Genomic DNA, 115343 nt, shown 5'->3' with positions numbered 1-115343 from the left:
GTATAGTAAGCCCTGCAGGAACTGCAATGATCCCAATTAATCAGGAGTAATCTTTTGCCAGAAAGAGCCTTTTTTATTTTTAGATCCTGAATCCAGGAGTTCCCATCGCTTTTGGCGACACAGTTTGTAAAGTAAATTAAGACAAGGATGACATAAACGTATCGAATCATTTCCCCTTAGATAAAAATGTCAATTTGGATTTTTTCTTCCTCTATTTCATTGTTCCAATAATTGGTTCTGGGAATGCAGAGACCCCTCTCAGAAACGAAGGCCGTGAATATGCTGTAAATCGACCCTTGGAATCTGGTTTCAGAGACAACTTCCATGTCTGCATTCAGCTTGATAATACTGAAGGGAGAGCGATTAAAAGCAATTGAATTTTTATCTTCATTTTGGTTGAATTCCCTCGGATGGACTACGATCCTATAATAACATGCTCTGTACCCATCATATAGCAATCTTCTATATTGACCTGATTGAACCGCATGTCGTAAATGCTCCTCACTATCGAGATTTCTCTTCATTGGGAGAATCTCTTTTACATATTGACTCTTTGCAGAAAAGGATTTTTTCAGCTGAAAATCCAAATCATAGACAAATAAACTATCTGAAGCGTGGAATGAAACCACCCAGTCATTCTCATTGTTTTTTATCCACGAAAACATAGCATGATAAGTACTCCAGCCCTTGTTGGTATAGCTTTTTGGAAAAGTAAAACTTTCCATTTCCTCCAAATGATTTGTTCCTAGATCATATACTCCGGACAATTTCATGTCATTTTGAAAATTTTCAGGATCCGAAGTATCAAAGAAACCGACCACCCCATAATAAATCTTATTCCCTACCAGTTGGCTGCTGATATTCGGTAGGCTATAATGATTTAATCCATACTTGTATGTCATCATATTGTCAGGGGTGAGCGATGCCTGCAAAGCACCCTCATTGTTCAGCAACTGGGTATTTTTAAAACTATTTTGATTGAATACAAAAATGGAATCCCTTCCCGCCATTAGAAATGCATAAGGATCCGATATACCATACGGCCATTCTGAAGGGATTGGAAATCTTTTGGATAAATTACCGGATTCCAGATCATAGGTATCGAAACTCTTGTTTTGCTTATTCAACACACAAAGCAATTCTCGACCGTTCTCATTTACGACTTGATGACTGAAAAACTCATAAGTGGAATACTCGTCCAAATGGAGCATCATTGAACCTGCAAGTTCAAGTGCTGGACCTTGATGAGCAACGCGATCGGAATCCTCGAGCTTATTGGAGGTGCAGGAGATCAATATGCACGCAAGGATTGCGGGGGAGAACACATTCTTCATGAAAAATGACATTTGATTCTGATTTTATTTAAAACAAAAAGCGCAAGTCCATTGGCAATCTGCAGGACAGGGAAATCTTTCCATTTGATTGATGCCCGGACAACTAATCTTTATCAAATTAAAACCTAAAAATTTCATTCGCAAATTTCGTCTGGACAGGAAAGCTAAAACATGTACATTTTGAATTTTTAAAAGCTAAAAAAACCAAATATTGTTCTGATATACTAATCCCCCCTGAAAACTAATAATTCATAAGTAAATTGCCTATTTTTAGTTTATGAAACTTTTTTTGAGGTTTTGAAAAAAATCTTTAAAAAAATATCTGAACCTGATCAATTAACAAAATTACCCAAATTTACAGGTGGTTTTCAAAACTTGATCCACTTCCATAATGGGCCAAGCACCAGAAAGAAATAGCTGACAGATCAAAAGACAACAAAAAAGCCCCCAAGGTTTGATCCCCTCGGAGGCTTTTGCAATTCATCTATTTCTAATTCTTCTTTCGATCTGAAATCTTATCTATTTTCAACCTTGATCTTTTCCCAAGAATGGATATTTGTAATCCACAGCAGAGACAAAGGTCTCTTTGATTGTTCTTGGAGAAACCCAACGCAGTAAATTGATCATCGAACCTGCCTTGTCATTGGTTCCGGAAGCTCTTGCTCCACCAAATGGTTGCTGACCAACGACTGCTCCTGTCGGTTTGTCATTGATGTAGAAGTTACCAGCAGCATTTCTGAGCTTTTTGGTGGCCAATTCGATCGCATAGCGGTCTTGGGAGAATACCGCTCCAGTCAATGCGTAGGGAGATGTCTGATCCACCAATTCCAAAGCGGTTTCAAAATGTTCTGCATTGTACACATAAATCGTCAGGACAGGACCGAAGATTTCTTCACACATCGTGGTGTACATTGGATCCTGGACGACAATTACCGTTGGCTCGATGAAATAACCTTTTGACTTGTCGTAATTTCCACCTGCGATGATTTCCACTCCATCTGCATTCTTGGCATTGTCAATGTATTTGGCGATTTTATCGAAGGATTTTTCATCGATAACGGCATTGATGAAATTGGTGAAATCTTCCGTTCCTCCCATTTTCATGGATTTCAAATCCTCTACCAAATAGGTTTTTACATCATCCCAAATATTCGTAGGGATGTATGCCCTTGAAGCGGCAGAACATTTTTGTCCCTGATATTCAAATGCTCCCCTTGCAAGTCCGACGGCAACTGCTTTGGCATGTGCTGATTTGTGCGCGATGACGAAATCCTTCCCGCCGGTTTCCCCGACAATTCTTGGATAGGATTTGTAATTCTGGATATTGGCGCCAATCGTCTTCCAAATGTTCTGGAACACGCCCGTAGAACCGGTAAAGTGAATCCCAGCAAACCTAGGATGATTGAAAATAATATTGCCGGCAGTAGGTCCATCGACATAGATCAAGTTGATCACGCCATCAGGTACGCCAGCTTCCTTGAAGACATCCATCAAGACTTTTGCAGAGTAAATCTGCGTGTAAGCAGGTTTCCAGACGATGGTATTGCCCATCATGGCGGCAGAAGTAGGAAGATTTCCTGCGATCGCGGTGAAGTTGAAAGGCGTCAAGGCGAAAATAAAGCCCTCAAGTGGTCTTTGCTCCAGTCTATTCCAAACACCATCACCCGAAACCGGAGGTTGCTGTGCATAAATCTCGGTCATGTACAGTACATTGAATCTCAAAAAGTCAATGAATTCACAAGCCGCATCGATTTCAGCCTGCATCGCATTTTTGGATTGACCAAGCATGGTTGCGGCGTTGATCTTTGCCCTGTATGGTCCAGCTAAAAGATCGGCGGCTTTCAAGAAAATAGCAGCTCTTTGTTCCCATTCCATGGATTCCCAAGCTTCTTTTGCCCCCAAAGCAGCATTGATAGCCTGTTCCACATGCGAACCATCGCCTTCATGAAAATAGCCAAGAATATGCTGGTGGTCATGAGGTGGAGACATGGACTTTTTCTTGCCTGTTCTCACTTCCTCAGAACCAATGTACATCGGCACATCTATTTCTTGGGCTCTGAATTCTTTAAGTGTTTTTTGTAATTCTATTCTTTCAGGGGAACCCGGTGCGTAAGCCTTTACAGGTTCGTTTTTGGGTGTAGGTACATTAAAAAAACCTTTAAGCATATTATTTGGCGTTTATTTGATTTCTGAATATGACAAATATAAGAAACTAGGCTTGGAATGCCTTTTTTATCCTATTCTTTTATCCAGGTCATGAAGGATAATGGGGAAATGCGCTATTCCCGGACCGTTATAAAAATAATTCAGAGATAATCATTCAGTCAATGACCAAGTTTGACCCGTTTTATGCATTACCAATTCAATTCCAGCCTAAAAACACCTCATAATCAGCCGGTTGTTTTTATTTTTGACTTCACCCTGTTGGCATTTGCCTTAATCCCCAAATAGTCTGGTTTTCTTGCGGTTTCAACCCCAATCAGGAAGCGGAATGCATATTTGGGGTTTAAAAAATATTCATTTAGTTTTACCCCATGCAGAACACAAGGATTAGCTTAATCGTGGCCATCATTATTTTTATGCTTCCCCTTTCCGGAATCAGTCAAGACGAAACCAAAAGAGAGGCGGTTTTTCTGGAAGGCTTAGGTTCGGGGATTCTTTATTCCTTCAACTATGACTGGCGATTCAAAGATCAGGCAAATGGTTTGGGTGCGAAGGTTGGTCTGGGATACACCGCTATCGATGGATATAGCGTTACTACCCTTCCTTTTGCGGTTAATTATCTGGTAGGTCGGAAAAGGAATTTTCTGGAGCTTGGATTGGGGGCAACGGTTTTATTTTTGTCTAGAACCAACTCCACCTTCACATCTTCGGACCCCCGGTTAACTGCAAGTGGTCTTTTGTTCAATGGCATCATTGGTTACAGAAGAGTGGCTCAATCGGGATTTCTTTTGCGAGCGGGTTTAACCCCTTTCTTTTCTTCCGATCCTGCGCAACTCCTTGCACCTCAGGTTTCCATTGGTTATGCTTTTTAAGCCGAAATATGCATTGAAATTCCTAATGAGGATGTGACTGATAGAAAATCAGTTTATTTGCGAGAATGACGTATCTACCCGATATGGTGAAATCAATAATCAGACAAAAACTGGTTATGAAGCAATTTTAGGCTGGATTAGAAATGGCAATGCAGTACAGGGGTTTAAAGAAAAATCCCGGCTTTTGGCCCTATGAAAATTCCTCTGGTATTGAGATTTTTGTCCAGAAAGATCCCTCCTTGTATTCCCAAACTCACTTTATTGGCGATGATTTTTTTCACAGCGTATGTCAGGGGAAAGTGAATACCTGTCTCAATATCCCGGTTCCATGAAATGGAGGTGTAAAGCCCCCTCTCTTCATCAAAGTTTCCGGCAACATAATTCTCACTGGTTTCGATATATCCTCCAATTCCAGCACCCAGACTTGCTTCAATTTGATAAGGAAATATGACTTTCCTTTGAAAAGTAAAGTATAAATGATCTGATTTGACCCTTCCGGACGTGATGAAATCGCCAAAGGAAAGTGGCGTAGCTGCCAATGACGCTCTATCAAAATTAAAAACTGAATGATTGATAACCGTACCCATTTCCCAATGATCACTGAGCTGGTACATCAAGCCAATATTCATATTGAATCCTTGTTTAGGCAATTCAAATTTAATTTGATTGGGTACTCTGTAACTGCCAAAGCCTAGGCTTAAATCGAGTTTTTGTCCATTTACTTGAAACAGCACACAGGCGAGAAGTAAGATGGTTAATCCAGATCTTTTCATACTTGATTAAATTTAAAATCTATAACTGACCTCAGGACCTAAGTGTAATCCGCCAAAAATATAAAAAGGGGTTAGGAAGACACCGGACTTGATACCGATGATTACATTTTTTGATATTTCCCTGTTGAGATTGATCTCAATAGGCATCGTAAAATCTCGTTTGTAATCTTTTTCCCCAGACAAATAATTCACCTCACCTTCCCAATGCTCCAAAAAATAACCGATTCCAGTTCCTACATTGATTTGCCAATCATTTTTGAGTTTAAACTTCCTTAGAAAAACAAAAGAAACGGCATTGAAGCTTGCTCTGGATCTTTCTCTCCCGTATCGCTGCCCATTGATCCGCTCTTCTGCTCCTGCCGGAGAAAAATGGAAATTTCCATGGAAATAATTTGAAGAGAGGGCGTGTTTTTCATTGAAATGGTAATTGAATTTCACGCCTGTGCTAGGCCCCATCCCCCCATCTACATAATACCAAAAATCAATCGGTGTAAACACCCCTCCGTGAATACCGATATCATAATGCTGTGCAGAAACGCCAATTGAACAGAGGCTGAAAGTCAGAAACAATAAAATTTTCTTCATGGTCCTTAATTTACCTCAAAACTAAGGATTTATCAATTAGGGTTACAGAAAATCTTCCAATTCTTTCAAATGTTTGATGGTATGGGTGGGCTTTATTTCTATCCCTTTGCCGTGTGGATCAAAATAGACCTGATCAATATTTGCATTGATGGCTCCGAGAATGTCTGAATTGGGATTGTCTCCGATCATGATGACCTCCTGATTGTTGATCCCAAGATGATCCAAGGCATATTGAAAAATTCTTGCATCTGGCTTTTTGTGGCCTGTTGTCTCTGATGTCACAATCAAGTCAAAATAGGGATTCAATCCGGAAGCATGAAGTTTTTTGGACTGGCTTTCATTGAACCCATTGGTGATGATGTGCATGGGATAATTGGGTTTCAGATAATCCAAAATCTCCATTGCATAGGGAAGAAGGTAATTCTTTGAAGAAGTACGATGCATAAAGTCAGGCTCGAGCAGTGTGGGGACACTTTCCGGGTCAACTCCTGCATTTTCGAAAATCAACTTGAAGCGGGTTTCGCGAAGGCTGTCTCTGTCTATTTTACCGACATCATAGAGTGCCCAAAGTTTGAAATTTACATTGTAAAAAGCCTGAATCAGTGCCTTTGCGTCAGTTATCCCCAGTTCATTTAATTGATGAACATCATGGAGTTCGGTCAGGGATTCCTGAACATTGCGGTCATAATCCCAAAGGGTATGATCCAAATCGAAGAAAATATGTTGGTATCGTTTCACTCAGTATTATTTACGGTAAGGATTGTTCTGGATCTTGTTGGTCGCCAATTCCCGATTGGAATGTAGGATTTCGTAGACCTCCTGATCCTTGATTAGGTTGATGTCCTTTTGTATAAACTTAAAAATCTGAATAATGATTTCAGTTGCCTCTTCTAAGAGGTAATAAAAAATCCATTGGTCCACCCTTCGGCTTCCGACCAGGCCTGCATTTTTGAGATAGGCCAAGTGCCTGCTTGTCTTGGTTTGGGTAAAGTCGAGGATATGCTCCAAGTCTGAGATAGACAGTTCTTTGTTGTGGATCAAAAGATGTACTATCCTGACGCGTGGCTCCTCGGACAAGGCTTTGAAAACCCGCATTCCATAATTCAAACTGATGTTTTTTAGTCTCATTAATAACTTTTAACGAAGAAATATGGTTTGAAATTAATAAAATCATACGGAAATAGGCTATTATAGTGGTTTAATTTGAAAGCTTTTGAAAACCCGCTACGCCGTAAGCCGTAATTATAAAGAAAAACGACATTGAAAATAAAACCAACACATATCGTCCTTTTTACATTCTTTGCCCTACTCTTTCTGGGAATGGAAAAAACCCAAGCTCAGGATCAAAAGGAAAGAAAGGTAATACAATTGTCAGGGATCATCCTGAATTCGGACAGTACAGACGCTGTGCCGGGAGTAAACGTATACGTGCCCAAAAAAGGAAGAGGAACCAGTAGTGGTAGATTCGGATATTTTTCCATGCCAGTGCTCGAAGGTGACAGTGTGGTCTTTAGTTTTATCGGTCTCAAAAGGCAAACCTACGTGGTCCCCAAGCAGATGGTAGACGATAAAATCAGCTTGATCCTCACGATGCAGGACGACGAAATTACTTTGGCAGAAATTGAGGTCATGCCTTATCCCACCGAGGATGAATTTAAAAGGGCCGTTTTGGCCATGAATTACGAAGCGCCAATGTCCATCGACAGCCGTGGAAATTTGAGTCCTGCGACTTTGCTCAGATGGGCGGAAAACATGCCAGCCTCAGGAAACGAGAATTTCCGGGGATTCCAACAGGGTCAGGTCATGCAGATCCAGGACCGATATGGACCGAGACCCTTCAGATTGCTTGATCCATTTGCTTGGTCACAATTTATCCAGTCCATCAAAAGAGGTGACTTGAAGAAGAAAGATTAGAAAGTCAAACAAAGACTGCTTGTAATCAAGGAGAAATTCAACAATTACAAAAACAATTATCGGTTGAATCTCGAAATAATCTGGGAAGAAAAACCATTCATTTTATAATCCCCATTCAAATCAAAAGGCCTCAGAAAATATTTTCTGAGGCCTTTTGATTTCCCTTTAACCCGCTTTATGCAATACGAACTCAATTCAATATTGGAATTAACAGATGATCAGTTAGTTTAAACCATTGATAAATCCACCCTTTTGGCATCATAAAGTATACTCCCAAGGGTCTGATTTTCTTTCCATTTCAATCCCACTTGGAAACCTACTGCATATTACGGGATTAACCTCGATTTCCTTTATCCGAGAATTGAAGGATTAAATTTATGTATGGCTAGAATTTAGACAGACCAACTCCAAAAGAAGTGAATTCCTCCCATCTTGAGCACTTATAATTTCTGCAAAACACCATCTTCTTTCATCAATTTTTCGATGTCAGCCACCGTCCTGGGCACGAATTGGCTGAGGTTTAGATTTCCTGTTTCCGTGATCAGGATATTGTCTTCAATCCGGACGCCGATTTTCCACCATTTGGGATCGCAATTGCTTCCTTCCGGAATATAAATTCCCGGCTCCACGGTCAATACCATTCCCGGCATCAATTTGCCGTAGACGCCCCTATCGTGTACATCAAGTCCCAAATGATGGCCAATTCCGTGTGGGAAATAGGGATGCCGTTCTCCTTCCTTGATGATCCCCAAGTCCACCAATCCCTTGTCGATGATCTGCTTGGCCACAAGCCCCACATCTCGGAAATCCTCTCCGACCTTACACGCTTCAGTTCCTGCTTCCAAGGCCTTCAACACGATTTCATAAATGGCTTTTTCTTCTTTGGAAAAAATGCCTTTCACCGGAACAGTCCGCGTGATGTCTCCTGAATATCCTCTGTATTCCGCCCCAACATCCATCAGGATGACACCATCCTGGAGTTCTCGCTTGTCATTGTCTACATAATGAAGGATACAGCTGTTGTTCCCGGCACCCACGATAGAGCCATAGCCGATGTCTTCCGCACCCATTGCTTTGTGGACAAACTCGTGCACGCCCTGGATCGCCCGCTCGGAAACACCGGGCTGGATGGACTTGATGGCTTCGATGTGTGCCATGCCCGATATTTCAATGGCTTTTTTCAATATTGTCAATTCCTCTTCCGACTTGATCACCCGCAACTGGTTCATCATTTTATCCAAAGCCATTGCCGCGGGTTTGGCTGGCGAAGGATTGTTGGTGTAAAAAACCTCCATCATGCCATTCAAGGTCGCATTGTGTCGCCCTCCCTCTGTTTGACTTTTGGCCGGCGAAAGCACTTGTGCAAACTTTGATAGATCCATTGCGGGGGATTTCATAAATTCACTGTTCAAAAACACGGATTCCAGCCCCAGTTTTTCCTGAACACCCTCCACGCCCAATCGCGCACCTTCCCATTGTTCGGTTCGGGGATCTCTGGCGGGAACGAAGATAAATTCATCCGCACTGCCATTTCCAAAACCTTGGGGAGATTTAAAGACCACCAAAACAGCATTCGGTTCTCTAAAACCCGTCAAGTAATAAAAATCAGAATTGGGCCTGAAGGCAAAATCGGTGTCATTGGACCTGTTTTTGATCGGGTTGGTGAAGAAAACAGCGACGGAATTTTCCGGCATCAGCGCCCTTAGGGCTTGGCGGCGTTCTTTATGGAAAGCGGGACTCAAGCCATCGTCAAACCAGGATTGGCCATTGGCCGTGGTATTCCATCCAAAAAACCCAAAAAGGAAGGCAAAAAGGAAACATTTCAAAGTCTTTGTCATCTCGATATAATTATTGATTTCGGTATTCGAAAGATAACATTCCTTTCAAAATAATTTAAACCGTCGATCAAAAAATGGTGTTGACCTTCCTAAACCAATTATTGACAGCCCATCCAAGGCAAAGTGCATTTAACAAAATCTTAATCTGTCCTTCTTTTTGAATCCCTATCTTTGCCTCAACCAAAAATCAACGCATTATGAAGAGTACCTTATTGACCATATTCCTTGGACTGATATTGACTTCAGCCACATTTGGCCAAAAAACCGAAAAACCCTCAGGAAAACCAAAGCTTGTCGTTGGCATCGTAGTGGATCAGATGCGTCAGGAATATTTTTACAAATACCAAGACAGGTACACTGAAGGCGGTTTCAAAAGGCTGATGAATGAAGGATTCATGATGAAAAACGGCCATTACAATTATATCCCAACCTATACCGGTCCTGGTCACGCCTCTGTTTACACAGGAGCCACCCCTTCCACACATGGTATTATCGGAAACAATTGGTACGTACCCAGCTTGGGACGCAGCATCTATTGTGCGGAAGACAGCACAGTGACCGCAGTGGGAGGTTCGGCGGAAAACGGAAAAATCTCACCGAGAAACATGTTGTCTACCACCATTTCGGACGAAATGCGGTTTGCCAGCAACAAGCGGTCAAAAGTGGTGGGCATCGCTATCAAAGACCGTGGCGCTGCTCTTCCTGCAGGGCACATGGGAGACGCCTATTGGTTTGACAGCAAAACCGGTAATTTCATGACTTCAAACTACTATTATGACACATTGCCTAAGTGGGTGAGTGCATTCAATGAAAAGGAATTGGCCAAAAAATACCTTTCCCAGAAATGGGAACCTCTATCCCCCATCGCCACTTATACCCAAAGCATTGCAGATGACAATGAATTTGAGGGGCCGTTTATCGGCATGACATCTCCTTCATTCCCCTATGATCTGCCTGCCTTGATGCAAGACAATGGAGAATTTGGCTTGATCTCCACCACACCTTACGGAAATTCACTTACCCTTGACATGGCGTATGCCGCTTTGGAAGGTGAGCAACTGGGCAAAAGAGGCGAGATGGATTTATTGGCTGTGAGCTTCTCCTCACCCGATTATATTGGCCACCGATTTGGGCCGTCCTCAGTAGAGGTTGAGGATACGTATCTCAAGCTTGACAGGGAAATGGAAAAATTCCTGAATTACTTGGACAAGGAATATGGTAAGGGGGAATATTTGGTTTTCTTAACCGCTGACCATGCCGTAGCCGACATTGTGGACTACATGAAAAGCGAAAATATCCCTGCTGGGAATTTCAACTCCAGATTTATTTTAACACAACTAAGAGGTTTTTCCCAAGCCCAATTCGGAGAAGGAAATTGGATTTTGAATTTCTCCAACGAACAGGTTTTTCTGAACAAAGCTTTGGCGAAGGAGAAAGGATTGGATGATGAGAAGATGCAAAGACAAATCGCCGAATTCCTTTTGGGATTTGAAGGGATCAAGGAAGTCTACACTGCTACCGACCTGAGAAGAAACGAGTACCTTTTTGGGAGAAAAAACTTGTTACAGATGGGATACAACCACAAGGCTTCCGGAGATTTATTATTGATCCTTGAGCCAGCCTGGCTGAGCAATTCTTACAAGGGAACGACGCACGGTACGGGTTATACTTACGATACGCATGTTCCGATCGTATTCTTTGGATGGAATATCCAGCCTGGCAGCAGCAGCAGATATGCGACCGTCACGGATATCGCTCCCACCCTTTCGGTATTGCTCAAAACCAGATTGCCAAACGGAGCCACGGGACATCCGATTCTAGAAATTACAGATAAGAAATAATCCGACTTATACCAAAACAGAAAAGCCGGAAAGGCTGAAAGCTCAGGAAAAATCTCCTTTGTCTTTCAGCCTTTCCCGGCTATTTTTTTTGAAAGCTTATCTGGACAAACCTGAAGGGAAATTTATTCCGTCCAACTCATTGGATATTTTTCATCTACAAATTCAAGAGCGGCAGTGGTCAGGTACAAGGGCTTGAAAGTATCCAACATCACCGCAAGCTCTTCGGTGGCTTTTGCTCCGATGGACTTTTCTACGGTCCCGGGATGCGGACCATGAGGCAATCCGCCCACATGTTGGGTAAAAGATCCCCTATCAATGCCTTTTCTGCTCATAAATTCTCCTTCCGCATAATACAGAACTTCGTCCGAATCAATATTGGAGTGATTATAGGGGGCAGGAATGGCCAAAGGATGGTAATCAAAAAGCCTTGGCACAAAGGAACAGATCACAAATCCTGAGGCCTGAAAGGTCTGATGGACTGGCGGTGGCTGATGAATTCTTCCCGTAATGGGCTCGAAATCATGAATGGAAAGTGTATAGGGGTACAAATAACCATCCCAACCCACGATATCCAGAGGACTGTGTTCGTAGGTGTATTGATGGAGCATGCCTCCTTTTTTGATTTGAACGAGGTATTCCCCTTTCTCATTTTCAGTGACCAATTCCCCGGGGGGATGGATATCCCTTTCACAATACGGAGAATGCTCCAACAACTGTCCGACTTCATTTCTGTATCTTTTTACAGTTTCGATGGCACCTTGGGACTCGATGACCAGCAGCCTCAAAGGGCCAACTTCATTCCACTCAAAACGGTAAATGGTCGTTCGGGGAATGACAATATAGTCACCCTTCACCACCTTCAATTTCCCGAATTGTGAATACAGGTATCCTTCACCATCATGGACATAAATCAACTCATCCCCGTCGGCATTTTTGAAGTAATACTCCATTTTGCGCTCCTCCGGGGAACAAATCCCCATCATGACGTCATTGTTCATGAGCAATATTTTCCTGGCATTCAGGTAATCCTTTCCTGTGGAGGTGACATTGGAAGTTTTGAGATGGGTTTGCAAAAGGCCAACATCTTCCGTCTTTTTCCAAGAAAAGGGAACGGGTTTTCCAATGGATTTCACCGAATTTGGGTTGTGGATGTGGTATAAAGTAGAAAAAATGCCTGAAAAGCCTTTAGAACTGACCAATTCTTCCTTATAAAGGCTTCCATCCGGCTGACGGAACTGCGTATGTCTTTTTGGCGGGATATTCCCCAATCTATAATAATAAGCCATTTTCTTTTGGGTTTATGTCAAGGGTTAAATTTAGAAAAATCGACGGGATTATTTTAGGATCCAATGTTAATCTTCAATCCTACCTTCTTTTTAGATAACGCTTATCCCCGATATTCAGTTTTCCCCAAAACAAGAAAAGCGGCCTAGGCCGCTTTTCTTGTTTTGGTTATCAGTGGATTAATCCTTGTCGAACAAGAACTTGTTCAATTCATCTTCGGCTGCGCCTGTTTTTTTCTGAAGTTTGCCAAGAAGTTGATCCTCTTTGCCTTCTACATAAATAAGGTCATCATCTGTGAGTTCCCCGTATTTTTCTTTTAATTTACCTTTCAACTCGTTCCAATTTCCTTTTAATTTCAGGTTAGTAGACATAAATTTTTCGTTTAGATTAAAAATAATTACACTAAAATTAAAACAAAGACCATTCCAAAAACCTTTTAATAGAACTAAAAAGATGAAATATATAACAATAATATTTTTAGCAGTCCTTCATTTTTCATGCAGCGAAAAAAATTCTGATAACCTGGTTTGGTCCGATGAATTTGGAAAAGACGGAATGCCGGACCTGACCAAATGGGGATATGATCAGGGAGATCATGGCTGGGGCAACAAGGAGCTGCAGCTTTACACGAAAGAAAAGCTCTCCAATGCTCGGATTGAAGATGGGAAACTCATTATTGAGGCACATCGCGACAGCACGACCGATAAAGGTTATACTTCAGCAAGATTGGTGACCAAAGGAAAAGCTTCTTGGCTTTACGGCTACTTTGAGGTGAAAGCCAAAATCCCTTACGGAGTGGGAACTTGGCCCGCCATCTGGATGCTTCCCGAAAAAGACAGCTATGGCAACTGGCCGAAAAGTGGGGAAATCGATATCATGGAACATGTGGGCTATGATCCCGGAACCATTCACGGTACCGTCCATACCGAAGCCTTCAACCATATCAAAAAGACACAAAAAGGCGCAACAAAACTGGTCCCCACCTTTTCAGATGAATTCCATGTATATGCGATTGATTGGCAAGAGGATAAAATCGACTTCTTTATCGACGATGAACTGTACCACACCTTCGCAAATACGGGGAAAGGGTCGGATGAATGGCCCTTTGACCATGCCCATCACCTGATTCTAAATATTGCCGTTGGCGGTAACTGGGGAGGCGCCCAGGGTGTGGATGAAAGTATCTGGCCACAAAAAATGGAAATTGATTATGTGAGGGTTTATAAGGAAAAACCCCTGGAAAAATAACCCTTTCCGAATAGCCATTTTGGCTAATGCGCCAAAGAGAAGAAACAATTCCGTAAATTTGAGGCATCCTTTTTTCAAATTCCGCAATATTAAAAACTCATGCCCCAAACATTGACATCAAATCCCCAAGAAATACTCAAGAATTTTTTCGGCTATTCTGGATTTCGGGGAAACCAGGAAGCAATCATCCAATCGGTAAGCAAAGGCCAGGACACCATTGTGCTGATGCCTACCGGTGGAGGAAAATCTGTTTGTTATCAGATTCCTGCGGTCCTTTTTGGGGGCTTGACATTGGTCATTTCTCCCTTGATCTCCTTGATGAAAGACCAAGTGGACGCTTTGAACACCAATGGGATTCCTGCAGCTTTCCTGAACTCCTCCCAGAGCATAAGTGAGCAGCGCTACATCACTTCCCAGATCCAGGAAGGCAAAATAAAACTGCTTTATATCGCCCCAGAACGACTTTTTAAGGGAGAATATCCATTGATTGAATTTCTAAAAACCGTGGATCTCAAATTGGTCGCCGTGGATGAAGCGCATTGCGTTTCCCAGTGGGGGCATGATTTCCGTCCTGAATATTTGAAAATCGGAGCGCTTCGGAAGGAATTTTCCAACACCCCATTTATCGCCCTTACCGCCACAGCCGACAAACTCACCCGGAAAGACATTGCAGAAAAACTGGGATTGAATTCCCCAAAATGGTTTATTTCCTCCTTCGACCGGAGCAACATCACCTATAGAGTGACTGCAAAACGAGATTCGATGGACAAATTGTTGGAGTTTTTGGATTTCCACAAAAAAGATTCCGGAATCATCTATTGTCTCTCCCGAAAAAACGTGGAACAGACAGCGGCCACCCTTGAGGCAGAAGGACTATCAGTTCTCCCCTATCACGCTGGCCTTTCGCGGGAAATCCGCGAAAAAAACCAAGAACTATTTATCAAGGACGAAGTCAAAATCATGGTTGCCACGATTGCCTTTGGGATGGGAATCGACAAATCCAATGTGCGCTTCGTGGTGCACATGAATATGCCACAAAACATCGAGGGCTACTATCAGGAAACCGGGAGGGCCGGAAGAGATGGACTGCCGAGCGATGCCTTGCTGTTTTTCAGTGTCGGGGATGCCATCACCTTGGGCAGGATGCTGGAGCAGTCGGAAAACCAGGGATTTTCCGATGTCATGCAAGGGAAGCTTGACAAGATGAAGGCTTTTTGCCAAAGCAAAACCTGCCGGAGAAAGTACTTGCTGAATTATTTTGGCGAAGAGGCTGCCGACAATTGCGGGAATTGCGACACCTGCTTTCAGAAAGGCAACCTTCAGGACATGACCATCCCTTCTCAAATGCTGTTGTCCACCATTGCCCGATTGAGCGAAGCGTTTGGATTGGGATATGTGGTGCTGGTCCTTCGGGGATCCAAATCTGCAAAAATCCAGGAAGCCCATCAAGCACTTTCCGTGTACGGAATCGGAAAAGACAGACCCGAGTCCTTCTGGAAGGATCTGGGAGAAAAACTCCAACAGGAAGGCTATCTTGCTGAAGCAGGAAGCCAATTCCCAACCCTGAAACTCACCACCTTGGCATGGGAAAAACTGAAATCCAAGGAGAAATTTCTCCTGCCGATGGAAGAAGAACGGCCTACAGCCTCTGCAACTTCAGCTAAGCATGATGAAGGTCTTTTGGACGAGCTCAAAATGCTGCGCCATCGACTTGCCCAAAAGGACAATGTGCCACCATACGTAGTTTTTGCAGACAATACCTTGGTGGAAATGGCCACGTATTTCCCCTCGGATGAGGATGCCTTGTTGACGATCTCGGGAGTCGGTAAGATCAAGGCAAACAGCTATGGAAGAGATTTTCTCGGACTGATAAAAAAATACGCCAAAGACCATCAACTGGAATCCATCCAAAAAGCCCGCCCAAGAAAAGCCCCCGTGGGCAAGGACTCACAATCTGAAATGCTGACTTTGAAATACCATGAGGAAGGCATGAATATTTTTCAGATTGCCCAGGCCAGAAGCATGACGCCAACCACCATAGAGTCCCACCTCGCCAACCTTGTCAAAAGGCAGCTTATTGATCTGGAAAAATTCCTGTCGAAAGATGATGTCCTGAACATCCGATTGGCCTACCGAAGACAGGGGAATTCATTCCTGAAACCTTTGAAGGAACATTTCGGGGACAGGTACAGCTATTTTCAGTTGAAAGTTGCATTGGCGGATGAAAGAGAGGGGTAATTCAAAAATTCGCGGAGGTCAAAAAATAAACCAAGTTCATCCCCAGCAGTTTGAAACCTTACAGGAGAGATTTGGGTAAAGTCTAATGAGTAGAAAAGTAGAAGTTTTTTGAGAATACAAATCATCTGAAATCTGAAAACTTTTCTGAAAAAAACATTTTAACCTGAAATAAGCATTCCGTTTCCCAATGGGATCGAAACTTCAAGAAAATCAGGCTACTGGGATATTAATGCGTAACACCGATTTGGTGAAGTCAATAACGGTTAACAACTCACTGATTTAAAAAGATTTATGATCAGCGTCCAATTGGTAATGCATAACACGGGCTTAATTTTTTTGATGAATTGTTAAAAGTTGACTTTCAACAATTGGTAGATTAATTTAGTTGGACAGATTGATGTTGACTATTGACTTTATCACTTACTTTTGATTGAAGAATCCCAAACCTATGCCAAAGTCATTTTCCATCTGGAGTCTATTGAAAATCAGCAGGCCTGTGAATCTGGTGATCGTGGCTTTTGCTCAGCTGATGACGGCTCACTTTTTGGTGGGGACTACCCGACAGGGACTGCCGGTCCTGCAAGACATCAATCTTTATCTGATCATTCTTTCCACCGTGATTTTGGCTGCGGCCGGCTACATGATCAATGATTATTACGATGTAAAAATCGATTACATCAACAAGCCCGAAGAGGTGATCGTAGGAAAAGGCATGCGCAGGAGAATGGTGATTTTTCTACATTCATTACTCAATTTCACGGGAATTGGTATCGCCCTAATTGTCAGTCCAAGGATCGCATTGATCAATTTCGTGGCTTCTTTTCTTTTATGGCTCTACAGCAACTCCCTCAAAAGGCTTCCTTTTATCGGGAATTTTACTGTGGCACTTCTGACCGGGACTTCGATATGGATGATTGGGTACTATTACCAGCAATCGGAGTTGTTGGTGTTGACCTATGCCATTTTTGCATTCTTTATCAACCTGATCCGGGAAATCATCAAAGACATTGAAGACCGCCAAGGAGATCGAAAACACGGTTGTCGAACGCTGCCGATTGTCTTGGGCTTTCGAAACACCAAAAAAGTGATTTTCCTGATTGCCTTTGGTTTTGTCTGCGCCATTCTGATCGTGACTTTCAAGATCAATAACCTGCAGCTTTTTTATTATTTCGGGGGCATGAGTTTCCTCTTCTTTTACTTTATGTACAAAATATATGTTGCCGACCGGAAGGCCCATTTCACCCAATTGAGCATCCTGTCAAAGATTTTGATGCTTACCGGTATTTTGAGCATGGGTTTTTTATGATCAATTTCATTGTTCTACTCAATTCCAAATTGAAATCCCGGTCTTCTTTCCGCTTTTTTCAATCCAAAATATGGAATAGAATTCCTAAAGAGGTTTGAAACTATAAGAAAATCAGATTATTTGGAATATTAAGGTTTCCCACCAAGGTATTGAAGTCAAAAACAGCAGAAAACCAACTGATTAATATGGGATTTTAGACTGGAATCAAATTGGTACTACACAAAACGGGTTAAGTTTCGCACCTTTTATTTTCCTACCAACTGTTTTCCAAAAATCAAATCGAAAGGGACTGGGACGAAAAGAAAGCGATCCTCTTCGATTTCAAAGGATAATCCCTATTTTTACCCGTACAAATCAACCTGAACCCCACCTTGAAAAAGATCGCCATCCTCGCCTCAGGCAGCGGAACCAACGCGGAAAAAATAATGGAGTATTTCCAACATTCCCCAAAAGGCAAAATTGTCCTGGTGGCCTCCAATAAAAAAGATGCTTTTGTGCTGGAAAGGGCAAAGAAATTCGACGTCCCCACTTTTACCTTCACCAAATCAGAAATGGAGTCTGGTGAACTCACCAAAAAATTACAATCCCTGAGAGTCGATTTGGTGGTATTAGCAGGATTCCTTCTTAAAGTGACGGATGACCTGATCCAAAAATTCCCTGACCGCATCGTCAACATCCACCCTGCCCTATTGCCCAATTATGGAGGAAAAGGCATGTACGGCGACAAAGTCCATCAAGCCATAAAAGAGGCTGGGGATACCGAAACCGGCATTACCATTCACATGGTCAATGAACATTATGATGAAGGGAAAATCATCTTTCAGGCTGCCGTAGCGATTGCACCCGAAGATACCCCCGCACAAATCGCGGCAAAAGTCCATCTTTTAGAACACAAATACTTTCCAAATGTCATCGAAAGCCTGCTTTAATGCATTGGTTTTCCTACCTTTGCCCTTTGATTTTAAACCTTAAAAACCAACGATAAACCGCATTGTGCTTAAGGAAAAAATCCAAATCCTACTAAGCGATGCGTTTACAAAACACAAAACATGGCTGCCAAAAAAATCCAATCCGCCCTTATTTCTGTTTATTACAAAGACAATCTTGAACCTATCATCGCCCTACTCAAAGCACATGGCGTAAAAATATACTCCACGGGAGGCACTCAGGCATTCATTGAAGGCCAAGGAGCCGAAGTGATTCCTGTTGAAGACCTGACGGGATATCCTTCTATTTTTGGAGGAAGGGTCAAGACTTTACATCCAAAGGTATTCGGCGGTATTCTTCAGAGAAGAGACCACGACGGGGATATTTCACAAGCTACTGAATTTGACATCCCGGCCATTGACTTGGTCATCGTGGATTTGTATCCCTTCGAAGAAACGGTTGCATCAGGCGCTGGAGAGGCGGATATTATCGAAAAAATCGATATTGGAGGCATTTCATTGATCCGTGCTGCAGCCAAGAATTTCAAGGATGTGACCATCATTGCCTCTAAAGATCAATATGGCGAACTTGAAGAAAGACTGAACAACCAGGACGGCGCGACCACCTTGGAAGACAGGCGGTATTTTGCAGCCCAGGCGTTTCAGGTTTCCTCCAATTACGACACCCATATTTTCAATTATTTCAACTTAAACGAAAATATCCCTGCGCTTAAAATCTCTGAAACCAAGGCAAAAGCCTTGAGATACGGGGAAAACCCACACCAGTCGGCCCGTTTCTATGGAAATTTGGATGAGGTTTTTGACCAATTGAATGGCAAAGAGCTCTCCTACAACAATCTGGTGGATGTGGATGCAGCAGTTGCTTTGATCGCCGAATTCAAAGGCGAAACAGCTTTTGCCATTCTCAAACACACCAATGCCTGTGGCGTGGCTTTGGCATCTAGTGTCAAGGAAGCCTACCAAAAAGCATTTGCAGCGGATACCACTTCCGCTTTTGGCGGGGTTTTGATCACGAATCAAAATGTGGATTTGGCTGCGGCTGAAGAAATGCATAGCCTTTTCTTTGAGGTGCTGATCGCCCCATCGTTTGACGAGGATACACTAAAAGTGCTGAAAGGCAAGAAAAACCGGGTCTTGTTGAAACAAAAAATCCAGATTGGCGGTACAAAACAAATCAAAACGCTACTCAATGGCATCATTGAGCAAGACAAAGATCTTCAAACCGAAACCAAGGCAGACTTCAAAACAGTGACCAAAAAGTCGCCAACAGAGTTGGAAAAAGATGCCTTGGTATTTGCGGCCAAAATCTGCAAACACACGAAATCGAATACCATCATCCTAAGCAACGGAGATCAATTGTTTTCCTCCGGCGTGGGTCAAACCTCTAGGGTCGATGCATTGCTTCAGGCGATTGAAAAAGCCAAGGCTTTTGGCTTTGACCTCAAAGGTGCCGTAATGGCTTCGGACGCTTTCTTCCCTTTCCCGGATTGTGTGGAGATCGCCTCCAAAGAAGGGATTTCCGCGGTCGTTCAGCCAGGTGGCTCCATCAAGGACCAAGACAGCATTGATTTCTGCGACAAGGCCGGCATGAGCATGGTCTTGACAGGCGTGAGGCATTTTAAACATTAATTTGCGATCCATTGTATTGGCTATGTAGTATTCAAACCCCGAATTCATTGATTTACAATACAATGAATTCGGGGTTTGAAAATATTAAACACCAAGAAATAAAGAAGTTAAAATACCAAATCCCAAGCGCACGAGCTGCTAAATAACCCGTACGCTATACCGTTTTTTTTAACCCCTATGAGTGATCTGAAAATATACAATACGCTATCCAGAAAGAAAGAAACCTTTGAGCCGCTGAACGCGCCCTTCGTGGGGATGTATGTCTGCGGGCCAACGGTGTATGGAGACGCCCATTTGGGACATGCCAGACCAGCTATTACGTTTGACACGGTGTACAGGTACCTAAGTCATTTGGGATACAAGGTCCGTTATGTTCGCAACATCACCGATGTAGGTCACTTGCAGGGAGATGCGGATGAAGGGGAGGATAAAATCGCCAAAAAAGCCAAGCTGGAGCAATTGGAACCCATGGAAGTGGCGCAGATGTACACGGACAGTTACCACAGGGACATGCTGGCGTTGAACACCATCAAACCCAGCATTGAACCAAGAGCTACTGGACATATTCCGGAGCAGATTGCTTTGGTAGAAGGGATTCTCAAGGAAGGATTGGCCTATGAAGTCGATGGCTCAGTATATTTCGATGTCATGAAATACAACGAAAGCTACCAATATGGCAAACTTTCAGGCCGGGTATTGGAGGAGTTGGTCAGCGGAAGCCGGGATCTGGACGGACAGAGCGAAAAAAGAAATGCAGTGGATTTTGCCCTTTGGAAAAAAGCTTCGTCGGAACACTTGATGAAGTGGGAATCCCCATGGGGACTAGGTTTCCCAGGCTGGCACTTGGAGTGTACAGCCATGAGCTCCAAGTACCTCGGAAAGCAATTTGACATTCACGGAGGCGGTATGGACTTGATGTTTCCCCACCATGAATGTGAGATCGCGCAGGGAAATGCCTGCAACCATCAGGATCCGGCAAAATACTGGATGCACAACAACATGATCACCATCAATGGCCAGAAGATGGGCAAATCGCTGGGCAACTTCATTACTTTACAGGAGTTGTTCACCGGCAAGCATGACTTATTGGAACAAGCGTATAGCCCGATGACGATCCGTTATTTCATCTTGACGGCGCATTACCGCTCCACTTTGGATTTCTCCAATGATGCGCTCAAAGCTGCACAAAAGGGATACAAGAAAATCATCAATGCACTGCGCATAGCCAAAACGCTGAAATACAGCAATCCCGATCAAGTTGAAAAGGATGCTGACCAAATCAAACAGGTCGAGCAAAGCATTGCCAATGCCTACCGTGCACTTGATGAGGACTTCAATACAGCACAGGCCATTGGACATTTATTTAACCTGTTGAAAAAAATCAACAGCATGTACACCGGGCAATTGTCACCTGGTGTTTTTGGAGAAGAAGTGTTTGAGAAAACCAACCAAACCTTCATCCGCTTCGTAGAGGAGATTTTGGGATTGCTGGAGGAAAAAACGGACAATCAGGAAGGACTGCTGTCTTTGTTGATCAAACTGTATAGCGAGGCAAAACTGGCCAGAGACTACAACCGTATTGATGAAATCCGGGCTTCATTGAAGGATTTGGGGATCATCGTCAAGGATATGAAAGATAAAATTGATTGGGCTTATGAAGAATAGACTGGGATTGGGGATCGTTTTGCTTTCTCTCTTTTGGGCATGTAGTGGCGAAAAAAACGGAGTGGTCGTTCAAACTCCCGTGGATTTCAGGGAAACCCCAGCTTTCAATGCAGATTCCGCATTTCATTATATCCAAAAGCAGGTGGATTTTGGCCCGAGGGTTCCCAATACCAAAGGACATTCCCAAACCAAAGACTGGTTGGTTTCCAAATTTGAAGGTTTCGGTTTGGAGGTTCAATTGCAGGAATTTCAGGCCAAAACCTATGACAACAAACTTTGGGACCTGACGAATATCATTGCCTCCTACAACCCTTCAGCCAAGAAAAGAATTCTTTTGGCCGCCCATTGGGATACACGGAGAATGGCCGATAAGGACAGCCAAAGAATCGACCAACCCATTGATGGCGCCAATGACGGCGGATCAGGTGTCGGTGTTTTATTGGAAATCGCACGGATTGTCGCATCGGATCCAAATTCTCCCGAAATAGGCATTGATTTCATTTTGTTTGACGGGGAAGACGACGGGGAACCCGAACAATCGGTATCCCGCAACAATTCCCAAATCTGGTGGTGTCTTGGCTCCCAACATTGGTCAAAAACACCCCATGAAAGAGGATATTCGGCCTACTATGGAATACTCTTGGATATGGTCGGCGGCAAAGGAGCCCGGTTTTACAAAGAAGGATACTCCATGGCTTATGCCAAAAACATCGTCAATAAAGTATGGAATTATGGAGTAGAATTAGGATATTCGGACTTCTTCATCATGAAAGAGGCCCCCGAAATCATTGATGACCATCTTTTTGTGAACAAAGATGCGGGAATTCCAATGATCGATATTGTAGAATTTTCTCCGGATTTTGGGTTTGGTCATTATCACCACACCCATGCCGACAATATGGAGCTGATTGACAAAAGAACCCTGAAGGCGATTGGACAAACCGTATTGTTCACCCTATATCAAGAGTAGCAAGCCATTTACCGTAAATACCCCCAAAATGAAAAAAGGCCACCAGGTAACGATGAAAGAGATTGCCAAGAAACTGAATGTCTCTGTTTCTACTGTTTCCAGGGCATTGAAGGATTCTCCCGAATTGCATCCGGACACCAAAAAACGGGTGGTCGAGATGGCCGAAAGCATGCACTATCAGCCAAATCTATTGGCCCAAAGCCTCAGAATCAGCCGAAGCAAAGTCCTTGGCGTGATCGTGCCCGAGCTCACCTCACACTTTTTTTCGAGCAATATTTCCGGGATTCAGGATACCGCCTACAAAAGGGGCTACAACATTATGATTTGCCAGTCCAATGAATCCTTTGAGCAAGAAAAGGCAAACATCAAGATATTGGTTTCCAGTCAGGTAGACGGATTGTTGATCTCCTTGAGCAGGGAGACCAAAACCTACGAACATCTGAAGGAATTGGTTGACCGCGAAATCCCCTTCATCATGTTTGATCGGGTAACGGAGGAAATACCGGTCTCACGGGTGACCGTTGACGATGCACATGGCGCCTATCTCGTTGTGCACCACATGCTCGAACAAGGCTGCAGAAAAATAGCTTATTTTTCCGGCCCAGAGGATTTGTACATCAGCAAAAAAAGGAAAGAGGGCTACCTGTTGGCGCTTTCTGAATATGGTATTTCAGAAGAGGAAAGCCGGACCTATATCACTGATCTGACCTTAGAAATGAACCGGGAAATCGCGCTTGAAATCATAAATGAAAAAAACAGGCCGGATGGAATATTTGCCATGATCGACCCGCTGGCTGTAGATGTAATGATGGTTTTGAAGGAAAACAAAATCAGGATTCCAGAAGACATTGCCTTGGCTGGATTCACAAACAACCCCACATCGGCGGTGGTGGAACCATCACTGACCACCGTGTCCCAACCTGGCTACGAGATGGGACAACTGGCAGCCAATCACCTATTGGATCAATTGGAAGAACTTGTTTCTGATGATCCTCAGTCTTTTGTTTTAAGCACAACCTTGATGGTTAGGAATTCTTCCTTGAAAAGTAAGTAACCCTACTCTTTCGTTATTTATTTCTTTTCCATGAAGAACAAGCTCTCACAGACTACCGAAATATTTGGATTAACCCCAGATGGTAGAACAGTCAACCTTTTCACTTTTTTGTTGGCCAAAAAGATCAAAGTCTCCGTCATGAATTATGGGGCCACACTTACTCACTTATTTGTTCCCGATAAAAATGGGCAAATGGAAGATGTCGTGCTGGGATTCGACGATTTTGATGGCTATATCCAAAAGGAATATTTGGACAATTATTGCTATATCGGATCCACTGTAGGGAGGGTTGCCGGAAGGACCGCAGACAATCAAATCCTGATTGATGATCAAATCTTTGCACTTCCTGCCAACCAAGGACATGTCCATCTGCATGGAGGAATCGAGGGTTGGGACAAAAAAATATGGGAATCCACCCCTTTTCAGACAGCTGAAAAAGTTGGCGTGGCATTCAAATACCAAAGCGCCGATGGAGAAGAGCATTACCCCGGAAAAGTCGATGTAACTGTCACGTATTCTTTGGATCAAGCCGGCATTTTGGAGATCCACTACCAGGCGGAAACAGACCAGAAAACAATCCTCAATCCTACAAATCATAGTTATTTTAACTTGAGTGGGGATTTCATCCAATCGATTGATGCTCATTTGCTTCAAATTACGGCGGAGCACTACATGCCCCTAAGAACAGAAAGCCTTCCCACAGGAGTTTTTACGGAAGTGAATGGAAGCCCTTTTGATTTCCGTAAGCCGGGAAAAATCGGGATTACCCTAGAAAATGAAGATCCCCAATTGCAGTTGGCCAATGGAATCGATCATGCTTTTTTATTGGACAAAAACCAACCAACCGCTACACTTCATCACCCAGGATCCGGAAGGGTGCTGCACCTTTCCACCACAGAACCCGCGGTACAGGTTTATTCGGGCAATTACCTCAATAAGCGTTTCGAAGGAAAAAAAGGTGTGCGTTATGACAAAAGAGCAGGCATTTGCCTTGAAACACAACATTTTGCCGACAGTACCCATCATTCTCATTTCCCAACAATTGTATTGAATCCCGGGGAAACCTTTGATTCCAAAACCAAATTTTGGTTTTCAATCCAATAATCCAATCCTTGAAGACATGATTACAGAGAAAATTCGCAGTGTTTTTTTGCAGACTTTTGGGGAAAGCCCTTTGCTTTGCCACTCACCAGGCCGTATCAACCTCATCGGAGAACATACAGATTACAATGGGGGCTATGTGATGCCCGCAGCGATTGACAAAAGGATGGTTGTGGGGATCGCTTCCAATGACGGCAATCAAGGAAGGATACATTCCATTGACTTTGACGAAGATTTCACCTTTGACCTCAGTTCTTTTTCTCCAAAAAAAGGCCATTGGGGTACCTATATCATGGGTGTGGTTGCACAATTTCAACAAGCCGGATATCCAGTGAAAGGATTTGACATGGTATTTGGGGGGGACATTCCAGTTGGCGCAGGATTGTCTTCCTCGGCAGCGTTGGAATGCGCAGTAGGTTTTGCATTGTCCGAACTGTTTCATTTCGAAATTCCACAACGATCCTTGATTCACTATGCCCAAAAGGCAGAACACGTTTTTGCGGGTGTCCAATGTGGAATCATGGATCAATTTGCTTCTGTAATGGGCAAAAAAGACCATGTGATCCGATTGGATTGCAGGAGTTTGGACTATCGACATTTTCCTTTGGTACTCCCCCATCACAGTATTTTATTGATTGATACCCAAGTCAAACATTCCCTGGCTGATTCTGCCTACAACCAAAGAAGACTTGAGTGTCAGGAAGGCGTAATCGCTGCACAAAAAATCAATCCGAAAATCCAATCTTTAAGGGATATGGATCTGGGCATATTGGCCTCTATTCAACATGAGGTCAGTGACATTGTATTCAACCGCTGCAAATATATTATCGAGGAAAACGAAAGGGTTTTGACAGCCTCCACACTTTTGGACAACAATGACCTTGAAGGTTTTGGTGAAAAAATGTACAGTTCGCACGAAGGGTTGTCGGAATTATATGAAGTCTCTTGTGATGAACTTGATTTTTTGGTGGACTTCACCAAAGACTTGCCTTATGTTTTGGGAAGCAGGATGATGGGTGGAGGATTTGGCGGCTGTACCATCAATATTGTCGAAAAGGAAAACGTACCATCTTTGCAACAGGAGATTGAAACTGCCTTTGAATCCAAATTCGGCGTTAACCCAAAGTTTTATGAGGTGAGTTTGGAGGACGGGACAGGCTTGGTGTGATTTTAGCCAAATCTGAACCTATTTTATGCATTGCGAACTCAATTCAATATTGCAATTAACTGATTTTCAATTATTTATTGATTGATTTCAACTTCACGCTATTGGTGTCAGGAATTAGTCTCCCAATAGTCTAATTTTCCTGCAGTTTCGATCTCATTTGGAAACGGAATGCATATTTCGGGCTGAAGGGACAAAACTGATTTTTTTTACACTTCAATAAAGCAATAAAGGCAGTCCGGAATGGACTGCCTTTATTTTTAGACCTGTATTGTGCACATGCTTTTTTATTCAGGGTTGAAATTGCAAAAAGACCATACTGTTTGGAGCCTTCGCCATAGCACTGATATGGTGAAGTCGAAAACACCAATGAAGTGACTGATTTTCAAACAATTTAAGCCCGCCATTCAATTGCGCATAATTCAGTGAAACTTAAATCAATGTGCTGCAACAATTGTTTCAGTCCTTGGATTGGCGTTCTTTTGCCAGAAATAGAATATGGTAAACAAGACTACAAGGATAATTGGGAAAATGACCATTTTAGCCAAAGTATCCTGACCAGCAGCAAGTTGGAGGTCATCACCTGTAAGACCTGCCGCCTGATTGATTGCAGTGGATCCATCGATCCAACCTCCGATTATAGGTTGGAAGATAGCCGTAGAAAACATGCCAACACCACCAATGATCGACATTCCCAAGGCGCCAGTCAAAGGCGCTCTTTGTGCGGTGGCACCGATCATAACCGGCCAGAAATAGCCCACACCCAAAGCGAATACTATCGCTGCAAAATAAGCAATTGGTCCTGTGACTACACTAAACATGTATATGCCGATGGTTGCTAAGATTGCACCAGTTAGCAATACGCCTGTTTGACCCAGTCGCTGCACCACGGGACCAGCGAAAAATCTAGCGAGAGCCATCACACCGGTGGTCAAGGCAAGAATCAACATGGCATCTGCACCACTGCTGCTCAAGACAATGCTCACCCACTGATTAGGACCAAATTCGGAGATGGCCGTAAGCGCCATTGCAAAGAACAGGAATATGAATACCGGTCTGCCCATTGCTTTAAAGTTTTCAAAGAGGGAAGTGACACCCACAACTTTTGGTGTTGGGAATCTTTTCCCGAAGAATAAAACGGCATAAATTACCGTTGGGATCATCAATACCCACATTTGGGTTTGCCAGTTGCCCATTACTCCTCCAAAATCCGTCATGAACTTGGAGATCAGAGCGCCAAGGAGAATGCCTCCAGGAAACCACATGTGGAATCTGTTCAGCATTTTGTTCATTTTAACGCCTGAGTACATGTCTGCGATCATCGGATTACAAGCCGCTTCTGTACAGCCGTTACCGAATCCAATGAAAAGAGTGGAAATCAACAATGTGGTGTAGCCGTCTGCATAGATTGTAAGCAGGATACCCAGAGTATGGGCGACGAATGCTACTCTCATGATATTTGCAGGGCCAAAAGAATGGTACACAAGACCGCCGATGATCATGGAAATGGGAAAGCCCAAAAACCACATAGAGTTGATGAAGCCAAGTTGTTCGCCCGAAAGACCGAATTCCTGACCGAGCTGCGGCAAAATACCGGCCCTGATGGCAAAAGTGAAAGCAGTAGTGATCAAAGCAAAGCAACTCCCATTGAATAGGGCGCTTTTGTTAATGTTTTCGTTCATTGAAGCTGGGTTTAAGAGGTTAATGGTTTGGTTTTATTGAAGATAGATTTATCAACCTGAAAATATAAAAAAACTTAAGGAGATGGCTGGTCTTTTTCTCAAAATATTGCCGATTAATTTGATCAGCGCAAAAAAAACAATGTGGACTCAATCCAAAATCAGGAGGCTCTTGCTAACCTTTTCATTTAACCCAAATCTTTCACTACGATAGACCAAAGTGACAATATAGGTGCCAGAGGGCACGTTTCTCCCATTTTCATTCCCATTCCAGTTGCAGAAGGATACACTTGGCACGACGCTGTAGTTTTCACAGAAGAAAACCAGAGACCCGAATTTGTTATGTATCCAGACTTTGGCCTCCTCCACAGGATCATTCACGAATATTTCAAAATGCCTTTTTTCATCGCTAAGGATCATTCCCGTAGGAAACACATATTTAAAAACACAATCCTGAAAAGCGGAGAATTTCCCCAGAAAAGAGCAGCCCAATGCGTTGGTGACGATGATTTCATAATTCCCAACTTCTCTGGGTTTAAAAGTTGGGGATTGAGAAACCAAATTCCCTTCAAAATACCATTCATATGCTTCATAAGCACCCGGATCTATGGTTTCCCCAAATTTGGTTTCTGAACAGATATAATAAATACTTTCCAAAGTTGGCGGATCATCAGCACTGTGCATCAGCAAAATCAAATCCCTCCCCAATTCACAACCCCGATCATTGTAAACTACCGCTTCATAACTGCCCTCATTTTCGACTTCTGCGGTTTTATTGTTTTCAAAGCCTTTGAGGATTTCTTGCTTTCCGTTTAGATCGGTAAAGATCCATTCCAGCCTGTCCCCTGTATTCAAATCTGTTTGGACACTTAAGGTTGCACTAGGAGCATTCGGACAAAACATCTCCGTTGAAATGGCTACGTCTACGAAAAAAACAGGTGTTTCCACGAAAAATTCATGAATTGAGGAGGGGCAATAGCCACTTTCCAATGGTTGTACCTCCAGAAAATACCGCCCAAATGCAGGGAGAAAAAATTGGGATCCTCTACCCACAATGCTCCCATTTTCGTTGAGCCAGCGGATACTGACAGTATTGGGATTTCTTCCAAACAATTCGGCTTCATACACCACATTGCCTGCGCAATCCTGACTTGCAAGTTTTTCTTCAAACACAATGGGTTCAAAAAGTGAAACATTGAAATCCGTTTTTCGGGGACAGCGATCAGGATTAGCCAGCAAGCTGGATCCCATTAAAGAATAGCTGCCCGCCTCGGTCAAAGTAAAGGCCTCGCCTGCATTTTTGTTGATTACCTCTCCGTTCGGGAAAGTCAAACTGAATAAAAGACTATCCGTGGTGAATGGAATGAATTCAAAAGTCTCACAAACATTGATTTCCTCAGGCACGGAATAGGAGACAAAATTTTTGCCCGGAATGGTAAATACCAGCTCTTCGGGCAGGGTACATCCTGATGTGTCCACTATTTCCAAGGCGAAATTACCTCCTGACACCTTCAATTCAAGGGAAGGCAAATTTGGGATTGTCCCCGATTGGACAATGCTTCCCCTTTGATTGACCAATCGAAATTCCCCTTCAAAAGCACCATCCAAAAAAACCACCTTGATCTCGCCGAGCTTTTTGCCTGTATCGGTACAACTTTCCCCAATCTTTTCCAATTGAAACCTTTGAGTAGCAGGAGGAGAATCATTAGGGACAATAATGATACTGGAACGGGTACATCCATTGTAAGTACCTTCCAATGTATAAATTCCCGGCTTTAGCCCTTCAAAAAGCATTTTCTCATTTTGGTCAATGTCAAAAATTTTTGATCCCAATTCCTTGATCTCCAAAATATCCAAGGGGGAATTTGCGGTAACTTGAAATGCTCCGTTTTCCATTTCGCAATCTGAAGCATTCTTCAGCAGGTTGGATTGGAATTTCGGCCCATTTTTGACCTCCACCAACACTTCCCTCTCCGAAGCGCAATCTGGATGTTTTTCATCTGATACATTGAAAAACACCCGATATAATCCAGCAACACCCAATTCATTATCTGTATTGAAATTGAGTGAAAAGGAAGTGCCCATATCGACACGGGAAGTTGCTCCTTCTTTTAGGACCGACCAATCCCCTAAAAATGGCACATCGGGCGTTACTGTAATCCTTTCGCCCAAGCAGACTAGGGTTTTGGAAATATTAAGCTTGAAATCGTTTGGAGGGCCGACAAAAGTGGAGCCATTGATCAGACAGTCCGCTCCTCCGCTTTCATTATTCAGAAAAAGGGAAACCGAATAGGTACCTTCCCTCGACACCTCCAAGGTATTTGTTGTCCCCACGATAGCGCCTTGGGCATTTTTCCATTGGAAGGTATATTGGTCAAGGTTTGGCGTATTGGAGTCAAGAACGGAAACACTGACGGTGTTTCTACCGCAAAGCAAATAGTCGGGCTGAAGTATTAAGGAAGGACCCTGGATGACTGACAGGGATTTAGTTGCATTATAAATCACAGTATTCCCCCTCCTCACACTTAGACTCACGCTGTAGTTGCCGATTTGTCCAAAAGAAAAACTGATATTCTGAAAGGTTCCTCCCCCTGTACGGTTAAAAACCTGCACATTGCTTGGGGAAATGATTTGCCAACTGTAGACATCTGTTGCGGGCTCTCCAAGGCCTGAAAAGTCCCCGATGACACTGCCAAAAATCATACAAAGCCGATCCGGACCAGTAAGCTCTGGATCGATAAAAAAAGGAATGTCCATTTTCTCGTTCCATTCCAAAGGAACCATAAATCCTCTATTGATTCCAGGAGATGGATTGCCGAGACATTCCATAAAAGGATTTATCCAAAATGAGCAGGCCATCAAAGTTGCTACAAACCATTTGTTCATAAAACCGATGCTTAAAAAACGAAAAAACTCAATGCCCAAAAACAGCATTTACTAATGACCAAAGACTATTGTCTTATTTTTGACTGCCTTTTTGAATACACCGAAAGTGCTAAAACAATCAAAACAAGGCTACCTTAAAACATGGAAACTTTCCATATCGATTGAGCTCAAAACAAATTCCCAATTAACAAATATTGAGATTAAAATGCAGAAAAAGTAATTTTATATATATAAAAAATGATATTATTGAATTAATGTTTTAATTTAAATATTTTTTTACACAAAATAACCATGTTTAAAGGAATATCAACTTCGTGGATTTAGCGGAAACAGAGAATTTTCAATCCAAAACAGAAAGGGACTGCAGCATGGTTCTATTGATGTTGCGTTCGGAATTTTTGAAATTTACTTTGATGGAATATGTGCCATTGGTGATTTTCTCACCATCTATGGTCCCATCCCAGAAACAAGTCGATTCTTCGGCGATTAAATCACTATTTGTACAGTGAAAGATCAATGTTCCCCATTTGTTATAAACGCAAACTTCCAATTCATCCACCAAATAATTGGTATAGATCAAAAACCCTTTCCCCTCCGTAGCTGGGATGATGGCATTGGGAAAAGAGACTTTTAGATCGCATTCTTCCTTGACGGTAAAGGGGACGGAATATTCACACCCTTCTCTACTCTTGACCAGAAGAAAATATTGACCTGCCAATTGAGGTTTAAAATCAACACTGGAAGACACAAGCATGTCCTCTCCAAAGAACCAATTGTAACTTTCAAAATCACCGGGATTAATGGTTTCTCCATAATTGCTTTCTGCACAAATCGAATATAGAGCATTGACTTCCGGCCGCTTTTCGTCCATGCTTTTCATGATCAGGATGAGGTCCCGACCGAGCTCACAACCCCTCTCATTGTAAACAATGACCTCATAAGTCCCTTCATCCTGGATCTCTATATCCGTTTCATTTTCAAAATCCGTCAAAATGAATTGATTGTTTTCCAAATCAATATAAACCCACTCAATCCTTGAGATTTGATCAAGTTCTGACTGCATGGAAATCGTGGTTGAAGAAGGCTTTTCACAGATTGATCCTGCCTGCAACTCAACATCCACCTGAAGAACAGGAAATTCCACCTGAAACTGCTTGGGGCTGGCGGGACAAATCCCACTCCCCAAAGGCTGGACATCCAAATAAAACGTCCCTAATGAAATCGGAAACCATTGTAACCCACGACCTACAATCTCCAATTGTTCGTTCATCCACCGGACACTTACTTTTTCAGGTTCAATTCCATTCAATTTTGCTTCAAACAATTGAATGCCGAAACAATCCTGATCCACCAAAACTGGTTCAAAATCAAATGGATCAGAAATAGTAACAACAAATTCTCTGATTCTTGGGCAAAGCGCGGATTCAGTTCCCAAACCTATTCCCTTGAGCAAATAAACCCCGGGTTGGTTGATGATAAAAGCTTGACCTGAGGCTTTGATAATTTCTTCTTCCGATGGCGTCGTTAGCGTGAAGTTGAGATTCTGCCCCGTCGCAGGGATCAATTCAAAAGATTCGCAAACAATGAATTCTCCAGGAATCGAAAATGTCACAAAATTGATTTCTGGGATTTCCAACAGTGTTGGCCATGGCAGTGTGCATCCATTTTCATTCAAAATCTCCAATGCATAATTTCCATTGGGGGCTGGAATCACAAAAGAAGAGGTATTGGTGATGCTGCCAGAAGACAATTCATTTCCGGATTCATTTACAACACGGTAAGTTCCCGTAAATACGCCCATTGGAAAAATCACTTTGATTTCACCATCCTCTTTTCCGGAATCATTGCAACTTTCCCCAAAGGATTCCACATCATAAATTTGGTCGATCGGCGGATCCTGATTTGGGACTATCAGGATCTCTGTAAGGGTACAGCCGCTGAGCGAAGCTGAAAGGGTATAAATTCCAGGTTTGATATTGGTGAAAGAAAGCGTTTCGTTTGGACCAACATTCAAATTTTGATAACCCAGTTCTTCTATTTCCAATTTATCGAGAACCGAGATGGTGACAATATTGAATTCACCATCGTTGGCGGTACAATTCGCAGCGGATTGGACAAGGGAGGATTGGAATTTTGGTCCTTCGTTGATTTCAATGGCAACTTGTCTTTCTGTTGCACAAACGGGATTTCTTGGATTGATATAGCTGAAAAATAACTGGTAAATTCCTGGACCACCTAAATCCTCACTTGTATCCAAACTTAGCCCAAAGCCCGAACCCAAAGAAATCCTTTCCGGGCTTCCCTCCTTAACATAAGCCCAATCACCACTCACCGGGATATTTGGCGAGACTGTGATCGTTTCTCCCACACAAGTCTGCGACGATGATATATTCAAGCTGAAATCACTTGGCGGTCCTACGTAGGTGACTCCGTTGATCAAGCAATCTGCTCCTCCGCTGGAATTGGTAAAAAACAGAGATATTGCATAGGTCCCCTCGGCAGTTACCAAAAGAGAGTTTTCGGTCCCCACGATTTCACCTGCTCCATTGGTCCATTCAAAGGTATATTGATCAAGGTTTGGTGTGGAAGGATTTAAAGCTGTAATCAGAGCGGGCTCCGCACCACAAAGCAAATAATCGGGAAGAATTGCCAATTCTGGACCTTTAAGGACAGTAAGGTTTCTGCTGGTTTGATAAATAATGTCATTGCCTCTTCTAACAGTCAAGGCAATGGTATATTCTCCAATTTCGGAAAAAGGAACATTGATATTTTGAAAGGTCGAACCTCCTGTTCTATTGAAAATTTCGGCGCCACCGGCAGAGGTGATCAGCCAGGTATAGACATCGGTTCCCGAATCTCCATTAGCAGAAAATTGACCGATAACACCTCCGAAAACTATGCAGAGTCTATCAGGCCCCGTCAATTCCGGATCATTGGAAGTGGAGGCACTGAAAAGGTTTTGTGGCAAATTATAGCCCGACACCCTGCTCCAAGCGCTATTTAAAACCCCAGCAAAAAACACCCAAAACAGGGTAAATGTCATCAAATTGAGGATATTTTTTTTTAGAGAAGAAGTGGGCATTTCCGGTGATTTTACGTGCTGAAATTCAAATTAAGGAACAATTAACCCTTTAATCTGTATGGCAAATCCTCATTGGAATTGAGGACATGACACAATATCAAAAACAATACCATCAATTCTTCCTAAGATTGATTTCTTTAATTCCTCATTTCCTATTTCAAAAGCAATACAATATGATTCGCTAAGACTCCAAACCGATGGAAGTTCTTTCGTTGCAAAAGAGGATACTACCACCGAAAAATTCCAATAAAGTTGATTTTAATTCTGTAGGCAATGTCAGAAATTTCGTGAAAATTTAACCCGATATATGGCTGGCCCCAAACAATTCAAAGCAAAACACCAATAGCCAAATGATTCTCCAAAAATCAATTGCTACCAAACCTGAATTCATTCCAACTCCAAAAAAAATTCAAAGCAATTGCGAAATAAAACTCCTTCTTAGGTCAAAAAAACTTCCCCTTGAAAGTACATTTCCCATCAAATTCAACCTAAGCAGGTTCAATCAACCACCAAAATAGTTTTCAGCAAGGTTTTATTGATATTCTTTTCGATGTTTTTGAAGGCTATTTTTATGGCATAGGCTCCATTTGGGATTTTTTCACCATCAATCATTCCATCCCAAAAACACGTGGACTCCTCTGAGATCAAGGATTTATTTTCACAATGGAAAACCAATGTTCCCCATTTATTGAAAACCCAAACTTCCATTTCATCTACCAAATAATTGGTGAAGATCAAAAAGCCTCTTTCTGGATCACCCGGGCGGATCGCACTCGGCAGCACAAGTTTCAGCTCACATTCCTCCTCCACAGTAAATGCTACGGAATATTCACAACCTTCACCGCTGTTGACTACAAGTGAATATTCACCGACCAGTTGCGGTTTGTAATTGGCACTGTTTGAAACCAGACTGTCATTTAGAAACCAGTTGTAATTGGAGAAAACCCCTGGATTGATCGTTTCGCCAATTTCGTATTGTGCACAGATCAAATATTTTCCCTCAACCTGAGGCCTTACCGTATCCGTACTTCTTAATACCAGTACTCTGTCCTCTCCCAATGGGCAACCCAGAGCATTGAAAACCCTCACCTCATAAGTTCCTTCATTGAAGGCAGAGATTTCTTGTTTATTCAACTGATCCAAGGCTGATTGATTTCCATTGATGTCCGTAAACCACCATTCTATTTTGGCGACTGAAGTGAAGTCTGCTTCCACTACCAAAACCGCAAAATCAGCCTCTGGACACAAGCTGCCTGCATTTAAGAAAACATCCAACTCTAGAACAGGCTTTATGATCTCGAAGCTTTTGGGCTGAATATCACATGGCATGCTGCCTTTTGGCTGTACTTCCAGCGAATAATTGCCGGGAATACTGGTAATGAAAAGCTGTTGGTCACCCACCACCTGGTCATTTTCATTCCTCCAGGTGAAAAGGGCAAGAGTCGAATCAGTTCCAAAAATATCTGCTTCAAAGGTGAATTGTCCGATACAGGTTTGATCAATAAGTTTTGGCTCAAAATCTATTGGCGAGACGATAAAAACTTCAAAAATCTTTTCATTCGGGCAAACCAAATTATTAACGTCATTGCTTTCTCCTCTGATCGTATAGGATCCTTCTTGATTCAGGGTAAAGGTTTCTTGGGAATTGATGATGGTTTGTTGACCATCTGGATATGTAATGGTAAAAGTAAGATCTTCATTGGTAGTCGGTCCGACCTCAAAACGCTCACAAACCGTATAAACTGGTTCGATATCAAAATTAACCAAATTGGCACTTTCCTTTATGGTGATGATTTCTCTTCCCAACTCGCAATTAAAACGATTCCATACAATGGCCGCATAAATACCCTCATTTTCTACGGAAATAAACCTGTTGTTAAGTTCTAACGGAAGGTCGATCTGATTATTACTTGAATCAAAGTACACCCAATCGACACGATCTATCTCATCAAAATCCGTATTTATTTCAATAAGCGCTCCTGGACCAAAAGGACAAAGTGGAGTAGCAGACAAATCGACATTCACTGATAAAACCGGGAGTTTCACTTCAAATTCTATTGGGGAGATTGGACATGCAAAGCTGTTGGCAGGCTGAACATCCAATTTATAAGTTCCCAAAGAAACCGGTGACATGGTTAAGCCTGTACTTATTTGTATTCCCTGTTCATTGTACCATCGTATGAATACTTCATCAAAAAGCTTGTTTTTCAAATTTGCACGAAAGGTCTGAATTCCTTGACAAGTTTGATCGACGAGCTCAACATCAAAATCAACTGGGGAAATCAAACCAATAGTGAATTCCTGTTGCCTTGGACAAAATTCCGGGTCTGAATTGTGCGTGGCAAGAAGGGTGTATGGTCCTTGGAGAACCAAATTAAAGGGCATTCCTTTGTTCTTGGTAAGGGGATCACCATTTGGATCAATCAATGTAAAAGAAACATCGCTCCCAGATCGCGGAATAAAATCATAGCTCCCACAAATATTAAAATCATTTATCACTGGTAGGTCGACTTGTGGAAGTCCCAATATTTCAATTTCCTGTATTCTTGGTAAAGCACAACCTACCACTTTGAATACTTCGAAATAATAAATTCCGCCGCCAATTTCTATTTTTAAATCAGACTGTGGTTGGATTATCCCAGTCTTAGCCAAACCGCCCCTTTCATCAACCAAATTATAAAATGCATCTAAGGATCCATACGGCCGTTTGACAGTGAATCCACCCAGATTTTTACCGGTTGGAGAGCAACTTTCATCATAAATCCCTTCAATTGAAAATTCCAATTCATCAGGGATATCAGCAAGAGGAACTACGAAGGCTTGGTTAAATGGGCATCCACCCAAAAACCCAACGAAACTATAAATTCCTGACTCCAACCCTTGAAAAGTATAGGAATCACCTGCATTCAAGGATACGGACTGAGAAACAGTCTGCGGATCTATCACATAATAGAGCTGGTCCAAATCCGTAAAAGCTTTAATGGTCAATTCCCCATCTGGAATGGCACATCCACTGGCTGATTTTACCTCAAACAAATCATAATTGGCACTTGGATTGAATTTTATGTTCATCTTCTCGGTAATCACACAACCGGGGATATCGGGATTTTTGACAGAAAGGGAAATGGTATAATCCCCATAGCCATTCAAATCAACTGAGGGGTTGAATCCAAGGTTTTGAGAGGACCCCATGGAGACAAGTGTTCCATTTCCGTTTTTTTCGTAAAACCATTCACCAAACAAGGAGGTGCTTGGTAAAATTTGAATGAAATCTCCCGGACAGGCAATCCCTTTGTTTGCCGACAGGCTAAAAGACAATGCCTCAGAAACCTTTGTTTTTACTGTGTTTTCGCATTCCGGAATTCCCAGAGAGTTTACAAAATAATACCTGACTTTGTAATTGCCTTTATTCGAAATCGTAATGCTATTGGCATTTCCCACGATATTTCCAGCAACATCTGTCCATTCAAAAACAAATTCACCAATATTTGGCGTCAATGGATCTATCGCCTTCAAGTTTAGTCCAGCACTGCCACACAAATCATAATTTTCTTTCAAAAGGACTTTTGCTCCTTTTACCACATTCACCTTTTTAGTCTTCGAGATGAAGTCTTTCCCACCCCTTTGAACCTTTAGCTCAATGGTATAATCCCCCACTTCAGAAAAAACAACTTGAAATGTCTCATAACTAACCCCTCCTCCTTTAACTTCCCTTGGTGGTATTGATTTATTAGGCCCGATGACTTTCCACACGTAATAATCATTTGTCATTCCCGACCAAATAAAATCTTCAAGAACATTTCCAACTACCAAACAGACCCTATCCGGACCAAAGATATCAGGCATGTTCACCAATTGTGATGCTTCTTTCTGATTCAAAAAATCATTACCAGAAAAGGCATTGCTTTTCACAATCGACAATGTCAAAAGAAACATCCCAAAGAGGGACAACAAAACAAGGGTACTTTTTAAATTCATTTACAATTTTGTAATTAACCGGAAGTATCTGGTTTCATCCATGCACCACCATAGGCTTATCACATCTCCTTGGCGGGTAGGGTTACAAAACCAATGGTTTACAATCATTTAGTAAATCCATTATTATCCAAAGTTAAAGCTACGTTAATTTTCTTTGACCAGAAAAAATCATTTTGAGGACGACCATTTAATTGAAGTAAACTTTCCTTTCACAATGGAAAAAACCCTACTTCTTTACCCATTTTATTTGGGTTTATTTTAAAAAATTCTCCGATTTATTGAAAATAAATCTATTTCTGAAAGGTATAATCCTATTTATACAAGAATCATCTTTTGATTCAATTGAAAATTTTATTTTACTTTTATCTGCATTTTTTTGACTACAAAAAATCATTCGAGTACCAAAACGGTGGCAAAGTCGGTACCCGCTCCCATGCCCGTCCTTTTATAGAATAGTTTCACGCTATAAACTCCTGGCGGGATCCTCTCCCCATTGCGTGTCCCGTCCCAATGGCAACCCGAGGATTTCGAAAGAATATTGTCATTCTTGCAATGAAAAATCAGCCCTCCCCATTTGTCAAATACCCAAATTTCAAGTTCCTCGACATCTCCATTGGCATAAATCAAAAAATGCCGATCCGGATCTCCAAGTTTGATGGCATTGGGAAATACCAACCTGAATTCACATTCCTCCACAGCAGAAAAATCTACACTGTATTCGCAATTTTCCTCACTGCTCACCACCAGGCTGTACTTTCCAGCTGCTGTGGGCTTGAACGTAGGGGATGTTGCAATTAAGCTTCCTTCAAAATACCAATTGTAAATTTTGAATAATCCCGGATCAATCCTTTCCCCAATATTGTTTTCAAAACAGACGGTATACTCTTCCTTTACCGATGGTCTCACGGCATCCACGCTTCTCATCAAAAGGATTTGGTCTTTTGCCAGAACACAGCCTTTTTCGCTGAAAATCACAACTTCATAAGTGCCCTCCTCCTTGGCAAATATTTCCATGGGATTGGCGGGATGGATTGGGGATTTATTTCCACGAAAATCAGTGAAATACCATTCAATCCGAAAAACCCGATTTTGATCGGTTTCCAAAGTAAGCAAAGAAAATTCGGCCCCAGGGCAGAGTGTGTTGGTGACAATCTTGAGATCCAGATTGACGATTGGTTCTTCGACGAAAAACGAAATCGGCGGATCAGGACAGGAAAAGCTTCCTTTTGGATACACTTCTAAACTGAAATCCCCATGACTCGTCAATGAAATCAATGCTGCATTCCCGATGACCGACCCATCTGAATTGTACCAATTGATAATCAGGGAGTCTGGATCGGCTCCAAAAAGCTCCGCTCGATATACGGATTTCCCGGAACAATCCTGCTCCACGAAGACCACATCATACTCCACGGGTGGGTTGACCTTCACCTTGAAAATCTTGGTCGTCGGGCAAGTATTCTTCGACAAATCACTGCTGGTTGCCGATAAAACATACTCTCCCTGCTGATCTATTAAAAAAGCTTCGTCTTTACCCCGAACTAAGGTTTGCCCATCGGGCAATACCATTGTGAAAACAAGATCTTGGAGAGTCACTGGCGTGAATGCATAAGCTTTGCAGACGAACAACTCTTCCGGGACATCAAACTCCACCAGATCAACGCTTTCCTTTATTTCAATTGTTGTTCTGCCCAATTCACAATTGCCTTTGTTGAAGACCACCACCTCATAAACTCCCTGTTTTTCAACAAGAATCTCTCGTAGCTCCTGAAATTCGAATAGCTCAATACTGGCTCCTTGGTTGTCATAGTAAATCCATTTGATCAAATGGATAATGTCAAATTCTGCTTCAAGACTGATGACCGATTTTTTTTCGGATGGACAAAAGGGAGTGGCACTAAGCGATAATTCTTCTTCCAAATCAGCCTTTTCAACTTGAAAGATTCTTGGGGGATACGGACAGGATTGACTGTTCAAAGGCTGAACATCAAGCTTGAATTCACCATGGGAAGTTGGAAACAATAAAATCCCATTCCCCACGATTTCATCCTTTTCATTGTACCATTTGATGACAACCTTGCTCGGATCTGTACCAGATAGATTGGCACTGAATGCCTTATTCCCAAAACAATCTTGGAAAACCAGTTCCGGCTCGTAGGTTATGGGAGCGGTAAGCACTACCTCAAAACTCAATACTCTTGGACAAAAACCACGATTACCATCCATGTCAACACCAAGCAAGAAATATTTCCCTGCTTGATCAAGGACAAAGGGCTCAGCTTGGATTTTGTGGACTTTCTTCCCATCTGGATAGGTGAGGGTAAAGGACAGGTCCTGCAACCCATCCACTTCCGGTGTGTATTCAAAAGATTCGCAAACGGTGAATCTCTGCGGCGCCAAAAAAGTAATCTGTTCTTTTGATGGGACCTCAAATCGCTCAATGTATGGGTTTTTACAGCCGTCTTCCTCTACAACCTCCAAATAATAGTTTCCTGGACCAATTGAAATCTCAAACTCCTGTTCTGTTGCGACAATTGAACCTGATGCGATTTCAACTCCTCCCGTGCTCAGCACCCTATAATCTCCCATGAATCCCATCTGCGCCATTTTTATCCTGATCAAGCCTGGAATCTTCCCGATGTCGTTGCAAGCTTCTCCTCGGATTTCAACAATGTTAAATTTGATGGATTCTGGTGGTTCAAGGAGCGGGACAATGGCCGCTCTTACTTTTGAACAGTTCCCTAACCTTCCTCGTGCATGGTAAACCCCCGCTTTCAGATTGGGTATTGGATAGGTCTGCCCCATTTTTAAGTCATTCAGGACGATGTCGGTACCCAATATTTGGACGATATCCATATCTGACCAAGCCGTCAACAATAAAACCCCATCATCATCCGCACAATTTCCTGAGCCTTTTTCCAAGGACATAGAAAATTCGACAGATGGCAAAACCTTATAGGAAATACTTTCTTGGGTTTTACAGTAGATTTTATCCTGATTGTCCAATTTGAAGACTATTTGATAATTCCCAGGACCTTCTAGGTCTCCACTTGATGAAAAACTCAATTGGGAACCTTCATTCAAAAATTTCATTTCAGAATCCCCTTCTTTTTGATAGTACCAATTTCCAGAAACATTCTTATCTGAAGTCACAAGGATGACTGTGCCCCCATCACATTCCTCTGTTTTGGAAATTTGAAGTGAATAATCTTCTGGATAGTACACCAAAGTGTTTGCGGTATAAGGACAGGTCAATTCGCCTTCTCCATCCAAAGAGTAGAAATAAACAGAATACACATCTGCTTTATTGACGACGATACTATTGGCCTTTCCTAGAACTTCACCATTGCTGTTTTTCCACTCAATAACATATTTGTCAAGGAATGGGATTTTGGGATCAAAAAGCGTTAAAAACGCATTTCCGTCATCGCAAAGCAAATAGGAGCTCTCCAACAACAAATCAGCCCCTTTCACCACTTGGAATTTTTTGTGGCCAGAGAAAACCTCCTCCAAACCTCTCCTAACTTTAAGTTGGACTTCATATTCCCCCAGAATCGAGAAAGTATGGCTAAAAGTCTGGAATCCACCTACCTTTTCCACGAGCAGGCTTCCATCAGGCTTTAGGATCTTCCAGGAATAAACATCGGTATCGGGATTTCCCCCTCCAAAAAAATCCCCGATAACGCTCCCAAAATAAAGGCAAAATTGATCAGGGGCAAAAATCCTCAATTCCTTATTCTGTTCTTTGAGCTCTAATAAAGGGTTTTCATTGCGTACCCCCACTCCCAAAGGATTTGACTTCCCAGTTAAAAACAAAGGCAAAAACAAAAACCATATAATGATCCCCTTAGCCATAAAAAAAAGTCAAAAATTACAATTCAATTTACAATTATTCCTGATTCATTAAAAATATTTAGAGAATAAAATACATATTTTTTCATGTAAAAAACATATAATTATGTAGAAAAAATATTCATTGCCAACTTTAGCGTAAAAAATTCAAAAAATCAGTATTAAACGCCTATAAAAATACAAGGCAGAAATTCGGGCAGAAGGGTCAAGAAAGCTTTCCTTGATCTGGGTGATTTAAGGACTATTGTACTACCGCACAAATCGCCAATCCTTTTCGTCTCCTGTCAGTTGATAACCCGCTTCATTGAAAAGCTTAAGTTGCTCAGGATCTTCCACTCTGTTTTTGATGATATAATTCGTCATCATTCCTCTTGCTTGCTTGGCAAAAAGCCCGATCGTCTGGAATTTTCCATTTCTGTATTCCTGAAACAGAGGGCTGATTACAGTGGATTCGATGGTTTTTTGATCTACCGCCTTGAAATATTCTTGCGAAGCCAGATTGATGATCGGTCTCTTGTTGGCCACTTCATTGATTGCTTTTGCAATCCTTGTCCCCCAAAATTCATAAAGATTGTTTCCCTTTTTATTTCCCAATCTGATCCCCATTTCCAACCGATAAGCTTGGATCAGATCCATGGGTTTCAACAAACCATACAATCCCGACAAAATCCTCAAATGCGCTTGCGCAAACTCAAAATCGGCATCACTGTAATTTTCAACGTCTATTTTAGTATACACATCACCGTTGAAAGTCAACAAAGCCTGTTTTGCATGGGTGGGTTCAAAAGTTTTTTTGAAATCTTGGTACCTTCTTTCGTTTAGCGCAGCGATGTTTTCGCTCACACTCATCAACTTCTTGATTTCCTCCGTGGATTTTTTCTTCATAATGGAGACAAGTTCCCTTGTTTCTTTTTGAAAATCCGGAGTTGTATAGATTACATTATCAGTGGTACTAAGATCCAAAGTCTTGGCGGGTGATATAAGGACGATCATAGGTTACTCGATTACTACAATGGATTTTCTAATGGTTTTCACTATGTTTTGATTCTCACTTCTAAACCTCACAATCACGGGATATGTTCCGATGGGCACAACTCTCCCTCCAACAGTCCCATCCCATGTGCATAAAACTTCCTCACCCTGAACATTTTCACTTTCACAAAAATAAATCAATTCTCCCCATCGGTTATAAATCAACACATCTACATGGTCGATGAAATCATTGGCATACACAACAAAGAGCCTCGAAGGATCGCTCGGTCTCATGGCGTTAGGGAAGATTATCTTCAATTCACAATCCTCCTCCACGACAAACTCAATCGTAAAAAGACAATCAAATTCATCGCTCACTGTGAGTGCATAATTCCCCGGCAGGGTGGGTGTAAATGTCGGTGAATTGGACACTTCTTCACCTTCCAATTCCCATGAATAATTGTCATAAACTCCGGGATCTAAAACATTGACCACATTTTCGGCGGCACAAATGACATAGCGTGTTTCCAATACCGGAGGCGTGATAAAGGATTTGGTGATTTGGACCTGCTGCCTTCCAAGTTCACATCCAAACCCACTAAAAAGAACTGCTTGATAGACACCATTTTCAATGACGGTAATGGTTTGCTGATCATCAAATCCTGGAAGCAAGGTCGCCACCCCCCCCTGAAGGGAAAACCATTGGATGGATGCCACATTGGTTAAATCTGCGACAACAGTAATCGTGGTGAAAGGATCATCGCCACAGAAAGGCAATGCATCCAAAACCACATTCACTGGTTGACCAAAATCCTCCACCGTAAAATCAATCGGAGCGGCTGGGCATAATGAACCTGCCCGTGGCTGCACCTCAAGAGAATACTCCCCTGCAGCTGCTGGAAAAAAAGTTTGATTTCTTCCGACAATAGCCCCGCTTTCATTTTTCCAAAAGAAGAAAACATCCGCAGGATCAGTACCATTGAGAATAGCATCATAAGAAATTGCCGTCGCACAGGGATCAGCCGGTCCGGAAAGAGAAAATCCTATTGGACCGTTGATCTCAACATTCATGGTTCTGACCCTAGGGCAGTCAATTCCAGTTGGATCCTCTCCGGTGATCTGGTAAGTACCGGAAGCCAAAAGGGTAAATTCCCCATTTGCATCCGCTGCTATTCCATTTCCTAATGCATCGGTCAAGGTGAAAACCAAGGACTGATTGGTCTGTGGAATAAATGAAAATGATCCGCAGGCGATCAAATTCGTCGGCACGGTGAAATCGACCTCTAATTTTTCATCGACCAAATAATTGACAGGTTCAGGCAAGGTACAGCCGAGGGCGTCCGAAACCTCCACAGCATAATCCCCTTCGGGCACAGAGATTGTCACAATTTCTTGATTTGTAATTGTTCCTGAAAACTGTAGCCCATCTTGCTGTCGGGTAAGGACATAAGATCCTGATTGAGGTCCATTGGAGAAGGTAATGATCACTGCACCATTTTCAACCTCATTAGGTCCACACACTTCCGGATTGACTGCGACTGTGTATTCAAGCGCTACTGGTGGGTTGAGGTTCGCGATGGTCACGCTTCTTGTGAACACACAGCCAAAACTGTTTGTGGACTGAACCGTGTAAATGCCTGGTTCAAGATTTGAAATCACCGGCAACACATCCCCGGCATTGACATTGTTAAAAACATCACCGGTTTCCAATATTTCTATCCGATCCGCATCCAGAAGCGCCGTAATTTCGAAACTCCCGTTTGGCGTGGCGCAGTCATCCGCATCGGTCAAGACCAACAGCTCAAAATTGGGCAAGGGATGCACCAAAAGTTCAAGTTTTTTCTCCACCAAACATCCCGGAACAATGGGGTCTTCGGTGATAAATATGATTTCGTACAAGCCTGGAGCGGGAAGGTCTGTTGGAATCAATTCCAATTCAAAAAACTCACCAATCAATGTTCTGGTGGGACTACCGACCTGCTGATAATACCAGTCTCCTATCACAGGAGTATTCGGGGCAAACACCACCAATGTCTCGTCGTAACAGACTTCCTCCGCACTTTGCGTCAAGTCAAATTCAAAGGCTGGACCTACAAAGACCGATTTTGAAGCTGGACAGACATCAAAAAACACCGTATCAGAACCACTAGGAATTCTGTAGGAAACCGTAACGGTGTAGATGCTTTCTTCCTCTACTGCAATATTGTTGGAATTTTCATCCCCAATCAATTGACCGGCGGCATTTCTCCATTCAAAATCATACAAGCCTTCATTGGGATCATATCCATCAATCGCCACCAAGGTTACCGGCGTACCGCTACAGAGCGTGACATCATCCACGAGGGTGATTGGTGGTGGAGCGACCACGACCACTTCCATGCTTTCTTCAAAGTAATTGGCATCACCACACCTGTCCACTCTTAGCGAAACGGTGAAGGTGCCATCTTCCTGAAAGACATGTGTTAAGGTTTGGAACTCCTCACCTGGACCTCCAAAATTGGTCAATACTGCTTGACCATTCTCTGACACAATTGTCCAGAAATAACTGTCAATATCCGGTTCCCCTCCACCCTCAAACAATGCTTCTGTCCCGTTTTCGGGATCCAGACACAGTCGGTCCGGCCCACCCAAGGTTGGCTCAGGAATACTGCTGCCTGAATTTTGGACAAAAGAAGGCAGTCCCAAATTCGTGGTTCCGGTTAGGGTGGATGTCCCCATTTCTACATAAGCACTGTTTGCGCAACCTTGCCCTGCATTGATGGTTCCCAATACATTTTGACCGGGCCTTGCCACATAAATCTGTCCATCAGGCCCTATTTGCAAAGCTCCGAATGGACCGGCGCTGCTCAATGTGTTTCTCGTGCCCAATATGCAGGATTCAACAGCCGCTTTATCTCCTGCATTTTCAAAACATGTGGCGCAGGCAGAAGGGTTTGCCGCCCCCTGGGCATCCGGGTTTTTGATCAAAAACTCTTCGATCTTTCCTCCACCACCAGTGTAGGAGACAAAAACCCTATTGCTGTCATCTGAAAACTCCAATCCATATACGTCTTCCCCACTGCAGCTCAATTCCAAGAGTGCATATTCGGTGAGCTTCCCCGTAGTTTGGTTAAAATCAAAAATTTCCAAGCGACTGCAACTCCCATTCTGGATGGTTACCGCCAATTTTGACCCATCTGGACTAAATTTCATGCTTCCGACACCAGATCCAAAAGTATGCGCAGAACCGACAGAAGAAAGCACAGGTGGCCCAATTCCAAAGGTTGTAACAGGATATGTCCGAAAGGTATTGTTGCCCAATTCATGAAAAATAACCCAAGTGGTATCTCCCGAGTTCAGGCCTGCGGAATGCTCGGTACTCGGACTGAAAAGGAAATTGTCCTTGCTCACGACATTCCCCACGCCGGTCGGATTATCCACCTTGATGTCCACCAGGGAAAATTTCACTTGATTGGTTCCATCTTCTGCTTTTTGGGTCGTGAAAAGGTAGAAGATGGTTTCATCTTGGGGAAGCGGTACCGCGACCACACTTTGCGTTGCTAGATTGCTTCCTCCGATGCTGTCCCCATTGGCCATAGTGTCTCCATTGAGATCCCAAACAGTTTCTCCATCGGTGTAAAACAAAACCTGACCCGTTTCGTCGGAAATGGTCGTTGTACCCGCCGGGATATTCCGCGGGTGGCTGACAGGACGGGGAACAGGCGCATTCGGATCATTTGGGTCTGGATTGAAATCCAAACCAGCTCCATCTCCAAAGTACCACACATTGTTGCTTTGGTCTGGCAAATCCCAGATTTTCACCCTGATACTCGCATAGGCATAACAATCACTCCCTTCCTCTCTCGCCAAAACCCAATACAAGCCTGGAAGAAGCACACAATTTTCCTTGTCTTTTACCCAACCTTCTCCCCTGCGGTTTGACCAGAAATATTCATAATTTTCTTGTTGGCCACCGCCTCCACCTCCAACATTTGGATTTTCGCCATCTCCACCTCCACCTTTTTGAACCTCCAATAAAGAGCCGATATCCACACAGGCGCCTTCGCAAACCGTGGTGTCCTGCGCACTGAAATTGGCCTCCAAATCGTTTTCTTTGAGCGTGATGGTCCTCGTCACCGGGACAACAGACCCATCCGCAAATGTTACGGTCAAGGTAACTGTGATGCTTTGATCCGCAGTCGCCTCTTCAGGAATCAACAGGTGTTCTTGGTTAAAGTCAATATCCACCGGTTGGCCATCCTCATCTGTCAAGGCAGGTTCGAATGTCCATACAAAACTCACAGGCCTGTAGTTTTCGGGTGTGATCAAGCTGGTCAATTGCACAGGATTATTGCTACACGGTTCCTCTGGGTTCCATTCAAAATCAACAGTGGGATTGATGTCCTGGTTGGGTGCAAACTGAGGAAAAACACGCCCACAAAAATCCGTACCGTTGAAAGGGTCTTCATCAAGCTCCAAAAGATCCAAATCAGATTCATTCGGATTGTTGACAACTCCGATCAGCTGCGGCCCTCCGAGGACCTCTTCATATAGATAATAGAGTTTTCCATCCGGCCCGATTTTGAGATCATAAACCTTAAAGATGTCATTGACAAAAGGAATCACGGAAGGAGTCGCACCCGGATCTACCACCGGAACCCTTAGGAGTTCATCCCCTCTGGAGAAATAAACAAAGACTCCATCAGGAGAAAAGCTGGCGCCTTTAATTTCTTCTGCACTACCCGATTGGGAAATGGGAGTGACCGCTCCAAAAGATCCGGTTGCGGTATCAAAATCTACCAGCAACAAGTCTTCGTTTGCGTTTTCAGGAATGAGGATCAATTGACCTGTGCTCTCGTTGAAAACAATCGCTTTTGGTGTGAATGGGATTCCTTGCGTAGCTGTCTGAGTAAAATCACCCTGCGTGGATTCAATACTTCTTGAAATTAGGTTCCCTCCGGCAAAGCTGATCAGGTATGAAGGTGATGCCGCTGTTTTGACCACGGCGATTGCTCCTGAGGCAGGTCCGATCGGCTGATCCAAGGCCGTAACGGCACCCAAAGGAGGTTGATTTGCTGAAGCTCCTCCGGGCGCATTCATGTCCACTACCGAATACAATAACTGTCCACTTGGCGAAATGTAAAAAGCATAAAACAGTTTTTCGCCATCCGGATCGTAATCCAAAGCTCCGATAGCGACAGTTTGTCGACCGTCAAAATCCCCGTTAAAACCATTTGGAGCACCTTGAAGAGGGACATTGTCATAATTGTAGACCAATTCACCATTTGAAAAAAACAGTTTTTGCCCAGTAATGGGATCAATGGCTAAAGCGTTATTATTGGCTCCCACCACAATTGAACCGGGAAGGGATCTTACGATTGGATCCCCACCTTTACCAAAGGACAAATAATTGTTTGGATCATTTGGTCCACAATATCCAAAAACCCATTCGTTGTTATTGAACCCTTGCGAAAAGCTTTTATTTATGTTTATAAAACAAGAAATCAAGCAGATCCCTACAAATATTAATGCAAAATTTATGTTATTATAAGGGCTTTTCATAATTTACGTGCTGCATACAAAACAACAATTGAGTCGAAACGTTTAGATGCTGGATTGAATCAACTTATAAACGAACAAACAAGTGCTAAGGTCTTATCTAATTGGTGTTTTTTTTACCATTTTTTTGCTATCCACTTTTAACGTGGCTCTGGCCCAAGACCCGCAATATAGTCAATATTACGCTGCACCACTTTACCTAAACCCAGCTTTTACGGGATCGGAAATGACGGGAAGGATCGGTGCAAACTACCGCAACCAATGGCCTGGATTGGATGCCCAATTCACCACTTTCTCGGCTTATTACGACACCTACCTGGATGACTACAACAGTGGAATAGGTGTGATGGTCATGAATGATGTGGAAGGAGCGGCAAAATTACGATCCACGACGATTTCGGCATTGTATTCCTACGAGCTTCGATTAGGAGAAAGGTCCTTTTTCAGACCTGGTTTTCAGGCCAGTTACATCAGAAGGGATATTGGCTTTTATGAAAACCTTATCTTTGCCAACCAAATCGATAAAATTGATCCCTTCGGACCAACACTCCCAGGAACCGATTTGCCGGGATTGGGTGAGCCGGTCAATATGCTTTCTGTCTCTTTTGGAGGTTTGTTTTTCACCGAAAACTTTTGGTTTGGAGCTTCCGCACACCATGTCAACCAGCCCAACCAGTCCTTTTTGGACGGGGTGAGCCGTCTTCCAGCAAAATTTTCATTGCATACGGGATACCGAATTTCTTTGGGAACGGGTGGATATCGAAGTGATTTTTCACACACTTTTAAAGAAAGGTATTTGGTCCCAACTTTGAATTTCAAAAAACAAGGTCCTTTTGAGCAGTTGGATTTAGGTGCCTATGTCTACATGGAGCCTTTGGTTTTCGGGTTGTGGTACAGAGGATTGCCTTATAAACCCGTAGAGCAACAAAGCAACAGGGATGCTGTCGTGGTGATGGTGGGCATGAATTTACCTTCTGGACTCAACATTGGTTACAGTTTCGATTACACGGTTTCTCAATTGGGGATTCAATCCGGAGGAGCCCACGAAATCAGTATTTCATTTTTATTGGCTGACAAAAACCAAGGAAAACCCCGAGGAAGGGATACCATTTTACCTTGTCCCAAGTTCTAAAAAATCTGTGGAATGGATGTGGAAGATTTGAAGTTCCTCCTCTTGGGGATATTGACTTTTGGCTATGTATTTAAAAAAGCACTTGATTTTCTGAACATCAGAAGGCCCATTGGGCAGATTCCAGAAACCTTATCCGAATATGTCAATTCCCAAAAATTAATTGAGGCAAGAGCCTATGCTTTGGCCAACTACAAATTCGGCTTGCTCACAGGTACGATTTCTTTTCTTCTGACCTTTTGCTTTATTTATTTTGGCTTTTTTGGAATGGTAGATCACTGGTTAAGGGGATTTGTTGAAAATCCAATGTGGTTATCAGTGGTCTATCTTGGTGTTGTTTTTATTGGATCCGACCTCGTCGCCATTCCCTTTGACTACTACCATACTTTCGTAATCGAGGAAAAATTCGGTTTCAACAAATCAACTAAAGCCACTTTTTTTTCAGATAAAGCAAAAGGATATTTGCTTTCCATCATTGTGGGGGGAGGTTTGCTTTTGGTTCTGCTCATGCTTATCCATCAGATGGGGAAAGATTTTTGGTGGCAATTTTGGGGGATTTCAGCCCTGTTTATACTCTTTGTCAATCTCTTTTATACCGCTTGGATTTTACCGATTTTCAACAAACTGACTCCGCTTCCAGAGGGGGAATTGAAACAGCAAATCATTCAATATGCGAAATCTGTGGATTTTTCCCTTGAAAACATTTTTGTCTTGGATGGCAGTAAACGTTCCTCAAAAGCCAACGCCTTCTTTTCGGGTTTGGGGAAAAGAAAAAAAGTAATCCTGTATGACACCCTAATAGAACAACACACCCCCGATGAATTGGTGGCGGTTTTGGCACATGAAATCGGTCATTACAAAAAGAAACACCTCCTGTCCGGCATGTTGATCGGTATCCTTCAAATTGGGATTTTGCTGTTTATCCTTGCCCAGTTTATCCACAATGAAAACATGAGTATGGCATTGGGTGGGACCGAAATGGCCATTCACCTCAATATTATTGGCTTCACAGTCCTCTTTTCCCCTATTTCCACGGTTTTGGGAATTGGAATGAACCTGATCAGTCGAAAAAATGAATTCGAGGCAGATGCTTTTGCCAAAGAAACTTTTTCGGGATTGCCACTGGCGGAAGCCTTGAAAACACTCTCGGTGAATACGCTCAGCAACTTGAATCCCCATCCCTGGTACGTTTTTGTTCATTATTCACATCCCCCCTTGTTAAAGAGGCTGGAGCGTTTGGAGAAGGACACTCTCGTTCCATTGGTGTAATGGAACGGAACAGGACAGAAATTATGATTGGAGCTTTTTGATTTCAAACATTTGATACAGCCTTTTTTGACGGACATTTTCTTCTTGTGAAAATTTCCAGAGGTAAATTCCGCTTACTTTTTCTTAAATTGATTTTCAAACCCAAAGCGCCATGCATGACCTATCTTTTTACCATTATCCACTTTCGGATTTATTTTCATTCCCAAATAGCCCCGAGGAATGGGAGCCTTACAAACTAAGCCAAGATCAAATCGATTTTTTTAATGAGCAGGGCTATTTGAGCGATGTCAAAATGCTCAATGAAAAGCAAATAGCGATTTTGAAACAGGAACTTGAGGAAGTTTCAGACCCAAAGCATCCCTTGAACCATCTTTTCCACGAATTCCATAGCAATGAATCAGCAGATCCAAATACTGTTCTTTTCCATTCCCTGGGACATTGGCGGATCTCCAAAGCTTTTCACGACGTGCTTTGGAATCCAGCTTTTGTCATGGCTGCCAGTCAATTGCTGGGGAATAAAAGTGTGAGGTTTTGGCATGATCAATTGTTTTGCAAACCCGCGCATCATGGAGGTGTCGTGGCCTGGCATCAGGATTATTCCTATTGGACCAGAACCATCAAAATGCAACACCTCACCTGTTGGTGTGGGTTGGATGATGCCAATATGGATAATGGATGCCTTCATTACATACCCGGCAGCCACAAATGGGGATTGCTTGAGAAACCCGCATTGGCGGGAGAAATGGAGGGCTTGAAAACCTGGTTGACAGCAGAACAGAAAGCAGCATTCAACCCAGTTCCAATAGAACTAAAAGCTGGCCATGCCACCTTCCACCATCCATTGATGGTCCATGGGAGTTATGAAAACAAATCCAAGAGAAGCAGGCGAGCATTTGTATTGAATGTTTTTGCTGACGGAACGCTATCCAATGCGGATGAGGAATTGTTGAAAGGTGTCCCCATCATTCCAAAAGGACAAAAAATGAGTGGGCAGTTTTTCCCTCTGCTCCATGAGTTTAAAAGTCATTCCGAATAAAAATCATCTCCCAGAATTGTCCACAAGTAAAAAGTCCATTGAGATTTCAAAACCTCAATGGACTTTTTGAATTCATTATAAAATGATTTTAGGAAAAATTGAGAAATCACACATCCCAGTGAAATGTCTTCCGAACAAATTTATTTTTCTGCCATCACCTTTTTGATATAAGCCACACTTTGAGGGATCTGCTCAACCGATCGGGAGGATTCATCTTCAATAATCAAGTACTTGGTCCCGGATTTTTGAGCCTGTTTGATCAAGCCCTTGATGTCTACATCGCCAGTACCCAAGACCACATTGGTCTCCACGTTTCCAGAGCCATCCGAACTTCCAGGAGTGCCGTGAGCCCGATCCTTAAGATGTAATAATGGAAATTTGGATGGGTACTTTTTCATGATAGCCAGTGGATCTCCTCCCCCCATTTGCACCCAAAAAACATCCATGTTGAAGTCAAAATTCCGGGCATTTTCGAGGATATAATCAAAAAGAAATCCATCACCATGTGTTTTGAATTCGTAACCATGTGGATGGTACGTCAACGTAATGCCTGCGTCTTTGAACATCTTTCCGGTTTTATTGAACAACTCCACTGCTTCCATGGCTTCTTTGAAACTGAAGTTTCCTGAAGTATGGGGAATCCAAAAACAGGTTGCATATTTTGCCCCATACGCTTTTGCATTGTCGATGATTTCCTGGGGATTTTCCTTCAGCTTGTTGTAATCTGCGCCTACTGCAACGATGGAGAGATCCAGCGCTTTGAGCATTTTTTTGTACTCCTTTTGGGCCATCCCATAGGTACCACCACCCTCTAGATTTTTGATTCCCCAGTCGGCAACCAATTGGTGACTTCCGCTGACATCTGTTTTCATTTGCTCTCTAAGACTATAAAGCTGGAGGGCTATTTCCTGAGCATGAAGGTTTGCACTGATCAATATCGCAGAGATCAGCAGAGACAATTTGAAAATTTTCTTTTTCATAGGTTTTAAGGGTTTTATACAAGATACCAAAAAATGAAAAACAATTTTTCGAATAATTGATCAATGGACAATTTCTGGCCCCTTTAAATCCATGTTATCCATTGCCGAATCAACTCCAACCTGAAATTGCTTAATAAGCTGTCTTTCTTTCTGATTTTTTTGACATCACCATACAGGCACTCCGCCTTATTCTTCAGATAGTTTGATTTTCTTGGCGTTTCAACCCCATTGGGAAACGAAATGTATATTTCCATCTAACTTAATCCAATTAGATGTTCTACGATACTTTTTCGGTATCTTAGAATTCGGGCTAAAATGCCAGATGAAACTCTCCGAATTCTTACTTAAATTGCTTTTGACAATGTCATATCCCGAACTATGAAAATTCCCAGAAGACATTTCCTCAAACAAACAGCACTAACCGGAATAGCGATGACCATTCAACCCCATCTTTCATTTTCAATCTCAGAAGACGGCATTATTGGCCATAGTGATTTCAAATATAAAATCGACGCAAAGTGGGGCAACTTGGATCCGGAAAAAACCCCCGTGAAAAATTGCCACGAAATGGTGATGGACAAAAAGGCGAGACTGATTATGGTCACCGACGAGGCCAGGAACAACATCATCATCTATGATCAATCCGGTCAGCTGCTCGAATCTTGGACTTTGGGTTTGGAGGCTGCACATGGCTTGACTTTGGTGGAAGAAGGAGGAGAAGAATTTCTTTGGATCGTGGACAATGGAGGTCGGGTCATCAAGACCGACCTCCAGGGAAATATTGTGGATGAAATCGCTTCCCCAATCAAAGAAGGGATTTATGAAAAGGGAATGCGGTACACGCCAACAGAAACAGCGGTAGCACCCAATGGTGACCTCTATGTCACGGATGGATACGGCTCCCAATTTGTACTTCAATACGACAAAAACGGGAAATTTGTGCGGAAATTCGGAGGAGACGGACACGGAGACGCACAATTCAAAACCGTCCATGGAATTGCCGTGGACCAGAGAAAAGATGGAACACCAACACTGCTGTGTACCTCCAGAGGTCACAATTCCTTCAAGCGGTTTACAATGGAGGGGGAATATTTGGAGACGATTTTTCTGCCGGGAGCATTTGTCTGCCGACCCGTGATCCATGGGCAAAATCTATATGCCGGCGTGTGCTGGTCTAGAACGAAGTATTTGGAGCAGATGGACAATTCTGGTTTTGTAACCATTCTGGATCAAAACAACAGGGTAGTCTCTAATCCAGGAGGAACAGCCCCGGTATATTTGGATGAAAAACTCCAATTGATGGTCCAAGAAAAACCCATTTTCAAACATTGCCACGATGTCTGCATAGACCAAGACGAGAACATCTATGTCTGCCAATGGAATGCGGGAAAAACTTATCCGATAAAACTTATCAGGGTATAATTGAAATGTCGATTTACAAGACCTGAAAATGGAATTACAAACCATTTCTTTATACGAAGGAACAATTTTATTTTACTGAATTTTTGGTATTTTTTTCACAAACTAAACAAAAACAATTATGAAAAATGTGACTGTCAGCTGGTTTGAAATCCCAGTACAAAACATGGAAAGGGCCATTGCTTTCTATGAAACCGTTTTTGATTGTAAACTTCATCGGCAACAAATGGGAGAAATTGACATGGCTTGGTTCCCTTGGGATGAAGCGGGCAAGGGTGCCGGCGGAAGTTTGGTCAAAAACGACGAATTTTATTTACCAAGTGCCGATGGGGTTCAGATATATTTTTCCTCTGAAAATGTCGATACCGAAATTGCAAAAGTTGGGAAAGCAGGAGGTAAGGTGCTTTCCCCAAAAAAGGAAATTGCTCCAGACATCGGATTTATGGCTTTGTTTATGGATACTGAGGGAAACAGGATCTCCTTACATTCCAATCAATAGTTATGGGCAAAATGAGTGGAAAAGGACATTTCTGATCACTCTGAAATGGGATTTTCCCAAATCAGAAAAATCTTTTGTCGAAGAAAAAAGGGAGGATATCGATTATCTTGACTTTTTCAAACTCTGGGTGATTGGTATTGATCACATAATTAAATTCATCGGGAATGACCGCGGAAGGGACTTTCAGCATGGGTTTAATTTTAGATTGATACCAATCTGATCCCAGTTGCTGACACACTTCAAAAATAGAAAGTTGGTTCCAATTTGCCGGTAATCCTTGGAGATCCACTTGCTCAATCGCGAAATTGTCGGGAACATAGATGACCATGGTTCTAAAAGATGCCGTTTCGCCAAGTCCTCTTTTGTAAACAAGGTTTTCAAGACATGCCAATGATCTGCTTGAAGCGGTGTAGATAACTTCCTCACCGGATTTATTCCACCTTCCAGAAAATCCCGGAGCAAATAGTTTTTGTGAAAATTCAGTTTTTGTAATCCTAAAAAGCTCCATTGATCAGACCACATATCCATGGACAATCCGCAAAAGAGCCTGCTCCACCAAATCCACTCCGGTGGATGTATTCAAAAAATCCAGTGGTTTTTTATTGTTAAAAGCAAAAGAAGGGGCATAAATCCAAGTTTTAAAGGCCTCCATTTTCTCAAAAGTGTCTGCGCCCAAATCAAATAATCTTTCCAATTTTAAAAGCAACTCCCCCTCCAAAGCCCCGAAATTTCTTCCTTGTTTTCTATAATTGTCAATGGTCCGAGGATCAAGCCCCATCAAGCTCGCCAACACTTGCTTTTGCAAGCCGGATCTTTCAAGCAACCGATCAAAATTATCCACATGAACCCCTCGTTCAACTTGGTAGACAACTTGGAAATCATCTCGTAAAATACCCATTTCCTAACTTTTGATACTAATTTAATCATTTTTTCGTATTGCGAAAGAAATTTTGTTGTATTTTTTTCACTTTTAGACAATTTGAAATTTTTCTCATTAATTAAAAACCAAAATCAGTAAATTAAAAAAGACAACTCCGTGCGTCGGGTTGTCTTTTTGTTTTGTGACTTATTTATTGGGGCTTCAATTGATCTTCTTTACAACTTGTAATATTGCTCCCATCCTTTTCGTGGTTCTGCACCAGTAAGCAACTGATTGGCAAGCTTGTGATTTGTGATTTGCTTTGTTTCCCGGTCGAACAACAATTTTGCGTTGAGTTGCTGGGATAGAACGCCAAGGTTAAAAACCTGACTCAAAGGACCCGCGATATCAAAAGAGGAACGGCATTTCTCCTGACCTTTGCAAGCCAAAAGGAAGTTGGCAAAATGATTGGAGGGACTTTCAGGCACTTCCGGCAACTGTGACTTCATGTCCAAGGCTTTGTCAGCAGGAATAATCGAAAGCGTACTTCCGTGAGAGCCTCCTTTAAAGGTCAATTCCTTGCTGTAAATGATCTTGCCAGGGTTGAGTTTTGAGGGTTGTATTTTGCCGTTACTTGCTGGCGGAATGTTGGGATCAAGAGCAGATTCTCCGTATCCTTCCGGAACTTCGGGAACATTGTCTACACCATCATACCATGTAATCTCGACGGGAGGCATTTCCCCCCGTTTTGGAAACTTGAAAGCCAAGGTGGTGGATGTTGGGAAGAAAAAAGAATTATGCCCGGATAATAACAAGGGATCGATTTCGTAAGGCAATCCCAAATCCAGAAATTCATGTGCGGTATCGATGATATGCGCTCCCCAATCGCCCAAAGCTCCCATTCCGAAATCATACCAACAGCGCCATTGACCGTTGATAAAGTCTTTGTTGTAACCGTGCAGGTGGGTCGCAGAGTGCCAGGTATCCCAATCTAGCGTTTCCGGAATTGGCTCGGCGGCGGGAAATTTTGTGATATTGGTATCCCATCCGTGCCAGCGACGGGGACTGTTCATGTGGGCTGTGATGGCAGTGACATCTTTGATGATGCCTGCTTCTTTATAGGCTTTAAACTGGAAATAATTTTGTTCCGAATGGCCTTGATTTCCCATCTGATTGGCCACTTTGTATTTTTTGGCAGCTTTGGTCATGAGCTCCACCTCATTGAAAGTCCTGCCCATTGGTTTTTCGACATACACATGTTTGCCCATACTCATGGCCAACATGGTGATTGGAAAGTGAGAATGGTCAGGGACACCCACGGTTATCGCTTCGATTTGGTTTCCCATTTTATCCAACATCACCCTAAAATCCTTGAATCTGGGAACATCTGGGAATTTTTCGAGGATTTTTATTGTGTGCGGCGCTCCCATATCCACATCGCAGAGCGCGACAATATTGGCCAAACCAGTATTGTACAAAGAAAGAATTATTTCCGCTCCGCGATTTCCAATGCCACAGCAGGCGAGATTTACCCTTTCACTTGGGCCAAACTTTGGTACTTGGGTTCGTGCTGATGCCGAATTTAAAAGGATAGAAGGAACTGCCGCAACCGCAGACAATGCAAGTGCTTTTTTCAAAAATAATCTTCTGGCTGAACTATTCATTTTTTCAAGGTTTAGGTTGAGTGGGTTGTTGATTTGATGCCATGTGTGTCAATAAGTAAAACAAAAAAGGAAAATAGAAGAAAAAATGTCTTTCACCTCCATATTCTCTTTTCATAATAGGTAATGATAACTTATTATTTTAAAATATCCCCAATAAATTATACCAATGGATCAATAAATATTCATTTTGTTTTGCTCAGTGGATTTTCAAAAAAGGGGAATCTTTTTTGCTCATAATATCATATTGGTGTCAATCTCTAGAACCGGATATTAACTCCATAAAACAAATATTTGAAGTACTTATCCTTTTTCAAAATAGCTACCAAATTCAAGAGAAACACGTTTTGGGCAACTGCAATAACAATACCTCTGTCAATAGTAAGATCTTTTGCCCCAATCGAAAACCGGCAAAAGATTGTTTAAAAAGAAGCGTGTGCATTATCCGCTTCATTTATTATTGGAAAAACAATTGATAAAAACTTAAACCCGTTTTATGGATCACCAATTCCATTCTTGGCTATACTTGAATCAGAATCAGTCAGGTGTTTCCTGTGTTTGACTTCCCTAAATCGGCACTACGCCGTATTCTCCAAATGGTCTGATTTTCTTGCAGTTTCAATCCCATTGGGAATCCCAATACATATTTCAGGTTAAAAATAGCTCCGCGACAATATTTGAACTATTTACCTACTTCACGACAATAAAATTGTCGTGAAATAGGTAAAATTGAAAACAATTATAGATTTAGCGACAATTTATGTATATTTCTGTCGCAAAATGCATAAATTTGGAGGTGGTGAAAATTTCAGAAAATAAACTGTTTGACCTCGTCAAGGAAAAATTGGCGAAGCTTCCCTATGGAGCCTCACTAGAAGAAATCAAAAAAGGCCTCGGGTTCCACATAGAGCTTCGGACCCTACAACGACGACTTAAGAAACTGACAGAAGAAGGTGAAATATATACAAGTGGTGGCTCTCGTGCGACAAAATACCATTTGGCCTTTGAGACTAACCTCGTCCGCGAAAGTGAGTTGGAAAAGCTAATCCTCTCAAAAAAAGAGGGGATTTATATTTCGCCAGCCGGTCAGAAAATCATGGATGCCGTTTCAAAACCTATTAGGGAAAGAACAAGAGTTGGATATAATAGGGATTTTTTGGAATCCTACAGACCAAATAAAGACCAATTCCTGACGAAAGATGACCTGATCAAATTGACAGCACTAGGGAAGACAAACACACCGAACCAACCCGCTGGTACTCATGCGAAAGAAATTCTCAATCGTCTTTTGATCGACCTCTCATGGAACTCCAGTCGGTTGGAGGGGAATACCTACTCGCTATTGGACACAAAAAGATTGGTGGAATTTGGAGAATCTGCGGATGAGAAATCAGTTGAAGAACCGCAAATGATCATTAATCATAAAGATGCCTTTGAGTTTTTGGTTCAGTTGGGAGATGAGATTGAATTCAATAGTTATGTGATACTGAATTTGCATGCGCTCTTATCAGACAATCTCTTGCAGAATCAATACTCAATCGGCCGATTGAGGTCTATCCCAGTTGGAATTCATGAATCCACATATACGCCATTGGCTATTCCTCAGCTGATTTCCGATCAGTTTGACTTGATATTGAAAAAGACAAGAGAGATCAAAAACCCATTTGAGCAAGCTTTCTTTATTTTGGTTCATCTCCCTTACTTGCAGCCTTTTGATGATGTGAATAAAAGAACATCCCGCTTGGCAGCCAATATTCCCTTTGTCAAAAACAACCTCTCCCCCTTATCATTTGTAGAAATGCCAAGTGATCTATACATCAAGGGGATTTTGGGTATTTATGAGCTCAATCAGGTTGACCTATTGAAGGATGTCTTTATTTGGGGATATGAAAGGTCAGCTGTTCGCTATGCCGCCATTAGGCAGACGGTCGGAGAGCCTGACCCGTTCCGGACAAAATACAGAAATGAAATCAGAGACCTGATCACTGATATCATCTCCAATAATTTAAGCCCAAAAAAGGGCTCTCAAAAAATCAAGTCCCGTTCGATGGATTTCCCGGTGGATGAAAGAAGCAGATTTGTGGAATATGTAGAAGCAGAACTTATTGCGGTCCACGAAGGTAGCTTTGCTAGATTTCGGGTAACTCCTTCGGAATTCAGAGTATGGAAGGACCATTGGTCAAGATAAAACGCCCTGGTTTTGGACTTTTATCTTGACTTTATTTTTACCGTTTTCGTAATTTCTAACCTTCAAAAAGACATGTTTCTAGTTTGGACACAACCAATTCGCCTATCGGTAATCCCAAGGTTTCCTAATAGGGTTGATACTGCAAGGGAATCAAGCTATTTGGACAATAAGGTGTGGCTCAGATGTGGCGAGGCCGTAAAGAGAAATCAAGCGGCTGATTATTAAGTTTTTATGGCTAAAACCAAATGGATACTGCATAAAACGGGTTCGCTGTATATTGACGCTACATTTACCTCAGCTAAAAAACCGTCACGATCACCCGCTGATATCTCGTCAAAGCCGGAAATCCATTGTCCGTCACCTGTAAAATCAAGTGGATTGTATCTCCAATTCTGGCTTCTTGGGGAATTACGAAAGAAGTTTCAGTCGCATCCTTGTCTTGGATTTGAACAAGCCCTTTAAAATCCCCAGCTTCTAAATATTGCCACCAAAGAAAGGTGAGTTCATTGTTATCGGGATCTGTAGCTGTCCCACTAAGGGAGACCAAGTCACCGATGCCAGCAGTCAAATCATTGGCATGCTTAAGACTGACCTGCGGGGGATGGTTGGCACTGGCAAAGTCTTTCACGCACCAAGCCGCTCTTGCCGCAAAATCATGCTGCAATTCCTTTATCCAACGGGTTTGGGGGAATGTCGCATCTTGCTTGCCGGTATAGAAATTGAAATCCGTCACATTTTCACCATCTTCCCAGCGATTGGGATTTTCCGAAGATTGAATAAATCTGCCACCCCAGCCACCATATGATGGGTTTTCATGACTTCTCAAACCGACGTCCAGCAAATAAAAATAGGCTGGAGAATCTCCCTCAGAAATGAAATCATATTGGTTGCGGTTGTTTTCCCTCATGGATTGCAAATCACCATGATGGTGCTCAAGATCGTTTTCTATCTGACGTCCATCTCCCCAAGTATAATATTCTGCCATCAAAGCCCCCCTGTCAAATAGAATGTGCTCTGAAAAAAAATCCCCCGACAGGTACTGCTGAAGTTCCTCGGGAACCCTTGAAGGCCAAGGGTAGGCAAGACACCAAAATTGATCGGAATTATAAATCACCTTGACCTCTGGCCAATTGGGAGCGATGTATTTTTTGTAGGTCGCATCCTGGTCCAAAACCGTGTAAATGATGGCCTTTTCTGTTATTTTCTGATAAATCTCCTCCCACTCCGCACTTTCCTTAAATTCATCTTCTATGGATTTCAATGCCCTGGCAATGGTATTGGTCCCACCCCAAACCTGCAAGTAAACAGGACTCGGATTATCATCCAAAAGGATGGCTTTGATCCATTCGGAACCTTCGGTATCTTTTGACATTTCCCCTTCAAAATCAATATTGCCAACTTTCACCAGCCCAAGTAGATGATCAGCCGTAGGAAAACCCTGCGCGTGCAGGAGTAAGTTTTCACGGACTTCTCCATATTTCCCGATCAATTCTTCCATCCAATTTGTCCCTGGCCATCTCAATTCCGTTCTTTTTCCATAAATGGAAGCTGTCAAGGGCATTTCGGACATAAATTCCGTTCCTTTTCCATCTCCTTTGTAATGCCATTGGGAACTGCTGTAAACCAATCCTTCAATCTCAAATTCATTTGCATAAAGCAACATTCGGATAAAGGAATCTACATCGTCGACTTCTCCATCTGTCGTAATGATGGTCCTGGCTTTCTCTTTGATCTTGGAAGCAGTGGTTTGATTAGGTTCTTTACACCCAATGCATGAAAAAATCAAAAAAAGAAGTAAAAGCGAATTTGGAAAATTATTCATAGTGGCTTAAGATACAAGGTTTTCTAAAAATAAGTATCTATTTGTATAAAATACAAGATGATTCTATTTTAAAATAAAAAACAAAATATTATTTGTTTTTTTTATCAATAACCAAATTTACTTAAAGATTACCCCCGAATTCTAAGACTCCAAAAGAGTAAGGTAAAGCAGTTAACTTAATTAAGTTGGGTTTGCTACAATGAAATTGGCGATGCATAACACGGATTGAAACAGGCTACGGCAATACATTTTCTTCCAGTGTCTGGGTTAAAACCCCGACATAAAACGGGTTAAACCATTTCAAATTCATTTATTGTGAGGATCTGATATATAGAGGTTTTGAATTTTGGAGGTTTTTGATGGTTTCCATCCCTTTTTCCTTGCAGAATAAGTGGGTGGCCAACCCTCATTTTCATGGACTTCGCAAAAGAACACTACACGATTCACCCTATATTTTAAAGAAGATTTTCTTCTTGTACAGGAAATAACACAGGTACCACATCCCGCCAAGAGTAAGCAATGCCGTCAAAAGCAAAAGAAGGGGTTCAGGTATTCCAAGCGGTTCCAAAAACCCAAAACTGAAAATTTTGAGAAACCCAAACAGCCAAGCATGTCCCAATATTTCAGCAAATAGATAAATGAAAATTGAATTCATGCCGACGACCAAAAAAGCAAAAGTCCAGGATTGGACCTTTTTTACATCCACCATCCAGTAAAAGAAAGCCAATGTCAATATCGCCCATCCTCCGGAGGCAAAGGCAAAGGAACTTGTGCTGATCCTTTTGATAATGGGAGTGATCCCGCTGAGATCCAGTCCGTATCCCAAAATCAATCCGATTGTCCCGGCAAGAACCATGGTTTTGATCTTTGCCTGGATGGTTTTATCTGAAAGCAATAAATTTCCGCACATCGCTCCCCAGATTGTATGCGCAGCAGTTGGGATAAAATTGACAGCGACCCATCCTCCTCCATTGATTTTCCCCATCAAAATCATGTCTGTATAAGACCCGAAATTTTCTCCTATTACGAAGGGACTCCCTGGATTATACAAACGGTATAGAATCTCTGTCAAAACCAACAAGCCGATGGAAACTGTCAATTGAATCTTGGCAGGTTGCTTAATCAGAAAATAGGTGATCAGGATGGTAGCAGAAAGTTGGGTCAATACATTCCAAAGTTCAAAAACCAATTTTTGACTGTACACGCAATGAAGCCCCACCCCAAAGAGAAAAAGGAGAAAACACCTTTTCAAAATATGGCGCGTCACTTTCCCCTCACCACCCACTTCTGCTAAGCGCCTGTTTAGGGAAAACGGCATTGCCACACCCACGATAAACATGAAGAACGGCTGTATCAAATCCCAGAACCGCAGCCCATGCCACGGATGATGCGTGAATTGCTCGACCAAACCCGAACCAAAACTCCCTTCCGGAAAAACGTCCTGTAGCGCACTATAGACCAATGCCGCTTCTGCAATCAATAAAAACATGGTAATTCCCCTGTACGCGTCTAGGGAAACCAGCCGATGCTGGGACGTAAGTTGAGGTTGATTCATGTGGTGGGTTTTTGGCTTGGTAATGGAAAGGTTTGAGAATGGCTGAAAGGACTTCTTGAACTCAATCCGGGTGGCTAAGGATGATTCTTCTGTAGGAAAAAAGAGAAGGGCTTCCTGAATCCTCCACTTCCAGGATAAGATGAATTTCTTGACCAGATTTTAACTGTGGCATCATAAATTCCACCATTTCCGTATTGGAATTTTTCAACAGTAGTTCACCATTGTATCTTCCAGCCTCCTTGTATACCCACCATTTATATTTCAACTCATTTCCGTCGGGGTCATAGGTGCCTTTTGCGGAAAGCAATACATTGCCGCCCGCTTGAATCTTTCCATGTGCAAATGCCTTTCCCTTGTTGCCATTCAGGACAATTATGGGATTATGGTTGGCCTTATTGAACTCGTCCGCTACATTCCAATCCATTCTTGCTGCAAAATCATGTTGAAAAGATTTTCTCCAGCGCCAAATGGTTGCTTGATTGGAAGCTATTATTTTACCATTGGGCAATTCAATTGCGTCAAATGAATTAATCGAGCTTGTCCATATTTTATCCACTTCGGCATAGGCTTTAAAAAAATCATACCTTCCCGCCCAACCTCCATAGGAAGGGCTTTTATACCAAGCCAGTCCGTTTTGGATCAAACCCAAAAATGCTGGCGTATCCCCTTCCATGATGTAATCCAGTTCAGGATAATTGGCTCCCAAAGGCCCGTGATTCTCCATGATATTTTCCTTGAGCCAAGGATTATCGACCAATTCAAAGTGGTCTCCAAGTTCATGTTTGTAGAATTTATCGCCGGAAATACCTGTCCATGTGGCCTTGTAGTATTCTATATAAGAATCTCCTGCACTTGGGTCCACGATATAAAATATTCCGGGGAAATTATTTCTTACCCAAGCACCCGAAAAGTCTTGATCGGAGATCGCGTATATCCTAAGCTTGGAAACAAATTGTTTTACCTCTTCAGGTGATCTTGTGTTTTCCACCTTCCATAGCGCCTGGGCAAGACAATTGGCTCCACCCCAAACAGAAACCCAAAGTGGTCTATCATCCGTTTTGTCAACTGCCTTGATGAGCAGCTCAGATCCTTTAGAATCTTTTCCCTCTCCGACACCCTCCATGCTGTACAAAGGCAAATGGCTTGCCGTCACTGCCAAAAGATCCTCCATACTTGGGAATCCCGCCGCATGCTTGTCCAAATTGGACTTTACCTCCCCATAGTTCCTGACCAATTCTTCTATTTTTTCCTGCCTGGTACTACTTCTCAAGTGGGTGGATGTTGTGGCCACAATCCCTTCGACATCATATTCATTGGCATACACCAGAAACCGGACGAGGGATTGCTGATCATCCGGTTCGTTGGTGATATCGGTGAGCACAAATACCCGCTGCTTGACAGGTTCCTCGAAGGTCAGTTGGGCTTGGGAGGAGGACAGAAGGGGTGAAATCAAAAAATAAAAAAGGAAAAGGTGTTTCATTGGGTGTCCTGTTTTGGTTTTTCCAATTTATACCAAAGCAGATTAAATCACAAGAACAAAACCCTTCAATAAATGGATTTCGAGTTGAATAGCAAAATATTAATAGGGAAAAGGTAATAAATACCTCTCCAAAACAAACCGTTCTTGGAGAGGACTTAATTTATTCCTTAAACAGATGTCCTAAAATCAGGTCATGTATTGCGGTGGCTTCCAAAACTCCCGTATTCAGCAAGCTTTCATTTTTTGTGACAAAAATAGGCTTATCCAAGGAATCTTCATTTAGCCTGCCATGGGAGCCTTTTACCAAACCGGCATCCAAAGGGATGATGTCCATAAGATACCTGAAGCCAAGCTTTTTCTTCAAAATTTTCATTCCGACTGTCGCTTTCAAGAACTTGATTTTTGGATCTGCAAGCATCTCGACCGGATCATAACCTGGTTTTTTGTGGATATCCACGCACCTGGCATAATCAGGGGCTTTGGCATCGTCCAGCCAGAAATAATAGGTAAACCAAGAATCCTTATCTGCGACAACTACCAGATCCCCGGCTCTTTCATGGTCAATATGGAAAGCCTTTTTACCTTCTTCATCCAAAACCAATTCTATACCCGGCGTATTTTCCAACAATAATTTCACCTTCGGAATATCATTTTTATCCTTGACGTGGATATGTGCCAGTTGATGGTCAGCAACAGCAAAAACCTTGCTGGTCCCGGCGTCCAAAGTCTCCAAACCCTGTTCATCTTTCACTACAATATATCCTTCCTTTCTCAAAATCCGGTTGATATGGATGGGATGGTTGACCGAAGTAATGGCATATTCCGAAAGGAGAATCACATTTGCGCCTTGTTTCTCATAATACGTGATGAGATCCTTGCACACTTCATCGACTTCCTCAAGGTCTTTCCCAATTTTCGAAAAATCAATCCCGCAACGCTGCAGGTTGTAATCCAAGTGTGGCAAATAGATCAGCGTTAGGGTTGGATTGTGCCATTCATCCACTTTTTTGGAGGCTTCGGCGATCCATTTTGTGGAAGAAATGTTGGCGTTTGGGCCCCAAAAGGAGAACAGGGGAAACTGTCCCAATTCTTTTTGGAGCCTTTCCCTCAATTCCATCGGCTGACTGTGGCAATCGGGCAATTTCCTGCCATCTGCCAAATACAAGGGCCTTGGCGTAACCTGGTAATCCGCGGTGGAATACATATTGTACCACCAAAACATATTCGCACAGGTGAAACTTGGATCTATTTTCTTGGCTGCATCCCAGACACTTTCCGATTGGACCAAATGGTTGGATTGTCTCCAGAATTTTATTTCGCATTCATCCTTAAAATACCAGCCGTTCCCGACAATTCCGTTTTCTTTTGGCCATTTCCCGGTTAAAAAAGCAGTTTGGGATGAACAGGTAACTGCGGGCAACACGGGATTGATCACCGCTTTTTTCCCTTTTGCTATCCAATCCCGCAAGAAGGGCGTATGTTGCCCTATTACTCTACCCGAAAGGGCTACGACATCAATGATGACTGTTTTTTTCATGAAGCTTTAAAATTTTCTCCCACCCATTTCAATTCCCGAACGATGGAATTCCCCAAATCCAGGTTGACACTTTCGGGCAGAACCTCCCAAGTGTAGGTCTCTACCTCAAGGTGATTGCAGACCTGATCCGTTTGGATGTACTGCAATACATCTTGGATATCACTTTGCGTGGAAGAGATTTTTCCATAATCCGATAAAAAAACCGGGACATGAAAATGTATTCTCCATTCCTCCATTTCGGTTTCCATCAATGCTTCCAATGCTTGGGGAAGGTCTCTGAAGGAGATGAGCTTTCCATTGGTGTTGTTTTTTGCCACCACCTGATGCAGGTAGGTGGATTCTACGAAGGGAAGTAGTATTCTTTCCACCTCTTTTTTCCCTTCCAAATCAGTGGGCAAATTGACCTTCAAGGCTGCACTGATCTGAATTTTTCCGATTTTGATTCCTTCCGCTTTGAAGGCCTTGAAGATTTCCTCCGGCTTTTCATAGACCACCGCAAAATGGCAGACATCGTAACAAATCCGGATATGCTCCTTAAGGCAATTTTCGGCTTCCTCGGCACTCAAGCCCAAGTGGTTCATCAGGTAGATGCTTCCGATGGGAACCAACCAATCTTTATAATAAGAGATTACTTCGGCTGTATTTTGAAGCATCCCATCCGGTTCAGGTTCTATGTCGAGGTGCAAAAACTGCCCTTTGGATTGTTGGATTTTGTATAGCTTTTCAGCAACTGCGGCCAAGTGCAAAGTAGATTTCCTAAAAGCATCCTCAAGTTCGTCCCTGTCCTTGTGCCAAAAGCGATAGGAAAGCGGTGAAGTGGAAATCCCACCGTCCATTCCCTCAGGCAAAAGAGCGGATAGAATGTCAAAAAGCCTTTTGGTATACGCGACTCTTTCTCGCGTGGTCCAGTCTGGCTGATGCACTTCGTCTTTGACTACCTGACGGTGAAATCCACCATAAGGAAAACCATTGAAAGTAAACACATAGCAATTGTTTGCTGACAGCCAGTCCTTGAAGACCTTCAATTTTTCAGGATCGATCAATTCCAGACTGGCTTCGTTTGAGAGGCGCAGTCCTATCCCGAAAGGTTTTTCGGCGGAGACTTCCCGCTTGATCCCGGGAATGTATTCCTTTATATTCTCAAAGGTTTCTGACCAACTTTCACCGGGGTGAATATTGGTGCAATAGGTCAGATGAAAACCGTTTTTTAACATTGGTGATGGATTTATGGGAATTCCTTTCCGTGAAGAAAGTCCTTGAATTTTAATTTTCTACCAGGGTTTCCTGATGGAAGGCCTTCAATTGATCGATGGCTTTTAGGATCAGCTTATTGTCCATTTCATGGACTTCCACTCCTCTCCCTATTTTCTCTAGCAAAGTGATCGTCAGTTCACCTCCCAAATGTTCCCTAAATTCTCCCAAACCTTTCAAGAGGGCTTCGCCGTTCAGTTCCGGTACATACAGTGCAAAGCCAAGGGATTTGATGAGTGTAACCACCCTGATCAACTCTTTGTGTGTGATCATCCCTTTCAAATAGGAATATGTGGTGTCCAAACCGATGCCAATGGCGACGGCTTCTCCATGACGGATGCGGTAACCGCTCAAATGCTCCATTTTGTGCGCTGCCCAATGCCCGAAGTCCAAAGGCCTGGAGGAACCGGATTCAAAAGGATCCTTGCCGGCAATATGGTCCAAATGCATTTGGGCACATCTGATGATCAATGTTTTCATGGGTTCCATTTCCCGTGCGGACAATTGATCCACATGTTGTTCCATCCAGCAGAAAAAATCCTCGTCTTTGATCAAAGCGACTTTGATCGCTTCGGACATCCCGGATCGCCAATCCCTGTCTTCCAAGGTTTTTAGGAACTCCGAATCATTGATGACGGCGAATGGAGGTGCAAATGTTCCCAGATAATTTTTCTTTCCGTAGGCATTGATGCCATTTTTAACACCCATTCCGGAATCGTTTTGGGAAAGTACAGTGGTCGGAATCCTGATGTGCCGGACTCCTCTGTGCGAAATGGCGGCAGCAAAACCGACCATATCCAATACCGCGCCGCCGCCGATGGCGATGATGTAAGAATGCCTGTCAATCCCATGAATATGGGTCGCATCGACTACTTTCTTGAAGGAAGTCTCGTCATTTTTGGAGATTTCGCCACCAGGAAGGATCAGCGGCTCGGCACACAAAATGAAGCTGTCTTCATAGGTCTTGGCATACGCTTTAATGGCATTTACCAGTGCTGGATGTGCATCTGCAACTCCACTGTCGATGACAAAAAATGCTTTCGGTTTTTTTTCGGCTTTCAGCAATTGGGCAAGGAAAGGATTTCCTTCACCAAAAACCGACTCGGTAAAACAAACCTGATACCTAAAGGGTACAGAAAAGGTTTGTTCAATGATCTTGTTCATTTATTTTAGGCTTAAGAGGCTTTTAACTTATTTTTTTGGGTCAATTCAGATCCAATGAAATCCCCAACTTCATTGCAATTATTTAATCAAATCTATGTTAGGTCACGGCAAATTTCTTTGCCAACCAAAGGGATATCGGCAACAAAAGCATTACGACGAGCCCAAATTTCCAACCTGCAAAAACTGCCGATAGGGAGGCATTCAAGATAATGAGCGATATGACACCTGCTTTTACCGCTTTCCCGATCAACTGGGGTTTCTGAAGGCGAATCGCTTTGACCAAAGGAGGGAAAATCATAGACGACATCAGGATAAGGAAAGGCAAAACTTGCCAACCCTTATTGCCGACCGTAAAGGCCAGTATCAGCACCGCTGTTAGGATCAAGACATAAAGTCCAAATCCTCCGATCAATGCTTTTTTGTTTTTTCCATGCACTTCTCCCCGGCTGATCATGGTGATGGCTGCTACAAAGACAAGTGGAATGAGTCCTATCAAGGCATATTTGCTTACCATTAACGGGACAACACTTATTCCCAAAAGGAGATTCCCTGCCCTGCAAAGTCCCATATTGATGGGGCCAAGGATAAACTGATGCTTGCCCCAATAATCATAAATGACTGCTAAAAGTGCCACGGTAAGCGCGATCAAGGCACTTAAATATCCAACCTGCCAAGCTGCGATCACTCCCATCAAAAGAAGGATAAAAGCCATCCAAGCTGCATTGTTTTTACTGACCCGGCCACTGGGAATGGGTCTTTCGGGCCTTTCCCTCGCATCCAGTTTGGCATCAAACACATCATTGAATGCCACTCCGCCGCCATAAAGCCCTATGGTAGCCAATGTCAACCACAATAAATCCTGGAACATTGGCGGGGAAACCACCGATGTCAGTTTGGAAAACACCAATAGTGATCCTCCGGCGATGGCAAAGCCCGCCCAGATATCCGCAATGGCAGTAATGATATTTGCAGGGCGGGTAAGTTGTAAATAGGCTTTGATATTTGACATTTTCTTGGACTAATTCTCCACGATATCAGAAGCCTCGCCTTCCACCTTGGGGCTTTGGCCACCTCTCAAAACGGAATTGCCGAATTGACGCTGTCTTTGGTCGATAGGGTCTGGCTTCAGCCAATCCATTTCTTCCATCTGTCCACTTTGGGCATAAGCTGTCAAGGCATTTTGGTAGCAAACCAATCGGATATGTTCTTCGGGAATCCCCATCTTGCGCATCAAGGCCGCTGTTTTTGGTACGGCGAGTGGATCACTTACTCCCCAATCTGCGGCACTGTCCACGATGATTCTTTCCGGCCCATATTGTCGGACGATTTCTACCATTCTTTCACTTCCCATTTTGGTATGGGGATAAATGGTGAATCCAGCCCAATAGCCCCGGTCCAAAACTTCTTTGGCGGTTTCTTCATTGTTATGGTCTACGATGACCATTCTCGGATCCAGTCCATGTTCTTCGCTGACATCCATGCTTTTGGTCGTCCCCTTCCGCTTGTCACGGTGAGGCGTATGGATCAAAACCGGAAGATTGACCTCTTTGGCCAATTCCAACTGAAGGCGGTAAAACCTATCTTCAGCAGGAGTTTGGTCGTCATATCCGATTTCTCCAATGGCTACTACGCCTTCCTTCCCCACAAACAGCGGGAGCAATTCCATCACCTCTTCTGCCAAAGGCACATTGTTGGCTTCCTTGGAATTCAAGCCCATGGTACAGTAATGGACAATCCCAAATTGCTTGGCCCTAAACCGCTCCCAGCCCACGAGACTGCTGAAATAATCCTTGAAACTACCCACTTCGGTCCTGGGTTGCCCCAACCAAAACGCAGGTTCGATGATGGCAACGATACCCGCTTTTCGCATGGCTTCATAATCATCGGTGGTTCGAGACGTCACATGAATGTGGGGATCGATATACATTTCCATTTTATATTGCTTTTTTTGACTAAAATAATTGTTTGGGATCGCTCTTCATAGCGCTTATTGACCAACGGTAGCGTTATTTTTACATGAGAAGCTATTTTGGGGATGACCTGAATCCTGCGCGATGGATTCAGGGGTTTTCTTTCCGCTTTTTACTGAGGCCGATTGAGGTTTTCGAATTCCCTCCCTATCTTTTCCCAGGTAAGTTCTCCCTGCTGTATTTCTCTTTGGACTTTTGGAAATTGTTCCAGAAGGGAATTTGCTGGCAAAAATCCACTCTGGTGACAAGCCAACAGCGCCGCATTTTTCTCAAGTGGATCACTGGAGCGGATCACTTTTTCAATGTCCCCGAGGTTTTGTGTATCCAAATAAGGCCCTACAAAACGCCAGAGTTCCGGCATTACTGTTCTTCCTGCCGCCCATCTTTCATGTGCAAAATCCACGAGAATCTTTGCCAAAGTGGGATTGGCACGCTTATCTGCACCTTGGATTCGGTAAAGTGGACGCTGCATAAACACTGCCTTGAGGACCATTTGATTCCATGCCCTTTCCTCCATATATTGGCTGGGATAGGGATTGTTCAGCGCAATGGCATCAAATACTGATGCAATATTGGTCCGAAGGCCTTCCACCGCCCTTTCCACCATTTCTTCCCTGAATGGCATCAGTGGAAGCGCCGCATACAGGGATTGTTGCTCATGCATGTCAGCCGTTTCGAACAATTTATTGATGGCATCTACCCAAGCAAAAGCATCGGCGATTCCAAAATGCAGCAGTAAATAACTGCGGGCAGTTTGCAATTGATCCCAAGACTCCGGACTGAATCCTTCCACAAGGGTTTTGGCTTCCTGGATTTTTGATTCCGAAAGGTCCATCAGATTTTTTTTGAAATATCTTGATGCCATGCCAAAGGCCAAATAAAACTTCATATAGGAAGTATCCTCTCCTATTTTTTCTTTTTGGAGCGCTAACCAATCCAAGGATTTGGGTTCCGCATGCAATTTCAATATCTCCAAAAGGAATGTTTTAATTTTCTCTAAATCCATAGATAAGTGAATCATCAACTCCAGCAATAGTGCTTAAAAAAACCGTATTTTAAAGATAAGGGAAAAAATTAAAATTTAAGGAACGGAACATCTTGATCCTTTCCCCAAAATGGCAATCAGAAAGAGGGCTGAGCTTTGTTTGGGGTGAGATAGCGACTTGGTTTTGATTAAAAATAAAGATTTAATGAAATACAGGCTTATTTTCGGCCCAAATCTCCCTCATGTCAGCAAATAACAGAAAAATTGGTTTTTCACTCAAAAAGGTAAAATGATCAAAATCATTTAATTTTTTTGCTGTTCGAATTTAAATTATTGGCGAAATAATGGCTTGATTTCAGGGAAATCAATTTCAAGTCAATTTTCGGAAAAATGAAAATGACTGGACTGGTAAAATCAAATCCTACCCAGAACATAAAAGCCCATTTTTCCAAAATTGACGAATTCAAAGCCTTATTTTTGTGCGTAAGAGAATGGAAAAAAACCCCTCCCCTATTGAATGCGAATCACTCATGAAAGAAAAAGAGATACGTTTGCGCTGTTGGATTGAAAAAGGTGGGGTCAAATTTTTTGGCCCGGGAAGATTGGAAATTCTGGAGCTGATCGAAATCGAAGGATCGATCTCCAAAGCTGCAAAAAGAATGGGCATGTCTTACAAAAAAGCATGGGACATGGTGGATGATCTCAACAAAAGGGGGCAGCAACCTTTCGTCATCCTCAGAAAAGGGGGCGAAAAAGGTGGTGGAGCAGAAATCACCGAATCGGGAAAAAAGATCATTTCTGACTACCGCAGGCTTGCCAAAAAACTGCAGTCCATCCTGGAGGAAGAAGCTGAAATCCTTCAACTTATTTAATTATATGGGCACCTCGTTTTTAGATTAACAGTTTCTTTTTATCTTTCGATATGTACGCGTATATAGATCGCTGTGGTCGGAGCAAGAAATCACAAACATAAATTTCTGTTTTAAAAGGAATGAAAAATTATATTCTGGTTTCATGAAAACAAAGCATTTCTGCACATTGATTCTATTGTTGTTTTGTTTTTCTGCACCTGTTCAAGCCCAGCAAAACACCAGAACGCGCATAGCTGCGGCCGCAGATCTCAGGTTTGCACTGGACTCCCTCATTTTGGTTTTCAAGGAAAAAAATCCGGGGAAGATCGATGCGATCTATGGGTCCTCTGGAAAATTGTTTGAGCAGATTTCCAACGGAGCACCTTTTGACCTGTTTTTTTCTGCCGACATTGCCTATCCTGTTCGCCTTCGGGAACTTGGGATGGCTTCCTCGGAAATCCATCCTTATGGCATTGGCAGGCTGGTTCTTTGGAGCAAAAAAATGGATCCCAACCAAAAACAGATGAAAACCCTACAAGATCCCGCCATTCGCAAAGTAGCCATCGCAAATCCTTCCCATGCTCCCTACGGGGAAAAGTCAGTGGAGTCTTTGACCCATTATGGGCTTTATGATGGGCTCGAAAAGAAACTGGTTTATGGTGAAAACATTTCACAAGCGGCCCAATTTATCACCAGCGGCGCGGCCGATATTGGATTGGTGGCTTTGTCCCTGGCCCTATCCCCAAACATGATCAAGCAAAAGGGGAAATATTACCTTATTCCTGAAGAAAGCCACCAACAATTGTTACAGGGAGCTATCCTCACCAAGTTTGGTCAGGACAATAAAATTGCTTCACAATTTTTGGGTTTTGTCAAGTCGGATCAGGCCATCGACATTTTGAAACATTTCGGTTTTATGCAACCTTTGGGACAATGATGGATTTGGCCCCTTTTTATCTGACTTTAAAACTCGCTTTTTTCACGACCATTGTCCTTTTTGTTTTGGGTATTCCCTTGGCCTATTGGCTTGCTTTTAGCAGATGGCGACCGAAGATCATCGTGGAAGCCATCGTCGGTCTTCCTTTGGTATTGCCCCCTACGGTAATGGGGTTTTATTTGCTGCTGGCCTTTAGCCCCGAAAATGCTTTCGGCAGATTCCTGGATAATTATCTGGATCTCAGGCTCGTCTTTACCTTTCCGGGCTTGGTCGTGGCTTCTGTGATTTATAGCCTGCCTTTTATGATTCAACCCCTACAATCAGGTTTTAGAATGCTCCCGCACGTCCTAACGGAGGCCTCATACACTTTGGGCAAGAGCAGGCTTACTACTTTGATGCATGTGTTGCTCCCCAATATCAAGGGATCCATTCTTTCGGGATGCATCTTAACATTTGCCCATACGATCGGAGAGTTTGGTGTGGTGCTCATGATCGGGGGGAATATCCCGAATGAAACCAGGGTGGTTTCGGTATTGATCTACAATGAAGTAGAAGCGATGAATTATGAAATGGCCAATTTCTATTCACTTATCCTCTTGATTTTCTCTTTCTTGGTACTCATTACCGTTTATGTTTTTCAATACAAAAGGGCAGATTCCTCCATTTTCCGATGATCGAGATACAAATTACACGAAAACTCCATGGCGCAGATGGGGAATTGAACCTCCAATTTGAAACCCGGATAAAACCCGGGGAACTGGTGACCATCTATGGTCCATCCGGCGCTGGAAAGTCAAGTGTGCTCCGGATGATTGCTGGGCTGCTGAAACCAACCTCTGGAAAAATCATCGTGGATGGCCAGGTTTGGGTTGATAAGAATGAAAAAATAGACCTTAAAACTGCTTCAAGGGATATTGGGATGGTGTTTCAAGAGTATTCCCTTTTCCCCAACATGACCGTGAGAGGCAACTTGGAATTTGCCCTGCAAAAAGGTCAACCTAAAAATGTGGTTGCCGAAATATTGGCGTTGACCCAACTGGAAAATCTTCAGGACAAAAAACCAGCCTTACTCTCCGGAGGCCAAAAGCAAAGGGTTGCCCTTGCCAGGGCACTGATCCGTAAACCCAAAATCTTGTTGTTGGATGAACCCCTTTCCGCTTTGGATTCTGGGATGCGGGCAAAACTTCAGGATTATATTTTGGAGTATCACCAGAAATTCAACTTGACCACGATCTTGGTCAGTCATGATTATAATGAAATCGTAAAGCTTTCCAAAAGGGTATTGTTGCTAGAAGGAGGAATGATCCAGAAAGATGGACCACCCAAGGAAGTTTTTTCAAGCCCAATTGGCTGATCAAAAGGGTCATATTCAGATCGCTTTACGTTTTCTTAAACTTCTTCCTGTATTTGTACTTCCATTTGGCACGGGAATAGGTTGGAATTGCCCTAAGGGAAAGGAGTATGATCAGCACCAAAAGGCCAATGCTGATCATAAACACCACATTGAATCCCAAGCCTGCATCCAGGATCACCCCAAACAGTGCCGGACCAACTGCTGAACTCAATACCATCATGGAGGTAAACAAGCTCCTGACAGTTCCTATGTACTTTTGCCCAAAAAACTCCACCTGAAGTGCCGCGATGGTGGCATTGCCAAATCCAACGGAAAGCCCCATAAAAATCATATACCCGAACATTCCCATTGGCCCCTTCACCAGCCAAATAATCAGCAAAGCAACCAAAAAGGGGATCAAATAAAACGGAAAAAAGGTTTTGGCAGAATACTTATCAATCAATGGGCCGGCAGTCAAAATACTGAATGCACTGGCAATGGCAAAAGCTGTGAGCCCAAACGCGACCAATTCCACTCCCCATTCTTTGAACTCCACGATTCCAAATTGGTAGAAAAACAATCCTGTGATCGCAAATGGGATAAAAAACACATTGGGTGCCAACAACCAAAATGGCCTAGACTTCAGGATATCCCTTTGACGGACCTTATCTACCTTTTGAGAAGTTTTTTTAACCTCCTCTTGGTTTTCCAGAATGGATTCGGGTTGAAGATGGGCAGGTTTGATCGCAAATATTACAAAAAACGTGACGATGATACCCACCAAAGCGGCATTGACCCAGAGAGATTCCCTCCAGCCGATTTGGGCAATAACCAAAAGCGTAATGGCTGGCAATACAGCCTGGCCCAGAGGGTGCCCAAGTGAAGCCACGCTGATCGCCTTGCCCCTATTTTCCAGAAAATACCGGGACATGGAAGTAATGGCAATATGGGAGAATAAGCCCTGCCCGGCCAATCTCAAACCAAAAAATGCCAAAGGGATATGCCACCATTTCCATGAAAAACTAAAAAACACTAAGGATATCAAAAAAACGGCAGTGGTCATCAAGGTAAATCTTTTGAGCGGAACGGTATCGATAAACTTCCCGAGTTTTGGCAGCATCAAGGCACTGGCGATGGTGGCTACGCCATAGAAAGAACTAATCAGGCTGTTTGTGATCTTGAATTCCTCAATCAAAAAAGGGACATACAATGCCAAAAGAAAAGTTTGCCCAAAACTGGAGAGCGTCGTCATCATGGCCCCAAAAATGGACATTACCTTGTTTTTTCGGATAAACTGGAAATAATTCAATATCGGGCTGAATAGATTGGATTTCGGTTTTTGCGCATTTTGATAGATAATTTTGTTTTTGACCCAAAAGAGGCGATTTTAAGAATTATTGTATTTTGGATTATATTACCACAAATGTAAAATAATGAACCCAAAGTAAAAATAAACCAAAATAAATGTGACTTTACGTATAAAAATCAAATATACCAGCCCAACTCCAATGGATTAGATGATCCTAGGTAATATAAAAATTCAGAATAATATTTTCTATAAAAAATTATTCTACTTACTTTTGCATCCTAATGTAAAAAATACCCCCAAATTTAGTCCCCCATTCAACAGCACGGAATTATTCCGACTTTATTTTTTTGCTATTGATTCTAAAGCACAAAATTTCTCAACCCCATTAAAAATCATCCCTATGATTCAACCTTTTTACAGATTATTTGTCCCCAAAGAGACAAATTTAAAAGACGAAGTATTGTCCGGACTCACCGTTTCTTTGGCTTTGGTGCCAGAAGCCGTGGCATTTTCCATTATTGCTGGAGTCAGTCCATTGGTCGGTCTCTACACTGCATTTATCATTGGACTGATCACCTCTATCATGGGTGGTCGACCGGGAATGATTTCCGGAGCCACGGGAGCGATTGCCGTTATCGTCGTGGCATTGGTGATTAATCACGGGGTAGAATATCTTTTTGCCGCCGCGATCCTGATGGGGCTTATCCAAATCCTAATAGGCGTTCTAAAACTGGGAAAATTGATCCGTTTGGTCCCCCATCCCGTTATCTTTGGTTTTGTGAATGGTCTGGCCATTATCATATTCATGTCCCAATTCAGCCAGTTCAAATTCATCAACACCTCTGGCATAGAGGAGTGGATCAGTGGCAACAACCTTTATATCATGTTGGGCTTGGTGGTTTTGACGATGGCAATTATTAAGTTTTTACCAAAATTAACCAAGGCTGTCCCCTCTTCTTTGGCAGCAATATTATTGATCTCCTCCATCGTGATCTTTGGAGGTCTCGACACCAAAACCGTTGGAGACATTGCCTCGATCAAAGGAGGTCTGCCTCAGTTTCACCTACCCAGTATTCCATTTACCTTGGAAACCCTCATGATTATTTTGCCCTATTCCGCGATCATGGCTGGTGTTGGATTGATTGAGTCCTTGCTTACTTTGACTTTGATCGATGAGATCACTGAGAGCCGTGGTCATGGAAACAAGGAATGCATCGCGCAGGGCGTGGGAAATATTGCGACTGGTTTTTTTGGAGGAATGGGCGGTTGTGCCATGCTGGGACAGAGTTTGATCAATGTCAATGCCGGCGGTAGGACTAGGATTTCGAGTTCAGTAGCGGCAATTGTACTGCTGCTGTTTATTTTATTTTTCTCGGAATATATAGAAATGATCCCGATGGCAGCATTGGTAGGACTGATGTTTATGGTTGCCATTGGTACTTTCGAATGGGCATCCCTGAAGGTGTTTGGAAAGGTTCCTGTTCCTGATTTGATCGTCATGGTATTGGTCACCGGGATCACGGTAGTGCTTCACAATTTAGCCCTCGCGGTTTTGATCGGTGTGATCGTTTCCTCTTTGGTGTATTCCTGGGAAAATTCAAAAAGGATTCGTGCCCGAAAAATGGTTGATGAAAATGGCATTAAACATTACGAGATGTACGGCCCTTTATTCTTTGCCTCCGCCACCACCTTTTCAGAGAAATTTGACCCCATAAATGATCCCTCTGAAATCATCATTGATTTCAAAGAAAGCAGGATTGTGGATCATTCTGGAATAGAAGCCATCCATAAGGTGACAGAAAGATACCACAAGCTTGGAAAAACAGTTTATATCAAACATTTAAGCTCCAGCTCTAGGGTATTGCTGGAAAAAGCGGATAAAATCATCAACGTCAATTATACGGATGACGACCCAAGTTACATTTTGGTGATGGATTGATCGTGAAAATAAGGCCAAGGGTTTTGAAAGACAGCATTAAAACAACATTTCAATAACCTTGTTGTATCTTTCTCAATCAATAACTCAAAACAAACTTATGAAAAACGCTAAACTGTATTTCTTTGCCCTTACCCTGATGGTGATTTTCGCCACCACTGGCCAGTCCAATGCCCAGATGCAGGCTCCCGCAGCCAGCCCGGCAGCCTATGTTTCCCAAAATGTAGGCTTCACCAAAATCAGCATTGACTATTCCTCTCCTGCCGTGAAAGGCAGAAAAATATTCGGAGAGATCGAAAAATATGGGGTAACCTGGAGAGCGGGTGCCAATGCAACCACCATCATAGAATTCAGTACTGGAGTAAACATTGGGGGAACCAATCTTCGCCCGGGCAAATATGGCGTGTTCATCACACCTCAAGCTTCCGGTGACTGGACCATCCATTTCAACGCCAAAGGGAATTCTGTTTTTGCTTACATGAAAGATGGGAAAATAGACGAGGAAGCAATGGCGAAGGACAATGCCGTCTCCATCAAAGTAGCGCCCATGATGGCAGCTGACAACCAAGAAAGATTGATTTATACCATCTCAGCCGAAAACAATAAAGTTGCAAAAGTGACGATGGCTTGGGAAAAGGTGAGATTGTCCTTTATGGTAGACACTCAAGTTGACCAAAAAATGGAAGGTTTCAAATCTGCATTTTAATTGAATTCAATAGCTTTTATCGGTTTCGAATACCATTTGAAAATTAGTGTTTGAATACCAGCAACAAAAAAACCTCCAGATCTGGAGGTTTTTTTGTTGCTTATTAAAGTCAAATCTGCTCTTCGCTTTTTCTTCTAATCTCCATTTATTCTTGTTCCAAATCCTGTCGACACTTTTCCCTTAAGATCCATTTACCTCCCTCCCGGTGGACAATACATTTTCAGGAAATTGGTGTATAAAGTGGAGAGATGTTCAAAAGTACCTTCACCTTCCGAAATCCCATGCGCCCTGTTGGGGTAAGGCATCACTTGAAACTGCTTGTTGTGTTTGATGAGCTCATTGATGAGCATTTCTGCGTTTTGATAGTGCACATTGTCGTCTCCGGTACCGTGGATGTACAATAGATTTCCCTTTAGATTTTTTGCATGGGTAATGGGCGAGCCCTGTACGAAATCTGCCAAATTCTCCTGCGGCAAGCCCATGTACCTTTCCTGATAGATGTTGTCATAGGTCAGCTGGTTGGCAACTGCCGCGATGGAAATCCCGGTTTTATAGATTTCGGGAAATTGGAACAAAAGGTTCAAGGTGGCAGATCCTCCACCGCTCCATCCCCAAACCGCAACCCGATCGGAATCGATGAAATCCCATTTCAAGATCTCCTTGGCGGCATTGGCCTGGTCCTGAATGTTGACCACGCCGATTTTTCTGTAAATGGATTTCCGCCATTCGCGACCCTTGGGCGCAGGAGTCCCGCGGTTGTCTATGGAGATGTAAACATATCCGTCCTCCCGCATATCTCCTCTATACAATCTGTTTTTCGAGGCACCATATCCATCCATGACCGTGGCTCCCCAAGGCTCGGAATACACATAAAATACCACGGGATACTTCTTGGACGGGTCAAAATCCGATGGCTTTACCATCCATCCGTCCATCTCCACTCCTTCTTCTGTCTTGATTTTGAAAAAAGTAGTGACATTTTCCTCCTGAGCTTTTGGAAGCTTTTTGGCAATGCTTTCATTTTCATTCAAAGCCTTGTGTTGAGGCAAGCTGACCAATTCTCCAAGTGGCCTTGTATGGGTATTTGAAAACCGGTGTTGGGCAAATTTCCCGTTGGGGGAAATGTTGTAATAGTGACTTCCGGGCAATCCTGCTGGTGTTATCAATTCGGGTTTCCCTTTCCCATCCAGCTTGGTCCGGTACAAATATTTTTGGGTGGCATGGGTCGGAGAAGCGATAAAATAAACATAGCCGCTTTTCTCCTCATAATTTTCCAGGGAAATGACATCAAAATCTCCTTTGGTCACCAAAGTTTCTTTTTTGCCATCAATGCTGATGCGGTACAAATGCCTCCAGCCATCCTTTTCACTCATCCATAAAAATTCCTTTCCACCGGCAAGCCAATGAAATGGATGCTTGAAATCCACGGCATAAGTATCCTCATTGGGCGTCATCACATCTATCCAAGCAGGGTCATTTTCTGTGCTGATCACGGTCACCGCCCCCGAACCAACATCGCAACGGATGATTTTGCTTTCCTGCTGTTTGCGATTCAGTTGCTGTACCAAAAATTCATTCGTGCCGGGAATGAATTCCAATCGGACAAGATAATGCTGTCTCGGATCGCCTTCGATTTTCACCCATTCAATTTTTGACGTGGACAAGTCAATGACGCCGATACGGGCGGCGGATGGATCCTGACCTACTTTCGGGTATTCAACCGGTATCACCTTGGAATAGACCGAATCGATATTGTTGATCATGAAGAAATCACCCGTTCCTCGCGCATCCAACTGCCAAAAAGCTATGGACTTGCTGTCCGGACTCCAGCGAAAACCATCCCTATTCGCAAACTCTTCTTCATACACCCAGTCAAAAGTACCGTTGATCAATTTTCTATTTCCATCTGTGGTCAGCGCTTGAATGGCTTGGGTCGAAAGGTCTTCCAGATAAATATTGTATTGGCTGACATAAGCGACCTTAGTGCCATCCGGAGAAAATTTCGCAAACATCAGAGAGGATTCCGGCAATGATTTCCCAAGCTTCTGAAGGCTGTTGTGCTCCAGATCCAAGACCCAATAATCTCCTCTGGTATTGATTCTCCACACCTGTGCACTGTTTGTATAGATCAATAATTTCCTACTATCCTCTGAAAAAGAAAATAATTCCAAGTCAAGCGGATCAGTTTGGCCTTCGGGAATCATGAGGTCTCTATTGATCAAAACGCTTCCGTCATTGGAAGGAAGTGCATATTGAACAATCTCATTTTGCTCCACACGGAAATAGGAATTCCCGTCCTTGGACCATTGAATCCCAACCTGCTGCGCCTTGGCATGGAAAATTAAAAAAATCGAAAATATGAAAAGATAAAATTTCAAATGGATTTTTGGAAGCCTCATCGTTCTTTGAATTTGATTGTTTGAAGCACTTTTGACAAGAACTAAAACCCCATCAAAAATGAATCTCAATTTAAGGTAAATCCATTGATCTCCTCTCCCAATCAGGCAATGTTTTGACCATTAAAAAAAACATGAATTCAATTGTCGCATCCCCCACTTTATTTACGTCTGTCTTTTAGCAAGTTACCTTTATAAAATTTTTATTTTCACTTAATAACCTGAAGAAATGAAATCCCAAACAGCCAAGCACCCCATATTTTTGTTGATTGCCTACCTCCTGATGGGCTGCGCATCCGACGAGGAATCCACCCCTAAAATCCAGCTTTCAGAAGTGGGATTCGTGGGTTCATTGCCTGACGGCAGGAATTTTGGATCCAAAGGAATCAAAACCTCAAATTCCACTGGACTCAGCGCAGAACTTTATTCCAGCAGGGCAGCGGCATATGTCTATCACGGATTAACCATAAGGGATGCTATATCCGGGATTGACATTTATTTACAACTTCCGAAAACTAAGTTCAAAGAGGACTTTGGGATTCAAGATTTGGATCAGAAAGGGATTGCCAATGAATTTTACCCCTATGACAAGGTCAAAGAAATCCTTGCTATTGGAAACAAAAACATTCCCTTTGAGGAAGGGGATTCGTGGGAAGACAATTTTTATATCGCTGTTTTGGATCAGCGAAATTACAATGGATACACACTTTTGCCAGGTCTTTTGGATGCCGGGAATTTTCTCAAAATCATTCATCTCATAGAAGGAACCGAAGAAAATGCTGCTGGGGAGAACATCAGAACAATAGAAGTCATATTCGATATGGATGTCAAATTGCGATCAAACGATGCCGGTCTTGAGCAACAAGGCAATCTCAAAGGTCAGCTAAGGATGAAATATCGAGAAAATTTTGACCAATCTGAATTTGAGTCGAATTAAGTGGGGGAAGGTATCTGTGCAACAATCAGCCAATTGGAATCAATGATCACAGACACGCCTCTTCATGCAATCCAGGTCAATCAATTCATAAAATCATATTTGGTCATATTTCACCTCAATGAATTTCACCCCAAAAATGCAATTACGGATGATATCAAAACCAAAAAACCTCCTTGCTGGGAGGTTTTTTGGTTTTATGTGGGATTTTCATTGATCACTTTTCAGTCCATTCCACCCCGGTATCTTTCCATCTTCTTTCGGCAGCGGAATCCAGGACTGCCTGACAGACTTTTTGGGTTTCCAAAGCATCCTTGAAAGTAGGCGAACAGGGTTCTCCCGTCTCAAGACTTTTGAAGAAATCCGCCACCTGATGGATAAAGGAATGCTCATACCCGATGCATGTCCCCGGAATCCACCATCTGTCCATATAAGGTTGGTCGGCATCAGAAACGTGAATAGATCTCCAACCTCTCACAATGGAATCGTCGCTGTGGTCAAAATATTCCAATCTGTTCAGATCATGTAAATCCCAACGGATCGAAGCATGTTCCCCATTGATTTCGAAGGTGTACAAGGCTTTGTGTCCCCTAGCATATCGGGTTGCTTCGAACAAACCCAAGGATCCATTTTCAAAATGACAATGGAACAAACAGGCATCATCAATCCCCACTTTTTGGACTTTACCGCTTTCCTGATGCACTCTTTCCTTGATAAAAGTCTCCGTCATGGCAGAGACATCCTTGATGCCGCCGTTTAGCCACATGGCCGTATCGATGCAGTGCGCCAACAAATCCCCAGTCACCCCGGAACCTGCTGCATCAGCATCCAGTCTCCAAAGGGCATCTCCTCCCTGCGGGAGATCCGGATTGATGGTCCAATCCTGAAGGAAATTGGCCCTGTAATGGAATATCTTTCCCAATTTTCCGGAATCGATCACCTGTTTGGCCAAGGTCACGGCAGGAACCCTTCGGTAATTGTACCAAACCGTATTCTTCACCCCGGATTTTTCAATGGCTTTCACCATGTCCTCCCCTTCCTGGAGTGTTCTGGAAAGTGGCTTTTCGCAGAGGATCATCTTTCCCGCCGCAGCTGCGGCAATGGCGATTTCAGCATGGGTATTGTTCGGCGTACAAATATCGATCGCGTCGATATCGTCTCGGGCAATCATTTTCCGCCAATCCGTTTCGACGGAAGCATATCCCCATTGTTCTGCAAATGCAGTGATTTTGTCTTCTCTTCTGGAGCAGGCCGCTTGCAGCACTGGGCGATATTCCAATTCCGGAAAAAAATCACCGAGTCGCTTGTACCCGTTGGTATGGATCCTACCCATCAATCCTGTTCCTATCAATCCTATTCTAAGTTTTTTGGTCTCTTTCATCGTTCTAGGTTTTTTTAAAGAATTTACTCCGCTTCGTACCAGCCGTGTTTTTCACGCACCTTGACCATGGCTGACAAGATATCATTCCATGTTTTGGGCTCTGTCATCACTTCATTGGGAAACATACAGCCATCCCAGCAAAGGTGTCGGAAAGCTTTGGTCAGCTCCCCTTTCTCATCCCTGAGCCAATGTCCGGCATCTGTTGCGATATCCAATTTTCCGTTGGGATCGGAGGCGAGGCAATGTCTGCCTGTTTTGTCATGGGATCCAGAACCGAAAACGGTCCCGTCATTTTGGGCAACATGGAAATCTATCGTCCAAGGCCTCAATGCCTTTGTCAAGGTTTTGAGTGCTTCGGTCAGTGTGGCCCGGTCATTCCAGTCAAAATCTTTCGGGAGTATCCTGTCCTGCGGACTGTTGTATCCCAATAAATACAAAAAAGTATGGGACATATCCGCCTGAAAGCCAATGTTCGGTCTGTCCACTTGCTCCAGTGTATCGATCATCGCTCTCCAACTGTGCATGCCGCCCCAGCAGATTTCTCCTTCGGCTGCCAGTTTTTCGCCAAAATCAGCCGCCACATCACAGGCTTCTCTGAAAGTTTGGGCGATCAATTTGGTATTGCCAACTGGGTCGACTGCCCACTTTTCGACTGAACTGGCAGAATCGATCCGGACGATGCCATTTGGCCTTACACCCAAATCCCTTAGTTTTTGACCAAATAAGCAGGATTTCCGGACCATTTCCACGAAAAGTGCTCGGTCCTCTTTGCTCCCCATGGCTGGGCCTCCCCAGATGGGCGCGACCAAACTACCAATGTTCAGGTTCAGGCCGGCTACCTTTTCTGCCAATTTCTTGATCCCGTCGTCAGACATGTCCAAATCAATATGGGGATCAAAAAGCCCGATATCCACCCCATCAAATTTCACCCCGTCCACTTCTGCGGCGGCGGTACTTTCCAACATGGTGTCAAAAGAAATAATTGGCTCTGAGTCGGGTCCTTTTCCCACAATACCCGGCCAAGTGGCATTGTGGAGTTTTGGATAATTATTTTGGGTCATCATTACAAGAGTCTATATGAAAGAAAATGATTGAAATTATAAGGTGAGGTCCGGATTGTTGGGCCCAAAATGTTTCAGCATGACAATTGGGTCAGTCTTGGAAGGATTGACGATTTTCACGCCCGCCATTGCGGTTTTTTCGGAAACAAAGAATTCGTCATTCGTCAATTGTCCATAGCGGATCAATGCCGGGGTTTCGATATCCCAAACACCCATCTTTCCATGCCCCTGCATTACGATCAAACCATAGGCCGCCTGGTCTGTAATGGTGACGGTCTGTCCCGGGAAAACAGTCAATTCCTTTGCGCTGAAAGCTTCGGAACGGTAGCAAACCCAATTTTCGATATATCCCTTGGCCTTCATTTCCTCCAGATCTCCAACCGGCTTTGGATTCATGAATCGCGTTTCCAGGAGATTGGGATTCACGTTCAATTCCCAATCGATCACTTCCATCAACTGATCGAAATCCCCCATTCTATCCTTTGGCGTTCCGTTCCAAAGCAATTCTTCGGGAATAATCGCCTCATTGACCAAGGACTGGTACATGGCGAAAACGTCAGATGCTTTCTGCGGCTCGTAAGTACACATACTTCCCGGTGCGTGCAACATTCCCGGAGGAACATCCCAGCCAGTTCCAGGTTCCAGACGGAATGCCTGGGAAAAATTGGTGATTTTATTGTCCCCTTTTGTGAAGTTCACGAGGCATTCGCGGATCTGTTCTTTGGTGGTTCCCGGAGCAATGCCAAAGAAGGTGTAAGGAAAATCCCCTCCGTGGTTGTTGAGTTGCGGTGGGAAATAATAGGCTTCCGGTTTGCCCTTTTGGCCGATCAAAGCGGCATGTTCGTCATTGTGGTGGATATGGTGCGGAAGAGGCCCCATGTTGTCAAAAAACTTGGAGTACATCGGCCAACTCTCGTATTCGTCCCAGATGCGGTCTCCGATGATTTCACCTTTTAATTCCTCGATGGCGTCTTTGAGTAAAAACTGCTTTTCCTCATCTCCGTCCTGAAAAACCACGGGGCTCAAACCTTCATTTTTTCCTGTCAAAGGCCCATTTTGTGCAGGCGTAGTGGAAGACAACCAGCGCTCGTCAATCCCTCCTCTTTGTCCGCCAAGGACATAATAATCATCGGGATGTAATTTTATTCTTCTGCCGGGAACGCAGAAGGACCTCGGAACCCAAATGGGTGCCAATCTTAGGATTCCCTCGCCCTGTTCTAATGCTTTTTTTGCCAAACTCATATTGTACTGGTTGATTATTTGGGATAGATTTATTTTAGGTTTTATTGTTTTATAGTTGTTTTTCGCGTTCTCTATTGTTGATTCTCAGGAGGGCTTCGATTTCCTCCGCTGTGGTTAGGACGCTCATTTCCAGGTAATAGCATCTTTTTTCTCCGGGAGGGATTTTGATCAAAGTATTTGCTTTCCTGGCGGCGGCTTGTCCGATTGGCGGGTTTGTGGCAGGTTCCAAGGCGGTGACATATTCGCCTTTGCCCCAATGCTGCCAATTCACAAGCCAAGGCAATTCCTTTCGGTTAAATTTAATGGAGAATCCAATGCCCAGTTTTTGATTGACAAAACCGCAAATACAACTATCCTCCTTGATGGAAGAAAGATCAATAAATGCAGCGTCCTCTCCAGAACCGGCATGCGCATCCATCGGGGCTGGGCATTTCTTGAAATCGTTTTTGGGGTTGAAAATCCTGTTGTCGGGATCTCCATCCCTTGATTTCCAATTTCCTTCCCAGACCATCTCTGTTCCCTCATCGATAAAAGGCCAACCAAAATTCAAGTGGTAAAGCAGCATGTGGGCAGCCTCGGTATTGCCGAGATTGGTGATTTCATCGCGGATGATCAGACTTGGTTGCCCCAATCTTCCCGAAATGGTTCTTTTCAACTCAAAGTTGGGTCCGAGAACACTCGATTCTTTTATTATTCCCGTGATGGACATTTCCAGATTTCCCTGAAGAGGGTCAGGCTGCTGGATAGAGATGATTTCTGCCGGAATATTACTGATGTTTCCATGAAGGCCTCTGTTGCCAAAATCATCCGACTCGGGACCTCCAACGTGCGACAATCCGCAAGTGGTCATCAATCCTCCACCGAATGTTCTTAGCCAATTTGCACCTTGATCTGAAAAAGGCTGTGGGGCCGTGATTCCTGCGTGGCTAATCCAAGCAAGGCTATGTGCATTGAAAAAGGCTTCAGCGATGTCCATTCCCCGATCAATTACGACCTTATACCGCAATCCCGAACCCGTATTTACCCATGCAATTCGGACTCCCTTTCCTGGGCCATTGTCCAATATGGAGGTTTCAATCCCGCCCAGTTGTGCGGGATTTGAGATAAAGTCCTTCGAAAAGTTAATGTCCATCTTTTTAGAATCACGAATGCATTTAGGTAACCAATCCAATTTCAATTTATCAACACCAACCTTAGGGACTATCCTGTTCTGTCGGGTTTCAAAAATCTTCCATTAAAATATGTCCACAATAGATGGGGAGATTAAAGCTGGTTCAATTTAAAGATAGCAAACTGCCTTCAAGAATTGAAAATTATGAAGCACAGAATTCCCAATATTTATATTGATTCCCCTTCTAGGCACCTGATCGGTTGTTTTAAGCCATTTTATTGTTTTTCTGAAGGAAAAGTCAATATATAATTTCAGGAAATGACACTCAATCCAATCATGATTCTTTATTGGAGAAAAAGACAACTAGATCATCGTTTTACATTTTTAATGGATTGTGGGACAAAAACACCCTTTTGATTCGAAACGACAATTGTGGTAACATAAACAATCCCCTCTTTTGCATTTTTCTCCTTTTATCAAATACTGGGGCACCATATCAATAATTCTCTGCTTTGGCTTTTGGATTGCTTAAATTCAAGCACTAACAAACCTTAAACCCATTCACAAAAAATGAAAAAATCAACACCATTTCTCATCGCACTATTCTGCATCTTTTTGGTTGCGGACCTCTTCGGCCAAGGCTCCAAAAGGGATTTCTATGAATTGAGAATTTACCACATCGAGAATAACAATCAGGAAAAACAGATTGACGCATATCTTCAAAATGCTTTGCTACCGGCGATGCACAGAAACGGCGTCGCCAAAGTTGGGGTTTTCAAACCGGTCGCTTCTCAGCCAGATGCTGGAAAAAAGGTATATGTGCTGATTCCTTACAAATCCATGAAACAATATTTGGCTTTGCCGGCCAAATTGGACAAAGACAGCAATTACCTTTCGGATGGCGCTTCCTACATCAATGCACCGCATGACAATCCTCCCTATAAAAGGATTGAAAACGCCCTGCTCCATGCTTTTACCGGCAGCCCAAGGTTTATCGAATCGAAGGTGACAGGTCCAAAAAAAGACAGGATCTATGAATTGAGGAGTTATGAAGCTGCAACAGAAAGACTTTACAAGCAAAAAGTAAAGATGTTCAATGAGGGTGAAATCGATATTTTCGCCAAGTTGGGTTTTAATGCGGTCTTTTATGCCGAAACACTGGCCGGAGCAAACATGCCGAATCTGATGTACATGACCACATTTGCCGATATGGCATCCAGAGATGCACATTGGAAAGCCTTCGGGTCGGATCCGGATTGGGATAAGTTGAAGGTAATCGAAGAATACCAAAACACGGTTTCCAAAAACGATGGTAGATTATTGTACCCAACGGACTATTCAGATTTCTAAAGATTACTTCACTGACAATCAATCACAAAGCCCTTTTAGAAGTAGGCTGATTTTTCTGGATTCCCGCAAGGGACGTACAAATAAAAAAAGCCCGAAGTTGAATCTCAACCTCGGGCTTTTTTGTACTTAAGCAACAATAAACAGATCTGGTTTCACAAGAGATTGCCTGTGGAAAAACAGACCGATTTCTGGTACGGCATCAAAGCTTTTTCATCAGGATATTCTTGAATTGGACCTTCATCGGAGGGCCTACATGCACCTGAAAACCCATCAACCCTGACATTTTCCTGTTTTTCGGGTCGTCATCGGTGACTTCACTCATCAAGGTCCCATTCACGAAGTGCTGCAACACATTGCCTTTGATCACCACATGCAGGGTGTTCCAATCATCCTTCTTGATCAAGGCACCAAGTGTGTCCCGATCGCCCAGTTCGCTTTCCAGATTCAGTCCTTTCCAGGCATTTCTTTCCACAAATCCTTTAACATCGCCGGATTCCTGGCTGGTAATTCGGGTTTTCTGTCCACGATAAGCAAGCGTCGTTCTTTTCCGCTCCTCATAGTTTTGGCCAGTATATCGGTTTTGTCCGTCGATATCGGCTTGATACCCTTTTAGCGCAAAGGGTACTTCCTCCACCCTATCGCTTCGATAGTTGAATCCCGAATTGCCCGCATCGCTGATTTTGTAGTCCACTTTCAACTCAAAATCTGCAGGCTCACCACCTTTCCAGATGATGAAGGTATTGGTCTTGAGCAGCGTTTCGGGCGTGATTTCCCCGACGATCGTACCGTCCACAACGGACCAATACACGGGGTCGCCCTCCCAGCCTTCCAGGGTTTTTCCATCGAAAAGGGAGACAAAACCTTCATTTGGGGATTGGGAAGGAGAGACTTCAGGTGACTTGGATTTGCTTGTTGAATTTTGGCAAGACCCGCAGCTCAGCAGAATAAAAACCGCACTGAGTCCGAATACCCTAATTTTATGGAATGAAAATTTATTTGGCTTTCTCATTTTGCTGTCATCTTTTTGTCTTGATACACCTCATGGTCCGGATTGCCACCTGAGATGAGGTAGGCCATCAAATCCTTCAATTCTTCTTCATTCAACCTGTTGATCATTCCCGGCAACATGATGGAAACATCGGAGTTTTTGGTACTTGCCACCTCACTTTTGGCTACGGTTCTGATAGTTTCTGGTGCAAATGGGTTTTGGGACACGAAATAATGGGTACCATCCTCATCCGTCAATCTACCCACAACCGATCCACCTGCTTTCAATTCGAATATGGTGGAATGGTATTGTTCAGAAATCACGTCACTTGGATTGATGGTGGATTCAAGGATATCCTTAGCGGAAAATCTTGTCCCAAGCTGGGTCAGATCAGGTCCTATGATACCACCTTCTCCTTGCATGGTATGGCAAGAAAGACACAAAGTCGCCGAATACATCGCTTTCCCTTTTACCAGATCCCTGCCGCTTAAATCTGCCATCAAAGGCAGGGCTTCTTCCACTGTCCATCTTCGTCCTGGACCTTCTGGCTGAACATCCGAGACGACCAGATCATTTCCACTTCCGGTCAGCAAAGCGGCACCTGACATCTCATTGTACAGATCAAAATCTTTCTGGTCAACATGCGTCAAGGCCATTTTTCTTGCCCTGTCGATAAAGCCTACATAACTTCTTCCACCTTTGTATTTAAATGCATTTTGGATCCAAGTAAAATATTCATTCCTCAAATCTGGATTCCATCCGGCTTTTGCATTCCCTAGAACGGTCGCATAATACGTCTGCTGGGCTGGCGGCACATTTGCAAGCATTTGTGCGATATCAAGGCCGTATTGAGGATTCCTCAAGACCAAATCCGAAGAAGAAATAAATGTCTTCTGGTATTCAGGATCATCTTTGGCATTTTTCAATAAGGCCAAGGTTTTTTCCACGGCAGTGGGTGCATCCAAGTGGACCAGCAATACACTCAACGAACGATCCAGGTCATTGTCATTTGCAGGGAAATTGGGATCCAAGTATGCAATCAACTGGTTTTTCACTGTAGCATTTGGGGTTCCCTGTCTATAAAGAATCAACTCAAAAGCCCGTAACAAATCCTGTTTGCCTTTTTCATTCAAGGATCCGTAATCGATCCCTATCAAGGCCTGGATCATGGGTTCTCCCTGGCCTTTGCCGGAGTGTCTCGCCAATGCGATCATCGTTTGGGTCAAAGTGGCCGGATCTTTTTCTGCCAAAGCTTTCGCTTTCCAGGAATTCACTGGCTGATGTTCCAAAACGATTCGTGCAGCATATTGAACAAAACGATCACTGTGTTTCAGGTTTGGCCATGCCAAATCAAGCCCAGCAGCAGGCGCATCGCTTACATGAAATTCCTCCAGCTGTCTTCTCAATTTGGCCTCCTGTGGCAAATCAGATGCAAGCAGCGGCTTTTTCTCGCTGGCTTTAATCTCCCCATCATAGTACACCCGATAAAGATCGGATTCAAGTCTTCTTCCTCCGGTCATAAAATACATCGCTCCGTCAGGACCAATTTCTCCATCGGTCAAAGGAAGCGGAGAGCCGGAAATAAACTCTTCAGCCGTGGCCTCGTAGGTGGCACCAGCCGGTTTTAAATGAATGGCATAGATAATTCCAAAGCTCCAATCGAAGGCATAAAGCGCTGTTCTGTATTTTTCAGGGAACTTCGCATGGGTTCCAAACATGGCATTGGTGGGTGAACCCTGACCGATGTTCAGCACCGCGGGTAGATTGTCTGGAAAGTTGGGCGACCATTTTGAATTGCCCGTTCTCCAACCAAATTCACTGCCGCTGGTCACGTGATTGATACGGGTAGGTCGGTACCAAGGCATTCCAAAGTCCCATTCCATATCTGCATCATAGGCAAACATATCCCCTGCTTCATTGATGGCGAAGTCGAATGCATTTCTGAAACCTGCCGAAATCAATTCCCAATTTGTACCTTCAGGATCAATCTTGGCTATCCAACCGCCGGGCGCCATTCTGTTGTTGGCGTGGCCACGGGGATCTTTGATGAGCGGAAAAAGATTGTCTTCATCCCAAACTTTCGGGAGTCGGTAAGCGTCCATTTCGGGCACATCGACATGGTTTCCCGCGATGAGATAAATGGATTTTCCGTCTGGGGAAAGCTTCATGCTGTGTGGCCCATGTTCTCCCGGCTCACCGGTAAAGCCTCTGATTTGGGTTACGGTTTCATATTGATCATCCCCATCCTTATCCTCGAGCCGATACAAACCTGTACTTTTCTCAAAATTTTCGTTGGCATTGTGATTGACCATCACATAAAGGCTGTTGAAAGCATACAGAAGACCTTGTGCATAACCCATTCCCACTTGTGGCTCACTGACATTTCCCACAATCAATTTCTCGATTTTTGGGGCCAATGAATCCGACCCGATTTCAGGGATTTCCAAGCGGTACAGAAACCCATATTGATCTGCGGTGATGAGCCTGTTTTTGTCATCAAAAGTCATCGCCACCCACGAACCTTGATCATTGTCCCCTGGGCTATAGATGTGTTCTGCCACAAATCCATCGGGCAATTTCAATTTTGCCACTTTGGGATCGATAGGTCCCTTGTCTTCGGTTTTTTTGTTGCAGCCAATCACCATGACCAACAAAAAAGGAATCAAAAGGAGGGTATAACTTGAGTTTTTTAAGTTCATATTTTTTGAATTTTAAATGAAATTGCGGCTAAAGGCTGATGACTTTTTAATCACGATAATTTCAAATTTAGGGCTTATTTACAATTGTATAAAACTATCTATGGTGTTAATGCGCCTTTGATAAAATATATATAACCCAATATCCATTTGAACGATTCTCTTGTTTGGATATTGGGTTAATATTTATGTACGGAATTTTAATACTTTTAGAAATGAGGTGTAATCTCAGATTCTGCAGCTGGTAAGGCGTAGTATTTTGTTATGTTGGAAAAGGCATTGGGTCGGAATGTTGCTCCAGCAGGATAGTAGTAGTCTTGGGGGTTAGCCAAAGCCCTTACGCCAAAAGCTCCTATAATTTCCTGAACGCGGTCATTTCTGGTGATATCAAACCATCTTTTGTTTTCAAAAGCTAGCTCTACCCTTCTTTCCTGAAAGATAGCTTCGCTTAAACCTGCCTGACCGCTGGCAGTAGTATTGGCCAAACCAGCACGGTTTCGCACTTGATTGAGGAAAACTGCCGCCTCTCCGGATTTTCCCTGCTCATTCAAAGCCTCTGCAAGAAATAACAAAACTTCCGCATATCTGTAAATGGGCCAATTCATTCCATGATTATTATGGAGGGAATGTTCTCTCACAAATTTTTTGATGTAAGGATAAGTTTTATTTTCCCTCAGGCTTCCGGATAAATTTACAAAACCGATAGAAGCCTCTTTTCTTATATCTCCAGGTTCATAAGCCGCTATAATATCAGGTGTCGGGACGTTATTTCCCTGACCATCCAAAGGCTGGGCATTGGTGGTTCCTGAAAGTGGAGTCAGCTCCTGGGCAGACATGGGTCTAGGCATGAATTGATACATGAAATTCCCGTTCATTCCTGCAGCACCTTCGAGAAACTGGACTTCAAACAAGGATTCTTTTGTGTTTTTGTTTGCTGCGGTTTCAGAAAAGGCATCCTCATAGTTCGCCATCAATCCATACTGACCACTGTTAACAATCTCAACGAGCTGGGCTTCGGCCTCTACCCATCTTTTTTTGGTTATCAGAATATCTGCCATTAACATCCGAGCGGTGCCCGAACTTACCCTGCCAACACCTTGTGCTGATCGGAGGGGAAGCAATTGGATGGCCTGTTCAACGTCACTGATAATCTGTGAATAAATTTCCTCTTCAGAGGATAATGGAAGTGCTGCCGACTCTCTATTGGCAACCGGTTGAGTGTGCAAAGGAACACTTTGAAAGTACCTCACCAGTTCATAATAGGAATAGGCTCTTAAGAAATATGACTGCCCCTTCAGGTTGTTTTTTGAGAGAGGATCAAAGTCCACTTCATCAATGGTGGAGAGCACCTGATTTGTTCTTGCGATAGTGAGGAAATTCAATCGGTATTGGTTTAGCACATGGACGTTGGAAGTAACTCCATTGGCTTCAGGTAGCGCATGATCGGATAAATCCTCTTGCTGCTCAGTAGCACCAAACAGAATGTTTCTGCCATACATGGTATTGTCGGAACGCATTTCGCTTAACAGCCATGCCCTATCATTGACGACATTTCGCATAGGGGCATAAGCCGCATTGACCGCTTGATTAAAATCAGCTTCAGTCTTAAAAAAAGTAGCCGAACTTAAGGCTGTTTCAGGTACGATGGTCAGAAAATCCTCACAGCTTGAGAAGAGAACCATACAGGAAACTAAAATTATATTTATTTTTTTCATTTTTTGATCAATTTTAAGTGGCTTCACTGATTAGAAGTTAATATTTGCACCAATAGTGATGGTTCTCGGTATCGGGTACCCAAAGAGGTCAATTCCTTGGCTTAAATTCCCACCATCTCCCTGACCATCACCTTGCATGCTGGTTTCAGGATTGGATCCTCCCCAATACTTGGTAAATACATAAAGGTTCTGTACAGAAGCATAAAACCTCGCCGACTTCATAAATCTCGAAATCTCTCCTGTGGTATACCCAACGGTGAGGTTTTTGATACTGAAGAAGGATGCATCTGCTACAAAGTGGCTACTCATCCAGTCTCTTTCAATACCTGTTACGTTGCCGCCGCCGATAGCTGTACCAAAGAACCCATCACCTGGATTTTCTGGGGATCTAAATCTATCATTGACTCTGCGGACCATGTTGAATACCCCATCTAAATTGGCTGTACTGTAAAGGTGTCGCATGATCAATTGGTTGCCATAAGAACCTGAGCCCACGATGCTCATATCCCACTTTCCATATTGGAAATTATTGACTATTCCATAAGTGAATTTTGGAAAAGGATTGCCTATGATGGTTCTGTCATCATTGGTTCCTCCCTGCGTAATGATCCCGTCCCCGTTGATATCTTTAAATTTAATACTACCAACTACAGAGCGGCCGGGAACCTGGGGAGAATTAGCCAAATCTTCTGCATTCATATAAAGGCCTTCTTTTTGAAGTCCGTAGAACATGCCAAAAGGTTGTCCCACCTGAGTGATATGGAAAGTACCATAAACCCTATCAATTCCATCAGCAAGTGCTTCAACCCGGTTTCTGTTGAAAGAAATGTTGGCATTGGTTGTCCAGTTTAGCTTACCGGTTGTGTTTCTGGTATTAATTGAAAATTCATGACCCCAAAACCTGATCTCTCCGATATTGTCATTAAAGCTACCAAACCCCGCTTCTTGAGGGATCTGTACACTATATAATAAATTCGTGGTGTTTTTGGTGTAAAAATCATAAACAAACTGGATTCTGTCATCAAAGAGTCCTAAGTCCAATCCAATGTCAAACTGCCTTGTGGTTTCCCAACCTAGGAAGGGATTGGCCAATGAGGTGACAGCTGCACCGGGAACCACATTGTTGTCAAATACGTGGTTAATCGTGTTGTTGATCAAGGCGTATTGGGTATAGTTACCGATATTGTTGTTACCGGTTACACCATAACTGGCTCTTATTTTAGCGAAGGATACTTGTTCACTGGTATTTAAAAATCCTTCGTCAGACAACACCCAACCTGTCGAAACAGAAGGAAATACGCCCCATCTGTTTTCAGAACCAAATCGGGAAGATCCATCAGCCCGCATTGAGGCAGTGAAAAGATATTTTCCCTTGTAATTGTAATTGACTCGGGACAAGAAGGAGGTTAAAGACCATTCTTGAACATCTGAAAATGAACCATTTCTGTTTATGTTAATTGCGCCTTGAATAGTTGGCAATCGATCATCTGCATAAGTATCGGCTTGAATCCTGGTTCTCTCTCTTCTGAAATGCTGATTGGTAAATCCACCCAAAATTTCAAAATTATGATCATTGATAGCCGTAGTGTAGGTAACAATATTTTCATTCAACCAGCTAAAATCTTCAATGGTCTCGCGAATAGATTGTGCCACCGTTGGAATGGCAACATTTATAGCTGGTGTTGCAGTAGAAGGGTTAAAATAGAAGTATTTGGAGCCCCTCAATTCCCCATTGATAGAAGACTTAAAAACCAGATTTTTGATGGGAGCATATTCCACAAAAGCATTGGTCAGGACATTGGTGGCTTTTGTTTCATTGGTAACATCGATTGCTGACCTTACCCAATTTGGATAGGCAAATATATTTCCTGTTTCTCCAGGAAACCGATTAAAATAGGTCAATTCGCCGCTTTGATCATAAATAGGCATGTTTGGCCAGGTATGCAAAGCGTTGAATAAAACGCCAGTTCCTCTATCTCCATCAGACCTTGGCGTATTATCCGTTGTATAGGTAGGAGCAAGATTGAATCCCACTCTGACTTTGTCGGAAATCTGATAATCTGTGTTTAGCCTTAAGGAAAACCTCTTGAAATCAGTATTCAGAATCACGCCTCCCTGATCAAAATATCCAGCAACCACGGAGGTTCGCATTTTCTCTGTATTTGAGGTAATCGTAAGGTTGTAATTCGAGATCGGTGCAGTTTGCAAAAGTGCATCATACCAATCTTGGGTCTTACCTTCATAGGAGGTAGGGTTCTGGAACATTTCAGGAACGGGCCTCCCGGAATCTTCAAAGTATTCCTTTTTGAACGTGGCAAATTCCACGGCATCCATCATTTCCAATCGGTTATAGCGCGGGACTTGCTGAATACCGGTATATACATTTAACGAAACATTGGTTTGCCCCGCTTTCCCTCTTTTTGTAGTGATCAAAACCACTCCGTTTGCCGCTCGAGAGCCATAAAGGGAAGTGGATGCAGCATCTTTCAATACAGAAATATCCTCTATTTCATCAGGATTGATTGAATTGATATCTCCTGTGATGGGAAATCCATCCACCACATATAAAGGCTGGCTGCCTCCAGACACTGAAACCTGTCCTCTAATCCTTACATTCATTCCTTTTCCGGGTTGTCCAGTCGTTTGATTGATCTGAACCCCTGCCAATCTTCCCTGTAGTTTTTGGGTAATTTGAGGTGCCGGAATATCCATTAGATCTGTTCCTGCAACTGATTGCACGGACCCAGTAATTTCTCTCTTTAACTGGCTTCCATAACCCACAACGACTACTTCTGAAAGATCGGACACAGAAGGTGCAAGAGTGATTTCAAGCCTTGTAATACCAGCCGGAAGCATTCTTTCTTGGGTAGCATAGCCAATAAAACTGATGACGAGTGTCTCACCTGGAGCAACCTGTAGAGAGAATTCTCCATCCATATTGGTAATGGTGCCCCTTTGGGTTCCCTTTACCAAAACAGACACACCAGGTATTGTCTGCAAATCACCTTGTGATTTTATTACTCCCGTAATGGAAGTCGTCTGCGCATAGGAAGCGAAACTTACTAAGAGGATTGCAATGGTGATTCCCATCAGCCGCTTCATTAATCCTTGGTAAAGTTCTTTTTTCATAAGATTTTGGGTTAATTGTTAATTGCATGGTTTTCAAATAGAATATCTTATAAATAAAAAGAATTAATGTTTTTTATCTGTCCTTTACTATCCTGCATTCCAATAAATAATTGTTTTGCGAATTTGACATTCAGCTATTTTATAATTTACTTTTTATCGATTATGAAGAAAACAAAGAATGGACAAACAATATATTCCCCAATTATTATATTGTTTCTAGTCTTTAGTTGCCTAGAGAATGGAATGATGTCCGCTTTTCTTCTATTATATTGAATTAAAGATTTTAGAATAGAAATTAAACCCTTAAAAAATGATTATAATTTTCAATTCCATCCTGTATTGTCCTGTATACGGAAGATCTTTGAACAATCAACTCCTAAAATAAATGTGCGCTTAAACTAATTTACTTTGTATTAAACCCATTTAATACAATACGAACACCATTCAATGCTGTATTTACCTGGTAATTAGTCAGTTGCTGACTTTTCTTGAATTCATCATATCGGTATCAGGAATCATTCGCCCAATTGCCTGATTTTCTTTCGGTTTCAATATCCTAAGAAAGCCTAGTGCATATTTCGGGTTAAACCTATATTAAGCACTAGGTTATTTTTGATGAGGGTTGAAATCCCAAGAACATCAGACTGTTTGGGGACTTAGGAATAGCAACGATTTGGCGAAACCTAAAACATAAATAATTTGACTGTTTTTTTTTGTAATTTGAGTCCGAAATAGAAATATGAATCCATAATTCCAATTAGATGCTTTACGTTACTTTTCCACTCTCTTAGAATTCGGGTTAAAAAAGAAATCCCAAATGTTGCTGGGGAAAACCCAACATATTCCAACCTATATGGAGGGATGATAACCTCGCCCCGATAGCGTAGGATTTGGACTTTTACTAATTCCCTAAAAAAAGGTTGCTGTTCGCAAAAAATCTGGATATAAATACACATTTTTAACCTATCAACAATTCCATTTCCGCCTTCCCCTTTCCATCCGGCGTAGTATAAAATGGTCGCTGCTCTATTTCATAATTCGTATCCGCGCCAATTCCCAAGGCATGATACATGGTTTGGTGGACACTGTCGATCTTGATCGGCTTCTCAATGGTTTTGCAGGGCCTTTCATCTGCAGTCTTTCCATAAACACTGCCTCTTTTGATGCCTCCCCCAAACATCAACATCGAGCCTCCATCTGTAAAATGCCTGTGCATGCCATAATTTTTCATGTCTTCGATGATGTCCGGCACATCCACCTGGTCCTGGACTTTGGCGCCTGGCCTTCCTTCCATCATCATGTCACGACTAAACTCACTTGCGACGATTACCATGGTCCTTTCCAATTTTCCACTCTCATCCAAATCCTTGATCAATTGGGCAATTGGGGAATCAATCAGTTTTTTCATGTCCTTGAGACGGGTGTGGCCATTATCATGTGTGTCCCAACCAAAAAACGGCTCATATTCTGTGGTCACACTGATGAATCGCGCACCCTGATCCACCAGCCTCCTAGCCATCAAGCAGCCCAATCCAAATTTGCCCGTATTGTATTTATCATAACTTTTCTTAGGCTCTTGTCTGAGGTCAAAAGCTTTTGCCTCGGGGGAATTTAACAAGATGTAAGCCTGTTCCATGGACCTTTTGAGGGATTCTTTTTGGAAATCACTCCCATATTCACCCATAGCACTTTCCTTGATCAGATTCTCGTACAATTGGTTTCTGCCCTCAAACCTTTTTATGGACATCCCCACCGGAGGCCTTACGCTATCCAGTCCTGCGGATGGATCAGGAATCAAAAATGGACCGAATTCGCTCCCCAAAAATCCCGCACTGTGAAAAGCCTTTAACTCCTCCCCTTCACCCACAGTAAAGCGCTGACCAATATTGATAAAAGGAGGAATCACGGGATTCATCGACCCCAATTCTTTCGCAATCCAAGAACCCATGTGCGGAACAACTACGGATTGTGGCGGCTCATAGCAGGTATGCCAATGGTATTGGTGTCTGGTGTGCAAAATATGCCCCAAATCAGCCGCTACATAAGAGCGGATCAAAGTACCTTTGTCCATGATTTTGCCGATGGACTGCAGCCCCTCCGAAAAATGGATTCCATCTAAAATCGTAGGTACAGAAGAAAATGTGCTCAAAACTTCATTGGACTGCATTCCTTTTGTAAAAGGCGTAAATCTCTTGGGATCAAATGTTTCCGTATGTGCCATCCCGCCTGCCATATACAAAAGAATGACGGTGTCAGCAGTAGACGCAAGGGTTTGTTTTCCTCCACATGAAGACAATAAACTAGCAAAGGGCGCTCCTGCTGCCATGGTGGCGATGGCTGCTGCACTTGTTTTTTTCAAAAAATCCCGTCTGTTAAATTCATTTCTCATGATTCTACCATTGATTTGATCTCGCTAATAAATTAATTGAAATTCAGGAAGCAACAATACCGCCCAGAAGAAGTCTTGAATCTCGCCGGCTTCAGGCGAATCCCCCAAGACCGCTTTTGCAACCGTCAACTCTTTTTGACTTGGCTCCCTGCCGAATGATTTCCTGTACACCTCCTGGATAATGACATCCCCTTTTCTGTATTTTTCTTTCCACTCAATCGCTCCTTTTTTCAAAACGGAATTCAAGCGCTCCCCATTGGTCAACTCCAACGCCTGCAACAAGCTCGCCTGCGAATCTCGGCCAGTGGAGACGACTTCACGATTTGGCCTACCCAAAGCTTTTAGGAAATTATTGTTGGCAACCATCGATGCCCTGGCAAAAGCAAATTCAGATTTCTCACCCGATACCAATCCAAATGGAGTGTACTTCATTTCCTTTTCCTCAAAAACAGGACTGATCACCTGACTGACCGCATCGGAAAATTGTTCGGCAGTAATCCTCCGTCTGACCATTCCCTGGAAAGCAAAATTATCATCCATCAATATTCCCGGATTTTCAAATCCCACAGAAGGGGAGCGATAGCTTTTTGAGGTGGCAATGAGAAAAATCAATTCCTTGAGATCATAATCTTTGGCTACAAAATCGGAAGCCAACCAATCCAAAAGGTTCTGACTCCAAGGTTCGTTGTCCATTTCATCAACAGGCTCGACAATTCCTCGACCCATCATCTGCTTCCAAACTCGATTGACTATCGTCCGGTACATCCTTCCATTGGCAGGCTGGACGAGGTATTCGGCCAACTGCTCGAGTTTTCCGGATCGGTTGAGTGTGCTGTCTATTTCTCCGAACTCCTCCCATAAAATCCTGGTCCCCGCCAATTTCCCGATGGGCTTCTCACACCTGCTCACTTCCAAAGTGGTGTCCGCAAAGATATTGGCGAAAGCGTAGGCCTCTTCCAGTTTCCAGTCACTGATAAAACTGTCATGACAGGAAGCACATTTTAAATTGAGGCCCAAAATCACCTGCCCCACATTCTGGGCAGCCTGCATTTCGGGCATCTGACTGGCATTCACCGTTCCCCGCCAGCGTATCCCTTCGATAAACCCCTTGGAGCTTTCGGTGGGATTCAAAAGCTCCCTTACAAACTGATCATAAGGCTTGTTGTTTTTGATGGACTTGTATAGCCAATCCGTGATATTGTACCTTCCCTTTGTGATGTATCCAGTGCCTGTATAATCATTTCTAAGGGCATCGTTCCAAAAAGTCATCCAATGCTGGGCGTAATCATCATTCCTGTCCAAGAGTTTTCTCACCCAGATCTCATTCTTATCAGGTCTGATATCTTTGGAAAAAGAATCTATTTCTTCAGGATTTGGGAGCAAACCAATGATGTCCAGATAAATTCTCCTCAGAAAAACCCGGTCTTCCACATCATTTTTCCAGGCAATATTGTTTTGTTTGAAGTAATCATTGACCCATAGATCTATTGGGTTTTTCAATTCAACGGTGCTTGCCGGTAATTGAGGCATTCTAGGCTCCATGCTGGCTATCCGATAGACGGATTGTTGTACTGAACCATCTGGCCAAGGCGCGCCTTTTTCTATCCAAAAACCGATCAATGCTATTTCCTGACTGCTTAATGTTTTTCCTTTGGAAGGCATTGCTTCCTTATGGTTTTTGGGCAAATTAATCCTGCGAACCAGCTCGCTTTTGGCCACATTTCCAGAAAGGATAACCGGCCCCGATTCGCCTCCCTGGAAGGCAAATTCCTTTTCGTCAAGCCTCAACTTCCCTTCAATTTTGGCAGAACTATGGCATTTGTAGCAATTGTGTGCCAATATCATCCTGACTTCGCCAATCAATTTAAGCTCTTTCTCGGCACTCAAACCGGAAGAATCAGACTTGTAAGCGACCAAATCAAAGTTGCTGTCAGATTTAAATTCAAGATTTTTGTTCCAAGGAAGCACACTCGTCAGGTAATCCTCGCCATGGGTCAGACCCGCACCAAAGTGCCCTGCGACAGAAACACCCAGCGCAGTGATAAAAAGGGATGCCCGGAAAGGCTTTATCCTGCTCATTTGATTTTTGTTCCAAATCAAATTCAAGAAAAACAGAAGCACCAAGCTCAAAATGGCCGTGCTTACGCCAATCCAACGGTGAATGTCCAGAAGCTCACCTTCGACGGCCTCATGACCCGCCAACAACCATCCGAAAACGGCTGAAAAAATAGCGCCACCAGCACCCGCCAAAACCAGCAAATTTATGCCCGGCCTTAATTTGGAATGGTAATTTCCTAAGGTGAACAATTCAAGCAGGGCTGCGAACAGGATTAAACTGATTGGGAAATGGACTGCCAAGGGATGGAGCCTTCCCAAAAATTCCCAAAGCCAAAAGCTGTTTGTCTCCGCGCCACCCAAAACTGAGGATTCTGCAATAGCAGGTATAGAAAACGATAGACAACATAAAGTCAGTATCAATAGGATCAAGACCTTGGTGCTTACCCCTATCTTTTGCTGTATTTTGTTATTGACCATTAACATTTCTATCCCTTGTGATTCACATTTTTTTACTTCCCTATAACCCTTTTCACCTCGATTAGATCTAATTTCAAAACAGATCTACCACCTCCTTTCAGACCAAAAAAAATTTCAATACTACTTCAAAAAATACACTGAATATATTAATAATCAAAACAATACCTTATCACCTTGATGCAATTTGTATTTCTACCTAAATAAGGGTTTTCTTGTTTTCCTGAAGCCGATCCTGTGCACATTTCCCCGAAAGAGTTGGTTGAAAAACAATAAATTGATCTCCTTTTTACTTATTCGTTTCCAAGATTGAAAAACACATAAAGGCCATCTTTGCCGGCAACGACAATGTCCTTCCGGCCTGATCCTCTTAGATCTGTTACCGAAAAATAAATACCCGCTCCCTTTCCATCTCCTAAGGGACCATAAGAAATAGTGTGTTTGACAAATTCTTTTCCATTCCATTTAAAATAGTAAAGCCCTATTTGGTCATTGGCGCCGGGATCTTTGCCATTGTGGGCGCGGTATCGTTTTCCGGTCAGCAGTTCATTTTTGCCATCACCATCAATATCGACCCATTCCATGGTGTGGTATTGGGAATTGTCCGGATCGATGGCATGTTTTATCCAAGCTCTTTTTCCGGAAGTATCCATGATTTGCTCGTACCAATCCAGACCATATCCATGGGCTTGGCCGACAATCAGGTCGTTTTTTGAATCTCCGTTGACATCAACCACTAAAATCGGAACGCTTGCGCTTCCAAGATCAAATTCTTGGTGCATGATCCATTCTCCTTTTAAAATATCCCGTGGAGATTCCAGCCAGCCTTTGCTTAGAATAATATCGCCACGACCATCCCCGTTTACATCCCCAAAACCCAATCCATGGTCTTGGGTTTTTGCAACTTCTATTTTAACAAATGAACCCAAAGGCTTTCCTGATGAATCCCTTTCCAGCTTATAAAATTTAAGTGGTTGATTTGGGTTGTTTGGGAAAATCTCCAAGTGTCCATCATTATCTATATCCCAAGCTCTTGCAGCCTCCACATTCCCTGTGTGATCGATGAGATGTGACTCCCAAGGTGAGTTGTCACCGGGATTTTCAACCCACTTTAGGTTTGCACCAAACCAGCCACCCGTTACAAAATCCAGTTTGCCGTCGCCGTTGACATCCATTGGAATTGTCAAAAAATCATCCCAATATTCCCCGTGGCGTGCTATTTCACCTATAAAATGTCGGTTTAGATATTCCGGACCTTCATACCAGAAGGCGCCGGAAACAATATCGGGTTTTCCATCACCATTGACATCGAAAACGCCTACGGATTCATAGCTTTCGGAAGCTATTTGCTGTTTTTTAAATTGAATGGGCTTTGGATTTCCCTCCTGATTCTGGGCATTGACCGACAAACTGAAACAAAGACTCAAAAGAATGCCTAAAGACAAAGGTTTTATGTTCATGGACTTGAGTTTGCTGGATTTCAAATTTGATGGATTCTTCCCAATTCTATCAATTCCAAAAATCAGGCCTGCCAGATAAAATGTTATTCATCTGACTTTTCATGACTCCATCGATTCTATAAAATTGAAAACCATCGATTTCAGTTTAGATGAGCACCTGTTTTGTGCAGAACAACGTTATTTATTTTCGAGAAGTAAACCACCCTGTACTATCCTGCTTGAAGGTGGTTTTTTAGGGATTGGTGCTAGTGAATTCGCTCAATACCGGAGATAGTAGGTTTCTTGGCAAACTTTATTCAAAAAATAATCATGAAATTTCTTTGGGTTTATCTTGGGATTCCACCGGTTTTCGATATCCATATAATGGATACTGAAAAATCTCCCCTCCTACAAGAAACCTGTTTAGAAGATTTTTATCAAAAAAATTTTGCATGTCACTTTTTATCAGAATTAGGCCAAGATGAACCCGCCATCCTACAATTGGAATACAATTTCCAATAAATTCAAAATTCGCTTTTCAAACCGCTTCACCCCTGCTTCTGCCAAAACTTCAATTTTCCTTTGTTCTGGGATTTGACAAGGGTGTAAGTTTCGGGGATTTCTTTGTCCTGGCCGCAATAGGTCACGATCTTGGTGCCTTTTGGGACCAGGTCAAATTGATCGTGCAGAAATTGACAATATTCTTGGTAAAGGAGGACATCATAGGTATTCTCGGCATCAAGCTTGTCGGTCAGGTTGATGTTCTCCTCAAATGAATTGAAAAAATAGAAGGCATCATACTCCTTAAAATCAATCGTTTTGATATCCCCATGGACAAAATCCACGTTTTCAATCTTGTAATTTTCGGCCATTTTTCTGGACAAGCGAACCAGGTTTTCCCTTTGCTCCACACCTGTGACCTTTGCCTGTGAATGACTTGCCGCGACCAAACAAAACTTGCCTGTACCCGAACCAAGGTCCAAGACTTTGACACCGGGACGATCCGCCAGAAACTCGATTGCTTTCCTGGCGATGGCCACTGGAGTCCAATGGGTAGCCGACAGTTTCCTCATCTTGATGGGATAAAACGCATCGAAATCCTCATCCGTAAAATCGCTCAATTCCATGTCCGCAAAAATGGGGTTGTTTTATGAAAATAAAAAAAAGCATTGAAAGCGGATTTGATCCAGCCCTCAATGCCCATTCAATCCTTATTGGACAATCTTCTCAGACATCACAAATCTCCACTCCCTGCTTGAGAGAGGCCAGTTTATCAGGTCTTTTTGGGATAAATTCCTGACCGACAAAGCCTTTGTATCCCGTCTCAAGAATGGCTTTCATGATCGCGGGGTAATAAAGTTCCTGGGTTTCATCGATCTCATTTCTCCCCGGAACGCCTCCTGTGTGGTAATGCGAAATATAGGGATGGAATTTATTGATGGTCGCGATGACGTCCCCTTCCATGATCTGCATGTGGTAGACATCGTAGAGCAACTTGATGTTTTCAGACCCAACGGCCTTGCACATCTCTGCTCCCCAAACGGTATGGTCAGCTTGATAATCCTTGTGGTTGACCTTGCTGTTGAGCAATTCCATGCACATGATCACGCCATGTTTTTCGGCAGTCGGCATCAGTCTTTTCAATCCCATCGCACAATTTTCGATTCCTTTTTGGTCATCCAAACCTTTTCTGTTTCCGGAAAAACAGATGATTTGTTTGAAGCCTGCGGCGGCTACCTTTGGGATCATTTCCTCATAGCTTTTCACGAGTTCGTCATGAAACTCCGGATTGTTGAATCCTTTTTCAATGCCCATTCCCGCACCCCAGGGCATGGCGGATGTCAATCCGTATTTTTTGAGCATTGGCCATTCTTCAGGGCCGACCAATTCGATGGAAGTCAATCCAATTTCATTTGCGGCTTTGCATAGGTCCTCCAGTTCGATATCGTTGTAACACCACCGGCAAACAGAGTGGTTGATGCGGCCTTTCAAGCCTTGAGGCATATTGTCTTCCGAGGCTTGGATCCTCTGGGAAATCGAAGCGCCCAAGAATGTGAGGGCGGTCGTTCCTGCTATTTTCTTCAAAGTATTTCTTCTGGATTCCTTCTCGTTGATTTTTTTCATGCTGGTTTATGTTAGGTTTTTGCTAGGCTAGAAAATGGAGAATTCATGTTCTTTAAGCCTCTATTTGATCTTTACTGGCTTTTACTTTTTAAAGTCATCAAGTACTCCACCAAATCCACCAACTCTTGACTGCTCATGGATTTTTCCAATCCCGAAGGCATCATGGAGTTTTCCATTTGTGTGATGGAGGTGATATCGCTGGTTTTCAGAGGAGTGACAGTTCCTCCGGGCATTTTCAGGTCGATATCGGTTTCTGTCCGACTGGAAATTATTCCTCCCAGTGTACTTCCATCTTTCAATTTAACCATATACCCTTCATAGCCAAAACTTATCCCTGCATCTGGATGAAGAATGGATAGGTATTGCGCTTCTTTAGGCAATTTACTGCCGATTTCGGAAAGTTTTGGACCAAAGTCCAATCCGATCTCATTTACTTGGTGGCACACGGAACAGTTTCTCTTAAAGATTATCAATCCATTGTCTATATTTCCTTCCATCTCCATCAGGGTTTTGATGGGAAGGGTTTTATTTTCTTCGTCGTTGTTGTCCAGATAGGAGGCGGCTTCCATTCTCACACTTTTACGCCAGGCATTGCTCACCCCTGACACTGCGGCTGCTTTGAGGTTTTCGGGGAATTTCTCGGCTTTCAACAATTCCAAGACTTTCCCTTCTCCATCATAACTTCCCCCAATCGACCCGGCTGCTTCCCGCCTCACGGACAATGGCTGCTTTTGGTCAAAAGTCAAGGCTTCCAAAATCTGGATGGATTCTTTTGAGCCAACCCTTTTGATGGCTTGCAGCATTGCGAAAATTTGTTTTTCATCCTTTCCAGCCAACACCTGATTTACATGATCTGCACCACCCTGTCTGAGCAAGGTACCGGCAGCACTTCGACCAATATTGTTGTCGCTGTTTGCCAAGACCAGTTTCAGAAGTCTTGGGTTTTCTTCCTTCACTTCAAACCGCTGCACCATTTCCACAAATTCCTGGGTGCCTTCCACGTCATTCAAAACACCTTTCAAAGCCATCATCGCAAGGTTTGACTTTCTGGTGAAAGCTGGATCAAGATGGGCAAGAACCAATTTATTGATTGGGCTGGGTTGCCGTTTATCACTTTCCAGCATGTTGACCAGTGCTTTGGATTTGGATTCCCCATCGGGATTGAAATCAAAAGCACGGAAATACCTGAGCCTTTGATCAATCTCCTCAGAAGAATCAGATGCCAGGGAGGCCAACATCGGGATGGATTTCCCTGTTCGGGCTCTCCAGATGATATCCCGGTTGGATTTGTTGGCAAGTGCCTGGTCTTTGACTTCTTCGGCCCAATTGGCGAAATAACTGTCCCATTGGCCATCGGCTCCTATTCCCAAAGCTTCCAAATACCATCGGTCTTCTCCATCATGCTGCAAGGCCAGTTTTGTCCAAAGTGCGGCCGCTTCAGGCGCCTTGTTGTACCGCAATGCGATGGCAGCTTCGCGCCTCACTTGGGGGTCTTTGTCTTCGACCAATTGCTGCAGATAAGGAATGAGGTTCATTTTCATTTGCCTGGCAACACGAATTCCTGTTATTCTTATGTCTGGATTTTCATCCTGAATGGCCTTTTCGACATGGGTTTTTTCTTTCCCCTCTATTTTTGCAAGGAGCCACAATGCCCTTGCCCGCATCCTTGGATTTTCATGGTTTTCGAACATTTCCGACAAGCCTTGCTCGGCTTTTGAGCCCATGCCGTTCAAAGCATTCCATGCTTGGTATCTCCAAGAAAGGTTGGGATTTTGAAGGGCTTCCAATGCCCCGTCCACGGTTTTGAGATCGTAATCTGGATTCTTATAAGGCGTTTTTGGCGGCGCGATTCTGAAAATCCTTCCCCGGTTGAGATCACCAACCTGGTGTCCACCCACACCCGGATCATACCAGTCCGCCACCATCAGGGAACCATCCGGCGCCACGGCAACATCTGAAGGCCTGAACCATTGGTTGCGGTCTCCTTTCATGATGTCGACGATTTCTGCTTTGTATCCTGCACCGGATTTGGTGACAGGATAGGCCCGGACCACGTTGGGACCGGCATCTGTATGGATCATTTGATCCCAAAAAACCTCCGGCAGCAATCTTCCCTCATAAACCAAAATACCTGTTGGTGAACCAGCTCCGGTCTGAAGCAAATTCGGCACGACACCGGGATCGTTGAGATGCCAATGCTGAAGTGGGATTTCCGCCTCTTTGTTGGTCCTGTTGGCACGCCAACCCGCGCCGGTCATTTCGTCCTGATAACCGTAATTCCCATATTCCATTACAAAATTGATCCTGACAGCTTTGTTGCCATCATCGTCATTGTCAGATTGCCAAAGGGTGCCATAGGAATCCACGGCCACCTCATAATTGTTCCTGAAGTTTTGGCCCAAGACCTCTATGTTCGTGAAATCCGTATCGCACCTAAAAACCAAGCCTTGCCTGTAATTTGCCGGGGAAATTTCCTTTCCGGAAATGTCTTTTACGATTTCCCCGTTTCTATCCTTCAACTGACCGCCTTCATTTCCGAAGTTGAAATAAAATTTGCCATCGGGGCCAAATACAAAAGCATGCATGCCATGGTCATGCTGCTCACCGGAAATCCCCTGGAAAATAATCTCTTTTTTGTCCGCCTTGTCATCCCCATCGGTGTCGGTAAACAGCCATACATATGGACTTTGGGAAACAATGGCCTGATTGCCCATCACCCAGATTCCCAGTGGGGAACTGATTTCAGGACCTTGATAAAAAACGGTGCTTTTGTCTTGGACACCATCTCCATTGGTATCCTCGAGAATCATGATTCTATCTCCTGCTTCCCTGGTGTCATTTCCTGTGATTTCCGGTCGGTAATTGAAGGCTTCACAGGCCCAAACCCTTCCCTTGTGGTCAATGTCGATATTCGTGGGATTGGTGATGGTGGGTTCAGAAGCGAATATCTTGGCCTCCAAACCCTCGGCAAGGGTGATTCCCGCGAGTGCGTTTTCCGGCAACCTCCTTTCTTCTTCGGTGAGCAGATCAAAGTCTTTGGGCGGGGTTTTGGAAGTGCAGGAATAAAAAAAAGAGAACATCAAGACAATCATTGAAATTGGCTTGGCCACAGTTGAATTTATCATTTTCGGTTTTTTAGGCTTATTCTTTGGGAAATGGTTCATTTCCCAATATTAAAGTTAGGTCTCTATTCTGAAATACCGGTTTTTATGATTGACATTTTTATGAACGGACAATACAATCGATAAATAGCATGTCCGATGCTTTCCGATCTCCTTTTTCATTTGGTGAAACAATGACTGAAAAAGCGACCAAGGATTTTTTCCTAGAAAGAGAAAGAAGTATGAATGGGATCGTTTATTCAGAAAAAAATATCTTCTTTTTGTAGATTTTTAAAGAGAAAACCAATTCAAATCCGTTAGGTAGGGAACACTTATGGAAAGCAAACAAATCACGACCATCACCATTTTTAGATTCGAGGGCAAAAACAGGTACTGGATTTTTACCCAGATGCAGCGGTCCTTAGCGGGATTCAAAAAAATCAAGGGCTTGACGTTTTTTAAAATGCTGGGGAGTGGTGGCAAAAACGGATTCTCCAAAATGCTGAATCTCAATGTATATGCCTTTTTGGGTGTTTGGGAATCCGAGTCTGATGCCAATGATTTCTTCGATAATTCGGCTTTTTATCAAGAATTTGATACTCGATGCACAGAAGCCTGGACCATTTTTATGGAAAATAAGGCCGCCCATGGCCGGTGGTCAGGGGTCTCGCCTTTCGAAAACTTCCAGCCCTACGCCGGCGGATTGATCGCGGTGATCACCCGGGCGCGGATAAAGCTGAGGTTCCTTCCGAAATTCTGGAGCTATGTGCCCCGCGTGGCCGACAACCTTTTTGACCATGAAGGCTTTCTTTTCTCAATAGGTATCGGAGAACTCCCTTTGTTGACGCAAGCCACTTTCAGCATTTGGAAGGATCAATCCTTCATGCATCAGTATGCCTACAAAAGCAAACTGCACAGCGAAGTCATCAAAAAAACCCGGGAATTGGGCTGGTACAAAGAAGAACTGTTTGCCAATTTCATCCCTTATAAAAGCGTGGGAAATTGGGAAGGAATCAATCCTTTGGAGGAGTATTTGAATAACGAAAAACCCCTGGACAGATAAGTCCACACATTCATTTCATTCATTTTTTTGTATTGGACTTTTGTGCAAAATGCTTGAGAGCTTACCGGAGGGTTATCCCATCGAGTGTAGGCTCGATTTTCAGGATATAGCCATTTTCATCAAATTCCATTTTATCAATACAAATTTCCCTATGGAATCCAGCTGAAGAACCCATTCTGACACCTTCAGGTCTCTTGAATCGGTGATATACGATCATCCAGTCATCGGTATCTCTGACATTGATTACTGAATTGTGGCCAGTACCATATATTCCCAATATTGGATTTTTACTCAGAATCAGGTTGTTTTTCGGAATTTCCAATGGTCCAATCGGAGAATCAGAGATAGCATATCTCACCCTGTAATTTTCAGACCTTGTATCATCCTCTGACCAAAGGAAGTAGTACTTTCCTTTTCTAAAGAAAACTTCCACACCTTCCCTAAAAGTATTGTCAGGAGTCATGATTTTTATCTGCTTTTTGTCAAAACTCTTCAAATCATCATTTAAAGGAACTACAGCCAAGTAGCCATTCCCCCAGTAAAGATAAGTTTTATCAGACTTTGGATCCTTGAAGATATCAGGATCGATCTCTTGTCCACCTCCAGCACCTTCTGGCCTGAAGTCAATCAAAGGTTTGCCCGAATCCTTAAATGGCCCTGATGGACTATCAGAAGTTGCCAAACCGATTTTTTGGCTTGCGGTGAAGTAATAGAAATATTCGTATCCATCTTCTCTCTTGACTTCAAGCATTGCAGGCGCCCAAGCATGCTTATCACTCCAAGACACATCCTTCTGAAGATCCAAAATCACCGCTTCCTCTTTCCAATCCCTGAGATTTTCTGAGGAAAATGTCTTAAAGTAAGTTCCTGACCAACCATCAAAGCCATCACTTGTAGGATAAAGGAAGTATTTCTGTTCTTTCTCCGAATAGATAATTTCAGGATCAGCATAGTAGCCTTTCAATACTGGATTGCCTGATACAACCTCATCTGCATAGCCAAAGTCATTGATCAATCTCTCTTTTTCTTCCAAAAAAATCGGAAGAACAGAACCATGTCTAGGGTGAAAGTCCATGCTAATTTGCTCATCAATGATGCTGAAATCCTCCAAGTCGGTACTCTTCGTAAACTGGTAGGAACCCTTCATATAAACATCATACATCAAGATGTAATCATCAGAATCGTTCAATTTGAAAATACCGGATCCCTCAACCGCCTCTTTGGTCTGCTGGAGGTATTTATCATGTATTTCATATCCTTGAGTCAATTGGTCAGAAACCGCCTTTTTGAGTCCATTACCATGACCTTCGGTTTTGAAGAATAAGTGGTATTTTCCTTCATGAAAAATGATATCCCCATCTATACAAGATTTTCCATCTGGATGGAAAAATAGTTGCTGAGGCTCGGATTCCAAAGCTGTAAAATCCTTATTGGCATAGGCATAATAGATAATATCTTCCTCGCCTTCAAACTGCATTGACCAGTAAACCATGTATTTTCCGGCTTTGGAATCAAAAATAGTTTGTGGTGCCCAAACTCTGCGTACTTCACTGAATTTTTCAGGAAAAACAGTGGGAATATGAATATTGCTGTGGGTCCAATTGACCAAGTCATCTGATTTTAACAAGATCATACTTTCATTTGTCCAGCCGTCGTTTGGAACATATAAGTCTGTGAGCGCCATGTAAAAACTTTTACCATCATCCGATCTAAGAATATGTGGATCGCGCACTCCCCCCTGCTTGCTGATGACATCATTGTCTAGAATCGGCAGGTAATTATTCAAGGCCCGAAAATTGAAACCATCATCACTGATCGCATAATGGACAGATTCCTGACCTGCACCATTCCCGATAAAATATGAGAATAAATAAGCTTCAGTTTTAATGGGTTTAGAGCAGGAGTTCAGAGACAATAGACATATGCAAAGTATGTCGAAAAGAAAGTTCTTGTGGGATTTCATTAGATAGACTTTACGTGATTTTTATATCTTTTGATTGCTTCCAAAAAATAATAATCCCCATAGGTCAGGGGTGTATCTACTTCTGTGTTTTCAGGAATATGACCTACTCCATGATTCAGGATAAATCCACCATTTGTCTTCGGATCGGCCAAATAAGGTGCAGAAACGAGTGATTCAAGCATGATTTCTGCATTATGGAAATACTTTTTTGAAGCACTTTTATCAACATAAGTTGCCAATTCAAACAGCGCAGAGGCTATGATTGCACCCGCTGAAGAATCTCTCAAAGCATCTGGTATATTTGGCGCATCGAAATCCCAATATGGGATTTTGTCTTCTGGAAGGTTTGGATGGTCTAGGATCAAATTCGCTATGTTATTCGCTAAATCGAGGTATTTCTCGTCTTTGGTAAACCTGTACATCACAATATATCCGTACAATCCCCATGCTTGTCCCCTTGCCCAAGCGGATTCATCTGCATAGCCCTGGGCGGTATGCTTTTTATTTACCCCCCCTGTTTTTGGGTTATAGTTGACCACATGGTAGGTACTATAATCCTCTCGGAAGTGGTTCTTGATCGTATTGTCAGCATGTTTGATGGCGATGTCTCTGTACGTCGGATCACCCGTCTCTTGAGATGCCCAAAAAAGCAACTCCAAATTCATCATGTTGTCAATGATCACTAAGTAATCTCCCTCTTTTGAATCCCAAGACTTGATCACGCCTACTTTTTCATCGAATCTTGAACTGAGTGACTTTGCACTTTGGATCAAAACATCCTTGTAACTTTCATCAGGAGCTATTTCCAAAGCATTCCCAAAACTGCAAAACATCATGAAGCCCAGATCGTGAGTTGTGGTATTGAATTTTTCTTTTTCAAGCACTTTCATGATTCTATTGGCTTCCACCAAAAGTTCCACATCCTTGTTTTGCTCATACATGTAGAGGAGTGATCCCGGATAAAAACCGCTGCACCACCAGCCTGAATTGGAAGTTTCAAGTTTGTCTTGATCAGCATGATATGTCTTTGGAAACCTATTTTCAGGTAGGGTTTCCATCATAAATTTATATTGATTCGAAGCTTGGTAAATTACTTCATCCAATTTGGAATTTAAATCTTTATCCTGGATTGCCACGCTTTTTCTTTCAACTTGACAATTCGAAAAAATTATCGATGAAAGTAAGATAAACAATGTGAAAAGCCTTTTCATTTTTTAACCTTTAGTATATGAATAATATTAATTGAGTTCGATAACTTGAACAGGACTTGATTTCCCATCTGCTATTCCCTCTCCATCTATTTGCGCTACATTTTGCAAAAATAAGTGGAGTGATTTTGAGGATTTCCAAAGTGAGATATCATAAGTCGGTTCCCATTGACCGACAGGAAGCTCGGTCAAATCCCTAATGTCCCATCCTAATTTGGTTTGATATACCAAAGAGACCTTATTGTCTCTTTCCTCATCCCTATAAATGATATAAATCTGTTCTTGATGATCCACAAGAATCTGAGGTCTGGAAATTGGAATTCTTTTCGTACCTCCACCTCCCAAAGAGAAAGCTTGTGTTCTATTGTTAGGGCTTACTTTTTCCCATTTTCCATCCTTCAAAAAAACAACCTGTAGCTGCGGAACCCCATTTTCAGCCCAATAAGTAACGATATAAGGATTCCCCTTCCTATCTGCCGACATGCCGGTCTGATTGATCAGGCTACTGTTTTGGGGTATTTTCCATGCGTATTCTGCCGAAGATGCGGTAATCGGCAGTATGTATTTTTCACCAGTTGACTTTTCCCATGTCATTCCCTGATCTCTGGATACTGCATAACTCATGTCATGGTTCGTCGAAACATCCCAGGATTCTCTCCAGACCCAGCTTAGATGAATGTTTCCAAGATCATCGATATAGGATTGCCAATAGGCATTTCTTTGATCTTCTCCATCGATGAGATTTGAATGGATTTGAAGCCAGGATTTAGACTTTAAATCATATTTATTGATCAAAAGATTTCCTCTTCCTGATGCTCCTGATCTGTACATAAAAATCAGATTTCCATCGGGTAATCTGTGAAATTCAGGATAAGTGACTTTTGATTCCTGAAGTCCTGTCATGTATTCTTTATCTCCCAATTCAAGACTTAACGGCTCTTTGCTTTTGGCATATCGCAATTCATTGTCATGGTGATCCCAAGAAACATGCAAATACCCTTGCCCATCCAGCGCAATGCTGATGGAATTGTGTGCATCCTTGACATTGCCCATGTATGCTGTCTTTTTAAGCTCCCAAATTTCCGAGGACAGATTTCTTTTACCAAGAACAACAAATCCCTCCTGATCATAGAAAGCGATAAATTGATTCTTACCATCAGAGTCCAAAGAATTTCTTCTGAAAATGACTGTATTGATAGAATTATTCGCCCAACCCTCACCGACCAAAGTCGCAGTGATCGGTGCTTTCTCCAACTTTTGAGCCTGACAGGAACAGACAATCAGAATAAATAGTAAATATGATATTTGAATCCTCTGAATCATCTCAAATTGCTTTGTCAATCACTCCTTTTTTCCCACCCCAGATTTTCTGTTGTGTCCATTCTTCCCTTGGCTTTGCCCAAAAGTCAGCTGTCGCAGGCAATCCAAGAACCAGGAATACTTCTGCACATAAATAAAGGCTACCGGTAGAAATGTAAGGCTCTGCCAATTCGGGTTGGTTGCCGTTGAACCCAAGTTTCAGCCATCCATTTTGATCGAACATGGACTCAGACGCCATGTGTTTGTCCACAATTGCGAGTAAGGCAGCACGGACCTGTGGTGGAGCAATTTCTTGAGGTAATTCTTCCCAAAGTGCTATTTGGGCAAGTGCCTGAAAAGCACCAAAGCGATAGGCCATAGATCTTCCAATCACGGGATAGGTGCCTTCTGGAGAAATCAATCTTTCTTGAATCGCTGCATATCTTCTTGCCCTTTTTAAAAAAATTTCAAATTCTGCTTTATTTCCGCTACCTGCTTCTAAGAGTGCTTTTGTCACATCCAATATCATCGGCTGGATGACAAAGCTGTTGTAATAGTCAAAGTGAAAGTCAGGACCATCTCCATAAACTCCATCCCCGAGATACCACTCTTTGTGCTTGTTGAGGGCATAGGAAATTCTGACATAATCCCCATCACCGTCAAACTTGATCAGCGCTGCCTCAACCATGGCTGTAAAAAGCAACCAATTGCTGTAATAAGGATTGATGGTTCTTGTGGATTTCAATGCTGTGATTGTATTCTTCTTGGTTTGGGCATCCAGCCGATCCCAAAGCTGGGTCGGTGCTCTCAACAATCCCTGAGCTAAAAATGCTGCATCCACAAGCGGCTGTCCCCCTTCTGTGAAATTCATATAATCCTTGGCATTAGGGTCGGTTGCATTTTTGAGAGATTGGTGAACCAAAAGGATATATTTCTCTCTCAACTCACCTTCTTCCGAGTCATCCAGACCGAGCTCCAACCAAGGTGCCATTCCAGAAATCAATCGACCAAAAGCCTCCAAGTGAGTGACTTTATCCCGATCACCATATGCATTTGGAGCAATTTCGATAGGCATATTTTCCTTTAACTTGTCCTGACTTAAATTGACCAAAACTGGATCAGCGATTTTTGTCAGATAGGAAATAAAAGCTTTCCTATCCTCCAAATCTTCTGCTTGGGCTGTGCCTAAGCTCCAAAGGATTAATAAAATGCTGAGTAGTTTAATATTTTTCATTGCGTGATTATTTTTTGTTGGAATACCCTTGCGTAGTCCACTTCATAGGTTTTGGGAAACAATGTGTTACTTGGATCTCCACCATTTGAGCCAATAGCAAGATTGAGAAGTAAGTAATGGGGCTGATGGAAAGGGTTGAAACCATCTGGGTTGATGGTTTTGGAAAGGTCTATTTCATTCAATAACTCCCCATCCAGATAGAGTAGAATCCTGCCCTCATTCCAATCCATAGTCCAAACGTGAAATTCGTTTGGCCAATTGCTATTTTTTTCAATAAACCCCTCAATCTTAAATTTAGCTTCATCCCACAGGACAGAAGGTTGGGTTCCTTTCCATGCCGCATTTGCCAAGATAAAGGCGTTGTCATTTCTGCGGTAGAATTCCATGACATCAATTTCACCATTGGAAGGCCAAGGTTTTGAAACGCCAAGTGTCCATATGGCAGGCCACATGCCCATCGCAGTATCAATTTTTGCCCTGACCTCGACGATTCCATACTGAAACTCCATTTTTCCCCGCGTATTGATACTTGAGGATGTGTATTGGGAGAATTCAGAATTTCTTCTCCAATCTTGGCTATTGGGATCGAATTTTTGGTTTGTTGCTTTTTCCCTTCTGCCTTCTATAATCAAAAGCCCCTGTTGGACAGCGGCGTTGTCTTCTTGGTAGTACTGGAGCTCATTGTTCCTGACAAAACCTATTTCATATGACCAATTACTAGAATCAGGTTTGTTCCCATTGTCGAATTCATCAGACCAGATAAGTGTATACACTTTATTATCTTCCGCTGAAAACAAAGTCGGAACAGGGCTCTGTGCATATGCACTGCCAGGAGTCCAAACAATGAGATAGAAGGAACAAACCCAAACAAGTGAGGTGAGTGAAAAATTGCCATTCATGGTTCCTATCCTTAAATTATTGATGTTTTCGAGCATTTGCTATATTTTATTAAACCCGTTTAATGCATTATCAATTCTATTCCGGCCTGAAATTGCTTAATAATCAGTCGGTTGTTTACTGTTTTAGACTACAACATATTGGACTTTACATTATCATCCAAATAGTCTGATTTTCTTATAGTTACAGCCATATTGGGAAGCCTAATGCATATTTCGGGTTAAAGGGTAAATATGCAATTACCAGACAAAGCCCGGTAATTGCGATAGCTACAATAAACCCTAAAAATATTTAATATGAT

At 42.9% G+C, this 115343-nt stretch carries 79 protein-coding genes (1 of these 79 running past the window's edge); 28 read left to right on the top strand and 51 right to left on the bottom strand.

The window, feature by feature from the left end; genetic code table 11:
* The 3 genes from Q7J63_RS02170 to pruA all read right to left on the bottom strand — a co-directional run.
* Positions 1-170, bottom strand: the start of a protein-coding gene (locus tag Q7J63_RS02170; protein ID WP_304883785.1) for a hypothetical protein. 244 nt of this gene lie to the left of the window's left edge; the window shows 170 of its 414 coding nt (coding positions 1-170); its start codon is at positions 168-170; its stop codon lies beyond the left edge, outside the window.
* A gap of 6 nt (positions 171-176) precedes the next feature.
* Positions 177-1334 (bottom strand): DUF4221 family protein, encoded by a 1158-nt coding sequence (locus Q7J63_RS02165; RefSeq protein WP_304883784.1) that lies wholly within the window; start codon positions 1332-1334, stop codon positions 177-179.
* Between the two features lie 525 nt (positions 1335-1859).
* Positions 1860-3500 (bottom strand): L-glutamate gamma-semialdehyde dehydrogenase, encoded by a 1641-nt coding sequence (pruA, locus tag Q7J63_RS02160; protein WP_304883783.1) that lies wholly within the window; start codon positions 3498-3500, stop codon positions 1860-1862.
* Between the two features lie 368 nt (positions 3501-3868).
* Here pruA and Q7J63_RS02155 point away from each other — a divergent pair, with 368 nt between their 5' ends.
* Positions 3869-4369: a hypothetical protein gene (locus Q7J63_RS02155; protein ID WP_092655415.1), complete on the top strand. Its 501-nt coding sequence runs from the start codon at positions 3869-3871 to the stop codon at positions 4367-4369.
* Positions 4370-4533: 164 nt separating this feature from the next.
* On the opposite strand, the gene Q7J63_RS02150 is transcribed toward Q7J63_RS02155, so the two are convergent.
* Genes Q7J63_RS02150 through Q7J63_RS02135 form a run of 4 tightly spaced genes read right to left on the bottom strand, consistent with a single transcriptional unit; the run spans position 4534 to position 6855 of the window.
* Positions 4534-5142 carry a hypothetical protein gene (locus Q7J63_RS02150; protein ID WP_019597530.1) on the bottom strand — a complete coding sequence of 203 codons (609 nt, stop codon included), beginning with the start codon at positions 5140-5142 and terminating at the stop codon, positions 4534-4536.
* 12 nt (positions 5143-5154) lie between these two features.
* Entirely contained in the window at positions 5155-5727 is a 573-nt protein-coding gene (locus tag Q7J63_RS02145) for a hypothetical protein (protein WP_304883782.1), read from the bottom strand.
* A 42-nt stretch (positions 5728-5769) separates the two neighbouring features.
* Entirely contained in the window at positions 5770-6465 is a 696-nt protein-coding gene (locus Q7J63_RS02140; RefSeq protein WP_304883781.1) for a YjjG family noncanonical pyrimidine nucleotidase, read from the bottom strand.
* A gap of 6 nt (positions 6466-6471) precedes the next feature.
* A complete protein-coding gene (locus Q7J63_RS02135) occupies positions 6472-6855 on the bottom strand; it encodes a metalloregulator ArsR/SmtB family transcription factor (RefSeq protein WP_019597527.1) in 384 nt (127 codons plus the stop codon).
* Positions 6856-7047: 192 nt separating this feature from the next.
* On the opposite strand from Q7J63_RS02135, the gene Q7J63_RS02130 reads away from it, so the two are divergent.
* The gene (locus Q7J63_RS02130; RefSeq protein ID WP_019597526.1) at positions 7048-7641 is read left to right on the top strand and encodes a carboxypeptidase-like regulatory domain-containing protein; all 594 of its coding nucleotides are present in this window, start codon (positions 7048-7050) and stop codon (positions 7639-7641) included.
* Between the two features lie 440 nt (positions 7642-8081).
* On the opposite strand, the gene Q7J63_RS02125 is transcribed toward Q7J63_RS02130, so the two are convergent.
* The gene (locus Q7J63_RS02125) at positions 8082-9479 is read right to left on the bottom strand and encodes an aminopeptidase P N-terminal domain-containing protein (RefSeq protein ID WP_304883780.1); all 1398 of its coding nucleotides are present in this window, start codon (positions 9477-9479) and stop codon (positions 8082-8084) included.
* A 197-nt stretch (positions 9480-9676) separates the two neighbouring features.
* On the opposite strand from Q7J63_RS02125, the gene pafA reads away from it, so the two are divergent.
* The gene (gene pafA / locus Q7J63_RS02120; RefSeq protein WP_304883779.1) at positions 9677-11320 is read left to right on the top strand and encodes an alkaline phosphatase PafA; all 1644 of its coding nucleotides are present in this window, start codon (positions 9677-9679) and stop codon (positions 11318-11320) included.
* A gap of 122 nt (positions 11321-11442) precedes the next feature.
* Here the strand turns inward: pafA and Q7J63_RS02115 are convergent, their stop codons facing one another.
* Both Q7J63_RS02115 and Q7J63_RS02110 read right to left on the bottom strand, forming a co-directional pair.
* Complete coding sequence (locus tag Q7J63_RS02115) at positions 11443-12606, bottom strand: homogentisate 1,2-dioxygenase (RefSeq protein ID WP_019597523.1); 1164 nt, start codon at positions 12604-12606, stop codon at positions 11443-11445.
* A 177-nt stretch (positions 12607-12783) separates the two neighbouring features.
* Positions 12784-12975 carry a CsbD family protein gene (locus tag Q7J63_RS02110; RefSeq protein WP_019597522.1) on the bottom strand — a complete coding sequence of 64 codons (192 nt, stop codon included), beginning with the start codon at positions 12973-12975 and terminating at the stop codon, positions 12784-12786.
* Between the two features lie 82 nt (positions 12976-13057).
* Here Q7J63_RS02110 and Q7J63_RS02105 point away from each other — a divergent pair, with 82 nt between their 5' ends.
* The 10 genes from Q7J63_RS02105 to galK all read left to right on the top strand — a co-directional run bounded on the left by Q7J63_RS02105 (position 13058) and on the right by galK (position 25930).
* Positions 13058-13852 carry a glycoside hydrolase family 16 protein gene (locus Q7J63_RS02105; protein ID WP_304883778.1) on the top strand — a complete coding sequence of 265 codons (795 nt, stop codon included), beginning with the start codon at positions 13058-13060 and terminating at the stop codon, positions 13850-13852.
* A gap of 99 nt (positions 13853-13951) precedes the next feature.
* Positions 13952-16090, top strand: a complete 2139-nt coding sequence (gene recQ, locus Q7J63_RS02100; RefSeq protein WP_304883777.1) for a DNA helicase RecQ — start codon at positions 13952-13954, stop codon at positions 16088-16090.
* A gap of 448 nt (positions 16091-16538) precedes the next feature.
* Positions 16539-17396, top strand: a complete 858-nt coding sequence (locus Q7J63_RS02095) for a geranylgeranylglycerol-phosphate geranylgeranyltransferase (RefSeq protein WP_304883776.1) — start codon at positions 16539-16541, stop codon at positions 17394-17396.
* Positions 17397-17767: 371 nt separating this feature from the next.
* Complete coding sequence (gene purN / locus Q7J63_RS02090) at positions 17768-18325, top strand: phosphoribosylglycinamide formyltransferase (RefSeq protein WP_304883775.1); 558 nt, start codon at positions 17768-17770, stop codon at positions 18323-18325.
* Between the two features lie 120 nt (positions 18326-18445).
* Positions 18446-19972, top strand: a complete 1527-nt coding sequence (gene purH, locus Q7J63_RS02085) for a bifunctional phosphoribosylaminoimidazolecarboxamide formyltransferase/IMP cyclohydrolase (RefSeq protein ID WP_304883774.1) — start codon at positions 18446-18448, stop codon at positions 19970-19972.
* Positions 19973-20149: 177 nt separating this feature from the next.
* On the top strand, positions 20150-21637 hold the full coding sequence (gene cysS, locus Q7J63_RS02080) for a cysteine--tRNA ligase (protein WP_019597514.1): 1488 nt from the start codon (positions 20150-20152) through the stop codon (positions 21635-21637).
* Positions 21627-22607, top strand: a complete 981-nt coding sequence (locus Q7J63_RS02075) for a M28 family peptidase (RefSeq protein ID WP_019597513.1) — start codon at positions 21627-21629, stop codon at positions 22605-22607. The genes cysS and Q7J63_RS02075 overlap by 11 nt, the downstream gene beginning before the upstream one ends.
* Before the next feature lie 28 nt (positions 22608-22635).
* On the top strand, positions 22636-23661 hold the full coding sequence (locus tag Q7J63_RS02070) for a LacI family DNA-binding transcriptional regulator (protein WP_304883773.1): 1026 nt from the start codon (positions 22636-22638) through the stop codon (positions 23659-23661).
* Positions 23662-23691: 30 nt separating this feature from the next.
* Entirely contained in the window at positions 23692-24765 is a 1074-nt protein-coding gene (locus Q7J63_RS02065; protein ID WP_304883772.1) for an aldose epimerase family protein, read from the top strand.
* Positions 24766-24781: 16 nt separating this feature from the next.
* A complete protein-coding gene (gene galK, locus Q7J63_RS02060) occupies positions 24782-25930 on the top strand; it encodes a galactokinase (protein ID WP_304883771.1) in 1149 nt (382 codons plus the stop codon).
* 434 nt (positions 25931-26364) lie between these two features.
* On the opposite strand, the gene Q7J63_RS02055 is transcribed toward galK, so the two are convergent.
* The 7 genes from Q7J63_RS02055 to Q7J63_RS02025 all read right to left on the bottom strand — a co-directional run bounded on the left by Q7J63_RS02055 (position 26365) and on the right by Q7J63_RS02025 (position 47761).
* Positions 26365-27609 carry a sugar MFS transporter gene (locus Q7J63_RS02055; RefSeq protein WP_304883770.1) on the bottom strand — a complete coding sequence of 415 codons (1245 nt, stop codon included), beginning with the start codon at positions 27607-27609 and terminating at the stop codon, positions 26365-26367.
* A gap of 147 nt (positions 27610-27756) precedes the next feature.
* Entirely contained in the window at positions 27757-30492 is a 2736-nt protein-coding gene (locus tag Q7J63_RS02050; protein WP_304883769.1) for a hypothetical protein, read from the bottom strand.
* A 340-nt stretch (positions 30493-30832) separates the two neighbouring features.
* Positions 30833-33538 carry a hypothetical protein gene (locus Q7J63_RS02045; protein ID WP_304883768.1) on the bottom strand — a complete coding sequence of 902 codons (2706 nt, stop codon included), beginning with the start codon at positions 33536-33538 and terminating at the stop codon, positions 30833-30835.
* 534 nt (positions 33539-34072) lie between these two features.
* Entirely contained in the window at positions 34073-37552 is a 3480-nt protein-coding gene (locus Q7J63_RS02040; protein WP_304883767.1) for a hypothetical protein, read from the bottom strand.
* 390 nt (positions 37553-37942) lie between these two features.
* Positions 37943-41335, bottom strand: coding sequence for a hypothetical protein (locus Q7J63_RS02035; protein WP_304883766.1), 3393 nt, complete (start codon positions 41333-41335; stop codon positions 37943-37945).
* 318 nt (positions 41336-41653) lie between these two features.
* Complete coding sequence (gene yaaA, locus Q7J63_RS02030; RefSeq protein WP_304883765.1) at positions 41654-42397, bottom strand: peroxide stress protein YaaA; 744 nt, start codon at positions 42395-42397, stop codon at positions 41654-41656.
* A 3-nt stretch (positions 42398-42400) separates the two neighbouring features.
* Positions 42401-47761 carry a hypothetical protein gene (locus Q7J63_RS02025; protein WP_370691856.1) on the bottom strand — a complete coding sequence of 1787 codons (5361 nt, stop codon included), beginning with the start codon at positions 47759-47761 and terminating at the stop codon, positions 42401-42403.
* A 238-nt stretch (positions 47762-47999) separates the two neighbouring features.
* On the opposite strand from Q7J63_RS02025, the gene Q7J63_RS02020 reads away from it, so the two are divergent.
* From Q7J63_RS02020 to Q7J63_RS02010, 3 genes are all read left to right on the top strand, one after another.
* Positions 48000-49046, top strand: coding sequence for a type IX secretion system membrane protein PorP/SprF (locus Q7J63_RS02020; protein WP_019597499.1), 1047 nt, complete (start codon positions 48000-48002; stop codon positions 49044-49046).
* A 12-nt stretch (positions 49047-49058) separates the two neighbouring features.
* The gene (locus tag Q7J63_RS02015; protein WP_304883763.1) at positions 49059-50312 is read left to right on the top strand and encodes a M48 family metallopeptidase; all 1254 of its coding nucleotides are present in this window, start codon (positions 49059-49061) and stop codon (positions 50310-50312) included.
* A gap of 151 nt (positions 50313-50463) precedes the next feature.
* Complete coding sequence (locus Q7J63_RS02010; protein WP_304883762.1) at positions 50464-51348, top strand: phytanoyl-CoA dioxygenase family protein; 885 nt, start codon at positions 50464-50466, stop codon at positions 51346-51348.
* Between the two features lie 140 nt (positions 51349-51488).
* Here the strand turns inward: Q7J63_RS02010 and Q7J63_RS02005 are convergent, their stop codons facing one another.
* Positions 51489-52328 (bottom strand): sugar phosphate isomerase/epimerase, encoded by an 840-nt coding sequence (locus tag Q7J63_RS02005; RefSeq protein ID WP_304883761.1) that lies wholly within the window; start codon positions 52326-52328, stop codon positions 51489-51491.
* Positions 52329-52706: 378 nt separating this feature from the next.
* Between Q7J63_RS02005 and Q7J63_RS02000 the strand changes: the two genes are divergently transcribed.
* Both Q7J63_RS02000 and Q7J63_RS01995 read left to right on the top strand, forming a co-directional pair.
* Complete coding sequence (locus Q7J63_RS02000; RefSeq protein ID WP_304883760.1) at positions 52707-53750, top strand: 6-bladed beta-propeller; 1044 nt, start codon at positions 52707-52709, stop codon at positions 53748-53750.
* Positions 53751-53868: 118 nt separating this feature from the next.
* Positions 53869-54246 carry a VOC family protein gene (locus tag Q7J63_RS01995; protein WP_019597494.1) on the top strand — a complete coding sequence of 126 codons (378 nt, stop codon included), beginning with the start codon at positions 53869-53871 and terminating at the stop codon, positions 54244-54246.
* A 61-nt stretch (positions 54247-54307) separates the two neighbouring features.
* On the opposite strand, the gene Q7J63_RS01990 is transcribed toward Q7J63_RS01995, so the two are convergent.
* The 3 genes from Q7J63_RS01990 to Q7J63_RS01980 all read right to left on the bottom strand — a co-directional run bounded on the left by Q7J63_RS01990 (position 54308) and on the right by Q7J63_RS01980 (position 56769).
* Positions 54308-54754, bottom strand: coding sequence for an RES family NAD+ phosphorylase (locus tag Q7J63_RS01990; RefSeq protein WP_304883759.1), 447 nt, complete (start codon positions 54752-54754; stop codon positions 54308-54310).
* Between the two features lie 3 nt (positions 54755-54757).
* Positions 54758-55144, bottom strand: coding sequence for an antitoxin Xre/MbcA/ParS toxin-binding domain-containing protein (locus tag Q7J63_RS01985; RefSeq protein ID WP_304883758.1), 387 nt, complete (start codon positions 55142-55144; stop codon positions 54758-54760).
* A gap of 197 nt (positions 55145-55341) precedes the next feature.
* On the bottom strand, positions 55342-56769 hold the full coding sequence (locus tag Q7J63_RS01980; protein ID WP_019597491.1) for a Gfo/Idh/MocA family oxidoreductase: 1428 nt from the start codon (positions 56767-56769) through the stop codon (positions 55342-55344).
* 796 nt (positions 56770-57565) lie between these two features.
* Here Q7J63_RS01980 and Q7J63_RS01975 point away from each other — a divergent pair.
* Positions 57566-58954, top strand: coding sequence for a Fic family protein (locus Q7J63_RS01975; RefSeq protein WP_304883757.1), 1389 nt, complete (start codon positions 57566-57568; stop codon positions 58952-58954).
* A gap of 298 nt (positions 58955-59252) precedes the next feature.
* Here the strand turns inward: Q7J63_RS01975 and Q7J63_RS01970 are convergent, their stop codons facing one another.
* From Q7J63_RS01970 to Q7J63_RS01930, 9 genes are all read right to left on the bottom strand, one after another.
* The gene (locus tag Q7J63_RS01970) at positions 59253-60776 is read right to left on the bottom strand and encodes a DUF1593 domain-containing protein (protein ID WP_304883756.1); all 1524 of its coding nucleotides are present in this window, start codon (positions 60774-60776) and stop codon (positions 59253-59255) included.
* Positions 60777-61224: 448 nt separating this feature from the next.
* Positions 61225-62331 carry an acyltransferase family protein gene (locus Q7J63_RS01965; RefSeq protein WP_304883755.1) on the bottom strand — a complete coding sequence of 369 codons (1107 nt, stop codon included), beginning with the start codon at positions 62329-62331 and terminating at the stop codon, positions 61225-61227.
* Positions 62332-62392: 61 nt separating this feature from the next.
* The gene (locus Q7J63_RS01960) at positions 62393-63811 is read right to left on the bottom strand and encodes a DUF1593 domain-containing protein (RefSeq protein WP_304883754.1); all 1419 of its coding nucleotides are present in this window, start codon (positions 63809-63811) and stop codon (positions 62393-62395) included.
* A 160-nt stretch (positions 63812-63971) separates the two neighbouring features.
* On the bottom strand, positions 63972-65348 hold the full coding sequence (locus Q7J63_RS01955) for an alkaline phosphatase family protein (protein ID WP_304883753.1): 1377 nt from the start codon (positions 65346-65348) through the stop codon (positions 63972-63974).
* Positions 65345-66562: a metabolite traffic protein EboE gene (eboE, locus tag Q7J63_RS01950; protein WP_304883752.1), complete on the bottom strand. Its 1218-nt coding sequence runs from the start codon at positions 66560-66562 to the stop codon at positions 65345-65347. Before eboE ends, Q7J63_RS01955 begins: the two co-directional genes overlap by 4 nt.
* Before the next feature lie 49 nt (positions 66563-66611).
* Positions 66612-67763, bottom strand: coding sequence for a 3-dehydroquinate synthase (locus Q7J63_RS01945; protein ID WP_304883751.1), 1152 nt, complete (start codon positions 67761-67763; stop codon positions 66612-66614).
* Between the two features lie 97 nt (positions 67764-67860).
* Entirely contained in the window at positions 67861-68772 is a 912-nt protein-coding gene (eboC, locus tag Q7J63_RS01940; RefSeq protein WP_304883750.1) for a UbiA-like protein EboC, read from the bottom strand.
* Between the two features lie 9 nt (positions 68773-68781).
* Positions 68782-69696, bottom strand: a complete 915-nt coding sequence (locus Q7J63_RS01935; RefSeq protein WP_019597480.1) for a TatD family hydrolase — start codon at positions 69694-69696, stop codon at positions 68782-68784.
* Positions 69697-69845: 149 nt separating this feature from the next.
* On the bottom strand, positions 69846-70709 hold the full coding sequence (locus tag Q7J63_RS01930; protein ID WP_304883749.1) for an EboA domain-containing protein: 864 nt from the start codon (positions 70707-70709) through the stop codon (positions 69846-69848).
* Between the two features lie 539 nt (positions 70710-71248).
* Here Q7J63_RS01930 and Q7J63_RS01925 point away from each other — a divergent pair.
* The 4 genes from Q7J63_RS01925 to Q7J63_RS01910 all read left to right on the top strand — a co-directional run bounded on the left by Q7J63_RS01925 (position 71249) and on the right by Q7J63_RS01910 (position 73860).
* Entirely contained in the window at positions 71249-71590 is a 342-nt protein-coding gene (locus tag Q7J63_RS01925) for a winged helix-turn-helix domain-containing protein (protein WP_304883748.1), read from the top strand.
* A gap of 142 nt (positions 71591-71732) precedes the next feature.
* The gene (modA, locus tag Q7J63_RS01920) at positions 71733-72506 is read left to right on the top strand and encodes a molybdate ABC transporter substrate-binding protein (RefSeq protein WP_304883747.1); all 774 of its coding nucleotides are present in this window, start codon (positions 71733-71735) and stop codon (positions 72504-72506) included.
* The gene (gene modB / locus Q7J63_RS01915; protein ID WP_304883746.1) at positions 72503-73180 is read left to right on the top strand and encodes a molybdate ABC transporter permease subunit; all 678 of its coding nucleotides are present in this window, start codon (positions 72503-72505) and stop codon (positions 73178-73180) included. Before modA ends, modB begins: the two co-directional genes overlap by 4 nt.
* The gene (locus tag Q7J63_RS01910; protein ID WP_019597474.1) at positions 73177-73860 is read left to right on the top strand and encodes an ABC transporter ATP-binding protein; all 684 of its coding nucleotides are present in this window, start codon (positions 73177-73179) and stop codon (positions 73858-73860) included. Before modB ends, Q7J63_RS01910 begins: the two co-directional genes overlap by 4 nt.
* A gap of 25 nt (positions 73861-73885) precedes the next feature.
* Here the strand turns inward: Q7J63_RS01910 and Q7J63_RS01905 are convergent, their stop codons facing one another.
* A complete protein-coding gene (locus tag Q7J63_RS01905; RefSeq protein ID WP_304883745.1) occupies positions 73886-75112 on the bottom strand; it encodes an MFS transporter in 1227 nt (408 codons plus the stop codon).
* Between the two features lie 436 nt (positions 75113-75548).
* Between Q7J63_RS01905 and Q7J63_RS01900 the strand changes: the two genes are divergently transcribed.
* Positions 75549-77087: a SulP family inorganic anion transporter gene (locus tag Q7J63_RS01900; RefSeq protein WP_304883744.1), complete on the top strand. Its 1539-nt coding sequence runs from the start codon at positions 75549-75551 to the stop codon at positions 77085-77087.
* Positions 77088-77184: 97 nt separating this feature from the next.
* Complete coding sequence (locus Q7J63_RS01895; protein WP_304883743.1) at positions 77185-77790, top strand: DUF2911 domain-containing protein; 606 nt, start codon at positions 77185-77187, stop codon at positions 77788-77790.
* A gap of 191 nt (positions 77791-77981) precedes the next feature.
* Here the strand turns inward: Q7J63_RS01895 and Q7J63_RS01890 are convergent, their stop codons facing one another.
* A complete protein-coding gene (locus tag Q7J63_RS01890; protein WP_304883742.1) occupies positions 77982-80189 on the bottom strand; it encodes a S9 family peptidase in 2208 nt (735 codons plus the stop codon).
* Positions 80190-80415: 226 nt separating this feature from the next.
* Here Q7J63_RS01890 and Q7J63_RS01885 point away from each other — a divergent pair, with 226 nt between their 5' ends.
* On the top strand, positions 80416-81123 hold the full coding sequence (locus tag Q7J63_RS01885) for a hypothetical protein (protein ID WP_304883741.1): 708 nt from the start codon (positions 80416-80418) through the stop codon (positions 81121-81123).
* A 214-nt stretch (positions 81124-81337) separates the two neighbouring features.
* On the opposite strand, the gene Q7J63_RS01880 is transcribed toward Q7J63_RS01885, so the two are convergent.
* The 4 genes from Q7J63_RS01880 to Q7J63_RS01865 are packed head-to-tail and all read right to left on the bottom strand — an operon-like array spanning position 81338 to position 85936.
* Positions 81338-82501, bottom strand: a complete 1164-nt coding sequence (locus Q7J63_RS01880) for a Gfo/Idh/MocA family protein (protein WP_019597460.1) — start codon at positions 82499-82501, stop codon at positions 81338-81340.
* A gap of 23 nt (positions 82502-82524) precedes the next feature.
* Positions 82525-83562, bottom strand: a complete 1038-nt coding sequence (locus tag Q7J63_RS01875; protein ID WP_304883817.1) for a sugar phosphate isomerase/epimerase — start codon at positions 83560-83562, stop codon at positions 82525-82527.
* 36 nt (positions 83563-83598) lie between these two features.
* On the bottom strand, positions 83599-84804 hold the full coding sequence (locus Q7J63_RS01870; protein ID WP_304883740.1) for a class I mannose-6-phosphate isomerase: 1206 nt from the start codon (positions 84802-84804) through the stop codon (positions 83599-83601).
* Positions 84805-84853: 49 nt separating this feature from the next.
* Positions 84854-85936: an aldose 1-epimerase family protein gene (locus Q7J63_RS01865; RefSeq protein ID WP_304883739.1), complete on the bottom strand. Its 1083-nt coding sequence runs from the start codon at positions 85934-85936 to the stop codon at positions 84854-84856.
* Between the two features lie 549 nt (positions 85937-86485).
* Between Q7J63_RS01865 and Q7J63_RS01860 the strand changes: the two genes are divergently transcribed.
* Positions 86486-87265, top strand: a complete 780-nt coding sequence (locus tag Q7J63_RS01860; RefSeq protein ID WP_019597454.1) for an NIPSNAP family protein — start codon at positions 86486-86488, stop codon at positions 87263-87265.
* 199 nt (positions 87266-87464) lie between these two features.
* Here the strand turns inward: Q7J63_RS01860 and Q7J63_RS01855 are convergent, their stop codons facing one another.
* From Q7J63_RS01855 to Q7J63_RS01810, 10 genes are all read right to left on the bottom strand, one after another.
* Entirely contained in the window at positions 87465-88274 is an 810-nt protein-coding gene (locus Q7J63_RS01855; protein WP_304883738.1) for a DUF1080 domain-containing protein, read from the bottom strand.
* The gene (locus Q7J63_RS01850; protein WP_370691855.1) at positions 88271-90952 is read right to left on the bottom strand and encodes a c-type cytochrome; all 2682 of its coding nucleotides are present in this window, start codon (positions 90950-90952) and stop codon (positions 88271-88273) included. Before Q7J63_RS01850 ends, Q7J63_RS01855 begins: the two co-directional genes overlap by 4 nt.
* 206 nt (positions 90953-91158) lie before the next feature.
* On the bottom strand, positions 91159-92664 hold the full coding sequence (locus Q7J63_RS01845; protein ID WP_304883737.1) for a RagB/SusD family nutrient uptake outer membrane protein: 1506 nt from the start codon (positions 92662-92664) through the stop codon (positions 91159-91161).
* A gap of 30 nt (positions 92665-92694) precedes the next feature.
* A complete protein-coding gene (locus Q7J63_RS01840) occupies positions 92695-95793 on the bottom strand; it encodes a TonB-dependent receptor (RefSeq protein ID WP_304883736.1) in 3099 nt (1032 codons plus the stop codon).
* 958 nt (positions 95794-96751) lie between these two features.
* Positions 96752-98182: a DUF1501 domain-containing protein gene (locus Q7J63_RS01835; protein WP_304883735.1), complete on the bottom strand. Its 1431-nt coding sequence runs from the start codon at positions 98180-98182 to the stop codon at positions 96752-96754.
* Positions 98183-98206: 24 nt separating this feature from the next.
* Positions 98207-100717, bottom strand: coding sequence for a DUF1549 domain-containing protein (locus Q7J63_RS01830; RefSeq protein WP_304883734.1), 2511 nt, complete (start codon positions 100715-100717; stop codon positions 98207-98209).
* Positions 100718-101007: 290 nt separating this feature from the next.
* Complete coding sequence (locus Q7J63_RS01825; RefSeq protein WP_304883733.1) at positions 101008-102174, bottom strand: VCBS repeat-containing protein; 1167 nt, start codon at positions 102172-102174, stop codon at positions 101008-101010.
* A 527-nt stretch (positions 102175-102701) separates the two neighbouring features.
* Positions 102702-103280 carry a class I SAM-dependent methyltransferase gene (locus Q7J63_RS01820; protein WP_304883732.1) on the bottom strand — a complete coding sequence of 193 codons (579 nt, stop codon included), beginning with the start codon at positions 103278-103280 and terminating at the stop codon, positions 102702-102704.
* Between the two features lie 100 nt (positions 103281-103380).
* Positions 103381-104277, bottom strand: a complete 897-nt coding sequence (locus tag Q7J63_RS01815; protein WP_304883731.1) for a hydroxypyruvate isomerase family protein — start codon at positions 104275-104277, stop codon at positions 103381-103383.
* A gap of 71 nt (positions 104278-104348) precedes the next feature.
* Complete coding sequence (locus Q7J63_RS01810; protein ID WP_304883730.1) at positions 104349-107402, bottom strand: PVC-type heme-binding CxxCH protein; 3054 nt, start codon at positions 107400-107402, stop codon at positions 104349-104351.
* A 310-nt stretch (positions 107403-107712) separates the two neighbouring features.
* Here Q7J63_RS01810 and Q7J63_RS01805 point away from each other — a divergent pair, with 310 nt between their 5' ends.
* Positions 107713-108441, top strand: a complete 729-nt coding sequence (locus tag Q7J63_RS01805; RefSeq protein WP_304883729.1) for a spheroidene monooxygenase — start codon at positions 107713-107715, stop codon at positions 108439-108441.
* Between the two features lie 61 nt (positions 108442-108502).
* Here the strand turns inward: Q7J63_RS01805 and Q7J63_RS01800 are convergent, their stop codons facing one another.
* The 5 genes from Q7J63_RS01800 to Q7J63_RS01780 form a co-directional block, all read right to left on the bottom strand.
* Entirely contained in the window at positions 108503-110404 is a 1902-nt protein-coding gene (locus tag Q7J63_RS01800) for a family 43 glycosylhydrolase (RefSeq protein WP_304883728.1), read from the bottom strand.
* Complete coding sequence (locus Q7J63_RS01795; RefSeq protein WP_236613147.1) at positions 110404-111465, bottom strand: glycoside hydrolase family 88 protein; 1062 nt, start codon at positions 111463-111465, stop codon at positions 110404-110406. Before Q7J63_RS01795 ends, Q7J63_RS01800 begins: the two co-directional genes overlap by 1 nt.
* Positions 111466-111642: 177 nt before the next feature.
* Positions 111643-112866 (bottom strand): BNR repeat-containing protein, encoded by a 1224-nt coding sequence (locus Q7J63_RS01790; protein WP_236613146.1) that lies wholly within the window; start codon positions 112864-112866, stop codon positions 111643-111645.
* Between the two features lie 70 nt (positions 112867-112936).
* Complete coding sequence (locus tag Q7J63_RS01785) at positions 112937-114145, bottom strand: DUF2264 domain-containing protein (protein ID WP_304883727.1); 1209 nt, start codon at positions 114143-114145, stop codon at positions 112937-112939.
* A complete protein-coding gene (locus tag Q7J63_RS01780; protein WP_304883726.1) occupies positions 114142-115080 on the bottom strand; it encodes a glycoside hydrolase family 16 protein in 939 nt (312 codons plus the stop codon). Before Q7J63_RS01780 ends, Q7J63_RS01785 begins: the two co-directional genes overlap by 4 nt.
* Positions 115081-115343: the final 263 nt, after the last annotated feature.

The sequence above is a fragment of the Rhodonellum sp. genome (assembly GCF_030656585.1).
Classification (GTDB): domain Bacteria; phylum Bacteroidota; class Bacteroidia; order Cytophagales; family Cyclobacteriaceae; genus Rhodonellum; species Rhodonellum psychrophilum.
This window is presented reverse-complemented; position numbering and strand designations above follow the sequence as displayed.

Excerpts from the sequence above, each read along its gene's own strand:
- Q7J63_RS01875 (WP_304883817.1), bottom strand. The coding sequence starts at position 83,562 with ATGACCCAAAATAATTATCCAAAACTCCACAATGCCACTTGGCCGGGT.
- Q7J63_RS01795 (WP_236613147.1), bottom strand. The coding sequence starts at position 111,465 with ATGATGGAAACCCTACCTGAAAATAGGTTTCCAAAGACATATCATGCT.
- yaaA (WP_304883765.1), bottom strand. The coding sequence starts at position 42,397 with ATGATCGTCCTTATATCACCCGCCAAGACTTTGGATCTTAGTACCACT.
- Q7J63_RS01830 (WP_304883734.1), bottom strand. The coding sequence starts at position 100,717 with ATGGTCAATAACAAAATACAGCAAAAGATAGGGGTAAGCACCAAGGTC.
- Q7J63_RS02165 (WP_304883784.1), bottom strand. The coding sequence starts at position 1,334 with ATGAAGAATGTGTTCTCCCCCGCAATCCTTGCGTGCATATTGATCTCC.
- Q7J63_RS02040 (WP_304883767.1), bottom strand. The coding sequence starts at position 37,552 with ATGAATTTAAAAAGTACCCTTGTTTTGTTGTCCCTCTTTGGGATGTTT.
- Q7J63_RS01825 (WP_304883733.1), bottom strand. The coding sequence starts at position 102,174 with ATGAACATAAAACCTTTGTCTTTAGGCATTCTTTTGAGTCTTTGTTTC.
- Q7J63_RS01865 (WP_304883739.1), bottom strand. The coding sequence starts at position 85,936 with ATGGACATTAACTTTTCGAAGGACTTTATCTCAAATCCCGCACAACTG.
- cysS (WP_019597514.1), top strand. The coding sequence starts at position 20,150 with ATGAGTGATCTGAAAATATACAATACGCTATCCAGAAAGAAAGAAACC.
- Q7J63_RS01855 (WP_304883738.1), bottom strand. The coding sequence starts at position 88,274 with ATGAGAAAGCCAAATAAATTTTCATTCCATAAAATTAGGGTATTCGGA.
- pafA (WP_304883779.1), top strand. The coding sequence starts at position 9,677 with ATGAAGAGTACCTTATTGACCATATTCCTTGGACTGATATTGACTTCA.
- Q7J63_RS01970 (WP_304883756.1), bottom strand. The coding sequence starts at position 60,776 with ATGAATAATTTTCCAAATTCGCTTTTACTTCTTTTTTTGATTTTTTCA.
- Q7J63_RS02125 (WP_304883780.1), bottom strand. The coding sequence starts at position 9,479 with ATGACAAAGACTTTGAAATGTTTCCTTTTTGCCTTCCTTTTTGGGTTT.
- Q7J63_RS01980 (WP_019597491.1), bottom strand. The coding sequence starts at position 56,769 with ATGAATAGTTCAGCCAGAAGATTATTTTTGAAAAAAGCACTTGCATTG.
- Q7J63_RS01890 (WP_304883742.1), bottom strand. The coding sequence starts at position 80,189 with ATGAGGCTTCCAAAAATCCATTTGAAATTTTATCTTTTCATATTTTCG.
- Q7J63_RS02135 (WP_019597527.1), bottom strand. The coding sequence starts at position 6,855 with ATGAGACTAAAAAACATCAGTTTGAATTATGGAATGCGGGTTTTCAAA.
- Q7J63_RS01885 (WP_304883741.1), top strand. The coding sequence starts at position 80,416 with ATGAAATCCCAAACAGCCAAGCACCCCATATTTTTGTTGATTGCCTAC.
- Q7J63_RS01935 (WP_019597480.1), bottom strand. The coding sequence starts at position 69,696 with ATGGAAATGTATATCGATCCCCACATTCATGTGACGTCTCGAACCACC.
- Q7J63_RS01900 (WP_304883744.1), top strand. The coding sequence starts at position 75,549 with ATGATTCAACCTTTTTACAGATTATTTGTCCCCAAAGAGACAAATTTA.
- Q7J63_RS02015 (WP_304883763.1), top strand. The coding sequence starts at position 49,059 with ATGGATGTGGAAGATTTGAAGTTCCTCCTCTTGGGGATATTGACTTTT.
- Q7J63_RS02095 (WP_304883776.1), top strand. The coding sequence starts at position 16,539 with ATGCCAAAGTCATTTTCCATCTGGAGTCTATTGAAAATCAGCAGGCCT.
- Q7J63_RS02075 (WP_019597513.1), top strand. The coding sequence starts at position 21,627 with ATGAAGAATAGACTGGGATTGGGGATCGTTTTGCTTTCTCTCTTTTGG.
- Q7J63_RS01965 (WP_304883755.1), bottom strand. The coding sequence starts at position 62,331 with ATGAATCAACCTCAACTTACGTCCCAGCATCGGCTGGTTTCCCTAGAC.
- Q7J63_RS02055 (WP_304883770.1), bottom strand. The coding sequence starts at position 27,609 with ATGAACGAAAACATTAACAAAAGCGCCCTATTCAATGGGAGTTGCTTT.
- Q7J63_RS01895 (WP_304883743.1), top strand. The coding sequence starts at position 77,185 with ATGAAAAACGCTAAACTGTATTTCTTTGCCCTTACCCTGATGGTGATT.
- Q7J63_RS01870 (WP_304883740.1), bottom strand. The coding sequence starts at position 84,804 with ATGAGTTTGGCAAAAAAAGCATTAGAACAGGGCGAGGGAATCCTAAGA.
- Q7J63_RS01960 (WP_304883754.1), bottom strand. The coding sequence starts at position 63,811 with ATGAAACACCTTTTCCTTTTTTATTTTTTGATTTCACCCCTTCTGTCC.
- galK (WP_304883771.1), top strand. The coding sequence starts at position 24,782 with ATGATTACAGAGAAAATTCGCAGTGTTTTTTTGCAGACTTTTGGGGAA.
- Q7J63_RS01910 (WP_019597474.1), top strand. The coding sequence starts at position 73,177 with ATGATCGAGATACAAATTACACGAAAACTCCATGGCGCAGATGGGGAA.
- pruA (WP_304883783.1), bottom strand. The coding sequence starts at position 3,500 with ATGCTTAAAGGTTTTTTTAATGTACCTACACCCAAAAACGAACCTGTA.
- Q7J63_RS02000 (WP_304883760.1), top strand. The coding sequence starts at position 52,707 with ATGAAAATTCCCAGAAGACATTTCCTCAAACAAACAGCACTAACCGGA.
- Q7J63_RS01985 (WP_304883758.1), bottom strand. The coding sequence starts at position 55,144 with ATGGGTATTTTACGAGATGATTTCCAAGTTGTCTACCAAGTTGAACGA.
- Q7J63_RS01925 (WP_304883748.1), top strand. The coding sequence starts at position 71,249 with ATGAAAGAAAAAGAGATACGTTTGCGCTGTTGGATTGAAAAAGGTGGG.
- Q7J63_RS02115 (WP_019597523.1), bottom strand. The coding sequence starts at position 12,606 with ATGGCTTATTATTATAGATTGGGGAATATCCCGCCAAAAAGACATACG.
- Q7J63_RS01840 (WP_304883736.1), bottom strand. The coding sequence starts at position 95,793 with ATGAAAAAAGAACTTTACCAAGGATTAATGAAGCGGCTGATGGGAATC.
- Q7J63_RS02155 (WP_092655415.1), top strand. The coding sequence starts at position 3,869 with ATGCAGAACACAAGGATTAGCTTAATCGTGGCCATCATTATTTTTATG.
- Q7J63_RS01905 (WP_304883745.1), bottom strand. The coding sequence starts at position 75,112 with ATGTCCATTTTTGGGGCCATGATGACGACGCTCTCCAGTTTTGGGCAA.
- Q7J63_RS01785 (WP_304883727.1), bottom strand. The coding sequence starts at position 114,145 with ATGAAAAATATTAAACTACTCAGCATTTTATTAATCCTTTGGAGCTTA.
- Q7J63_RS01945 (WP_304883751.1), bottom strand. The coding sequence starts at position 67,763 with ATGAACAAGATCATTGAACAAACCTTTTCTGTACCCTTTAGGTATCAG.
- eboC (WP_304883750.1), bottom strand. The coding sequence starts at position 68,772 with ATGTCAAATATCAAAGCCTATTTACAACTTACCCGCCCTGCAAATATC.
- modA (WP_304883747.1), top strand. The coding sequence starts at position 71,733 with ATGAAAACAAAGCATTTCTGCACATTGATTCTATTGTTGTTTTGTTTT.
- Q7J63_RS01955 (WP_304883753.1), bottom strand. The coding sequence starts at position 65,348 with ATGAAAAAAACAGTCATCATTGATGTCGTAGCCCTTTCGGGTAGAGTA.
- Q7J63_RS01780 (WP_304883726.1), bottom strand. The coding sequence starts at position 115,080 with ATGCTCGAAAACATCAATAATTTAAGGATAGGAACCATGAATGGCAAT.
- Q7J63_RS02145 (WP_304883782.1), bottom strand. The coding sequence starts at position 5,727 with ATGAAGAAAATTTTATTGTTTCTGACTTTCAGCCTCTGTTCAATTGGC.
- Q7J63_RS01800 (WP_304883728.1), bottom strand. The coding sequence starts at position 110,404 with ATGAAATCCCACAAGAACTTTCTTTTCGACATACTTTGCATATGTCTA.
- Q7J63_RS02005 (WP_304883761.1), bottom strand. The coding sequence starts at position 52,328 with ATGAAAAAGAAAATTTTCAAATTGTCTCTGCTGATCTCTGCGATATTG.
- recQ (WP_304883777.1), top strand. The coding sequence starts at position 13,952 with ATGCCCCAAACATTGACATCAAATCCCCAAGAAATACTCAAGAATTTT.
- Q7J63_RS02105 (WP_304883778.1), top strand. The coding sequence starts at position 13,058 with ATGAAATATATAACAATAATATTTTTAGCAGTCCTTCATTTTTCATGC.
- Q7J63_RS01815 (WP_304883731.1), bottom strand. The coding sequence starts at position 104,277 with ATGAAAAAAATCAACGAGAAGGAATCCAGAAGAAATACTTTGAAGAAA.
- Q7J63_RS01820 (WP_304883732.1), bottom strand. The coding sequence starts at position 103,280 with ATGGAATTGAGCGATTTTACGGATGAGGATTTCGATGCGTTTTATCCC.
- Q7J63_RS01810 (WP_304883730.1), bottom strand. The coding sequence starts at position 107,402 with ATGATAAATTCAACTGTGGCCAAGCCAATTTCAATGATTGTCTTGATG.
- Q7J63_RS01990 (WP_304883759.1), bottom strand. The coding sequence starts at position 54,754 with ATGGAGCTTTTTAGGATTACAAAAACTGAATTTTCACAAAAACTATTT.
- eboE (WP_304883752.1), bottom strand. The coding sequence starts at position 66,562 with ATGTTAAAAAACGGTTTTCATCTGACCTATTGCACCAATATTCACCCC.
- Q7J63_RS02065 (WP_304883772.1), top strand. The coding sequence starts at position 23,692 with ATGAAGAACAAGCTCTCACAGACTACCGAAATATTTGGATTAACCCCA.
- Q7J63_RS01805 (WP_304883729.1), top strand. The coding sequence starts at position 107,713 with ATGGAAAGCAAACAAATCACGACCATCACCATTTTTAGATTCGAGGGC.
- Q7J63_RS02050 (WP_304883769.1), bottom strand. The coding sequence starts at position 30,492 with ATGAACAAATGGTTTGTAGCAACTTTGATGGCCTGCTCATTTTGGATA.
- Q7J63_RS01835 (WP_304883735.1), bottom strand. The coding sequence starts at position 98,182 with ATGAGAAATGAATTTAACAGACGGGATTTTTTGAAAAAAACAAGTGCA.
- Q7J63_RS02130 (WP_019597526.1), top strand. The coding sequence starts at position 7,048 with ATGGAAAAAACCCAAGCTCAGGATCAAAAGGAAAGAAAGGTAATACAA.
- Q7J63_RS01850 (WP_370691855.1), bottom strand. The coding sequence starts at position 90,952 with ATGAACTTAAAAAACTCAAGTTATACCCTCCTTTTGATTCCTTTTTTG.
- Q7J63_RS01860 (WP_019597454.1), top strand. The coding sequence starts at position 86,486 with ATGAAAAAATCAACACCATTTCTCATCGCACTATTCTGCATCTTTTTG.
- Q7J63_RS01995 (WP_019597494.1), top strand. The coding sequence starts at position 53,869 with ATGAAAAATGTGACTGTCAGCTGGTTTGAAATCCCAGTACAAAACATG.
- Q7J63_RS02150 (WP_019597530.1), bottom strand. The coding sequence starts at position 5,142 with ATGAAAAGATCTGGATTAACCATCTTACTTCTCGCCTGTGTGCTGTTT.
- purH (WP_304883774.1), top strand. The coding sequence starts at position 18,446 with ATGGCTGCCAAAAAAATCCAATCCGCCCTTATTTCTGTTTATTACAAA.
- Q7J63_RS02010 (WP_304883762.1), top strand. The coding sequence starts at position 50,464 with ATGCATGACCTATCTTTTTACCATTATCCACTTTCGGATTTATTTTCA.
- Q7J63_RS02110 (WP_019597522.1), bottom strand. The coding sequence starts at position 12,975 with ATGTCTACTAACCTGAAATTAAAAGGAAATTGGAACGAGTTGAAAGGT.
- modB (WP_304883746.1), top strand. The coding sequence starts at position 72,503 with ATGATGGATTTGGCCCCTTTTTATCTGACTTTAAAACTCGCTTTTTTC.
- Q7J63_RS01845 (WP_304883737.1), bottom strand. The coding sequence starts at position 92,664 with ATGAAAAAAATAAATATAATTTTAGTTTCCTGTATGGTTCTCTTCTCA.
- Q7J63_RS02070 (WP_304883773.1), top strand. The coding sequence starts at position 22,636 with ATGAAAAAAGGCCACCAGGTAACGATGAAAGAGATTGCCAAGAAACTG.
- Q7J63_RS01880 (WP_019597460.1), bottom strand. The coding sequence starts at position 82,501 with ATGAAAGAGACCAAAAAACTTAGAATAGGATTGATAGGAACAGGATTG.